This is a genomic window from Variovorax sp. FG153 (assembly GCF_057809595.1).
The window spans coordinates 1-93,929 of the sequence record NZ_JBMDKG010000034.1 but is presented as its reverse complement, the minus strand read 5'-3'; the positions used below and the strand labels follow the sequence as shown (position 1 = coordinate 93,929).

At 70.5% G+C, this 93,929-nt stretch carries 90 protein-coding genes; 41 read left to right on the top strand and 49 right to left on the bottom strand.

Features of this window, described 5'->3' with window-relative positions:
- Both ACODT0_RS29415 and ACODT0_RS29410 read right to left on the bottom strand, forming a co-directional pair.
- The coding region (locus ACODT0_RS29415) for a CHASE3 domain-containing protein (RefSeq protein WP_489042931.1) at window positions 1-2,248 on the bottom strand (2,248 nt) is incomplete at its 3' end.
- 142 nt (window positions 2,249-2,390) lie between these two features.
- Window positions 2,391-3,083 (bottom strand): DUF899 family protein, encoded by a 693-nt coding sequence (locus ACODT0_RS29410; protein WP_489042930.1) that lies wholly within the window; start codon window positions 3,081-3,083, stop codon window positions 2,391-2,393.
- 204 nt (window positions 3,084-3,287) lie between these two features.
- Here ACODT0_RS29410 and ACODT0_RS29405 point away from each other — a divergent pair, with 204 nt between their 5' ends.
- Both ACODT0_RS29405 and ACODT0_RS29400 read left to right on the top strand, forming a co-directional pair.
- On the top strand, window positions 3,288-5,633 hold the full coding sequence (locus tag ACODT0_RS29405; RefSeq protein ID WP_489042929.1) for an ATP-dependent DNA helicase: 2,346 nt from the start codon (window positions 3,288-3,290) through the stop codon (window positions 5,631-5,633).
- Window positions 5,620-6,264 (top strand): alpha-ketoglutarate-dependent dioxygenase AlkB, encoded by a 645-nt coding sequence (locus ACODT0_RS29400; RefSeq protein WP_489042928.1) that lies wholly within the window; start codon window positions 5,620-5,622, stop codon window positions 6,262-6,264. The genes ACODT0_RS29405 and ACODT0_RS29400 overlap by 14 nt, the downstream gene beginning before the upstream one ends.
- A 42-nt stretch (window positions 6,265-6,306) precedes the next feature.
- On the opposite strand, the gene ACODT0_RS29395 is transcribed toward ACODT0_RS29400, so the two are convergent.
- Window positions 6,307-6,960: a hypothetical protein gene (locus ACODT0_RS29395; protein WP_479672774.1), complete on the bottom strand. Its 654-nt coding sequence runs from the start codon at window positions 6,958-6,960 to the stop codon at window positions 6,307-6,309.
- Between the two features lie 98 nt (window positions 6,961-7,058).
- Between ACODT0_RS29395 and ACODT0_RS29390 the strand changes: the two genes are divergently transcribed.
- The 3 genes from ACODT0_RS29390 to ACODT0_RS29380 all read left to right on the top strand — a co-directional run bounded on the left by ACODT0_RS29390 (window position 7,059) and on the right by ACODT0_RS29380 (window position 10,001).
- Window positions 7,059-8,411 carry an MATE family efflux transporter gene (locus tag ACODT0_RS29390; protein ID WP_489042927.1) on the top strand — a complete coding sequence of 451 codons (1,353 nt, stop codon included), beginning with the start codon at window positions 7,059-7,061 and terminating at the stop codon, window positions 8,409-8,411.
- A 68-nt stretch (window positions 8,412-8,479) separates the two neighbouring features.
- Window positions 8,480-9,349: a GyrI-like domain-containing protein gene (locus tag ACODT0_RS29385; protein ID WP_489042926.1), complete on the top strand. Its 870-nt coding sequence runs from the start codon at window positions 8,480-8,482 to the stop codon at window positions 9,347-9,349.
- 37 nt (window positions 9,350-9,386) lie between these two features.
- Window positions 9,387-10,001 carry a DUF938 domain-containing protein gene (locus tag ACODT0_RS29380; RefSeq protein ID WP_296733392.1) on the top strand — a complete coding sequence of 205 codons (615 nt, stop codon included), beginning with the start codon at window positions 9,387-9,389 and terminating at the stop codon, window positions 9,999-10,001.
- A 30-nt stretch (window positions 10,002-10,031) separates the two neighbouring features.
- Here the strand turns inward: ACODT0_RS29380 and ACODT0_RS29375 are convergent, their stop codons facing one another.
- Window positions 10,032-10,526: a hypothetical protein gene (locus ACODT0_RS29375; protein ID WP_489042925.1), complete on the bottom strand. Its 495-nt coding sequence runs from the start codon at window positions 10,524-10,526 to the stop codon at window positions 10,032-10,034.
- 113 nt (window positions 10,527-10,639) lie between these two features.
- On the opposite strand from ACODT0_RS29375, the gene ACODT0_RS29370 reads away from it, so the two are divergent.
- A complete protein-coding gene (locus ACODT0_RS29370) occupies window positions 10,640-11,233 on the top strand; it encodes a DUF4304 domain-containing protein (RefSeq protein ID WP_489042924.1) in 594 nt (197 codons plus the stop codon).
- Between the two features lie 2 nt (window positions 11,234-11,235).
- On the opposite strand, the gene ACODT0_RS29365 is transcribed toward ACODT0_RS29370, so the two are convergent.
- On the bottom strand, window positions 11,236-11,445 hold the full coding sequence (locus ACODT0_RS29365) for a hypothetical protein (protein WP_057590224.1): 210 nt from the start codon (window positions 11,443-11,445) through the stop codon (window positions 11,236-11,238).
- 193 nt (window positions 11,446-11,638) lie between these two features.
- Between ACODT0_RS29365 and ACODT0_RS29360 the strand changes: the two genes are divergently transcribed.
- From ACODT0_RS29360 to ACODT0_RS29335, 6 genes are all read left to right on the top strand, one after another.
- A complete protein-coding gene (locus ACODT0_RS29360; protein ID WP_261205753.1) occupies window positions 11,639-12,652 on the top strand; it encodes an acyl-CoA dehydrogenase family protein in 1,014 nt (337 codons plus the stop codon).
- Complete coding sequence (locus tag ACODT0_RS29355; protein ID WP_057590226.1) at window positions 12,640-13,422, top strand: PIG-L deacetylase family protein; 783 nt, start codon at window positions 12,640-12,642, stop codon at window positions 13,420-13,422. Before ACODT0_RS29360 ends, ACODT0_RS29355 begins: the two co-directional genes overlap by 13 nt.
- Window positions 13,419-14,033 (top strand): class I SAM-dependent methyltransferase, encoded by a 615-nt coding sequence (locus tag ACODT0_RS29350; RefSeq protein ID WP_489042923.1) that lies wholly within the window; start codon window positions 13,419-13,421, stop codon window positions 14,031-14,033. Before ACODT0_RS29355 ends, ACODT0_RS29350 begins: the two co-directional genes overlap by 4 nt.
- Complete coding sequence (locus ACODT0_RS29345) at window positions 14,030-14,734, top strand: glycosyltransferase family 2 protein (RefSeq protein ID WP_057590228.1); 705 nt, start codon at window positions 14,030-14,032, stop codon at window positions 14,732-14,734. Before ACODT0_RS29350 ends, ACODT0_RS29345 begins: the two co-directional genes overlap by 4 nt.
- 135 nt (window positions 14,735-14,869) lie before the next feature.
- Window positions 14,870-15,178: a plasmid stabilization protein gene (locus tag ACODT0_RS29340; RefSeq protein ID WP_413763550.1), complete on the top strand. Its 309-nt coding sequence runs from the start codon at window positions 14,870-14,872 to the stop codon at window positions 15,176-15,178.
- Window positions 15,179-15,213: 35 nt separating this feature from the next.
- The gene (locus ACODT0_RS29335; RefSeq protein WP_296733370.1) at window positions 15,214-16,077 is read left to right on the top strand and encodes an NmrA family NAD(P)-binding protein; all 864 of its coding nucleotides are present in this window, start codon (window positions 15,214-15,216) and stop codon (window positions 16,075-16,077) included.
- 19 nt (window positions 16,078-16,096) lie between these two features.
- Here ACODT0_RS29335 and ACODT0_RS29330 read toward each other — a convergent pair whose 3' ends face one another.
- Window positions 16,097-17,149, bottom strand: coding sequence for an aldo/keto reductase (locus tag ACODT0_RS29330; protein WP_261205749.1), 1,053 nt, complete (start codon window positions 17,147-17,149; stop codon window positions 16,097-16,099).
- Window positions 17,150-17,342: 193 nt separating this feature from the next.
- On the opposite strand from ACODT0_RS29330, the gene ACODT0_RS29325 reads away from it, so the two are divergent.
- The 4 genes from ACODT0_RS29325 to ACODT0_RS29310 all read left to right on the top strand — a co-directional run bounded on the left by ACODT0_RS29325 (window position 17,343) and on the right by ACODT0_RS29310 (window position 20,180).
- A complete protein-coding gene (locus ACODT0_RS29325; protein ID WP_057590231.1) occupies window positions 17,343-18,335 on the top strand; it encodes an AraC family transcriptional regulator in 993 nt (330 codons plus the stop codon).
- Window positions 18,336-18,452: 117 nt separating this feature from the next.
- Window positions 18,453-18,632 carry a DUF3606 domain-containing protein gene (locus ACODT0_RS29320; RefSeq protein ID WP_057590232.1) on the top strand — a complete coding sequence of 60 codons (180 nt, stop codon included), beginning with the start codon at window positions 18,453-18,455 and terminating at the stop codon, window positions 18,630-18,632.
- A 29-nt stretch (window positions 18,633-18,661) separates the two neighbouring features.
- Window positions 18,662-19,585, top strand: coding sequence for a cation diffusion facilitator family transporter (locus tag ACODT0_RS29315; protein WP_489042922.1), 924 nt, complete (start codon window positions 18,662-18,664; stop codon window positions 19,583-19,585).
- A gap of 184 nt (window positions 19,586-19,769) precedes the next feature.
- Complete coding sequence (locus ACODT0_RS29310; RefSeq protein WP_216087291.1) at window positions 19,770-20,180, top strand: hypothetical protein; 411 nt, start codon at window positions 19,770-19,772, stop codon at window positions 20,178-20,180.
- 106 nt (window positions 20,181-20,286) lie between these two features.
- On the opposite strand, the gene ACODT0_RS29305 is transcribed toward ACODT0_RS29310, so the two are convergent.
- Window positions 20,287-20,415: a hypothetical protein gene (locus tag ACODT0_RS29305; RefSeq protein WP_261205747.1), complete on the bottom strand. Its 129-nt coding sequence runs from the start codon at window positions 20,413-20,415 to the stop codon at window positions 20,287-20,289.
- A 374-nt stretch (window positions 20,416-20,789) separates the two neighbouring features.
- On the opposite strand from ACODT0_RS29305, the gene ACODT0_RS29300 reads away from it, so the two are divergent.
- Window positions 20,790-22,034 (top strand): class I SAM-dependent methyltransferase, encoded by a 1,245-nt coding sequence (locus ACODT0_RS29300; RefSeq protein WP_489042921.1) that lies wholly within the window; start codon window positions 20,790-20,792, stop codon window positions 22,032-22,034.
- Here the strand turns inward: ACODT0_RS29300 and ACODT0_RS29295 are convergent.
- The 3 genes from ACODT0_RS29295 to ACODT0_RS29285 form a co-directional block, all read right to left on the bottom strand.
- Window positions 22,031-22,435, bottom strand: a complete 405-nt coding sequence (locus tag ACODT0_RS29295; protein ID WP_489042920.1) for a VOC family protein — start codon at window positions 22,433-22,435, stop codon at window positions 22,031-22,033. The two genes, ACODT0_RS29300 and ACODT0_RS29295, sit on opposite strands and share 4 nt — an antisense overlap.
- 106 nt (window positions 22,436-22,541) lie before the next feature.
- A complete protein-coding gene (locus ACODT0_RS29290) occupies window positions 22,542-23,357 on the bottom strand; it encodes a thioesterase family protein (protein ID WP_489042919.1) in 816 nt (271 codons plus the stop codon).
- Window positions 23,350-24,345 (bottom strand): Rieske 2Fe-2S domain-containing protein, encoded by a 996-nt coding sequence (locus tag ACODT0_RS29285; protein ID WP_093341937.1) that lies wholly within the window; start codon window positions 24,343-24,345, stop codon window positions 23,350-23,352. The genes ACODT0_RS29290 and ACODT0_RS29285 overlap by 8 nt, the downstream gene beginning before the upstream one ends.
- A 172-nt stretch (window positions 24,346-24,517) precedes the next feature.
- Here ACODT0_RS29285 and ACODT0_RS29280 point away from each other — a divergent pair, with 172 nt between their 5' ends.
- From ACODT0_RS29280 to ACODT0_RS29265, 4 genes are all read left to right on the top strand, one after another.
- On the top strand, window positions 24,518-25,141 hold the full coding sequence (locus ACODT0_RS29280) for a TetR/AcrR family transcriptional regulator (protein WP_261205743.1): 624 nt from the start codon (window positions 24,518-24,520) through the stop codon (window positions 25,139-25,141).
- Window positions 25,138-26,793 carry an acyl-CoA dehydrogenase family protein gene (locus ACODT0_RS29275; RefSeq protein ID WP_489042918.1) on the top strand — a complete coding sequence of 552 codons (1,656 nt, stop codon included), beginning with the start codon at window positions 25,138-25,140 and terminating at the stop codon, window positions 26,791-26,793. The genes ACODT0_RS29280 and ACODT0_RS29275 overlap by 4 nt, the downstream gene beginning before the upstream one ends.
- 110 nt (window positions 26,794-26,903) lie before the next feature.
- Window positions 26,904-27,944 carry an L-glyceraldehyde 3-phosphate reductase gene (mgrA, locus tag ACODT0_RS29270; protein ID WP_057590240.1) on the top strand — a complete coding sequence of 347 codons (1,041 nt, stop codon included), beginning with the start codon at window positions 26,904-26,906 and terminating at the stop codon, window positions 27,942-27,944.
- A 102-nt stretch (window positions 27,945-28,046) separates the two neighbouring features.
- Entirely contained in the window at window positions 28,047-28,247 is a 201-nt protein-coding gene (locus ACODT0_RS29265) for a hypothetical protein (RefSeq protein ID WP_057607172.1), read from the top strand.
- Window positions 28,248-28,264: 17 nt separating this feature from the next.
- On the opposite strand, the gene ACODT0_RS29260 is transcribed toward ACODT0_RS29265, so the two are convergent.
- From ACODT0_RS29260 to mltG, 13 genes are all read right to left on the bottom strand, one after another.
- Window positions 28,265-29,440, bottom strand: coding sequence for a c-type cytochrome (locus ACODT0_RS29260; protein ID WP_489042917.1), 1,176 nt, complete (start codon window positions 29,438-29,440; stop codon window positions 28,265-28,267).
- Between the two features lie 25 nt (window positions 29,441-29,465).
- A complete protein-coding gene (locus ACODT0_RS29255; RefSeq protein WP_489042916.1) occupies window positions 29,466-30,272 on the bottom strand; it encodes an ABC transporter ATP-binding protein in 807 nt (268 codons plus the stop codon).
- Complete coding sequence (locus ACODT0_RS29250) at window positions 30,266-31,378, bottom strand: ABC transporter permease (protein ID WP_422097054.1); 1,113 nt, start codon at window positions 31,376-31,378, stop codon at window positions 30,266-30,268. Before ACODT0_RS29250 ends, ACODT0_RS29255 begins: the two co-directional genes overlap by 7 nt.
- A 172-nt stretch (window positions 31,379-31,550) precedes the next feature.
- Complete coding sequence (locus ACODT0_RS29245) at window positions 31,551-32,837, bottom strand: acyl-CoA dehydrogenase family protein (RefSeq protein ID WP_489042915.1); 1,287 nt, start codon at window positions 32,835-32,837, stop codon at window positions 31,551-31,553.
- 74 nt (window positions 32,838-32,911) lie between these two features.
- Window positions 32,912-33,505 carry a phosphatase PAP2 family protein gene (locus ACODT0_RS29240; RefSeq protein WP_057590245.1) on the bottom strand — a complete coding sequence of 198 codons (594 nt, stop codon included), beginning with the start codon at window positions 33,503-33,505 and terminating at the stop codon, window positions 32,912-32,914.
- A gap of 148 nt (window positions 33,506-33,653) precedes the next feature.
- Complete coding sequence (locus ACODT0_RS29235; RefSeq protein ID WP_057590246.1) at window positions 33,654-34,106, bottom strand: hypothetical protein; 453 nt, start codon at window positions 34,104-34,106, stop codon at window positions 33,654-33,656.
- A gap of 324 nt (window positions 34,107-34,430) precedes the next feature.
- Window positions 34,431-34,646 (bottom strand): hypothetical protein, encoded by a 216-nt coding sequence (locus tag ACODT0_RS29230; RefSeq protein ID WP_261205737.1) that lies wholly within the window; start codon window positions 34,644-34,646, stop codon window positions 34,431-34,433.
- 161 nt (window positions 34,647-34,807) lie between these two features.
- On the bottom strand, window positions 34,808-35,473 hold the full coding sequence (locus tag ACODT0_RS29225) for an ankyrin repeat domain-containing protein (RefSeq protein ID WP_057590248.1): 666 nt from the start codon (window positions 35,471-35,473) through the stop codon (window positions 34,808-34,810).
- On the bottom strand, window positions 35,473-36,279 hold the full coding sequence (locus ACODT0_RS29220; protein WP_489042914.1) for a TatD family hydrolase: 807 nt from the start codon (window positions 36,277-36,279) through the stop codon (window positions 35,473-35,475). The genes ACODT0_RS29225 and ACODT0_RS29220 overlap by 1 nt, the downstream gene beginning before the upstream one ends.
- Window positions 36,280-36,353: 74 nt before the next feature.
- The gene (locus ACODT0_RS29215) at window positions 36,354-36,770 is read right to left on the bottom strand and encodes a PilZ domain-containing protein (protein ID WP_057590250.1); all 417 of its coding nucleotides are present in this window, start codon (window positions 36,768-36,770) and stop codon (window positions 36,354-36,356) included.
- Window positions 36,767-37,780 (bottom strand): DNA polymerase, encoded by a 1,014-nt coding sequence (locus ACODT0_RS29210; RefSeq protein ID WP_057590251.1) that lies wholly within the window; start codon window positions 37,778-37,780, stop codon window positions 36,767-36,769. The genes ACODT0_RS29215 and ACODT0_RS29210 overlap by 4 nt, the downstream gene beginning before the upstream one ends.
- Window positions 37,777-38,439, bottom strand: coding sequence for a dTMP kinase (gene tmk, locus ACODT0_RS29205; protein WP_057590252.1), 663 nt, complete (start codon window positions 38,437-38,439; stop codon window positions 37,777-37,779). The genes ACODT0_RS29210 and tmk overlap by 4 nt, the downstream gene beginning before the upstream one ends.
- Window positions 38,436-39,458 (bottom strand): endolytic transglycosylase MltG, encoded by a 1,023-nt coding sequence (mltG, locus tag ACODT0_RS29200; protein ID WP_261205732.1) that lies wholly within the window; start codon window positions 39,456-39,458, stop codon window positions 38,436-38,438. Before mltG ends, tmk begins: the two co-directional genes overlap by 4 nt.
- Before the next feature lie 156 nt (window positions 39,459-39,614).
- Between mltG and ygfZ the strand changes: the two genes are divergently transcribed.
- Together ygfZ and ACODT0_RS29190 are read left to right on the top strand one after the other, a co-directional pair.
- Entirely contained in the window at window positions 39,615-40,547 is a 933-nt protein-coding gene (gene ygfZ, locus ACODT0_RS29195; RefSeq protein ID WP_413763533.1) for a CAF17-like 4Fe-4S cluster assembly/insertion protein YgfZ, read from the top strand.
- A gap of 215 nt (window positions 40,548-40,762) precedes the next feature.
- The gene (locus ACODT0_RS29190) at window positions 40,763-41,665 is read left to right on the top strand and encodes a hypothetical protein (protein ID WP_489042913.1); all 903 of its coding nucleotides are present in this window, start codon (window positions 40,763-40,765) and stop codon (window positions 41,663-41,665) included.
- Between the two features lie 7 nt (window positions 41,666-41,672).
- On the opposite strand, the gene ACODT0_RS29185 is transcribed toward ACODT0_RS29190, so the two are convergent.
- Complete coding sequence (locus tag ACODT0_RS29185; RefSeq protein WP_261205728.1) at window positions 41,673-42,533, bottom strand: YbgC/FadM family acyl-CoA thioesterase; 861 nt, start codon at window positions 42,531-42,533, stop codon at window positions 41,673-41,675.
- Between the two features lie 34 nt (window positions 42,534-42,567).
- Window positions 42,568-43,530: an alpha/beta hydrolase gene (locus tag ACODT0_RS29180; protein ID WP_489042912.1), complete on the bottom strand. Its 963-nt coding sequence runs from the start codon at window positions 43,528-43,530 to the stop codon at window positions 42,568-42,570.
- A 139-nt stretch (window positions 43,531-43,669) separates the two neighbouring features.
- On the opposite strand from ACODT0_RS29180, the gene ACODT0_RS29175 reads away from it, so the two are divergent.
- From ACODT0_RS29175 to ACODT0_RS29145, 7 genes are all read left to right on the top strand, one after another.
- Window positions 43,670-44,806 carry an iron-containing alcohol dehydrogenase gene (locus ACODT0_RS29175; protein ID WP_489042911.1) on the top strand — a complete coding sequence of 379 codons (1,137 nt, stop codon included), beginning with the start codon at window positions 43,670-43,672 and terminating at the stop codon, window positions 44,804-44,806.
- Between the two features lie 166 nt (window positions 44,807-44,972).
- Window positions 44,973-47,318, top strand: a complete 2,346-nt coding sequence (locus ACODT0_RS29170; RefSeq protein WP_489042910.1) for a type VI secretion system Vgr family protein — start codon at window positions 44,973-44,975, stop codon at window positions 47,316-47,318.
- Between the two features lie 12 nt (window positions 47,319-47,330).
- A complete protein-coding gene (locus tag ACODT0_RS29165; RefSeq protein WP_057590260.1) occupies window positions 47,331-47,768 on the top strand; it encodes a hypothetical protein in 438 nt (145 codons plus the stop codon).
- Between the two features lie 15 nt (window positions 47,769-47,783).
- Window positions 47,784-50,441: a DUF2169 family type VI secretion system accessory protein gene (locus tag ACODT0_RS29160; RefSeq protein WP_489042909.1), complete on the top strand. Its 2,658-nt coding sequence runs from the start codon at window positions 47,784-47,786 to the stop codon at window positions 50,439-50,441.
- Window positions 50,438-51,571 carry a pentapeptide repeat-containing protein gene (locus tag ACODT0_RS29155; protein ID WP_413763528.1) on the top strand — a complete coding sequence of 378 codons (1,134 nt, stop codon included), beginning with the start codon at window positions 50,438-50,440 and terminating at the stop codon, window positions 51,569-51,571. Before ACODT0_RS29160 ends, ACODT0_RS29155 begins: the two co-directional genes overlap by 4 nt.
- A complete protein-coding gene (locus ACODT0_RS29150; RefSeq protein ID WP_422097042.1) occupies window positions 51,568-52,245 on the top strand; it encodes a DUF3540 domain-containing protein in 678 nt (225 codons plus the stop codon). Before ACODT0_RS29155 ends, ACODT0_RS29150 begins: the two co-directional genes overlap by 4 nt.
- Before the next feature lie 45 nt (window positions 52,246-52,290).
- Window positions 52,291-52,677 (top strand): DUF4150 domain-containing protein, encoded by a 387-nt coding sequence (locus tag ACODT0_RS29145; protein ID WP_057590264.1) that lies wholly within the window; start codon window positions 52,291-52,293, stop codon window positions 52,675-52,677.
- A gap of 22 nt (window positions 52,678-52,699) precedes the next feature.
- Here ACODT0_RS29145 and ACODT0_RS29140 read toward each other — a convergent pair whose 3' ends face one another.
- The 3 genes from ACODT0_RS29140 to ACODT0_RS29130 form a co-directional block, all read right to left on the bottom strand.
- Complete coding sequence (locus tag ACODT0_RS29140) at window positions 52,700-53,692, bottom strand: tripartite tricarboxylate transporter substrate binding protein (protein WP_057590265.1); 993 nt, start codon at window positions 53,690-53,692, stop codon at window positions 52,700-52,702.
- A 103-nt stretch (window positions 53,693-53,795) separates the two neighbouring features.
- On the bottom strand, window positions 53,796-54,869 hold the full coding sequence (locus ACODT0_RS29135; RefSeq protein ID WP_489042908.1) for a patatin-like phospholipase family protein: 1,074 nt from the start codon (window positions 54,867-54,869) through the stop codon (window positions 53,796-53,798).
- Window positions 54,870-54,907: 38 nt separating this feature from the next.
- The gene (locus ACODT0_RS29130; RefSeq protein WP_209541561.1) at window positions 54,908-57,277 is read right to left on the bottom strand and encodes a Tex family protein; all 2,370 of its coding nucleotides are present in this window, start codon (window positions 57,275-57,277) and stop codon (window positions 54,908-54,910) included.
- Between the two features lie 143 nt (window positions 57,278-57,420).
- Between ACODT0_RS29130 and ACODT0_RS29125 the strand changes: the two genes are divergently transcribed.
- The 4 genes from ACODT0_RS29125 (at window position 57,421) to ACODT0_RS29110 (ending at window position 60,476) form a co-directional block, all read left to right on the top strand.
- Window positions 57,421-57,951: a hypothetical protein gene (locus ACODT0_RS29125; protein ID WP_489042907.1), complete on the top strand. Its 531-nt coding sequence runs from the start codon at window positions 57,421-57,423 to the stop codon at window positions 57,949-57,951.
- Between the two features lie 65 nt (window positions 57,952-58,016).
- Window positions 58,017-58,394, top strand: coding sequence for a GIY-YIG nuclease family protein (locus tag ACODT0_RS29120; RefSeq protein WP_413763523.1), 378 nt, complete (start codon window positions 58,017-58,019; stop codon window positions 58,392-58,394).
- Window positions 58,395-58,497: 103 nt separating this feature from the next.
- Window positions 58,498-59,067 (top strand): DUF2239 family protein, encoded by a 570-nt coding sequence (locus tag ACODT0_RS29115; RefSeq protein ID WP_057590270.1) that lies wholly within the window; start codon window positions 58,498-58,500, stop codon window positions 59,065-59,067.
- The gene (locus ACODT0_RS29110; RefSeq protein ID WP_057590271.1) at window positions 59,064-60,476 is read left to right on the top strand and encodes an MATE family efflux transporter; all 1,413 of its coding nucleotides are present in this window, start codon (window positions 59,064-59,066) and stop codon (window positions 60,474-60,476) included. The genes ACODT0_RS29115 and ACODT0_RS29110 overlap by 4 nt, the downstream gene beginning before the upstream one ends.
- 3 nt (window positions 60,477-60,479) lie before the next feature.
- Here ACODT0_RS29110 and ACODT0_RS29105 read toward each other — a convergent pair whose 3' ends face one another.
- The 3 genes from ACODT0_RS29105 to ACODT0_RS29095 form a co-directional block, all read right to left on the bottom strand.
- Window positions 60,480-60,956: a VOC family protein gene (locus ACODT0_RS29105; protein ID WP_489042906.1), complete on the bottom strand. Its 477-nt coding sequence runs from the start codon at window positions 60,954-60,956 to the stop codon at window positions 60,480-60,482.
- An 85-nt stretch (window positions 60,957-61,041) separates the two neighbouring features.
- The gene (locus ACODT0_RS29100) at window positions 61,042-62,445 is read right to left on the bottom strand and encodes a sensor histidine kinase (protein WP_489042905.1); all 1,404 of its coding nucleotides are present in this window, start codon (window positions 62,443-62,445) and stop codon (window positions 61,042-61,044) included.
- Entirely contained in the window at window positions 62,442-63,098 is a 657-nt protein-coding gene (locus ACODT0_RS29095) for a response regulator (protein ID WP_261205713.1), read from the bottom strand. Before ACODT0_RS29095 ends, ACODT0_RS29100 begins: the two co-directional genes overlap by 4 nt.
- Window positions 63,099-63,216: 118 nt before the next feature.
- Between ACODT0_RS29095 and ACODT0_RS29090 the strand changes: the two genes are divergently transcribed.
- Entirely contained in the window at window positions 63,217-65,268 is a 2,052-nt protein-coding gene (locus ACODT0_RS29090) for a S9 family peptidase (RefSeq protein WP_489042904.1), read from the top strand.
- A 3-nt stretch (window positions 65,269-65,271) separates the two neighbouring features.
- On the opposite strand, the gene ACODT0_RS29085 is transcribed toward ACODT0_RS29090, so the two are convergent.
- From ACODT0_RS29085 to ACODT0_RS29075, 3 genes are all read right to left on the bottom strand, one after another.
- On the bottom strand, window positions 65,272-67,680 hold the full coding sequence (locus ACODT0_RS29085; protein ID WP_489042903.1) for a TonB-dependent siderophore receptor: 2,409 nt from the start codon (window positions 67,678-67,680) through the stop codon (window positions 65,272-65,274).
- A 105-nt stretch (window positions 67,681-67,785) separates the two neighbouring features.
- Entirely contained in the window at window positions 67,786-68,832 is a 1,047-nt protein-coding gene (locus ACODT0_RS29080; RefSeq protein WP_489042902.1) for a FecR family protein, read from the bottom strand.
- An 88-nt stretch (window positions 68,833-68,920) separates the two neighbouring features.
- On the bottom strand, window positions 68,921-69,424 hold the full coding sequence (locus ACODT0_RS29075) for an RNA polymerase sigma factor (RefSeq protein ID WP_057590277.1): 504 nt from the start codon (window positions 69,422-69,424) through the stop codon (window positions 68,921-68,923).
- Between the two features lie 240 nt (window positions 69,425-69,664).
- On the opposite strand from ACODT0_RS29075, the gene ACODT0_RS29070 reads away from it, so the two are divergent.
- From ACODT0_RS29070 to ACODT0_RS29055, 4 genes are all read left to right on the top strand, one after another.
- Complete coding sequence (locus ACODT0_RS29070) at window positions 69,665-70,774, top strand: extracellular catalytic domain type 1 short-chain-length polyhydroxyalkanoate depolymerase (protein WP_261205709.1); 1,110 nt, start codon at window positions 69,665-69,667, stop codon at window positions 70,772-70,774.
- 27 nt (window positions 70,775-70,801) lie between these two features.
- On the top strand, window positions 70,802-71,839 hold the full coding sequence (locus ACODT0_RS29065; protein WP_057590279.1) for a PAS domain-containing sensor histidine kinase: 1,038 nt from the start codon (window positions 70,802-70,804) through the stop codon (window positions 71,837-71,839).
- Window positions 71,840-71,855: 16 nt separating this feature from the next.
- On the top strand, window positions 71,856-72,488 hold the full coding sequence (locus tag ACODT0_RS29060) for a response regulator (RefSeq protein ID WP_057590280.1): 633 nt from the start codon (window positions 71,856-71,858) through the stop codon (window positions 72,486-72,488).
- Between the two features lie 155 nt (window positions 72,489-72,643).
- Window positions 72,644-75,073, top strand: a complete 2,430-nt coding sequence (locus ACODT0_RS29055; protein ID WP_489042901.1) for a DUF6351 family protein — start codon at window positions 72,644-72,646, stop codon at window positions 75,071-75,073.
- A 15-nt stretch (window positions 75,074-75,088) separates the two neighbouring features.
- On the opposite strand, the gene ACODT0_RS29050 is transcribed toward ACODT0_RS29055, so the two are convergent.
- Genes ACODT0_RS29050 through ACODT0_RS29030 form a run of 5 tightly spaced genes read right to left on the bottom strand, consistent with a single transcriptional unit; the run spans window position 75,089 to window position 81,066 of the window.
- Window positions 75,089-75,916 (bottom strand): amidohydrolase family protein, encoded by an 828-nt coding sequence (locus tag ACODT0_RS29050; RefSeq protein ID WP_261205704.1) that lies wholly within the window; start codon window positions 75,914-75,916, stop codon window positions 75,089-75,091.
- A 28-nt stretch (window positions 75,917-75,944) separates the two neighbouring features.
- A complete protein-coding gene (locus ACODT0_RS29045) occupies window positions 75,945-76,946 on the bottom strand; it encodes a hydroxyacid dehydrogenase (RefSeq protein ID WP_296735991.1) in 1,002 nt (333 codons plus the stop codon).
- A 32-nt stretch (window positions 76,947-76,978) separates the two neighbouring features.
- Window positions 76,979-78,019, bottom strand: a complete 1,041-nt coding sequence (locus ACODT0_RS29040) for a LacI family DNA-binding transcriptional regulator (protein ID WP_489042900.1) — start codon at window positions 78,017-78,019, stop codon at window positions 76,979-76,981.
- A 57-nt stretch (window positions 78,020-78,076) separates the two neighbouring features.
- Complete coding sequence (locus ACODT0_RS29035) at window positions 78,077-80,020, bottom strand: TRAP transporter large permease (RefSeq protein ID WP_479669886.1); 1,944 nt, start codon at window positions 80,018-80,020, stop codon at window positions 78,077-78,079.
- Window positions 80,021-80,025: 5 nt separating this feature from the next.
- On the bottom strand, window positions 80,026-81,066 hold the full coding sequence (locus ACODT0_RS29030) for a TRAP transporter substrate-binding protein (RefSeq protein WP_057590285.1): 1,041 nt from the start codon (window positions 81,064-81,066) through the stop codon (window positions 80,026-80,028).
- A 448-nt stretch (window positions 81,067-81,514) separates the two neighbouring features.
- On the opposite strand from ACODT0_RS29030, the gene ACODT0_RS29025 reads away from it, so the two are divergent.
- A complete protein-coding gene (locus tag ACODT0_RS29025; RefSeq protein WP_489042899.1) occupies window positions 81,515-82,060 on the top strand; it encodes an HD domain-containing protein in 546 nt (181 codons plus the stop codon).
- Here the strand turns inward: ACODT0_RS29025 and ACODT0_RS29020 are convergent.
- On the bottom strand, window positions 82,020-82,928 hold the full coding sequence (locus ACODT0_RS29020) for a helix-turn-helix domain-containing protein (RefSeq protein ID WP_489042898.1): 909 nt from the start codon (window positions 82,926-82,928) through the stop codon (window positions 82,020-82,022). The genes ACODT0_RS29025 and ACODT0_RS29020 overlap by 41 nt on opposite strands.
- A gap of 125 nt (window positions 82,929-83,053) precedes the next feature.
- Here ACODT0_RS29020 and ACODT0_RS29015 point away from each other — a divergent pair, with 125 nt between their 5' ends.
- Window positions 83,054-83,884 (top strand): alpha/beta fold hydrolase, encoded by an 831-nt coding sequence (locus tag ACODT0_RS29015; protein WP_489042897.1) that lies wholly within the window; start codon window positions 83,054-83,056, stop codon window positions 83,882-83,884.
- Here ACODT0_RS29015 and ACODT0_RS29010 read toward each other — a convergent pair.
- The 9 genes from ACODT0_RS29010 to ACODT0_RS28970 form a co-directional block, all read right to left on the bottom strand.
- Entirely contained in the window at window positions 83,860-85,431 is a 1,572-nt protein-coding gene (locus ACODT0_RS29010; RefSeq protein WP_489042896.1) for an MFS transporter, read from the bottom strand. The genes ACODT0_RS29015 and ACODT0_RS29010 overlap by 25 nt on opposite strands.
- Before the next feature lie 75 nt (window positions 85,432-85,506).
- Window positions 85,507-86,139, bottom strand: a complete 633-nt coding sequence (locus tag ACODT0_RS29005; RefSeq protein ID WP_489042895.1) for a PqiC family protein — start codon at window positions 86,137-86,139, stop codon at window positions 85,507-85,509.
- Window positions 86,136-87,788 (bottom strand): PqiB family protein, encoded by a 1,653-nt coding sequence (locus ACODT0_RS29000; RefSeq protein WP_057597468.1) that lies wholly within the window; start codon window positions 87,786-87,788, stop codon window positions 86,136-86,138. Before ACODT0_RS29000 ends, ACODT0_RS29005 begins: the two co-directional genes overlap by 4 nt.
- Window positions 87,785-88,498, bottom strand: a complete 714-nt coding sequence (locus ACODT0_RS28995) for a paraquat-inducible protein A (protein ID WP_057597467.1) — start codon at window positions 88,496-88,498, stop codon at window positions 87,785-87,787. The genes ACODT0_RS29000 and ACODT0_RS28995 overlap by 4 nt, the downstream gene beginning before the upstream one ends.
- Window positions 88,495-89,133, bottom strand: coding sequence for a paraquat-inducible protein A (locus tag ACODT0_RS28990; RefSeq protein ID WP_057597466.1), 639 nt, complete (start codon window positions 89,131-89,133; stop codon window positions 88,495-88,497). Before ACODT0_RS28990 ends, ACODT0_RS28995 begins: the two co-directional genes overlap by 4 nt.
- A gap of 20 nt (window positions 89,134-89,153) precedes the next feature.
- Window positions 89,154-90,593: an MFS transporter gene (locus tag ACODT0_RS28985; RefSeq protein ID WP_057597465.1), complete on the bottom strand. Its 1,440-nt coding sequence runs from the start codon at window positions 90,591-90,593 to the stop codon at window positions 89,154-89,156.
- A complete protein-coding gene (locus tag ACODT0_RS28980) occupies window positions 90,593-91,810 on the bottom strand; it encodes a multidrug effflux MFS transporter (protein WP_489042894.1) in 1,218 nt (405 codons plus the stop codon). Before ACODT0_RS28980 ends, ACODT0_RS28985 begins: the two co-directional genes overlap by 1 nt.
- Before the next feature lie 71 nt (window positions 91,811-91,881).
- Window positions 91,882-93,177 carry an LLM class flavin-dependent oxidoreductase gene (locus ACODT0_RS28975; protein ID WP_489042932.1) on the bottom strand — a complete coding sequence of 432 codons (1,296 nt, stop codon included), beginning with the start codon at window positions 93,175-93,177 and terminating at the stop codon, window positions 91,882-91,884.
- A gap of 52 nt (window positions 93,178-93,229) precedes the next feature.
- A partial coding sequence (locus ACODT0_RS28970) for an SDR family NAD(P)-dependent oxidoreductase (RefSeq protein ID WP_489042893.1) occupies window positions 93,230-93,929 on the bottom strand: 700 nt, incomplete at its 5' end.

Sequence of the window (93,929 nt, the reverse complement as noted above, 5' to 3'; positions counted from 1 at the left end):
GGGCAGGGGGCGCGACCGGCACCGGCGCGCGCGGCTGCAGGCGCGCCGGCGCGCCGCCCACGGGCGGCTGCGGCGGGGTACTGCCCGGTTCCTGCTGCGCGGCCTGCGGCGCCTGGGCCGGCAGGTGCAGGGTGAAGGTGCTGCCCTGGCCCGGCTCGCTCTGCACGCTGAGCGTGCCGCCCAGCAGCCGCGTGAGGTCGCGCGAGATCGACAGGCCCAGGCCGGTGCCGCCGTAGCGGCGGCTGGTCGTGCCGTCGGCCTGGCGGAAAGCCTCGAAGATCACTTCCTGCTGGTGCGGCGCGATGCCGATGCCCGAGTCGGAGACGGCGAAGGAGGCGCCGCCGTCGGCCGTGCCCGAGATCACCAGCGAGACCTCGCCCTGCTCGGTGAACTTGAGCGCGTTCGACAGCAGGTTCTTGAGGATCTGCTCCACGCGCTGGCGGTCGGTGACCAGCGAGGCCGGCGCGGCCGGGTGCAGTTCGAGGCGGAAGTTCAGCCGCTTCTCGTCGGCCAGCGGCCGGAAGGTGCTCTCCAGCGCCTGCGCCAGGCGGTCCAGGCGCGTGTCCTCGGTCACCAGGTCGAGCTTGCCGGCCTCGACCTTGGCGATGTCGAGGATGTCGTTGATCAGCACCAGCAGGTCGTTGCCCGAGGCGTAGATCGATTCGGCGAACTTCACCTGCTCGGTGCTCAGGTTGCCCTGCGGGTTGTCGCCCAGCAACTTGGCCAGGATCAGCGCGCTGTTGAGCGGCGTGCGCAGCTCGTGCGACATGTTGGCGAGGAACTCCGACTTGTAGCGGCTCGCGCGCTGCAGTTCGTCGGCGCGCTCCTCGAGGTCGCGCTGGGCGCGGCGCAGCGCGGTGTTGCGCTGGTCGAGCGCCTCGGTGCGCTCGGAGAGCTGGCTGTTGGTCTGCTCGAGCTCGGCCTGCTGGTTCTCGAGCATGGCCTGCGAGGCGCGCAGCGCGCGCGACTGCTCCTCGAGCTCCTCGTTGGCGGTGCGCAGCTCCTCCTGCTGCACCTGCAGCTCCTCGTTGAGCTGCTGGGTCTCGGCCAGCACCTCCTGCAACTGCTCGCGGTAGCGCGCGGCGGCCAGCGAGGTGCCGATGTCCTCGGCCACCACCTCGAACAGGTCGCGCGCGCGCTGGTCGGGCGTGCCGGGCAGGCCGAGCTCGACCACGCCGTTGGACACGCCGTCGTTGGCCACCGGCAGCAGCACCACGGCGCGCGGGCGCATCTCGCCCAGGCCCGAATTGACCTTGAGGTAGTCGGCCTCGACCGGGTCGATCAGCATCAGCCGCTTCTCGGCGGCGGCCTGGCCCACCAGGCTCTCGCTCGGCGAGAACACCTGCTGCGCGTTCTCGGCCTCGATCGAGAAGCCGTAGCTGGCCGCGCGGCGCAGCGGGCCGTGGCGCTCGCGCACGTAGAGCGCGCCCACGGTGCTGCCCAGGTGGCGCGAGAAGAAGGCCAGGATCTTGCGGCCCATGTCGGCCGCGCTGAGCTCGCCCACCAGCTCGCCGACCAGCTCGGTCTGGGCGGTGCGCAGCCAGGCCTGCTCGGTCAGGCGCTCGGTGTGCGCCTCCTGCTCCTGCAGCACCGCGTCGTAGCTCTCCGACAGGCGCACCAGCTGCCGGCGACCGAAGAAGGCGACCAGCCCGCTCAAGGTGAGCGTGAACAGCAGGAACAGGCCCACCACCATCCAGCTGGTGCGCTTGACCTCGGCATTGCGCTGGAAGCGCAGCGACTGCTCGGTGTTGATGAAGTTGTCGAACTCGTTGCGGATGTCGTCGGTCAGGCGCTTGCCGCGCCCCAGCTTGACGGCGGCCTCGAAGTCGCCGCCGCTGCGGCGCGCCGCGATCATCTCGGCCGCGAACTCGTTCCAGGCGCCCTGCAGCGAGCCGATGCGGTCGACCCGCTCGATCTGCTGCGGGTTGTCGCCCACCAGCTGGCGCAGCGCCGCGGTGTCGGTCTTCACGCGCGCCAGCGCGGCGTCGTAGGGCTCGAGGAAGCGGTCCTGCCCGCTGATCAGGAAGCCGCGCATGCCGGTTTCCATGTCGATCGAGCGGCGCTGCAGCTCGCTGGCGTTGCGCACCACCTGGTCGGTGTGCTCGACCCAGGCGATGGTCGACAGCAGGTACAGGATCAGGGCGACGAAGACGACGGCACCGAACAGGCCCCCGAGCAGCGGCAGCTTGATGTTGCGGCTCAGCAGGCGCTCGAAGTCGGCGGTGTCGATCGCGGCGGCAGTTTTCATTTCGAACGTAGTTGTGAACGAACAATTGACATTGTCTTCGACCGGAGGAGACGGACGGCGCGCGGCCGCCCGCCCGGCCCCGGAACGGTGGCAAGGCGCGAGGGAAGAGGGTGGGAGGGGAGGCCGCGGGCCTCCCCGGAACTCAGTACTCTAGCCGCGGATACCAGTCGCTGCCGCGGCCGGCCGGCGTCAGGTCGAGCATGTTCCACAGCGGCGTGGGGTCGACCGCGAGGCGCGGGTCCTGGCCGGGGTCGGCGGTTTCGGCCAGTTCGGGGGCCCAGAAGTGATGCACGCGGCCCTCGCGCCGGACCCAGACGTCGAGCGCGGGCCATTCGCTGCCGTCGGGCGCAAGGCCCCGGTAGTCGCGCGCGAAGTCGTCGCCGACCGTTTCGTAGAACGGCAGGTTGCGCCAGCCGCGCTCGCGCGCGAAGGCCAGTTGGCGCGCCACCGGCGAACGGCCGAGCACCGCGAACGCCACCTTCTGCGCGATGTCGCGCACCGGCACGTCGAGCGCGCCGAGGAAGGCGGTGCACATCGGGCACGGCCGCTCGCGCTGCGGGCCGTACATCCAGAAGTAGGTGACGAGGGTGTCGTGCTCGCCGAACAGATGGTCGAGGCCGACCGTGCGGCCGTCCTGGTCGCGGAAGCGGTAGGGCGGCGGCTCGCCGCCCGGCGGCAGTTCGCGGCGCTGGGCGGCCACGCGCTCGATGTGGCGGCGCAGCTCGATCTCCTCGGCGAGCAGGGCGGTGCGAGCCTGGCGGTAGGCCGGGCTGTCGTTGGGATAGGGGCGGCTCGCGGCGGCGGCGAGCTCGGTGGCGGGTTTCAGGGCGGTCATCGGTGTCTCCTCGTGGAATTCGGACAGGCGGGGCGAAGGCGGTGGCACATCGGACCCGTCCCGACGCGGCGACGCTGCCGGTTCGGCCCCGAAACGCCCGTGCGTTCCAGCCTACGCACCGGCGGGGTACTGTGAATTCCACCAGCACACTGGATGAATATCCATATACTGGCGGCCGCCGCATCCTGTCGAACCACCACGCCGATGTCCCGCGAAGCCTTCCACGCCACCGTCGCGCCCGTCTCCGTCAAGGCGCTGTGCGCTTTCGGCGCGAAGGCCGGCGACCTCGACCTGCGCTTCGTGCCCGCGCCCAGCGCGCAGGAGGGCATGGCGGGCCACGCGCTGGTGCAGGGGCGGCGCGGCGAGAACTACCAGAGCGAGGTCGTGCTGCAGTCTGAATGCGGCGCCCTGCTGGTGCGCGGCCGCGCCGACGGCTACGAGCTGCAGTCGGGCAGCGCCCGCGTCGAGGAGATCAAGACCTTCCGCGGCGACTTCGACGCCATCCGCGGCAACCACCGCGCGCTGCACTGGGCGCAGGCGCGCTGCTACGGCTGGATGCTCTGCGAGGCCGACGGCCATGCGGCGATCACCGTGGCGCTGGTCTACCTCGACCTCGCGAGCGGCGAGGAAACCGTGCTCGAGGAATTGCACACGCGCGAGGAACTGCAGGCCCACTTCGAGGACCTCTGCGGCCGCTACATCGCCTGGGCCGAGCGCGAGGGCCGGCATCACGCGGCGCTCGCGGAGCTGCTGGGCGCGCTGGCCTTTCCGCATGGCGCCTTCCGCACCGGCCAGCGCGAACTGGCCGAGGCGGTCTACCGCGCCGGCTCGAAAGGCCACTGCCTGATGGCGCAGGCACCCACCGGCATCGGCAAGACGCTGGCCACGCTGTTCCCGCTGCTCAAGGCGCGCGCGGCGGGCCGCGTCGACAAGGTGTTCTTCCTCACGGCCAAGACCTCGGGCCGCGCGATCGCGCTCGAGGCGCTGCGGCTGCTCGAGCGCCAGGCCGCCACGGATGGCAAGGCACCGGCCGATCCGCTGCGCGTGCTCGAACTCACCGCGCGCGAAAAGGTCTGCGAGCACCCGGGCCGGGCCTGCCATGGCGACGCCTGCCCGCTGGCCAAGGGCTTCTACGACCGGCTGCCGGCGGCGCGCGCCGAGGCCGCGCGCGCCGCCTGGCTCGACCGCCCGGCGCTGCGCCGCATCGCGCTCGCGCACGAGGTCTGCCCTTATTTTCTCGGGCAGGAAATGGCGCACTGGAGCGACGTGGTGGTCGGCGACTACAACTACTACTTCGATGGCAGCGCCTTCTTGTGGGCCACCATGAAGGAGCGCGAATGGCGCGCCGCGCTGCTGGTGGACGAGGCCCACAACCTGCTCGAGCGCGCGCGCGGCATGTTCACCGCGCCGCTCGACGACGGCGCGCTCGAGGAGGCCCACCGCGCCGCGCCCGCCGCCGTGCGCGGCCCGCTCGCGCGGCTGCATCGCGAATGGGGCGCGCTGCAGGAGGCGCAGCAGGCCAACGCGGTCGACTACGAGACCGCCGACGAGATCCCCGAGCGCTTCGCGCGCAGCCTGCAGGCCGCCAACACCGCGATGGCCGAGCACTTCGCGGCCACGCCCGACGCGGCGCAGGGCCCGCTGCAGCGCTTCTTCTTCGACGCGCTGCATTTCGCGCGGCTGGCCGAGAGCTTCGGCGACCACTCGGTGTTCGAGCGCACCCTGGGGCCGAACGGCTCGCGCGGGCTGGCCATCCGCAACCTCGTGCCCGCGCCCTTTCTCGAAGGCCGCTTCGCCGATGCCGCTTCGGCCGTCTGCTTCTCGGGCACGCTCTCGCCGTTCCCGTTCTACCGCGACGCGCTGGGCCTGCCCGAGGACGTGGCCGTGCTCGACGTCGCCTCGCCGTTCAGCGGTCGCCAGCTCCATGTCGAGGTGGCGATGGATGTGTCCACGCGCTGGCGCGACCGCGCGCGCTCGCTGCGCAGCGTGGCCGGCATCATCGGCAGCCAGTACTCGCGCCGGCCCGGCAACTACCTGGCCTTCTTCAGCAGCTTCGACTACCTCGAGCAGGCCTGCGCGGCCTTCGTCGCGCGGCATCCCGAGGTGCCGGTGTGGAGCCAGACCCGGGGCATGCCCGAGGCCGAGCGCCAGGCCTTCGTCGAGCGCTTCGCCGTCGGCGGCCGCGGCATCGGCTTCGCGGTGCTCGGTGGCGCCTTCGGCGAGGGCATCGACCTGCCGGGCACGCGCCTCGTCGGTGCCTTCGTCGCGAGCCTCGGGCTGCCGCAGTACAACGCGCTCAACGAGATCACGCGCGAGCGCATGGACGCGCGCTTCGGCAAGGGCTACGAGTACACCTACCTCTATCCGGGCCTGCAGAAGGTGGTGCAGGCCGCGGGACGCGTGATCCGCACCGAGCAGGACGAGGGCGTGCTGCACCTGCTCGACGACCGCTTCTCACGCGCCGAGATCCGCGAGCTGCTGCCGCGCTGGTGGGAGGTGCGACTGAACGGACAGGGCGGGCAGCAAGGAGGCGGCGATGCGCGCCGCTAGACGCGTCGAGCACGAGGCGCAGCCCGACCTGTTCGGCGCCGCGCCGGTCGCAGCCATCGACGGGCTGCGCTACGAGGCCGATTTCCTGAGCGCCGCCGAGGAGGCCGAGCTGCTGGCCATCGTCGGCGGCTTCACGCTGCGCGAGATGCGCTACAAGGCCTACACCGCGCGCCGCCGCGGCATCGGCTTCGGCGGCCGCTACGACTTCGACGCCAACCGGCTGCTGCCCGGCGCGCCACTGCCCGAATCGCTGCACCCGCTGCGCAGCCGCGCCGCGGCCTGGGCCGGCATCGACGAGGCCGAGCTCACCCATGCGTTGATCTCCGAGTACCAGCCCGGCACGCCGCTGGGCTGGCACCGCGACGTGCCCGACTTCGAGCACATCGTCGGCATCTCGCTGCGCGGCGACGCCGTGATGCAGCTGCGGCCCTACCGGCGCGACGGCCACTACGCGGCCAACGATCCCATGGTGCAGCTGGGGGTCGAGCCGCGCTCGATCTACCTGCTGCGCGGCGCCGCGCGCTGGGAATGGCAGCACGCGATCGCGCCGACGCCGGCGCTGCGCTACTCGATCACCTTGCGCACGCGCTCGCGGCGAAGGGTGGGCGGAGGCTGGCAAGGAAGCCCATGAGACGCTGCTTGGGCCGCGTGGGCGCAAGCGTGCCTTCAATGGCTATTCCAGTGGCCAGTCGGTGCGCAGCGCATTGTTGAACGTGACGTCACGCAGTTCGGGACGCACACGGCGCAGGGCATCGATGTCCTCGTTCGATTCGTCGAGGATCACGAGCCTCGCGCGCGCCGGAATCAGTACTCTGAATAGAAGAGACTCGCCAAACTGAGTGTGCAGCACATGCGCGCCGATATAGGTGATCTGTCCTGGCACGACGGTGAAACGCCAGGGCGCAGCAAGAGGAAGCTGGGCCTCCCAGTTGCGAGGCCCGTGGAGCTTGACTTCTCGTTGGAGCAGTTGATAGCTGCCGGCGGGTACGCGGTAGCCAACGAGTACCCGACCGCTCGTGCCAGCGCGGCGGACGATCTCCTCCTCGTTCCAGGCACCGTTGGTGAAGATCTGATCGGCCGTGGTCAGCTGGATTTTTTTGCCCTCCCGGTCCGGATGAGGCGTCACGACGAGGCGGATGGTCGGTTCCTGCTGGACCCTCACGAGCCGATCGACGGAAACGGTGTAGCCGAATGACGCGACGATCAGGCCATCCTTGTCGCTGGTGAGCGGCTTGTCCTTCACCAACAGATCGGAGCGGAGGGTTGAACAGCCTGTGAGCATGGCACCGGCAACGGCGAGAGCAAGAACCAGATGTCTACGGTGCATGGGGCGATCGATCCATTCAATGAGATATTGGGTAGCCGTCGAGGCCGGCCGGCATCGTGCCAGAAATGCGGGGCCGCTCCACTACGATGCGCCTTCCGATGGACCTCATCCCCACCCGCCCCCTCTGGCAACGCTTCCTGGTCTTCCTCGGCCCGCTGGTCCTGACCAACGTGCTGCAGGCGCTCGGCGGCACGGCCATCACCATCTACCTGGGCAAGCTGCTCGGCACGCGTTCGCTGGCGGCCGCGGTCAGCTTCTTTCCGCTCTTCATGTGCTGCATGGCCTTCGCGATCGGGCTGGGCACGGGCGCCTCGGTGCTCGTGGGCCAGGCCTGGGGCGCGCGCGACACCGACAAGGTACGGCGCGTCGCGGGCGCGGTGCTGCTGGGCACCTTGCTGCTGTCGTGCGTCATCGCGGGCATCGGCGCGGCCGGGATCGGCCCGGTGCTGTGGGCGCTGGGCACGCCGGGCGACGTGCTCGCCGATGCCGTGGGCTATGCGCGCGTGCTGTTCGCCGCGATGCCCGTGCTGTTTTTGCACCTGATGCTGGCGGCGCTGCTGCGCGGCCTGGGCGACACGGTGACGCCGCTCAAGGCGCTCGCGGTGGCGTCCTCGGTCTGGGTGCTTCTCACGCCGGCCTTCATCCTCGGCTGGCTCGGGCTGCCGCGGCTCGGCACCCAGAGCGCGGCCTGGGCCAGCATGACGGGCAACGCGCTGGCCGTGCTGTGGCTGGCCTGGCACCTGTGCCGCAGCGACAGTCTGCTCGCGCCCGCGAAGCTGCGCGCGCACCTGCGCTGGAACGCGCCCGTGCTCGCGACCGTGGCGCGGCTCGGCGTGCCCACCGGGCTCTTCTTCATCACGAGTTCGCTGGCCGACGCGATGCTGCTGTCGCTCGTGAACCGCCATGGCCCCGGTGCGACGGCCGCCTGGGGCACGGTGGGCCAGGTGATGGCCTATGTGCAGTTCCCGGCGATGTCGATCGCCATCGCGGCTTCGGTGTTCGCCGCGCAGGCCATCGGCGCCGGGCGCCTGGACGAGATCGACCACGTGAAGCGCGTGGGCCTGTGGATGAACCTCGCGCTCACGGCCGGGCTCGCCGTGCTGGTCGCGCTGGCGGCGCCGCTTGCGGTGAGCCTGTTCAGCAACGATCCCGCCGTGGTCGAGCTCGCGGCCTCGGTGCTGCGCATCACGGTCTGGGGCAGCGTGGCCTTCGGCATGGCCAGCGTCTTCACGGGCGTGATGCGCGCGGCCGGCACGGTGCGCGTGCCCACGGCGATCTCGCTGGGCTGCCTGGCCGTGCTGCTGTTTCCGCTGGCCTGGGTGCTGCAGCAGGCGCTCGGCCTGCGCGGCGTCTGGGTCGCCTATCCGCTGACCTATCTGGTGGCGCTGGGGCTGCAGGCGCTGTACTTCCACGGTGTGTGGAAGCGCAGGCCGATCCAGCGGCTGATCTAGGGAACGCGAAGGGCCCGACAGCAAGTTCGGTCAGGACGCGCCGCGCCCGCGTGGCCGATGATCGCGGCATGGACCGACCCACCCCCGACCCGATCGCCGAGCTCATCCCCTGGATCGAGGCGCGGCTCGACGACGCGCTCACGCTCGATCGCATCGCGCAGCAGGCGGGACTGTCGCCGTATCACTTCTCGCGGCTCTTCACCGCGCGCATGGGCCGCAGCGTGATGGCCTATGTGCGTGGCCGCCGGCTGGTGCGTGGCGCGCGCCGGCTCTGCGACGAGCCGGAGCTCCAGCTCGTCGAGCTCGCGCTCGATTGCGGTTTCGAGTCGCAGGAAGCATTCAACCGCGCGTTCAAGCGCATCTTCGGCGTCTCGCCCGGGCGCTTTCGCGCCGGCTTCGCCCTCACACCCATCGAAGGCCAATATCCCATGAACCTGCCCGCCAGCACCTCCACCGCCGTGACCCGCTTGCCAGACCTCGTCCGGCTCGAGGCCTTCAGCATCGCCGGCCCGGCCCGGCGTTTCGACCAGGAGAGCCGTTCCGAGATTCCGCAGCTGTGGTCCGCGCTGATCGGCGCCTTGCCGTTCGAGGGCCAGGTGCCGAGCTGGGCCACCTACGGCGCGGTCTGGGGCGTCGACCGGGAGGAGGGCAGCTTCGACTACATGGCGGGCGTGGGCATCGTGCCCGGCAGTGCGCTGCCCGCGGGTTTCAGCGAGAAGCGCATACCGGCCGCGACCTATGCGGTGTTCCGCATCACGCTCGACGGATCGGCGCTGCACCCGCAGGTGAAGAACGCGATGGCGACCATCTGGGGTCAACTGATCCCGGCCTCGGGACTCAAGCTGGCCGACAGCCCGGACTTCGAGCTCTACGACGGCAAGTTCGAACCCACGCGGCCCGGCGCGGTGATCGACTTCCACGTGCCGGTCGAGGGCTGATAGCCTCCGGCTCCCGACCTTCGCCACCGAGCACCGCATGTCCGACCTGTCCTTCAGTCCCGCCGCCGAACGCAACAAGCAACCGATCCTCGAGCGGCTGCTCGGCATCCTCGGCCGGGAGGGCGCCGCGCTCGAGATCGCCTCGGGCACCGGCCAGCATGCCGAGTGGTTCGCGACCGCCTTGCCCGGCTGGCGCTGGCAGACCAGCGATGCCGATGCGCGCGCGCTTCCCGCGCTCGCACGCCGCGTCGAACAGTCCGGCCTGCCCGGCCTCGGGAAGCCCGTGCTGCTCGATGTGCTCGACGCCTCCTGGCCTTCGCAGGGCACGGCCTTCGCACAGGATTTCGATGCGATCTACTGCGCGAACATGCTGCACATCTCGCCGTGGCCCACCTGTGCCGCGCTGATGCAGGGGGCGGCGCGGCATCTGCGCCCGGGTGGCGTGCTGCTCACCTACGGGCCGTATTTCGAGGAGGGCGTGGCGCCCGCGCCGAGCAACCTTGCCTTCGACCAGAGCCTGCGCGAGCGCGATCCGGCCTGGGGCATCCGCTCGTTGACGCAGGTCGAAGCGCAGGCGCGCGAAGCGGGGCTGCGCCTGCACGCGCGGCACGAGATGCCCGCGAACAACCTGCTGCTGGTGTTCGGGCGCTGACAAAAGCCAGCGGGATCGCGTTCGCGTCGCTCAGGCGCCGAAGCCGGAGCCCGCCGCTTCGCCATCGATCTGCGCCACCAGTCCCCGCAGCCAGGCGCGATGCGCCGCGAAGCTCGTCAGGCCCTCCTCGGCGGCTTCGCGCGACGCGAGGTGGCGCTCGAGGAAGCGGAAGCCCACGCATTCGGCCGCCGCTCGCAATGTCTCGACGGCCAGGTCGCATTCGTAGAGGAAGTCGAAGCGGCTGGCCCAGAAGCCTTGCTCGCTCCGGGCCAGCACCTCGAAGGCGCCGGGGTGCTCGATGCTGAACTCGATGAACGCCAGGCCATCGTGCTGGCGCCAGACGGCCGCGACCCTGCTGTCGCGCTCCCACAGCGGCACCAGCGGCGGCCCCTCGGGCACCGCGGCACCGCGATCGACGTAGAAGGGCGGCCCGAGGCAGCAGCCCCTGAAGGCCTCGTGCAGGCATTCGCCCGCCGCGAGCCGCTGCATCGGCTCGGACACGCCGAGTTCGCGCAAAGCCGCCATCCGCCGATCCCGTGCCACCACCGTCATCCGTTCTCTCCTGCTGCGCGTCCGAGCATAGCGAGCGCGAGAGCGCGGTCAGAATGCAGCTTCCATCCACCCTCTCCACGAAGCCGATGACCACCCGCGCCGCCTTCCTCAAGCTGCTGACCCGCAAGCTCCATCCCGTGCTCATGGCCGAAGGCTTCGAGGGTTCGGGCCAGACCTTGCGGCGCATCGAGGGTCCGGTGATCCACGTCTTCAACGTGCAGGGCGCGAGCGGTGGCAAGCAGTGCTACCTCAACCTCGGCGCGCACCTCGACTTCCTGCCGACCGAGGGCGGCGGCCAGGTCGCGCCGGCGGAAATCGAGGAGTCGCATTGCGTGTTCCGCGATCGCCTCGACCCGCCGGCCGGCGAGGCCCATGGCTGGGCCTACGGCCGCTCGATGGAGGAGGCCGAGCAGACCGTGGACTTCATCGCGAGCGAATGGGCCGGGCCCGGGCGCGCGTTCTTCGCGAGGCACGGCGACTATCCGCAAGGCTTCGCGCGGATGCTGCGCGAGACCGACCCCGCGCGGATCCATGCGCGCACGGCGCTGCACCTCGCGCGGATCGCGCTGCACCTGGGCGAGCATTCGATCGCCCGGACGCTGGTCGACACGGGCCTGGCGAAGGCGCCCGAGCGCGCCACCAGCCTGAAGGCGGATCTCGAGCGAGTGCTCGGAAACTGAGCTCAGCGCGTCGCGCCGCGGCGCGACTGGATCTGGTTGCTGCCGCCCACGTGGCCTTCGCGGTCGTTGCGGCTTTCGGTGGTGCGGCGCGGCTCGTTGCGCGAGGTCGGGGCCTGGTGGCCGGCCTTGTTGTGCTGCGGTCCGTGGTTGCCGTCGCGCAGCAGGTCGCGGCTGTCGACATCGTTCGACGGAGTGGTGTGGGTGTTGGGCATGGCTTTCTCCAGTGGCTGTGCGCTCCGTTCTCCGCGTGCACCGTTGGCGCGCCTGTCGGACCAGGCCTCGGCCCGGCGTCGGTGGCGCGGGCCGCCGCTCCTACAGGCCCGGAGCCTTCCTGCCGACGGGAAGGGGCGCGCCCGCCATCTAAGTTCTGGGCCCATCCACCGGAACACGCCCGCACGAAGATCCATGACGGAAGACCTCAGCAGCGACACCCTCGAGCGGCTCCGGCTGCCCGCCGATCCCGCCGCTGCGCTGAGCCGTCTGGTCGAAGCCGGCGCCGACCGCGTGCCCTGGCCGGCCCAGGGCCGCACGCTGATGCGCTGGCGCGCGCTCGCCGAGGTCGCGGCGCACGATCTCTCGCTGGCCAAGCTCTACGAAGGCCATACCGATGCGCTCGCGATCCTCGCGGAGCTGCACGGTCCCGCGCTGCCGTCCGGCTCGCGCTGGGGCACCTGGTGCGCCGAGCCGCCCGATGCGCGCGTCGCCATGCGGCCCGAGGAGGGCTGCCCGGGCGCCGTGCGCCTCGACGGACGCAAGGCCTGGTGCTCGGGCGCGGCCGGCCTCACGCATGCGATCGTCAGCGTGCACGACGAGGCGGATCGAGCCTGCCTCGCGGCCGTGTCGCTGCGGCAGCCGGGCGTGCGCGTGTCGGACGAAGGCTGGGAGGCCGTCGGCATGGCGGCGAGCGCGAGCGTGGACGTGCATTTCGAGCACGCCCTCGCGGTGCCGGTCGGCAGGCCCGGCGACTACACGAGCCGCCCGGGCTTCTGGCAGGGCGGTGCCGGCATCGCGGCCTGCTGGTGGGGTGGCGCGCTCGGCATCGCGCGCCAGGTGCTTGCATTCGCGGCGCGGGGCGGCAAGCCCGATGCGCACCGGCTCGCGCACCTCGGCGCCATCGATGCCGCGCTGGCCGGTGCCGCCGCGGTGCTGCGCGAGGCCGCGCACTGGATCGACACCCATCCGGCCGACGACGCGCGACGCGTGGCGCTGAACGCGCGGTTGGTGGCCGAGCAGGCGGCCGAGACGGTGCTGCGCCACGCGGGCCGCGCGCTCGGCGCCGCGCCGCTGTGCCGCGACGCGCGTTTCGCGCGCGCGATGGCCGACCTGCCGGTGTACCTGCGCCAAAGCCATGCCGAGCGCGACCTCGCCGCGCTGGGACAGATCGCAGTCGACGAAAGGAGCGCCACATGGGTGCTGTGATGGACGAAGTGCCCGACGATGCCGCCCAGCGCGCGATCCGCGGCGACGGCACCACCGAGGACGAATGGAACGACTGGCCCGGGCTGGCCCGGCTGCCCGCCATCGACAGCGGGCAACTGGTGCCCGAGGGCGCCCGCGCGGTGGTGGTGGCGCCGCACCCCGACGACGAGGTGCTCGCGGTCGGCGGCCTGCTGGCGCAGCTCGCGGACCAGGGCCGCGAGGTGGCGGTGATCGCCGTGACCGATGGCACCGCGAGCCACCATGGCTCGGCCGTCTGGCCGCCCGAGCGGCTGGCCCGCACCCGCCCGCGCGAGAGCCTGCGTGCGCTCGAGCGGCTGGGCCTGGCGATCGAGCCGGCTCGGCTCGGGCTGCCCGATGGCGGGTTGCGCGCGCTGCGAGCCACGCTGGCGGCGCAACTGGTGTCGCTGCTGCGCCCGCGCGACATGGTCTTCACGACTTGGCGCCGCGACGGCCATCCCGACCACGAGGCGACGGGCCAGGCCTGCGCGCTGGCGGCCGCGAGCGCGGGCGCGCGGCTGGTCGAGGTGCCGGTCTGGGGCTGGCATTGGGCACGGCCCGCGGATGCGCGCATGCCCTGGCGGCACGCCCGGCGGCTGCTGCTCGACCCGGAGGCGCTGCGGCGCAAGCGCGAGGCGGTGCGCGCCTTCACCAGCCAGTTGCGGCGCGACCCCTCGACCGGCGCGCCGCCGGTGCTGCGCGCCACCACGCTGGCGCGCGCGCAGCGGCCCTACGAGGTGGTGTTCCTGTGAGTTCCGCGGCGCAGCACGGCTACTTCGAGTCGCTCTATGCGGCCAGCGAGGATCCCTATGCGGTGCGCACGCGCTGGTACGAGGCGCGCAAGCGCGCGCTGCTGCTCGCGGCCTTGCCGCGGGCGCGCTACCGCCATGCGTTCGAGCCCGGCTGCGGCGTCGGCGAGCTCACGCTCGCCTTGGCCGCGCGTTGCGACCGTCTGCTCGCGAGCGATTTCTCGGCCCGGGCGGTGGCGATCGCGCGGCAGCGCACGGCCGGGCTGCCTCACGTCGACGTGCGGCGGCAGGCCTTGCCCGACGACTGGCCGCTCGAGCCCGGCCCGGGCGCGTTCGACCTGATCGTGCTCAGCGAGATCGGCTACTTCCTCGACCGCCAGGCGATGCAGCGTGTCGCCGCCTGCTGCGAGCGCACGCTGGCCGCCGACGGCACGCTGGTGGCCTGCGACTGGCGCCCCGGTTTCGCGCAGCGCAGCCTGCCGACCGCCGAGGTGCAGGGCATCCTGGCCGCGCTGGGCCTGGCACGGCTGGCGCTGCACGAGGAGGACGATTTCCTGCTGCAGGTCTGGACGCGCGATGCGCGCTCGGTCGCCCAGTGCGAGGGCATCCGGTGATCGGGCTCGTGATCCCGGCCCACGACGAAGGCGAGCGCATCGGCGCCGCGTTGCGCGCGGCGCGCCGGGCCGCGGCGCATCCGGCGCTGGCGGGCGAGGAGGTCCGCCTCGTGGTGGTGCTCGACAGCTGCGTCGACGGCACCGCGGACGTGGTGGCGCGCCATGGCGCGCGGCAACTCGCGCTGGATGCGCGCAACGTGGGCATCGCGCGCGCGGCCGGCGCGGCCCATTGCCTCGAGGCCGGCGCCCGCTGGCTGGCCTTCACCGATGCCGACACCCGCGTCGCGCCCGGCTGGCTCGCGATGCAGCTGGCCGAGGCGCGGGCGGGTGCCGACGCGGTCTGCGGCACGGTGGGCGTGCACGACTGGAAGGTGCACGGAGGCGGCGCCGCGCGGCTGCGCGAACGATTCGCGCGCGACTACATGGCGCGCGACGGGCATCGCCACGTGCATGGCGCGAACCTCGGCGTTTCGGCCGCGGCCTACCTGCGCGTGGGCGGCTTCGCGCCACTGGCCTGCGGCGAGGACGTGGCGCTGGTCGCGGCGCTCGAGGCCGCGGGCGCGCGCATCGCATGGAGCGCGCGCCCGCGCGTCACGACCAGCGCGCGCACCGATGCCCGAGCGCGCGGTGGCTTCGGCGACACGCTGCTGGCGATGGCGGCCGCGCTGGCCGTGCCGGTGGCGGCCATCGAAGCGGGTTGAGCAGGCTGGAGCGCCGCGAGGCCGCGCCACCGACGACGGACAGCGCTGACGCCGGGCGCTAGGCTTTTCTTACCCTGGGTGCGATCGCCGCGCGCAGCATGGTTTGCATCTTTCATGCACACAGGAGTGATGACCATGCCAAGAGGCGACAAGTCGTCCTACACGGACAAGCAGAAACGCAAGGCCGAGCACATCGAGGAAGGCTACGAGAAGCGCGGCGTGGGCCGGGGCGAGGCCGAGCGCCGTGCCTGGGCCACGGTGAACGCCGAGACCGGCGGCGGCAAGAAGAGCGGCTCGGGCCGCGGCCGGCCGGAGAACCACGCGCCTTCGCGCAAGGGCGGCCACAAGGGCGGTGCCGCGGCGGCGGCCCGGCCCGCGGCCGCGCGGTCGGCCTCGGCGCGCAAGGCCGCGGCCACGCGCCAGCGCAACGAGCAGCGCGGCTGAGTCCGGCCGCCGTCACGGAGATCATGGAGGCGACCATGCACATCATCCTCGGAGCCACCGGCCATGTGGGCTCGGCCCTGGCCGAAGCGCTGCTGGCCAAGGGCCAGCCCGTCACCGTCGTCACGCGCCATGCCTCGAAGACCGAGGCGCTGCGCAAGAAGGGCGCCAAGGTCGCGGTGGTCGACGTGTTCGACGTTCCGGCCTTCCAGCGCGTGCTGGCCGGCGGCAAGCGCCTGTTCCTGCTGAACCCGCCCGCGGCGCCCTCGACCGACACCGCGGCCGAGGAACGGCGCAGCCTGCGCAGCATCCTGCGCGCGGTGCAGGGCGCCAACCTCGAGAAGATCGTGGCCGAGTCGGCTTACGGCGCGCAGCCGGGCGAGCGCATCGGCGACCTCGGCGTGCTCCACGAGATGGAGCAGGCGCTCGCGGCCCAGCCCATTCCCACCGCCGTGATCCGCGCGGCCTACTACATGAGCAACTGGGACCTGTCGCTGCGCACGGCGCAGGAGCAGGGCGTGGTCCACACCATGTATCCGGTCGATTTCGCGCTGCCGATGGTGGCGCCGCGCGACCTGGGGCAGTTCGCGGCACGGCTGATGGAAGGGCCGGCGAAGGATTCGGGCCCGCACCACGTGGAAGGGCCCGAGCCCTATACCAGCGCGGACGTGGCCGAGGCCTTCGCGCTGGCCCTCGACAAGCCGGTGCGCGCGGTCCAGACCCCGCGCAGCCAGTGGGAGCACGCGTTCAGGGCGATGGGCTTCTCGGACGCGGGCGCTGCCTCGTACGCGGCGATGACGCGCATCACGCTCGAGCGGAAGTACGAGGTCGAGAATCCCGAGCGCGGGCGCGTCCCGCTGCGCGAATACATCGGCGCGCTGGTGCGCAGCCGCTCCGGCTGAGCGGCGCGCACCGCGCGTCTCAACCGCGCGCCAGCGAGTCCGCCACGCGCTGGCGCCGCACGCCGCCCTGGCGTTCGAGCATCCAGCCCGGGTACTCGGCCGGCAGCGCGCTGACCTTGTCGAGCCGCGCGAGTTCGTCGGCATTCAGCTTGATGGCGGTGGCGGCGAGGTTGTCGTCGAGCTGGTCGACGCGCTTGGCGCCGATGATCACGCTGGTCACCACCGGCTGGTGCAGCAGCCAGGACAGCGCGATCTGCGCCACCGAGACCTTGCGCGCCTCGGCCAGTTCGCGCATGACGTCGATGCAGTCGAAGGCGCGTTCCTTGTTCAGCGGCGGGAAGTCGAAGGCCACGCGTCGGCTGCCTTGCTCGGCGTCGCCGTCGCGGCTGTACTTGCCGCTGAGGAAGCCGCCGGCCAGCGGGCTCCAGACCATCAGGCCGACCTCCTCGCCGCGCATCATCGGCACCAGTTCGCGCTCGAGGTCGCGGCCCGCGATCGTGTAGTAGGCCTGCAGCGATTCGAAGCGCGCGAGGCCCTTGCGTTCGGCGATGCCGAGCGCCTTGACGATCTGCCAGGCGGCCCAGTTCGACACGCCCACGTAGCGCACGTGGCCCTGGCGCACCAGGGTGTCGAGCGCTTCCACGGTTTCCTCGATGCGCGTGGCGGGGTCGAAGCCGTGGATCTGGTAGAGGTCGATGTGGTCGAGCTGCAGCCGCCGCAGGCTGGCCTTCACGCCGTCCATGATGTGGTAGCGCGAGGCGCCGGCCGAGTTCACGCCCTTGCTGCCGGTTTCGCCGAGCACCTTGGTCGCCACCACCACCTTGTCGCGCGGCACCTTGAGGTTCTTGAGCGCCTGGCCGGTGATGACTTCCGACTGGCCTTCGGAATAGACGTCGGCGGTGTCGATGAAATTGATGCCGGCGTCGAGCGCGCGGCCGACGAGCGCCTCGGCCTCGGATTGCTGGAGATCGCCGATCTGGCCCCAGATGCCCGAAGACCCGCCGAAGGTCATGGTGCCGAGGCAGAGTTCGGAGACGAAGAGGCCGGTGCGGCCGAATTTGCGGTATTGCATCGAAAGAATTCCTTTGCGTTAAAGGCCCGGTGGGCCCCGGAAAAGTATCCGGCCGCGCGCCGCCCCGGGGCCAGCGCGTTCCTGCAAAGGTCTTGCCTAATTCTCCAGACCGGTGCTCGCGGGCGTGCGGGCGCGCCAGGGGAGGTTTAAGCTGCGAGCCGCTTGTTTCTCCACCGTGACAAGGACTCGCCACATGTCCGACGAAACCCCCGACATCCTTTCCGCCATCGGCACGCCGCTGCCGCTCGAACCCGAACTCGACGAAGCCCGCAAGGAGCTGGTGCGCCTGATCAACCTGGTGACCGGCGGCCGCGACGGCTCGATCGACACCGCGGTGCCCGGGCTGTTCGTCTACTGCGTCAGCAAGCCCGACGGCCCCAAGCACGCGATGCAGACGCCGGCGCTGGGCCTGATCGCGCAGGGCTCCAAGCGGATCATGGTGGGCGACGACATCTACGTCTACGACCCGATGCACTACCTGGTCACCTCGGTCGACCTGCCGGTGTGCGGCCAGGTGCGCGTGACCAGCGAGCAGGAGCCCTACCTGGGCCTGCGGCTGGAGCTCGCGGTCGACGAGATCGGCGAGCTGATCCGCAGCGAGCAGCTGCCGGCCAAGGCCAATGCGCCCGCCTCGCGCGGCATGTACGTCAACCGCATCGCGATGCCGGTGCTCGAGCCGGTGCTGCGCCTGTTGCGCCTGCTCGAAACGCCCGAGGACGTGCCGATCATGGCGCCGCTGATCAAGCGCGAGATCATGTACCGGCTGCTGGTGAACGGCGAGGGCGCGCGGCTGCGGCAGATCGCGCTGCAGGACAGCCACACCCAGCGCGTGGCCAAGGCGATCAGCGCGCTGCGCGTGAACTTCGCGCAGTCGCTGAAAGTGGAGGACATGGCGCGCGCGGTGCACATGAGCGTGTCCTCGTTCCATCACCACTTCAAGGCCGTGACCGCGATGAGCCCGCTGCAGTACCAGAAGCAGTTGCGCCTGCAGGAGGCGCGGCGGCTGATGCTGCTGACCGGCGCCGACGTGGCGACGGCCGCGCACAACGTGGGCTACGAGAGCCCCTCGCAGTTCGCGCGCGAGTACGGCCGCATGTTCGGCGCGCCGCCGCTGCGCGACAAGCGCCGCTGGCTCGGCGAGGCGGGCAACGACGCGCTGGGCGCGGCCTCGCGCGAGGCGGCCTGAGCATCCTGCGTGCGCGGCGCGCATGGATGCCGTCCTGCACGCAGTGTCGTCCGCGTCCGGCCTCGTGGCGCCGAGCGCTCGCGACACTGCGTGGCTTCAACGCAGGAGAAACGTCCGATGTCCGAAGAGCTTCAGATCCGCATCCCCCGAGACGATGACCGGATCGACGTGACCGACCTCAAGGAAGTCGACTACTGGACCGAATGGTTCGGCGTGTCGGAAGAACGGCTTCGCACCGCCGTCGCCTCGGCCGGTACCTACAAGGACGACCTGCGCATCTACCTCGGCCTGCCTTGAGGCCCGGCTAGCGAACGGCCACGCTCTCCATGGCCGAATCCCGCATCGCCATCTACGGCGCCATCGGCGCCAACATCGCCATCGCGATCACCAAGTTCGCCGTGGCCGGCATCACCGGCAGCTCGGCGATGCTGTCCGAGGGCATCCATTCGTCGGTCGACACCTTCAATGGCGTGCTGCTGCTGGTCGGCCTGCGCCTGAGCAAACGCCCGCCGAGCGTGGAGCATCCGTTCGGCCACGGCAAGGAGCTCTATTTCTGGAGCCTGATCGTCGCGGTGCTGATCTTCGGGCTCGGCGGCGGCGTGTCCTTCTATGAAGGCATCGAGCACATCCGGCATCCCGAGCCGCTGGGCGATCCGACCTGGAACTACGTGGTGCTCGCGGCCGCGGCGGTGTTCGAGGGCACGAGCTTCCTGATCGCGCTGCGGCAGTTCCGCGCCCAGGCCGGCGGCACGCCGTTCTGGCAGGCGCTCGACCGCAGCAAGGACCCGACCACCTACACCGTGCTGGCCGAGGACTCGGCCGCGCTGGCCGGCCTCGCGGTGGCGGCGCTGGGCATCTACCTGGGCCACCGCTTCGACATGCCGGTGTTCGACGGTGCGGCGTCGATGGTGATCGGCCTGCTTCTCGCGGGCGTGGCGCTGCTGCTGATCGCGCAGTCGCGCGGCCTGCTGATCGGGGAGGGCGTGCGGCCCGAGACGGCGCGCGCGATCCGCGAGCTGGCGATGGCGCAGCCCAGCGTGGAGGAGGCGGGCCGGGTGCTGTCGATGTACATCGGGCCCGACCAGGTGCTCGCGATCGTCGACGTGAATTTCAAGGACGACACCGACACCGGCGAAGCCGCCGAGGCCATCGCCGCGATCGAGCGGCAGGTGCGGGCGCGCTTTCCGATGATCAAGCGGCTGTTCATCGAGGCCAGCGAAGCGCCCGCGGACCTGGCGCCGCGCTCCTGAACGGCGCTGCGCGCGGCACGACGCACGCTGGTGCGACAGCGTGGTGACAAGCCACTACAGATTTCCGTATCGCCGCGCAACCCCTCGTCATGACGGAAACAATTACTTGCATTTGCTTGTAATCAATGGTTTCATTCTGTTCAGAAATCAGGGAGCAATCTGAGCAGAGAGAAAGGAGCCTCACGTGAGTCATCACGCCTTGACGCTTCGCAACCTGGCACGCCCGGCAATGCTTGCCCTGTGCCTCCTGCCGCCGGCGACCCAGGCCGCCGACGGAACCATCCACTTCACCGGCGCGATCGTTGGAGCACCCTACGAGACGCGTGTCGCCGCGAGGCCCACCGCGTTCGTTCACCGCGTGACGGGCGACGCCACGGAGATCCATTTCCTGCGCCAGCGGATCGATGCGCCCAGCGCCAGCGTGCGCGTCGATGCCCTCGGCGCGCAGCCGCTGGCCATCGCGTTCGTCGATGCGCAAGGTCGGACCACGCCGCTGGCGCAACGGCGCGAGTGGTCGATCGGGCAGGAAGGCGGGGTGTTGTCGGTGGCGGCGCAGGCGGCCGCCATCGCGCTCGTGACCGTGCGCTACGACTGAGCTTTCGGCCGGCACGCCCGGCGTCGAACGAGACCCGGCACGGGGCCGGAAGGGCAGGTGCGTGCCCGCCGGGCCCGCCCATTCAGGCGATGGTCAGGACGGGCGATTAACGTCGCTCGGTGGCCTCGCGGCTCGCGCGGGCGGCCACCGCGGCATTCACCGCGTTCTCGGTGGCCATGCGCCTGCCACCGCAGAGGGTGCACTGGTAGTGGCGCAGCCATGGAAGCCAGCGCATCCAGGAGCGACGTGGAATGCGTTCGAGATGGGCAAGCCCGCAGGAACACTTGGAAGACGAAATAGCCATCGGCGTTGGACTTCAAGATTGTTTTGCATCGAGCTTTTTCCCTTGCCGAGGCTCTGAGGCCTGTGTGCAGCTTCGTTACGATTCCCTCAATTATTCTTTGGTAATAGTGCATTTGTATTACAGATTGTCAGAATTCTGCATACTGTAGTTTTCGCGCACATTTACATCGGACCACGGCTTTCCGTCAGATTGGAGCGCTAAGCCGTGACGGCTCCGGGTCGAAGTCCGGCATGTCCCTGCACATCGCACGGAATCTGGCTATCGTGCTTTCCCGAATCGCAAGCAACACCAACACGGAGAAATGCATGCTTTGGGAAAAGAAGGTCGAACAGTGGAGCGCGGCCGTCCGCGCTCGCGCCAATCTGCCCGCGCGGCTGACCTTGTGGGACGGCAAGTCGTACGACTTCGGCGACTTCAGCGGCCCCGCCGTCACCCTGCACGTGAAATCGCCCTCGGCGCTGTCGCTGATGCTCGAGCCCACGCTGGCCAACCTCGGCGAGGCCTACGTGCAGAGCAAGATCGACATCGAGGGCAAGCTCACGGACATCATCGACATCGCCTACGGGCTCGCGAAGAGTTCGCTCGACAACGGCACCGGCGCCGGTGCCAGCGCGCTCAAGAGCATGGCGCGCTACTTCACGCACACCAAGGCGTCGGACAGGAAGTCGATCCAGTACCACTACGACGTCTCGAACGCCTTCTACCAGCTCTGGCTCGACCCGAACATGGTCTATTCGTGCGCCTACTTCGAGAACGGCGACGAGGACCTCGAGACCGCGCAGCTCAAGAAGATCGACCACATCCTCACCAAGATCCAGCTGCAGCCGGGCCAGACGCTGCTCGACATCGGCTGCGGCTGGGGTGCGCTCGTGATCCGCGCGGCACGGAAGTTCGGCGCGCGCTGCGTGGGCGTGACCTTGTCGCAGAACCAGTTCGACCTGGCGACCGAGCGCGTGAAGGCCGCGGGCCTGGCCGACCGCATCGAGATCCGGTTGCAGGACTATCGCGATGTGAGCGGGCAGTTCGACCGCATCACCAGCGTCGGCATGTTCGAGCACGTGGGCCGCAAGAACCTGCCCGAGTATTTCCGGCGCGTGCGCGCGCTGCTGGCCGATGACGGCGTGGTGATGAACCACGGCATCACTTCGTCGGACCCCGAAGGCGGCGGCGTCTCCTACGGCGGTGGCGATTTCATCGACCGCTACGTGTTCCCGAACGGCGAACTGCCGCACATCGGCCTGACCCTGCAATCGATGCAGCAGGGCGGCCTCGAGGCCTTCGACGTGGAGAACCTGCGGCGCCACTACGCGCGCACGCTGCGCCTGTGGAGCGATGCCTACGAGGCACACACCGAGCAGGTGCGCGCGATGGTCGACGAGGAGAAGTTCCGCATCTGGCGCGTGTACCTCGCGGGCTGCGCCTATGCCTTCGAGAACGACGACGTGGCGATCTACCAGATCGTGGGCCGCAAGGCCGGCCGCGCCGCGAAGACGCTGCCCTGGTCGCGGCGCTACATGTACTCGAGCGACCCGGGCCTGCAGGCGGCCTAGGAAACCGCGCCGCGGCAGCCGGCCTCGACGTTGTTGCCGTCGGGGTCGAGCACGTAGGCTCCGTAGTAGTGCATTTCGGCCGGCCCGCGCGGGCCGGGAAAACCGTTGTCGATGCCGCCGGCCTGCAGTGCCGCGCGATGGAATTCGTCGACCTGCCGCGTGCTCGCGGCGGAGAAGGCAAGATGGATCGGGCTTGCCGACACCTGATGCGCACTGTTCCAGAACACGGGCTGGTCGGTGCCGATCCAGACGAAGGGCACCGTCTCCTCCATGCTGCGCACGAGCAGGAAGGAATGCGGGCTGTTGTCGATGGTCTGCAGGCCGAGCGCGGGAGCGACGGCGTCGTAGAAGCGCCGTGCGGCGCGCAGGTCGCGCACCCTGAAGCCGATGTGGTCGAACATGGGCGGTCCTTTTCCGATGAAGCATGCATCGTCGTCGGCATGGCCGCGAGCGGAAACGGGCACGCCGCGCATCGCGTGGCCGGACAGCGCCTACGCGGGCGCTTCGTCAGCGCGCGAAGACCAGCAGCGTCTGCGTCGCGAAACCGAAGCGCCCGCGCTCGTCGTGCAGCTGGCTGAAGGCGCAGCCGCTGCCGTCGGGCGCGATGGTGGTCACGGCGTCGAGGCCGACCCATTCGCCCACGGGTTGCCGTGCAAGCTGCAGCGAGAGGTCGGCGTTGGCGAAGTTGAAGCGCTCCGCCGGCAATACCCAGCTCAGGCCATTGCCGAAGTCGGCCGCGGCGGCCGCGCGCATCGCGGGCGAATTGGCCGCGCCCGCGACCAGCGGCACGCGCAGTCGGAACCAGGCGGCCGCCGGTCCCGGTGCCGCGGCATCGCCGGCGGCCACGCGGCTTTCGGTCGCCGTGTAATAGAACGAGCGCACGTCGGGCAGGCCCGGGATGCGCAGGGGTGCCGTGCAGGCCGACGGTGCCGGCATCGACAGGGCAGGGGCCAGCGGCCTTTGCAACGTCTCCTCGGGCGGCGCCACGGCCTGTGTGCGCACCAGCAATCCATGCGCCTTGGCCACTGGCTTGCCTTGGGCCATCAGCGTTATCTCGACGCGCGCGGTGGTGCGGCCCGCTTCGACGTCGACGCTCGACGACAGGCTGTCGACCGGCACCGGCCGGATCAGCTCGACCGTGAGCCGCGCGAGCTGCCAGCCTTCACCGTCCACCGCCGACTCGGCGATGTGCGCGAGCAGCCCGCAGGGCGCGCCGCCATGCTGCGCGCGCGGATCCCAGGGCCCGCGCGAGAGTTCGCTGGCGCGCCAGCTGTTCGCGTCCTCGCGCACGAAGACGGCATCGGAGGCGGCGAGCTCATGCATGGGCGGCGATCTCGATGCGGCGCAGGGGCGCGGGGGCAGGCACTTCGTCCTCGGTCTCGAACTGCTCGGCCCAATGGCGGAAGCGCATGATGGGCCCGTCGCCCTCGGCCAGGCTGGGACGCTTCCAGCGCATCTTGTGCTCCCAGATCGGCACGTCCTGGCTCACCTGGTGGATCGCCTCGTCGATCAGCGCGAGGCTCATGTCGGGCGAGGCGATGCCCTGCAGCCGCGCCATCAGGCTGAAGCTCACGGCGACGCGGCCGGCCTCGATCGGCACCACCGAATCGACGAACAGGATCTCGGCCAGGTCGGCGATGCGAAAGCGCACCGTCGCGAAGTAGGGGCCGTACAGCGAGGTCTGCAGGAAGCCCGGCAGCCGGCCGCGCGGCGTGTTGAAGTCGTGCAGGATGTTCACGTGCAGCGCCGGCCCCGCGGGCTCGAAGCGGTCGAGCCGCGCCAGCGTGGCCACGCCGTGCAGGTGGTGGAAGTGCGTGGTGTCGACGATGTTCTCCTGCACCTCCTGCCAGATCGTCGCGACCTCCCAGCGCTGGCGCCGGTAGCGCGACCACTGCGCATCGCCATGCTCGGGCATCGCCGGCACCTCGAAAGTGGGCGCGATGCCGCGTGGATGCCACCACACCATCACCAGCCCGTTGCGCTCGACCAGCGGCCAGGACTTCAGGTGCCGCATCTCGAGGCGCGGATTCGGGCTGTAGGGAATGTCGGTGCAGGCGCCGTCGCCCGCGAACTGCCAGCCGTGGAACGGACAGCGCAGCGAGGTGCCGCAGACGCGGCCGCCGTGGCCCAGGTGGGTGCCGAGGTGCGGACAGTGCGCATCCATCGCATGGGCCTGGCCCTGCATGTCGCGCCACAGCACGAACTCGCGGCCCATGGCCGTGAGGGGCTGCACGTCGCCCTTGCGAAGGTCCTCGCTGTAGGCAGCCTGGAACCAGCCGTGACCGAAAGAGGAGTCGTCGAACCTGCGCATGGAGAAGCTTCCTTGGTGGTTGAACTGGACGCCGCGGCCGCCGGCGGCGCGATCGTTGCGATGCGGCCGAGGCGTCGAAGTATAGGGAGCCGGAGTGCAATTGCAATAAGAAATGAACTGTGATTCAATTCTTCGCGTGACCTACCGACGCACATCCAAAGTCGAGGAGCGCATGACGCTCACGCGCGAGCGCATCGTGCTGGCCGCGCTCGAACTCGTGGCCACCCATGGCTACGGCGGCACCACCATGCCGATGGTCGCGGCCACGGCCGAGGTCTCGACCGGTTTGCTCTACCAGTACTTCCCGTCGAAGACCGACCTGTTCGACGAGGTGTTCCGCCAGGCCTCGCAGCGCGAGATCGACGCCTGCGCCGCCGCGGCCGCCTCCGAAAGCGGTGCCGGCGAGCGATTGGCCGCGATCATCCGCACCTTCGCGCACCGCGCGCTCAAGCGGCCCAAGCTCGCGTGGGCCCTGCTGGCCGAACCGGTGGCGCCGCAGATCGACGAGGACCGGCTGCGCTTTCGCGAACCCTATCGCGCGATCTTCGTGACGGTGATCGAGGACGGCATCGACAGCCGCGAGTTCCGCGCGCAGAACGCGCACACCAGCGCCGCGGCGATCGTCGGCGCACTGGCCGAAGCCATGATCGGCCCGCTCGCGCTCGGCGTGCTGTCCAAGCGCGCGGCGCAGCGCGTGGTGGAAGACATCGTCGCGCTGTGCCTGGCCGCGGTGCTCGACCACACCGCGCGCACAAAGAAGGCACCCGTCCCGCCTTCGGCCAAGGAGACACCATGACCGACTTCATCCAGCCCCATCCCGAGCCGTCGAACCGCTTCGCGAGCGACCGCGCCCTGCACCACACGCTCGAACGCCTGCTGCCCGCCGAGGTCTTCGCCGACGCGACCCCGCTGTTCCAGCGCATGGGCGAGCGCGCGATGCAGGAGATTCCCGCATTGGCCGCGACGGCGGAGCACAACGTGCCGCGCCACGAGCCCTTCGATGCCTGGGGCCGGCGCGTCGATCGCATCGAGGTCGATCCGGCCTGGCATCGCCTGGTCGACATCGGCCTCGAGGAGGGCCTGGTCGCGCTGCCCTACGAGAACCCCTACGGCGAGTTCACGCGCGTGGTACAGGCCGGCCTCGTGAACCTGTACGACGGCGCGGGCGCGGTGGCCTCGTGTCCGCTGGTGATGACCGATGGCGCCGCGCGCCTGCTCACGCTGCACGACGAAGCGCTGGCCGCGCGCTACCGGCCGAAGCTCACCGCGCGGCAGGGCGGCTGGACCTCGGGCCAGTGGATGACCGAGAAGGAGGGCGGCTCCGATGTCGGCCAGACCTCGACCGTCGCGCGTCCGCGCGGCGACGGCACCTGGTCGCTGCACGGCACCAAGTGGTTCACCTCGGCCACCACCTCGCAGATGGCGCTCGCGCTCGCGCGGCCCGAGGACGCGGTACCGGGCAGCCGTGGCCTGTCGCTGTTCCTGGTCGAGCTGCGCCGCCCCGACGGCAGCTGGAACCACATCGCCGTGCGGCGCCTGAAGGACAAGCTCGGCACGCGCGCCCTGCCGACCGCGGAGCTCGAGCTCGAAGGCACGGTCGCGGTGCCGGTCGGCGGCATCGATCGCGGCGTCGCGAAGATCGGCGACCTGCTCAACGTCGCGCGACTGTGGGCCTCGTGGGGCGGCCCGGCGGGCGTGGGCCATCTGCTGATGCTGGCGCGCGACTACGCGAGCCGGCGCCGCGTGTTCGGCCAGATGCTCGCCGAGAAGCCGCTGCATGCGCAGTGGATCGCGCGCATCACGGCCGAGTACGAGGCGATGCTGGCGCTCAACTTCGAGACCGCGCTCGCGCTCAATCGCCACGAGCGCGGCACCGGTGCGCCCGGGCTCGCGCGACTGCTGGCGCCGCTGACCAAGCTGGCCTGCGCGCGCCAGAGCATCTGGGCCGCGAGCGAGCTGGTCGAGAGCTTCGGCGGCGCGGGCTATGTGGAGGACACGGGCATCCCGCGCGTGCTGCGCAACCTGCACGTGCATTGCATCTGGGAGGGCACGACCTCGGTGCTCGCGCACGACGTGCTGCGTGCGCTGCGCGCGCCCGAGGCGGGCGAGGCCTTTCTCGCCGACATCGACCAACGGCTCTCGGCGCTCGCGGGCCATGGCACGCGCGCGCCCGATGCGATCGTGCATGCGCGACGCACGCTCGCGGAGCTGATGCCGCGCGCGCAGGAGAGCGATGGTCGGCGCCTGGCCTGGGGCATGGCGCGCACCTATCAATCGGTGCTGCTGCTCGAGGCGGCCGCATGGCGCCAGGCGCGCAAGGCCGACGGCTCGGGATGGACCGCATTGCGGCTGTTCCTGCAGGACGCGCTGGTGCCGCCGGTGCTGCCCGCGTCGGACGAGGAACTCGCGGCGCTGGCCTTCGGGCGCGACACGGCCGAGGCGTCGTAACGCAGCGGATCGGCGGCCTGCGCGTCGACGCGATTGCCGCTATCCTCGAACGCGAAGTACCGGCGCCGACATGGCGCCTTTCTCTTTCTCTTCGCGTTCTTCCATCGCCCATGACCTACCTCGCCGCCTCCACGCGCTACGAATCCATGCCCTACCGCAAGGTGGGCCGCAGCGGCCTCGTGCTGCCCGCCATCTCGCTGGGCCTGTGGCACAACTTCGGCGATACCACGCCGATCGCCACCCAGCGCCAACTGCTGCGCACCGCCTTCGACCTCGGCATCAACCACTTCGACCTCGCCAACAACTACGGCCCGCCCTACGGCAGCGCCGAGACCAATTTCGGCCGCCTGCTGCGCGAGGACTTCAAGCCCTACCGCGACGAACTGATCATCTCGAGCAAGGCCGGCTGGGACATGTGGCCCGGCCCCTATGGGCAGGGTGGCGGCTCGCGCAAATACGTGCTGGCCAGCCTCGACCAGAGCCTGCAGCGCATGGGCCTCGACTACGTCGACATCTTCTATTCGCACCGCTTCGACCCGCACACGCCGCTGGAGGAGACCGCCTCGGCGCTGGCCCAGGCCGTGCAGCAGGGCAAGGCGCTGTACATCGGCATCTCCTCGTACTCGGCCGGCAAGACGCGCGAGATGGCCGCGCTGCTGCGCGAATGGAAGGTGCCGCTGCTGATCCACCAGCCGGCCTACAACCTGTTCAACCGCTGGATCGAGAAGGACCTGCTCGGCGCCACCGAGGAACTGGGTGCCGGCGTGATCGCGTTCACGCCGCTGGCGCAGGGTCTGCTGACCGACAAGTACCTGCAGGGCGTGCCGGCCGATGCACGCATCAACCGCCCGGGCGGCGGCTCGCTGAAGCCCGAGCATCTGTCGGATGCCAACATCGAGCGTGCGCGCGCGCTGAACGCGATCGCGCAACGCCGCGGCCAGTCGCTGGCCCAGCTCGCGCTGAGCTGGACCCTGCGCGATCCGCGCGTGAGTTCGGCGCTGATCGGCGCGAGCCGGCCCGAGCAGATCGTCGACAACGTGGCCGCGCTCCGGGGCGCGCCGCTGAGCGCCGAAGAGCTGGCCGAGATCGATCGGCACGCGGTCGAGGGCGGCGTGAACCTCTGGGAAAAACCGTCGACCGACTTCGCCTGAGCGCAGGGCCGGCGATCACGGAGCGCATCAGGTAACTCGCAATCCGTCTTTGAGCTGCCGCACGGGCTGCGCAGAATGGGGGCGTTCCGTTTCGAGTTCCTCATGCCCCAGCGCACCTATCACTCCGTGGCCGCACAGGCCCAGCTCGTCATCTCGCGCACCGCCGAGGCCTGGACCGTCCCACCCGCATCGGCCCATGCGATCGCGCGTCGCGCGGCCTACGGCCATGTGCCGCGCCGCGCATTGCGCCGGCTTCAGGCCATGGCGGCGCTGCGGCCCGCGGTGCTGATGCATTCGTGGTGAGCGACGGCGCCACGCCGTCAATGCACGAAGCCGCCTTTCACGAAGCGCACCGGCTGCGCATCCATGCGCGCGATCAGCGCGCCGAGGCCATCGGCCGCGGCCGCCGGGACGGTCGTTGTTCCTGAGGCGGTCTCCGCGCGGCACAGCAGGTCGTCGTCGCTCCAGGCACTCTTGCCGGGCTCGCCGCGCGCGCGCAGCCAGCCCTGGCGGTCGACCAGCAGTTGCGTGCCTTCGAGCTTCTCGGGGGCGGCGATCAGCGAGAAGGCCTCCCACGCCGCCGGAGAGTCGGCCACGCAGGCGATGCTTCGCTCGTGCGCATTCGACGCGAGGCCGGGACGCGGCTCGAGCAGCACCGTCACCAGCCGCGGATCCTCGAGCAACGCACTTGCGTTATCGCCGGCGGCCACGATCCGCAGGCGCTGGCCGCGCCAGCTGCTGAGCATGCGCACCGGCTTGCCGTCGCAACGCACCGCCATGTCGGGCGGGCTCACGGGCTGGGCCCAGACGCCCGCCACGCGCAGGCTTTCGCCGGCGGCCTGGGCCTTCATGAAGTCGATCAGGGCCCAGGCGTCGCTTTCGCTCAATCGGCCTTGAAAGCCCGGCATGGTCTGCGCGCCATGGCGATCCCGCGTGCCGTGCAGCACGCGCCACAGCAGGTCGCCATCGGCGCGGCGCCAGAGCAGCGGTCCGGCGAGATTCGGCGGCCACACGGGCTGCGACGCGGCCAACGGCCCCTGGCCGCGTCCGTCGCTGCCGTGGCAGGCCACGCAGTTCTGTGCATAGAGCATGCGGCCGCGCGCGATCGATTCGGCGCTGAAGCCCGTCGCATGTTGTTGAAAGCTCGTGGGGTGCGCGGGCACGAGGACCACGTGGGCATCGGGCCAGGGTGCCAGCACCACGGGCAGCACCGCGGCGCCCAGCAGCCAGATCCGGCGCCGTCGCCACAGCAGCGCCACGACCAGCACGAGCAGAGACAGTCCCAGCAGCACGACACTGACGCCGAGCCGGCGCGCCTGGCCCAGGTCGATCAGCAGGTTCTCGCCCGACAGCCGCTCGGCCCAGGGCCACGCGGGCTGTCCGTGCGCATGCGCGACCAGGCCCAGCGCATCGAGCAGCCGCAGCAGTTGCAACTGCAGGGTCTGCAGCGCCTCGATCAGCAGATTGAGCCAGGCCGCATCGGGCAGCGCGTTCATCGCGCCCGCGCCTCGAAGGCCGGTCTCACCAGGTCGCGTCCAGACCCAGGTGGCGCAGCGCCTCGTGCCGCAGCTCGGCCAGGCGCGGATCGCCGCGATGGCGCGGGTAGGGCAGGTCCACCACCAGTTCGGCCGCAATGCGCGCCGGCCGGTCGCTCAGCACGATCACGCGGTTGGCCAGGAACAGCGCCTCCTCGACGTCGTGCGTGACCAGCAGCGCCGAGAAGCCGTCGCGCTGCCAGAGGTTCACGAGCTCGCTCTGCATCGCGATGCGCGTGAGCGAATCGAGCTTGCCCAGCGGCTCGTCGAGCACCAGCAGCTGCGGGTCGTTGACCAGCGCGCGCGCCAGCGCCACGCGCTGCGCCATGCCACCCGACAGTTGATGCGGATAGGCCTTCGCGAACTCGGTGAGGCCGACGCGCTGCAGCGCCTCGTCGACTCGGCCGCGCTGCGCGTCGAGCACGCCGCGCGCCTGCAGGCCCAGCGCCACGTTGTCCCAGACGCTGCGCCACGGGAACAAGGTGGGGTCCTGGAACACCACGATGCGCGAGGGATCGGGCTTCTCGATGGCCTCGCCGTTCTGCGCGATGCGTCCCGTGGTCGCGGGCTCCAGGCCGGCCACCAGGCGCAGCAGCGTCGACTTGCCGCAGCCGCTCGGGCCGAGCAGCGCGACGAACTCGCCGGGGCGCACCTGCAGGTCGATGTCGTCGAGCACCTGCAGCACGCCCGTGGGCACTTCGAACCAGTGGCTCACGCCGTGGATGTCGATCAGTGCGCCGGTGTGGGCGGCAGCGCCTGTCTCGACGGCGGGGGAGAGGACGGCGCCTACCATTTGACGGTTCCCTTCTGCCACGACAGCACGCGGTCGCGCACCTTGAACAGCAAGGTGATCAGGCCCGAGCACAGCGCGGCCATCACCAGCAGCGCGGCATACATGTTGGCGTAGGAGGCCCAGCCCTGGGCCCACTGCAGGTACCAGCCGAGGCCGGCCTTCACGCCCATCATCTCGGCCGTGATCAGCACCGAGAACGAGGCGCCCAGGCCCATGAACAGGCCCACGAAGACCTGCGGCAGCGCGGCCGGGATGGCCACGCGCAGCACCAGGAAGCGCTCGGAGGCGCCCAGCGTGCGGGCCACGTCGTAGTAGCTCTTGCCGACCGAGGCCACGCCCGACCAGGTCAGCACGGCGACCGGGAAGAAGGTGGCGAGGCCGACCAGGAACACCGCGGCCACGTAGCTCGAGGGCGCGAAGAAGAAGGCCAGCGGCAGCAGCGCCGAGGCCGGCACCGGGCCGAGGAAGCGCAGCAGCGGATGCACCCAGTAGCCCGCGATGCGCGACCAGCCGACCGCCACGCCGGTGACGAAGCCGATCAGCGCGCCGATCACGAAACCGTTGGCCAGCAGGCGCAGCGAGTAGGCGGTGGACAGGCCCAGGCGCTGCCAGTCCTCGTGCAGCACGTCGATCAGGCTCTGCGGCGGCGCGAAGAAGGGGGAGGGCAGCACGGCGAGCTTGGCGGTGGCGATCTCCCACAGCGCGAGCACCAGCGCCGAGGCCACCAGCCACTGGCCGGCGGGACGCAGCGTGCGCGCGACGCGGCCGGCACGCGGGCCGAGCAGCGCGATGACGAGGAACACGGCGGCGACCGCCAGCGTGGCGTAGCCGAATTCCTCGGTGAAATTCCAGTCGCTGAAGCCGATCGGCTTGTTGGGCCACAGCAGCGTGAGCAGGCCCAGCGCCAGCCAGGCCGCGGCGGCCAGCACGCCGGTGCGCCAGAGACCCGGCGGCAGCGCGTGCCGGCGCGCGAGCACGGTGGCGGCATCGGTGGCCACCGGTGCGGGCGGGCGCGGCGCGCGAGGCTGGGGAGCCGCGGCGGGGCCGCGGAACTCCGGCGCGTTCAGCACGCCGGACACGTCGAGTGCGTGATCGGCCGAGGTCATGCCTGGGCGCTCCCGATGGCAGGTTGATCGTCGAAGAGGGTCATGGGAATTGCTCCGCCGGAGGATGAGGAAGGGAAGGGCGAGTGTTGGCGCTGCACCCTTCCCGGCCAACGAATGAATGCACGCATGGATATGCGGATTCGTCGGCTGCGGCATGTCGCCGCCGGGGCCTTCAGGACGAGACGTTCGCGCCCACGGCCCAGTAGAAGGTAGGCCGCGCGCCGTTGAGCAGGTGGTCGCCGACCACGCGGCCCTTGTAGATGGTCGGGTTGTGCGAGGCCAGCGTGCGCGCGTTGCGCCAGTGGCGGTCGAGCCGGATGTCCTCCTGCAGCGCCGAGGCACCGCCCACGTCGAACAGCCGCGTGCCGGCCTGCAGCACCGCGTCGACGATGCCGGCTTGCGCCTTGGCGGTCTCGAGCTCGACCTGGAACAGCAACTGCTCGGGGATCGCTTCGCCGCGCTGGCGCCGGCGGTCGATCTCGCCCAGCGTGCGCGCCACCGCCTGCACCGTCGAACTCGCGACGAAGGCCGTGCTGGCGAGCTGGCCGACGACCTGCTGCACCAGCGGATCCTCGCGCGGCGTGCTGCCGCTGCCGTGGCTGTAGACGCGCTTGCGCGGCCGCACGAAGTCGACCGCGTCGCGCACGATCGCGCGCGCGATGCCGGCCAGGGTGGCGAGGTGCGTGAGCTGGAACTGCGCGGTCAGCGGCGTGGGCTGGTCGCGCACGTAGAGCAGCACGTGCGCCGTGTCGACGCGCACGTTGCGAAAGCGCGTGGTGCCCGAGGCGCTCAGACGCTGGCCGAAACCGCGCCAGTCGTCGACGCGCTCCACGCCCGGCGCGCCGGAGGGCACCAGCGCGATCACGCGGTCGTTGCTGCCGTCGTCGTTGTGGCGCTGCGCCGAGACCGCGATCCATTCGGCGTAGAGGGTGCCGGTGCTGTAGTACTTGTCGCCCTCGAGGCGCCAGCCGTCGCCGTCGCGGCGCAGCGTGGTCTGCATCTGGCCGAGCGGGCCTTCGCCGAGTTCGGTGGTCGCGTTGCCGAAGATCACGCCGTCGGCCGCGAGCCGCAGCCAGGGACCGTGCAGCGCGGGATCGATCTCGGCGAACAGGCGCTCGATGAAGCCGAAATGGGCGCGCAGGATCTGTGGCAGGTTGGAGTCGGCCTCGCCGAGTTCGATCAGCAGGTCGAAGAACTGCTCGACCGAGGCGCCGAGACCGCCTTGGGCGACCGGCACGCGCAGCGCGCCGAAGCCGGCCTGGGCCAGCCAGGCCACGGCGTCATGGGCCAGCAGGCGTTCGTTCTCGCGCTGCACCGCGCCTTGGGCGATGCGCGCGAAGATCGGGCGGAAGCGATCGGCGAGCTGATCGTACGAGGGCGGTTGCGGGGCGCGCGGCGACTCGGCGGCGGGCGATGGGTTGCCGGGCGCGGTGCGCGGCGGATGCGTGAGGGATTCCATGGGGCGACGACTTTGCAGTCGCGCCCTTCGATTGGGAAATGCGCTTTTCGAGTTTTCTTATGCGTCGCGGGACTTCAGGCGCGCGACCTCGGCATCGTCGGCCAGCGCTTGCCCGACAGGCTCGGCATGCGGCCGACGAGTCGCCGCGTGCCGAGTTCCAGCATCCACCAGGCAGCACCCACCAGGCCCGCCATGAGCGCGCCGAACATCAGCCCGGCCGCGATGTCGAGCGGGAAATGCACACCGACGTGGATGCGCGCCCAGCCCGTGGCGGCCGCGACCACGAACAGCGCGACGCCCGCGGCGCGCAGCGCCGGCCGTGCGAGGAAGGCAAAGGCCACCATGAACATCACCGACGCATGCGTGCTCGGCAGCGCGGCGCTGGCACCGTGCGATATGTAGGCCGGCACCAGGCCCATGATGAAGGGGCGCGGCATGTTGATGCGCGCGGCGATGTCCTGGCACAGCATGGCGGTGAGCCCGGCGCCCGCGAGCACGAAGAAGGCGTAGGTCCAGTTGCCGGGCCGGCGCCAGGCGGCGGCACCGATGATGGCGGCGGAAAGCCATGCGCCGCCGAGGGCGAGCCCGATCGCGATCGACAACACCCAGGGCGTGGGCTGGGTGCCGGCGGCGAGCCAGCGCAGCAGGTCGAGGTGGAATTCGTTCACGGAGCCTCCCCGAACGGACGAAATGGGACGAAGACGGCGCGCGCGCGGTCGAAGGACATGAATGAGTCTCGTGGGGCGAAGTGAAGTGGCCTTGCCGTACGGGACGACAGAAGCGATGGGTGCGGCGCGGAAAGGCCGCCAGACCGTGTCAGGCGAACGACGGCGGTGCCGTGGTCGGCGGTAGGCGCAGCCAGGGGCGGGGCAGGGGAGGCGCCCCACTCCGCGCGCTGGTGCGACGCCACGGTCCATGGCGAACGCCGGGCAGTCCGGTGGCGGCCACGGCGATGGTCAACGGCAGCAGCGCGAGCACCAGGCCCATAAAGCCGTCGAACGCCGTGCTCAAGGCATTGACCATGGGCGTGCAGCAGGAGGCCTGCGCGAACATGGTGGTCTCGAGGCTGTCCGCATGGCCGGCGCGTTCGTCGGGTTCGAAGCGCACCGTCTCGCCGGCGTTGCGCACCTTGAGGCCGGGCTCGTCCTCGAGGCCGTCGTTGTGGAAGTGCGCCGAGATGAAGGGATGCAGCAGCACCAGCCAAAGACCGATGGCGCACCCGATGCATCGGTGCGCGTCGACCCATCGGCGGAACCTGGCCAGCAACATGCGGCGGATGCTAGGCAGCAAATATGAACGGAATATGAGTACTCGCAGAACTTCTCGGGACTTCGAGCCATTTCCGAAGGTCCTGAACTATCGGCGCCGTCCGACACGGCGAGAAATCCTGGAGGTTCAGCATCCGCGTGTCCCGAGCGACTCCTCCTCCCTGGCTTGGGGCACCTGCCGTGACAGCGGCAGGTTCTTGAGCGCCCGGCTTTGCGCCGGGCGCCTTTTCTCTGCCATGTTATTTTACATAATGCACATTGTGCAGATTAGCTGGACCAGATCCAAAGCCAGGGCCTCTTGGCCATCAGCTCCTGGCGCTCAACTTCAGTCCCGCGCGTCCAACCCGCCGTCAGTCGTCAGTTCCGCCCGCTGGAACCGCCGGCGCCGACGCAGCGCCTCGCTCATGCCATCGCGGACACCGGCCTTGATGACCAGGTACAGGAGCCAGCCCACGAGCGTGCCGGCGATCAGGATGGCTGCGAGCAAGGACATCCGCCATGCCAAGGCGCCGCCACCGAGCTGCTGTAGGGTGAATTGCATGGATGTTCCGGGCAGAAAAAAGGGCTTCGATGAAGCCCTCATTCTGTCCGCGCCTGTTTCCAAAAAATACAAACTTCATCATCCAGACACTTGACGGAGCCGGTAATAAATCACGCTTTCATGGTTCCAGCATCGAAAACTACTAATTTATTAGTAAATTCTTACCATTTTCCGTCTTTTGGCACCGGTTTCGCCGCTGAAGCCGCCGCGATCAGCCCCGCGGCTTCGGACCGATTGGCGCGGTTGGCGAAGTCGACGGCGGTCATGCCGAGCTGGTTCTTCATCGTCACGTCGGCGCCCTCGGCCAAGAGCAGCTTCACCGCATCGGTCGAGCCGTACATCGCGGCCATCATCAGCGGCGTGGTGCCGTTGGGCGACTGCGCGTCGATGAAGGCGAAGTTGTCGAGCAACTGCTTCATGATCGCCACGTGCCCGCCGGTCGCCGCATAGTGCAGCGGCGTCCAGCCGGGCTTGTTGATGTCGGCGTCGCGCTTGATGAGCTGGGTGACGAGTTCCTGCTGTCCCTTGATCGCCGCGAGCATCAGCGGGCTCTCGTCCTTGGCGTTGCGCAGCTCGACATTGGTCTGCGGCGATTCCAGCAGCACCTGGATCACTTTCGGCGACGGCTCGCGCAGTGCGATCAGCAGGCCGGTCTGGCCGCGTTCGTCGCGTGTGTTCGGATCGAAGCCTCGCTGCAGCAGGCTGCGAACGCCACTGGGGTTGTCGGCGCGCACGGCCCGGAAAAAGTCTTCGAAGGAACCTGCGTGCGCAGAAAAAATCGCAGAAAAAACAGATAGATAGACGAGCTTTTTGAAGTTTTTTTTCATCATTGTAGAACCCCCTTGAACAGTGTTTCGAAGTTGTCGCTGGTCGCCCGGGCCACGGCCTCTACCGGCAACTGCCGCAGTTCGGCGATCTGCCGTGCCACGTACGGCACGTAGGCCGGCGTGTTGGTCTTGCCCCGGTACGGCACCGGCGCGAGGTAGGGGCTGTCGGTCTCGATCAGCATGCGCTCGAGCGGCACGAAGGCCGCCACGTCGCGCAGATCCTGCGCCTTCTTGAAGGTCAGGATGCCCGAGAAGGATATGTAGAAGCCGAGATCCAGCGCGGCGCGCGCCACCTCGGCGGTTTCGGTGAAGCAGTGGAACACGCCGCCGGCCGCGCCCGCGGAGCCGTCCTCGCCCTCCTCCTTGAGGATCGCGATGGTGTCGGCCGAGGCTTCGCGCGTATGGATCACCAGTGGCTTGCCGGTCTGCTGTGCGGCGCGGATGTGCACGCGGAAGCGCTCGCGCTGCCATTCGAGGTCGGCGATGCTGCGGCCGCCCTTGCGTTCTTCCATCTGGTAGTAGTCGAGGCCGGTCTCGCCGATCGCCACCACGCGCGGCCGCGCGGCCAGCCGCACGAGGTCGTCGACGCTGGGCTCCAGCGTGTCTTCCGTGTCCGGATGCACGCCCACGCTGGCCCAGAAGTTGTCGTAGCGCGCGGCCAGCGCCTGCACCTCGTCGAACTCCTCGAGCCGGGTGCAGATGCACAGGGCCCGGTCGACCTGGGCGGCGTCCATGGCGGCGCGTACCGCATCCATCTGGTCGGCGAATTCGGGAAAGGTCAGGTGGCAGTGGGAGTCGGTGAACATCGCCAGGAATCTGAGGAAACGAAGGAAGCCGGGAAAACTGGCGAGCGCAAAAGGCGGCCGGATCGCCGCCGATGTCAGATCGTCTGCGTGGGCCGGTCGGAAGCCATCGAGCCGCCCAGCGCGGCCTCGATGCGCGCCTTGAGCTGGCGCGATTTCTCGTCGGACGGAAAGCGGATGCCCACGCCGGGCGCCCGGCTGCCGGCCGCGCGTGCCGGCGTGATCCAGGCGACCTTGCCGGCCACCGGATAGCGTTGCGGGTCCTCGGGCAGGGTCAGAAGCACGTAGACGTCGTCGCCGAGCCGGTATTCGCGCGAGGTCGGAATGAAGATGCCGCCCTCGGAGAACAGCGGGATGTAGGCCGCATAGAGCGCCCCCTTCTCCTTGATGGCGAGCTGGATGACGCTCGGCCGGTGCGGCGCGGCGCCACCCGCGGCGTTGGCGGCGGCAGCGGCTGCTGCGGAGTTGGCGGACGGGGCTGCGGGTTGGTTCATGGGCGGCGAGCGGCTGAATTGAGGGTGCTGCGCGCTTCGCTCACGAGCGCTTCCAGCATGAGTCCTGCATTGAACGGATGTTCCGCGGTCCGGGCCGACGCGGCCAGCGATTTCGACCAGCGCGCCAGCGCGAGCCGCGAGGGCGCGGCCGGCAGGTCGCCGGGTTCGAAGAAGCGCGGCGCGGCGCCATTGCCGACGGCCATCAGGTCGTGGCAGAGCTTCTGCAAGGCACCGACCGCCTGGGCCGGCGCCTGGTCGGCCAGCGCGCCGACGTCGCCGCGCAGCACGGCCTTGGGCAGCAGCGCCCAGGCCTTGGGCGACTGGCCGGCGCGCGCGAGCCGCAGGGCATCGCTCGGGCGTCCGCCGGCCGCGCGCAGCAGGGCCGCGGCATCCGCCGCCGGAACGTCCTGCGCCGCAAGCCAGGCTTCGGCCTGTTGCATGTCGGGCCAGGGCAAGGTGAAGCCGAGGCAGCGGCTGCGGATGGTCGGCAGCAGCTGCCAGGCGGCCTCGCTCGCGAGCACGAAACGCACGTCGCCCACGGGCTCCTCGAGCGTCTTGAGCAGCGCATTGGCGGTGATGGTGTTCATGCGCTCGGCCGGATAGACCAGCACCACCTTGCCGCGGCCGCGTGCGCTGGTGCGCTGGGCGAAACCGACCGCGTCGCGCATCGCCTCGACGCGGATCTCGCGGCTGGCCTTGCGCTTCTTGTCGTCGATGTCGGCCTGGGCCTTCTCGTCGAGCGGCCAGCCCAGTTCCTGCATCGCCACCTCGGGCATCAGCACGCAGAGGTCGGCATGGGTACGCACCTCGATGGCGTGGCAGCTCGGACAATGGCCGCAGGCGGCGCCCTCCTCCGTCGGCTGCTCGCAAAGCCATGCCGAGGCCAGCGCGAGTGCCAGGTCGTACTGGCCCAGGCCCGAGGGCCCCTGCAGCAGCCAGGCGTGACCGCGCTGGCGCAGCAGTTCGACCAGCGGCTGGCGCAGCCAGGGCGACAGTTCCGCCGCGGTCATGCGCGTCCCTCCCCGGCCAGGCCGCGCGCCACCAGCGCCGCCTCGACCTGTTGCCAGACCTGGTCGCGGCTCTGGCCCGCATCGATGCGCACGAAGCGCGCCGCATCGGCGGCAGCGCGATCGGCATAGCCCTGCGCGACCTTGCGGAAGAACTCGACCGGCTGGGCCTCGAACTTGTCGGGCACGCGCGCGCCGGCCAGGCGCTGGGCCGCGATCTCGGGCGCGAGGTCGAACCACAGCGTGATGTGCGGCTGCAGCAGGGCCACCTCGGATTGCCCGCCGCGTCCGGCCTGCGCCCAGCGCTCGAGCGTGGACAGCACCTCGGTGTCGAAGCCGCGGCCGCCGCCCTGGTAGGCGAAGGTGGCGTCGGTGAAGCGGTCGCACAGCACCACGTCGCCGCGCGCCAGTGCCGGCTCGATCACCTGCGCGATGTGGTCGCGCCGCGCCGCGAACACCAGCAGCGACTCGGTCAGCGGGTCCATCGGCTGCTCGAGGATCAGCGTGCGCAGCGTCTCGGCCAGCGGCGTGCCGCCCGGTTCGCGCGTGCGCGTGACCGCGCGACCCCGGCCCTCGAAGAGCGCCTGCAAGGCATCGAGGTGGCTGGACTTGCCGGCCCCGTCGATGCCCTCGAGCGTGAGAAAGAGTCCGCCAGCGTTCATTGGGCCGCCTTCGTCGCAGGGGTGCCGCCGCCGCGCTGGTAGCGGTTGACGGCACGGTTGTGGTCGTCGAGCGATGTGCTGAACTGGCTGGTGCCGTCGCCGCGCGACACGAAGTACAGCGACTTGCTCTGCGCCGGCTGCACGGCCGCCAGCAGCGCGGCCTTGCCGGGCATCGAGATCGGCGTGGGTGGCAGGCCGTTGCGCATGTAGGTGTTCCAGGGCGTGTCGGTCTGCAGGTCCCGCTTGCGCAGGTTGCCGTCGAAGGCGGTGCCCATGCCGTAGATCACGGTCGGATCGGTCTGCAGCGGCATGCCGATGCGCAGCCGGTTGTTGAAGACGGCGGCGATCTCGGCCCGGTCGGCCGCCTTGCCGGTCTCCTTCTCGACGATGCTCGCGAGGATCAGCGCCTGCTCGGCCGATTGCAGCGGCAGGTTGCTCGCGCGCGCGGCCCAGGCGGCCTCGAGCTTCTTGTCCATGGCGCGCATGGCGCGCTGCAGCAGCGCGATGTCGGTCGAGCCCTTGGAATAGGTGTAGGTATCGGGGAAGAAGCGGCCTTCGGGATGCTGGCCGGGCCGGCCCAGTTTTTCCATCAGCGCCTCGTCGCTCAGGCCCACGCTGTCGGGCTTGAGCTGCTCGGCCTTGGCGAGCGCGGCGCGCACCTGGCGGATGTTCCAGCCTTCCACCAGCACCAGGCTGCGCGTGGCCTCCTCGCCGCGCACCAGGATGTTGAGCAGCAGCTTCGGCGTCACGCCGCGGTCGAGCTCGTAGCTGCCGGCACGCATCTGCCGGTCCTGGCCCGAGATGCGGAACCACAGGTAGAGCAGCTGCGGGTCGACCGCCACGCCGGCATCGGCCACGGCCTGGGCGATGCCGCGCGGCGTGGTGCCGGGCTCGACCGACAGGTCGACGTTGGGCGCCGGCAGCTTGAGCGGCTGGTGCACCCACCAGAGTCCGCCGGCACCGGCGGCCAGCGCGGCCAGGGCAGCGAGCAGGAAGATCGTGAGGAAGAAGCGGCGCACGGATCCGATGGATAAGCGGAAGAAGAAGGAGGCGATGAAAGGGGCCGAACGGGGCGGACGCGAAAGGAGCGACCGGACAAGGCGGTGGCCCTGCAAGAAGAAAGGCTGCCGTCCCCGCGGTCCCGACGAATCGGGCCCGGCCATGATAATTCAGCGATGACCACAGTCGTTCTCAATGGCGTTGCGCCCCTCGCCCATCTGGGCGTGATCCGTGCCGAGGGCCCCGATGCCGCGGCCTTCCTGCATGGCCAGCTGACCCAGGATTTCTCCCTGCTCGGCGCCGCCGAGGCCCGCCTGGCGGCGCTGTGCACCGCCAAGGGCCGCGTCATCGCGAGCTTCATCGGCATCCGCCCGCAGCCCGAGCTGGTGCTGCTGGTCTGCAGCCGCGACATCCTGGCCGCCACGCTCAAGCGGTTGTCGATGTACGTGCTGCGCGCCAAGGCCAAGCTCAGCGACGCGACCGAGCAGTTCGCGTTGTTCGGCCTCGCGGGCACCGCGCTCGCGGCCAACGGCATCGACGCTTCCGCCGCGCCCGGCCAGCGCCGTGCGATCGAAGGCATCGAGGGCGGCAGCGCCATCTCCCTGTACCCGGCCGACGGCGTGCCGCGCGCGCTCTGGCTGGCCCCGGCCGGCAGCGCCGCGCCGCAAGGCGCCGCGCTCGATCCGGCCCTGTGGTCGTGGAGCGAGGTGCGCAGCGGCATCGTCACGCTCACCACGCCGGTGGTCGAGGCCTTCGTGCCGCAGATGATCAATTACGAATCGGTGGGCGGCGTCAACTTCAAGAAGGGTTGCTACCCCGGCCAGGAAGTGGTGGCGCGCAGCCAGTTCCGCGGCACGCTCAAGCGCCGCACCTACCTCGTGAAGGCCGACGGCGAAGTCGCGGCTGGCCAGGAAGTCTTCGCGGCCAGCGATGCCGAACAGCCCGTCGGCACGGTCGCGCAGGCCGCGCCCGCGCCCGACGGCGGTTGGGCCGCGCTGATCTCGATGCAGATCGCGGCGCTCGAGGCCGGCGGCCTGCATGCGGCCTCGGCCAGCGGCCCGGCGCTGAGTGTGGAACCTTTGCCTTATCCGCTGCTCGAAGATATCTGAGTTCTCCGAACAGCACCGGGCGCCGACCACCGACGCCACGCTGCAGCTTGAAGCCCAATCAGTGAGGCGTTTTGGGCTTCCAACGCCCGTCGTTCGGGCGCAAGGCGCTATCTTTCAGATAGCGCCTTTTTTTGTGCGTCTTTCTTGACCCCGTTGCCGCCGGTGCGCCGTAGAAGCCTGCACCGACCACTTCCGGCAAGGAAAGAGAGACCTCCATGAACCGCAGATTCTTCTCCACCGCCCTCGCGCTGGCCGCGCTCTCGGCCTGCACCCAGACCCCGGCGCGCCCCTACCTGCCGCCCTCGCCCGTCGACCGCCTCGGCAGCCTGATGGAAGTCAGCGTGGTCGACCGTACCACCGGCCGCGAGCTGCCCGTCTACCGCGCCAACGGCGAGTACTGGGTGGCCGGGCGTCCCGGCGCGCGCTATGCCGTGCGCCTGCGCAACCGCATGAGCGAGCGGCTCATGACCGTGATGTCGGTCGACGGCGTCAACGTGCTGACCGGCGAAACCGCGGGCGTGCAGCAGAACGGCTACGTGCTCTCGGGCGGCGAGCGCGCCGACATCGCGGGCTGGCGCAAGAGCGATTCGCAGATCGCGGCCTTCGAGTTCACGGCCAACGGCAATTCGTACGCGAGCCGCACCGGCCGCCCCGACGAGGTCGGCGTGATCGGCGTCGCCGTGTTCCGCGAGCGCGTGGCGCCGCCGCCACCGCCCGTGCCGATGCCGTTCCCACGCCGCGACGGCTACAGCCGCGAGGAATCGGCGCCGCGCGGCGAACTCGAGGCCCGCAACAAGTCGATGGCACCCTCGGCCTCGGCCGACAGCGCGGCGCCCGGGGAATCCTCCGCCATGGCCCAGTCGCGCAGCCAGCCCGCGCCCAGCCTCGGTACCGGCCATGGCCGCCGCGAGACCTCGTACGTCGGCCACACCACCTTCGAGCGCCTGCGCTCCTCGCCCGACGAGGTGGTGCGCATCCGCTACGACAGCCGCGAGAACCTCGTTGCCGCGGGCGTGATCCCGGCCAGCCCGGCACCGCGCTGGCCGCGTCCCGCGGGACCGTCGCCGTTCCCCGCATCCGAGGCGGGCTACGTGCCCGATCCGCCGCCGCGCTACTGAGCGACGCTCAACGCAGCGTGCGCCGCATCTCGATGTGCGGGATGTCGGCCTCGACGAAGGGCTCGCCATGCACCGCATAGCCGAGCCGTTCGTAAAAGCGCTCGGCGCTGCGCTGCGCATGGAGCGCGATCTCCGCATCGCCGCGCGCCCGGGCCGCGGCCTCGAGCGCCTGCACCACCGCCACGCCGTGGCCGCCGCTGCGCAGCGCGCGATGCACCGCGATGCGGCCGATCATCGAGCGGCCGTCCCGCGCCGGCAGCAGCCGGCCGGTGGCGATCGCCTGGCCGAGCCGGTTGCGCACCACCACGTGCGGCACGGCCGCGTCGTGCTCGTCCCACTCCATCGCCTCGGGCACCTTCTGCTCCTCGATGAAGACCGCGCGCCGCAGCGCCGCCGCGCCTTCGCCGAGCGTGGCCCAGTCGCCGGTGTCGATGGCCCGCATCGTCTCGCCGGCCTCGAAGCCCTCGAGGATCGCGCGCAACGAGGCCGGCACCGGCTTCGAGGTCTGCGTGGCCGGGTCCGCGAACACGTAGACCAGCTCGCAGCCGACCAGGAATTCGCCCTGGCGGAACAGCCCGCCCTCGAAGGTCATCGACGAGGTGCCGATGCGCGCGCAGCGCATGCCCACGTCGATCACGTCGTCCATGCGCGCCGAGGCGCGGAAGTCGATGGTCGCCTTGCGCACGTAGAGATCGCCGCCCAGCGAATGCATCGCTTCCTCGTAGGGCAGCGCGAGCGCGCGCCAGTAGTCGGCGATGGCGGTGTCGAAATACATCAGGTAGTGCGCGTTGAAGACGATCTTCTGCATGTCAACTTCGGCCCAGCGCACGCGCAGGCGGTGGAAGAAACGGAAATCACTGCGTTGCATTCTTGTTGTCTCCAGGGAAATGAAATCGGAATCGTCAGGGCCGCAGCGCCTCGCGCAGCGCCTTCGCCGCGTCGTCCTGCGCCTGCAGCGCCTCGGGGACCGCGCGGCCCATCTTGAGGAACTCGTGGATCACGCCGCGGTAGATCTCGAGGTCGACCGGCACGCCCGCGGCGCGCAGCTTGTCGGCATAGGCAATGCCCTCGTCGACCACGGGGTCGCACTCGGCCAGCGCGATCCAGGCCGGTGCCACGTCGTCGACGTCGTCCGCGATCAGCGGCGCGAAGCGCCAGTCGTCGCGGTCGGCCGGGCTGCGCACGTACTGGCCGAAGAAGTAGTCGATCAGGGCCTTGGTCAGTAGCGGACCCTGGGCGTAGCGGCGGTGCGACTCGGTGTCCTGGTGGCCGGTGGTGCCGGGGTAGATCAGCAGCTGCAGCGCGAGCGGCAGGCCCGCGTCGCGCGCGAGGATCGCGCAGACCGCGGCCAGCGTGCCGCCCGCGCTGTCGCCGCCGACCGCGAGCCGCGCGGGATCGAGGCCCAGGCTCGCGCCCTGGCGCGCGACGAAGGCGAAGGCGTCCCAGGCATCGTCGGAAGCGGTCGGGAACTTGTGCGCGGGCGCGAGCCGGTAGTCGACCGACACCACGGCGCAGCCGCTCTTTTTGCAGAGGACGCGGCACAGCGTGTCGTGGGTGCGGATGTTGCCGACCGTGAAGCCGCCGCCGTGGAAGTACACCAGCACCGGCAGCACCTCGGCCGAGGGCGCGTAGAGCCGCGCGGGGATCGCATGGCCGTCGCGCGCGGCGATCTCGAAGTCCTCGATGCGCGCAAGCTCGGGCTTGGGCACCTCGAGCACGCCCGCGCCGCGTTCGTACGAGGCCTTGGCCTCGTCGGGCGTGAGCTGGTCGAGCGAAGGGTGGCCGGCGCGCGCCATGCGCTCGACCACGCTGGCCATCTTGGCGGTCAGCGGAGGGGAAAAAGGTGCGGGGGGATTCGTCGTCATGTCATGGGAAGCCAACGAGCGCTGTGCCGAGTGCGACAGCGTCGAGGGTTTTCTTCGTGGGCAAGCTGCCTGCCTGTTGGTAGATTCGATGGTCCGCCATCGTACTTGCCTGCCAGCTCGAGAACCCCTCCCCCACCCCATGGCCCTCATCCAATACCTGACCCAGATCCAGTTCGAATTCGGCGCGGTGAAGCTGCTGTCGAGCGAGTGCGCGCGCATCGGCATCAACCGCCCGCTGATCGTGACCGACGCCGGCGTGCGCGCGGCCGGCATCCTGCAGAAGGCGATCGACGCCATCGCCGACCTCGAGGTCACGATCTTCGACCAGACCCCGTCCAACCCGACCGAGGCCGCCGTGCGCGCGGCCGTCGAGCTCTACCGCAGCGGCCGCTGCGACGGCCTGATCGCCGTGGGCGGCGGCTCGGCCATCGACTGCGCCAAGGGCGTGGCGATCGCGGCCACGCACGAGGGCCCGCTCAAGACCTACGCCACCATCGAGGGCGGTTCGCCGAAGATCACCGAGCGCGTGGTGCCGCTGATCGCGGTGCCCACCACCAGCGGCACCGGCAGCGAGGTCGCGCGCGGCGCGATCGTGATCGTCGACGACCACCGAAAGCTCGGCTTCCACAGCTGGTTCCTGATGCCCAAGGCCGCGATCTGCGACCCCGAGCTCACGCTCGGCCTGCCGCCGCGCCTGACCGCCGCCACCGGCATGGACGCGATCGCGCACTGCATGGAGACCTTCATGTCGGCCGCCTTCAACCCGCCGGCCGACGGCATCGGCCTCGACGGGCTCGAGCGCGCCTGGGGCCACATCGAGCGCGCCACCAAGGACGGCAGCGACCGCGAGGCGCGCCTGAACCTCATGAGCGCCTCGATGCAGGGCGCGATGGCATTCCAGAAGGGCCTGGGCTGCGTCCACTCGCTGAGCCACAGCCTCGGCGGCGTCGACCCGCGCCTGCACCACGGCACGCTCAACGCGCTGTTCCTGCCCGCGGTGATCCACTTCAACGCCGGTGCCGAGTCGGTGCAGAAGGAGCAGCGGCTGCAGCGCATGGCGCAGGCCATGCACCTCGATTCGGCCGGCGACCTCGGCGATGCGATCCGCGACATGAACGCGCGCCTGGGCCTGCCCAAGGGCCTGGCCGACGTGGGCGTGACGCCCGCGCTGTTCGAGCAGATCATCGACGGCGCGATGGCCGACCACTGCCACAAGACCAACCCGCGGCTGGCCACGCGCGACGACTACCGCGCGATGCTCGAAGCCTCGATGTGAGGCCGGGCCGTGGCGCTTGGCCCGGCCTTATAAACAGTTCGTCTTAAGCGCGCGGTCTTAGCGCGTCGCATGCACCATCGCGTCATGTCGATGACATGAGGGCTTCCTAGACTGGCCTCGACGACCCGCACCCGCCGGGTCCTTCGAGAACAGGGAACACCTTCGAATGACGCGAACCATCCGGGTCCACACCGCACTGAGCGCCGAGCAGTTGAAGTTTCGCGCGATGCGGGGACAGGAAGGCCTCTCCAGACTCTTCGAGTTCGAGGTCGACATGGTCAGCACCAGCTTCAACCTCGACCTGAAGACGCTGCTGGGCACCTCGCTGAGCATCGAGGTCTCGGACGATGCCGGCCCGCGCTTCCTCAACGGCACCGTGGTGCGCTTCGAACTGCTGGGCCGTGCCAACGAGACCGGCCGCCACTACGTCTACCGCGCGCTGGTGCAGCCCTGGCTCTGGTACCTCACGCGCACCACCGACAGCCGCATCTTCCAGAACAGGAGCGTGCCCGAAGTGCTCGACGAGGTGCTCGGCAAATACGGCTTCGAATACGAGAAGCGACTGACCGGCAGCTACCGCAGCTGGGAGAACTGCGTGCAGTACCAGGAGAGCGACTTCGCCTTCGCGAGCCGCCTCATGGAGCACGAAGGCATCTCCTACCACTTCGAGCATTCGAACGGCTCGCACCTGCTGGTGCTGGCCGACGACGCCGGCGCCTACCGGCCGCTGCCCGGCTACGCCAGCATCCCGTACCGGCCGCGCGACCGCGTGGTCGATGCGCTCGAGCCCTGCATCGACCGCTGGCGCGTGGCCGAGCAGATCACCTCGGGCCGAGTGATGCTCGACGACTTCGATTTCCGCAAGTCGCGCGCCTCGCTGCAGAGCGTGCAGCAGGACCCCAAGGGCCACGACCATGCTTCGTACGAGGTCTACGAATGGCTGGGCGGCTACAGCGAGCACCAGCAGGGCGACACCTATGCGCGCATCCGGCTGCAGGAGCTGCAGTGCGCGCACGAGCTGGCCGCGGGCCACACCAACGTGGCGGGCATGGCGCCCGGCTACCTGTTCTCGCTCACGCATTGCCCGCGCGAGGCCGACAACCGCGAGTACCTGGTCACCGAGACCCGCTACGACCTGCAGGAGCCCGAGTACTCGAGCGGCGGCAGCGCCGAATCGGTGTGCGAGTTCGACTTCACCGTGCTGCCCTCCTCCGTGGCCTACCGGCCCGCGCGCAGGACGCCGCGCCCGCGCACCAACGGCCCGCAGACCGCCACCGTGGTCGGCCCGCAGGAGATCTGGACCGACCGCTTCGGCCGTGTGAAGCTGCAGTTCCGCTGGGACCGCTATGGCCAGGCCGACGAGAACAGCTCCTGCTGGGTGCGCGTGTCCAGCAGCTGGGCCGGCGCGAACTTCGGCACCATGCACATGCCGCGCGTGGGCCAGGAGGTCATCGTCGACTTCATCGGCGGCGAGCCCGACCGGCCGATCATCACGGGCCGCGTCTACAACAGCGACCAGATGCCGCCGTGGGAACTGCCGGCCAACGCCACGGCCAGCGGCATCCTCACGCGCTCGAGCGAAGGCGGCGCGGCCAACCAGGCGAACATGCTGCGCTTCGAGGACCGCACCGGCGCCGAGCAGATCCTGCTGCATGCCGAGCGCAACCTCGACGTGGAGGTCGAGGCCGACGAGACCCACACCACCGACGGCACGCGCACCACGCTGATCAAGGGCCACGAGTCGGCCACCTACCAGGACGGCGAGACGCGCGACATCACCGCGGGCGCGCAGGAGACCATCACCGGCGGCGACACCCGCGACGTGACCGGCGGCTTCAGCGAGACCATCAGCGGCGGCGTGAACCAGCGCATTACCGGCGGCAAGAACCGCAACCTCGCGGGCGGCCTGAACGACACCATCACGGGCGGCGTGAACCTCGCGATCACCGGCGGCTTCCACGGCACCATCGACGGCCAGGAGATCCGCTTCGTGAGCGGCGGGCGCAACGACACCATCAACACCGTCAACAACACGACGGTCAACGGCCCCTCGACCACCATCGTGACCGGCCCGACGGTGCACACCTCGCCCGACGTGACCTTCAACACCACGAACCACATCCACAACACGACGCAGCACGTCATCAACACCAACGTCTACAACACGACGTCGACCACCTACAACAACACGACCAACAACTACACCAACAACTCCACCGTCTACAACAACAACTACGCCTCGAGCGGCGACTGGCGGCTCGCGCGCGTGGGCGGCGTGGGCTTCCGGCTGAGCCTGGTGGGCATGTCGCTGGACGTGTGGGGCGCGCGGCTGCAGTACTACGCGGCGCTCAACGCGCAGCTCGCGACGGTCAAGATCGACGTGGCCATCTTCTCGATGAAGAACGCGCCGCTGAAGATCAGCACCACGGGCCTGAAGATCGCCAACAAGGGCATGCTGATCGCGACCGGCGGCCTGGCGGCGAAGTTCAAGGTGCTGACACTGGTGGCCTGACGAAGCGAACGAATGGAAATTCTGCTGTGGATCGTCTTCGCGGTGCTGATGGGCTCGATGCTGCTGGTCGCGGTGTCGGTCGTGATCGCGGCCACGCGCGAGAACCGTATCTATTCGGCCGAGGCCAGGACCTGGGAGCGGCTGGCGCAGACCGGCATTCCCGCGCAGGCCGTGGTCGAGTCGCTCAAGCGGTCCGAGAATGAACTCTCGCGCGGCGGCTCGCAGGGCCAGACCGTCTATGCCGTCGAACTCGCACTGCGCGTGCTCGGCACCGACGCCGTCGTGGAAGAACGACGCGCCGTCGTGCGCACGCTGATCGACGAAGGGCTGCTGCCGCAGTTCGCGGTGCCCGGCAAGCCGGTGCACCTGCTGCGCGATCCGAACGACGCCTCCATCTTCGCCATCGACCGCGCGCGCACGCCGCTCGAGATTCCGCGCGCCTCGCACTGAGCCGCGCGCCCGCCCGTGAAAACAGTCAAACCCCTGCGGCTGAGCGTCATCACGCGCCCCTTCCTGCGCCAGGGCCACCAACGCCTGGCACTCACGGTGATGGGCATGGTGTCGATGGACGAGCAGCCGGTGCTGCTGCCCGAGACCGAATTCTGGAAGACGGTCTCCGAGGAGCTGGGCCCCACCGGCGCCATCGACCTCGGCATGCCCAAGGCCTGCGCCGAGTTCCTCGCCACCGGCCATGCCTACACCCATCACCAGGCCGAGAAGACGGCCTGCGCGGTCGAGCTGCGCGTGGGCGCGCTGGCACGCCGGTTCGCCGTGTTCGGCGACCGCTACTGGATCGACGGCCGCGCGAGCGCACCGCAGCCCTTCGAATCGATGCGGCTGGACTGGAGCCGCGCCTACGGCGGCTCGGCCTTCGCCGACAACCCGCTGGGCATCGGCCACCAGCCCGAACTCGTGAACGGTTTGTGGGTGCAGCGCTTGCCCAACGTCGAGCATCCGCAGCGCCGCATCGACCATCCGGGCCGCACGATGGAGCCGGCCTGCCCCGGCGCCATCGACGTGAGCTGGCCCGCGCGCATGCGGCTGATCGGCAACGACTACGGCGCGCACTGGCGCGAGCACCTGTTCCCCGGCTTCGCGCAGGACATGGACTGGCGCCTCTTCAACGCCGCCGCGCCCGAGCAGCGCTGGACCCAGGCCGACCGCATCGCGGGCGGCACGCCCTACGAGGTCTGGAACATGCATCCCGCGCAGCCCGTGCAGCGCGGCCTGTTGCCCGACTGGCGCGCGCGCGGCTTCGTGGCGCGCAAGACGCAAGCCGGCAGCGACGAGCCCGAACATTTCGACGAGGTCGAGCTGCGGCTCACCACCGCCTGGTTCTTCCCGCACCGCGAACAGATCGCGCTGATCTTCCATGGCGAGACCGCGATCGCCGAAGACGACGCCGCCGACATCACGCACCTCATGCCCGCCATCGAGCGCGCCGCCGATGCACCGCGACCGCTGGCCCACTACCTCGAGATCCTGCAGCGCCGCAGCGATCCCGAGACCGGCGCGCTCCACACCTTCCGCGACGAGGAACTGCTGCCCGCCGAGACCATCGGTCCCTGGCTCGACCAGCTCGAGGAAGAGGAATCGCCGCTGGTGCGCAACATGCGCGAACGCGCGCGCGTGCTGCGCGAAGACCTCGCCGACAAGGGCGTGGCCGCCGGCCACAAGCCGCGCCACTTCAAGGAGCGCGCGGCGCCCGAGCCCTTCACCAGGCGGCCGAGCCTCAGCGAACTGCCCGCGTTCATGGAGCGCGCCAAGGCCTACGAGCGCGAACAGTTGCAGAAGCTCGAGGACGGCCGCCGCGACCTCGCGCGGCAGGCGAAGGCCAACGCGCCCGAGTCGCGCAAGGTCGGCTTCGACACCGGCGAGATGGTCGACGGCGCGCAGCGCACCGAGGTCAAGGGACCGCCGGCCTTCGATGCGAAGACCGTGATGCAGGGCCTGCTGGGCATCGCGCCCGCCACGCGCAGCCCGCAGATGCCGCCCGAGCAACAGCGCGCGCTCGAGCAGGCGGCCGAGAACGGCCGCCGCGGCCTGATCGACATGTACCGGCTCGGCGCGCAGCACCAGCGCGCGGCCGATGCGATGGACGATGCGCGCGCGGCCGAGGCGCGCGAACGCGTGCTGCAGCTCATGGCGACCACGCGCGATCTCTCGGGCCTGGACCTGACCGGCGCCGATCTCTCGGGCATCGACCTGCGCGGCGCCCGGCTGCACCGCACCCTGCTCGAAAGCGCCTCGCTCGCGGGCGCGCAGCTCGACGGCGCCGATGCCACCGAGGCGGTGCTGGTGCGCGCGAACCTCGCGCATGCCTCGCTGGCCCACTGCGTGCTCGATCGCGCCAACCTGAGCCTCGCGCGCTGCGAGCGCACCTCGTTCGCGCATGCCCGGCTGTCCGAGACCACGAGCGAGAAGAGCCGCTTCGAGCACTGCGATTTCGGCGGCGCGCGGCTCGCGCAGCTGAACCTGTTCGGCATGCACTTCGAGGGCTGCCGCTTCGACGATGCGCACTTCGACTACGTGACCGTGCTCGAAGGCAGCCGGCTCGTGGACTGCAGCTTTCGCTGCGCCACGCTGCACAAGTTCGGCCTCATCGCCTGCGAGGTCGAGGGCCTGGACTTCGCGGGCGCTTCACTCGAAGCCTGCGCCTGGGCCCACACCGTGGCCGACCGGCGCGTGAGCTTTCGCGGCGCCACGCTGCGCACCACCTGCTTCGTCGGCATCAGCAGCCTGCGCACGGTCGATTTCGAAGGCGCCACGCTGGTCCATTGCAGCCTGCGCGAGATGCAGCTCGAGGGCGCGCGCTTCGTGCGCGCCACGCTCGACACCTGCGATCTCTCGGGCTGCGTGCTGACCGGCGCCGACCTCGGCGCCATCGATGCGCCCGACAGCCTGTTCATCCGCGCCGACTTCACCCAGGCCTCGCTGCGCGGCGCCAACCTCATGAATGCCCATCTGCAGAAATCCCGCCTGCTCTCCTGCGACCTGCGCGAAGCCAACCTGTTCCGCGCCGACGTTTCGCAGACCGTGATCGACACGGTGACCGACACCCACGGCGCCTACCTCGAACAGGCCAAGACGCTGCCGCGGCGCGCGGCGGATCCGGTGCAATGACGCCGGAGACCCTGGCCCTGAAACTGCGCGGCGGCGAATTCATCGAGCGGCAGGATTTCCAGGGCATGCGATTCGATGGCCTGGACCTCAGCGGCGGCGCCCTGCGCGACTGCGATTTCTCCAACGCCAGCCTGCGCGGCGCGAAGCTCGCCGAGTCGGCCTTCGATGCCTGCCGCTTCGACGGTGCCGTGCTCGACGGGGCCGACCTGCAGCGCGCGGGCTTCCACCGCTGCAGCCTGGCGCGCGCGAGCCTGCGCGGCGCCACGATGAGCCGCGCGGCTTTCAGCGATTGCGAGCTGCACGAGGCCGATGCCGCCGAGGCCAAGGCCGATCTCGCTGCCTTTCACCAGAGCCGGCTCGATGGCACTAGCTTCGCGGGTGCGGACCTCACGAAGGCCGTGTTCGGCGAATCGAGCCTGGCCGGCACCCGCTTCGACGCGGTGACGTTCGACACCACCGTCTACTACCGCGCCGCGCTGCGCGACGCGCGCTTCACGGGCGCCAGCTTCCACAACGTGATCTTCAGCGAGGCCGATCTCGCGGGCCAGGACTTCTCGGGCCAGCAGTTCCGGCTCTGCCAGTTCATCGATGCCGACCTCGGCGGCTGCAACTTCGACCGCGCGACGCTGGTCCAGTGCAACTTCAAGGGCGCGAAGCTCGCGCGCGCGGTGCTCACCGCGGTGCATGCGCCGCAGTGCCTGTTTCCCGAGGCCGACCTGCGCCAGGCCGATGCGCGCGGCGGCCATTTCGACCAGAGCCTGTGGGTCGGTGCGCGGCTCGACGACGCCGACCTGTCGGATGCGCGGCTCGAGCAGTGCGTGTTCCATCGCGCGCGGTGCCGCCGCACCTCGTTCGCGCGCAGCCGGCTCGTGTATGCGGACTTCGCCTATGCCGACCTCGGCGAGGCCGACCTTCGCGGCGCCTTCTTCGAGCGCACGCAGATGCACCGCGCGCTGCAGTCCGGCACCCGATGGGGCGAGCGCGGCGGCGTGCTCGACAGCGACCCGGCCCTGTTCGAGGCCGAGCGCTTCTCGGCCGCGCGCCAGGACCGCCCGCAACGCGCGGGCCGCGATGGTTTCGGCCGGCCGCTGCCTTCCACTTCCGACGACCTCGAGGACCTCGCACCATGAGCCCCGCCGCCCTGCGCGAACGCGCCTCCGCTCCTACCGCGCACCACGCACCGGACATGCAGGCCTTGCTGCGCCGTCCACTGCCCGCGCCCGCCGCCTGGACCGGCAACGCCCTCGGCACCGTGCTGCAGGCGCTGCCCGGCGATGCCTTCCTCGTCGAGGCCCAGGCCGGCGGCGAACGCTGGCAGTGCCCGCGCGCCGCGAGCTGCCTGCTGCAGCCCTCGGTCGGCGACACGGTGCTGGTGGCCGGGCCGCGGCGCGACCAGGCCTACCTGATCGCCGTCATCACGCAGGCCGATCCCGCACAGGCGCGGCTCGCGGTCGACGGCGTGCTCACGCTGCAGGCCGGCACCCGGCTCGAACTGGCCGCGCCCGAACTCGATCTGCGAGCGCGCAAGGCAGAGGTCGAGATCGGCGAGATGGACTACCGCGGCGGCGAAGTGCGCATCACCACGCTGCTCGCGCGCTTCGTCGGCCGCACCTGCGAGACCGTGCTCGACCGGCTCAGCGTGCTCACGCGCTCGAGCTTCAGGCTCACCGAGGAGGTCGAGCAGGTGCGCGCGGGGCAGATCGACTACCAGGCCGAGGAGACCCTGCGGTTGCATGCGAAGAACACGCTGGTGAGCAGCAAGGGACTGGTCAAGGTGGATGCCGAGCAGATCCACATGGGCTGACCCGCGCCATCGACCACCGACGACAGCCAGAAAGGAGCAGCCACCATGTTCGCCAACGCACAGATGATGGGCGTCGACCTCGCCTTCCCCGACGTCTGCAAGACGCCACCGGCCTTGCCCATCCCCTACCCCAACATCGCGCTGGGCCCGACCGCGATTCCCAACGCCTGGAACATCCTCTACGGCGGCACGCCGGCCCACAACATGGCGACCGTCACGCCGATCACCAACGGCGACAACGCGGGCGTGCTGATGGGCGTGGTCTCGCAGACGGTGATGGGGCCTTCGCGCCACATCACGGGCGCCTTCACCGTGCTGCTCAAGGGCACGCCGTGCACGCGCATGACCAGCCTGTCGGTGCAGAACCGCTGCAACATCGTCGGCATGCGGATCGTGCCGAGCCAGTTCAAGGTGCTGGTGCTGGCGGCCTGAGCCTTCGACGGCCGGGCTGGTGCTACTCCGCCTTCACGCCCGCGGTGCGGATCACCGCGCCCCACTTCGCGGTCTCCGACGCGATGAAGGCATCGAACTCCTCGGGCGTGCCGCCGGCCGGAAAGGTGCCCATCGCATCGAGCTTCGCGCGCGTCTCGTCGCTCTTGATGATGCGCGCCACCTCGTCCGACATGCGCTTGACGATCTCGCGCGGCGTGCCGGCCGGCGCGAGCATGCCGGCCCAGGTGCTGCCGGTGAAGCCCGCGAAGCCCTGCTCGATGAAGGTCGGCACGTCCGGCACCGCGGGCAGCCGCTTGTCGCCGGCCACGCCGATCAGCCGGATCTTGCCGGCCTTGGCCTGGTTGATGAGCCCGGTGGGCGCATCGAAGAAGAGCTGGATCTGCCCGCCCATCAGGTCGGTCAGCGCCGGCACCGCGCCGCGGTACGGGATGTGGATCATGTAGGTCTTCGTGAGCGACTTCCACAGCTCGGTCGTGAGGTGCGCGGCCGAGCCGTTGCCCGACGAGCCGAAGCTCACCTTGCCGGGATTCGCGCGCGCGTAGTCGATCAGCTCGCGCGCGGTCTTGAACGGCGCATCGAGGTTGACCGCCGCGAGCAGCGGCGACACGCCCATCAGCGACACGCCCGCGAGGTCCTTGCGCGGGTCGTAGGGCAGCTTCGGATAGAGCGAGGTGTTGGCCGCATAGGCCGCGATCACCACGCCGAAGGTGCTGCCGTCGGGCGCGGCCTTGGCGACCGCATCGACGCCGATCAGGCTGTTGGCGCCGGGCTTGTTGTCGATCAGCACCGGCTGGCCCAGCCGCGTCTGCAGCCCGATCTGCACCAGCCGCGCCATCTGGTCGGTGAAGCCGCCGGGCGTGTAGGGCACGACGATGCGGATCGGCTTGTTGGGCCAGGCGCTCTGCGCGAGCACCGGCAGGCCGAGCGTGGCGGCCGCACCGGCGGCGGAGGTGGCGGTGGCGAAGCGGCGGCGCGACATCAGGGCATGGGGCATCGGGAACGGTCTCCTGCTTGTTATGCGCCGTCCGGGGCGGACGGCATGCGGGCCATTCTCGAAGCGCGGGCCGCGTGCCCGTTCAGGGTTTGCCCGGCGCCGCTCAGAGCGGCAGGATCTCGGCCGCGCTGCCGCGCGCCAGCCATTCCCGCAGTTCGTCCGACAGCCGCTGGGCCTCTCGCGTGGCCCGCGTCCAGGCCGCGATGCGCGCCTGCGCGTCGTTCTGGAAATGGATGAAGTCCTTGCGATCGGGCAGCTTGCCGTTGGGCAGCGTCTTCACCCAGTCGGGATCGGGCGCCAGCACCACCATGCGGTCGAGGAAGCCCGTCGACTTGTGGCGCCAGCGCAGCCCCTTGTCGAGCCAGCCCGGCACCACCGCGCGCTGGAAATGCGGGTACAGCACCAGGCCGTCGTCGACCGGCTGGTAGTCGAGGTGCAGGTGGTAGTCGGTGATGCCGCCGTCCCAGTAGGCGCCGCGCGGCGCGCCCGGGATGTCGTGCACCGCGGCCAGCAGGAACGGGATCGAGCACGAGGCCTGCAGCACCAGGTTGAAGTTGTCCTCGCGCAGCGCATGCTGCCGGGTGCGGAAGTCGCGCGTGCCGAAGGGCAGCTCGGCGCCGGGCGTGGAGAACACGCAGCGCTCGAGCCAGGCGCCCAGGGTCTTGCGGTGCACGCTGTTCGAGGCGAAGGCGCCGAGGTAGCCGACCGGCGTGCGCGCCCTGCCCTCGCGCCCGAGGATGTGGCGCCCGCGCGAGGTCACCACGTGCAGCCGGTAGCGCGGATGCGCGAGCACCTCGCCGATGCGCCCGCCATAGAAGGCCTGCAGGCTCTCGGCGAAGCGTTCGCTCAGCTGGTGCGGGCTCAGCCGCTTCTGCCCCGGCGGCACCTCGAACTGCTGGCGCACGTAGTCGTGCTCGAAGCGCTCGAAGGCCGCGACCGGATCGCCAAGGCAGGCCGTGGCCAGCCGCCAGGCGCCGATCGACGCGCCCACGAGGTGCACCGGCTGGTCCGATTGCGCGAGCCACTCGCCGAAGACGAAGCGGTCGATCGGCCCGAGGATCAGCCCCTTGGGACCGCCGGCCGCGCCCGGGATCGTGCGCACGTCCTGCGGCCGCAGGCCCTGGGCCTCGATGTGCCGGCGCGCGGCGGGGCCGGCGTAGATGCGCAGGGCTTTCATGCCAGGGCCATCAGCAGGATCCGTGCGCGTCGCGCGGATTACTTGCGCAACCCCTGCAACTTCGCAAACGCATTCGCCATCTGCCCCGAAGGCTGCGGCGTGTTGTCGCGGCGCGGCTGCTGGCCGCGGCCGGCGCCTTCGAAGCGGTTGTCGCGCGGGCCGTCGCGGCGCGCGGGGGCGGCGTCGAGCTTCATCGACAGGCCGATGCGCTTGCGCGCCACGTCGACCTCCATCACCTTCACCTTGACGATGTCGCCGGTCTTCACGACCTCGCGCGCGTCGTTGACGAACTTGTGGCTCAGCTGGCTCACGTGGACCAGGCCGTCCTGGTGCACGCCGAGGTCGATGAAGGCGCCGAACTGGGCGACGTTGCTCACGGTGCCCTCGAGGATCATGCCCTCCTGCAGGTCGGCGATGTCCTCCACGCCGTCGTTGAAACGCGCCACCTTGAAGTCGGGGCGCGGGTCGCGGCCGGGCTTCTCGAGTTCGCCGAGGATGTCCTTGACGGTGATGACGCCGAACTTCTCGTTGGCGAACAGCTCGGGCTTGAGCGTCTTGAGCATGTCGGCGCGGCCCATCAGCTCGGCGATGGGCTTGCCGGTCTTGACGATGATCTGCTCGACCAGCGGATAGGTCTCGGGATGCACGCCGGTGACGTCGAGCGGATCGGTGCCGCCGCGGATGCGCAGGAAGCCCGCGCTCTGCTCGAAGGCCTTGGGGCCGAAGCCCGTGACCTCGAGCAGCTGCTTGCGGGTGCCGAAGGCGCCGTTGGCATCGCGCCAGCGCACCACGGCCTTGGCCACGGCCGAGGACAGGCCCGAGACGCGGCTCAGGAGCGGCACGCTCGCGGTATTGAGGTCCACGCCCACCGAGTTCACGCAGTCCTCGACCACGGCCTGCAGGGTGCGCGCGAGCTCGCTCTGGTTCACGTCGTGCTGGTACTGGCCCACGCCGATGCTCTTGGGGTCGATCTTCACGAGCTCGGCCAGCGGGTCCTGCAGCCGGCGCGCGATCGAGGCGGCGCCGCGCAGGCTGACGTCGACGTCGGGCATCTCCTGGGCCGCGAATTCGCTGGCCGAGTAGACCGAGGCGCCGGCCTCGCTGACCACCACCTTGTCGACCTTCATCTCGGGCGCGCCGGCCTGGGCGGCCATCTTGGCGAGCAGCTTGATCAGGTCGGCCGCGAGCTTGTCGGTCTCGCGGCTGGCGGTGCCATTGCCGATCGCGATCAGGTTCACGCCGTGCTTGGCGCAGAGCTTGCCGAGGGTGTGCAGCGACCCCTCCCAGTCCTTGCGCGGTTCGTGCGGGAACACGGTCGCGGTCTCGACCAGCTTGCCGGTGGCATCGACCACCGCCACCTTCACGCCGGTGCGGATGCCGGGGTCCAGGCCCATCACCACGCGCGGGCCGGCCGGCGCGGCCAGCAGCAGGTCGCGCAGGTTGTCGGCGAAGACCTTGATCGCGACCTTCTCGGCGTCCTCGCGCAGGCGCGTGAACAGATCGCGCTCGGTCGACAGCGCGAGCTTCACGCGCCAGGTCCAGGCCACGCACTTGCGCAGCAGGTCGTCGGCCGGGCGGCCGGCATGGCTCCAGCCCAGGTGCAGCGCGATGCGGCCTTCGGCGACGCTGGGCTTGCCGGGCTCGGGCTCCACCGGCAGCACCAGCTTGGCGTCGAGGATGTCGAGCGCGCGGCCGCGGAACACGGCCAGCGCGCGGTGCGAGGGCACGCGGCCGATCGGCTCGTCGTAGTCGAAGTAGTCGCGGAACTTGGCGACGTCGGCGTTGTTCTCGTCCTTGCCGCTCATCAGGCTGGACTTGAGCAGGCCCTCGTTCCAGAGCCATTCGCGCAGGCGCTGCACCAGCACGGCGTCCTCGGCCCAGCGTTCCGAGAGGATGTCGCGCACGCCGTCGAGCACGGCGGGCACGGTCGAGAAGTCGGGGCCGGGCTTGCCGTCGTCGAGCGTGGTGGCGGGCTGCAGGAAGGCCTTGGCCTCCACGGCGGGATCGAGCGTGGGGTCGGCCAGCAGCTTGTCGGCCAGCGGCTCGATGCCGAACTCGCGCGCGATCTGGCCCTTGGTGCGGCGCTTCTGCTTGAACGGCAGGTACAGGTCTTCCAGCTCCTGCTTGGTCGGCGCGAGTTCGATCGCGGCGCGCAGTTCGGGCGTGAGCTTGCCCTGTTCGTCGATGGCCTTGACCACCGCGGCGCGGCGGTCCTCGAGTTCGCGCAGGTAGCTCAGGCGCGCCTCGAGCTCGCGCAGCTGGGTGTCGTCGAGGCCGTCGGTGGCTTCCTTGCGGTAGCGCGCGATGAATGGAACCGTGGCGCCCCCGTCGAGCAGTTCGACGGCGGCCTTCACCTGATGCTCGCCCACCTTGATTTCGGCGGCGAGCTGGCGAATGATTTTCTGCATTGCTGAGTGGCGTCCCTGTCGCTGCGACCGGCCGGCCGGTCGCGTTGGTCGAATGAAGCGCGCGAGTTTGCCATAGTGAAAATGGCGTCCGGCCATCCGGCGCGGACACTTGTCCGACCGCTCCACGCCCCCACCTCCCCACCGTGCAACCACCCTCCTCCCCTGGCCCGCGCCGGCCGCCGTCCCGCTTCGGGAAGTTGTTACGGACGGTGTTCGCCGTGCTGCTGGTGCCGCTGCTGCTGTTCGAGGAATGGGGCTGGGAACCGCTGGCCGCGCTCGCGGCGCGGCTGGCCCGGCTGCCGCTGTGGGCGCGCGCCGAAGCCTGGCTGCGCGGCCTGCCGCCCTGGGGCGCGCTGCTGGCCTTCCTGCTGCCGGTGCTGTTGCTGTTGCCGGTCAAGGTGCTGGCGCTGTTCCTGTTCAGCCATGGCCACGCGGGCAGCGGCGTCGCGGTGCTGGTCGCGGCCAAGCTGGCCGGCACCGCGGTGGTGGCGCGGATCTTCCAGCTCGTCGAGGGCACGCTGATGCGCATCCCGCTGTTCGCGCGCTGGTATCCGCGCTGGAAGGCCTGGAAGGACCGGGTGCTGGGCCTGGTGCGGCAGAGCCGGCCCTGGCGGCTGGTGCACGCCTTCAACCGGCGCGCGCTGCGGGCCTGGCGGCGCTTGCGCGGGGCTTGAGGCGCGCGCCTATTTTTACCCGGGTATATTGATGAATTCAATTTAACCCGGGTAAAATTGACGCCATGACACTTTCCCAGGAATCACGGCGCGCCCTCACCCGGCAGTACAAGGACAGCACGCTCCCCGCCGGCGTGTTCGCGATCCGCAACCTGAAGACGGGCCGGGTCTATGCCGCGGCCGCGCTCGACATCGTGGGCGCGATGAACCGCCAGCGCTTCGAGCTGAACCTGCGCAGCCACCGCAACAAGGCGCTGCAGCAGGACTGGATCGCGCTGGGCGCCGAGGCCTTCGCCTTCGAGGAACTGGCGCGCGTGAAGGAGCGCGACGACCCGGCCTTCGACCGCGCGGCCGAGCTCGAGGCGCTGTTCGAGCTCTGGGCCGAGGAGTCCGGCTGCCATGGCGCGCAGGGCTACAACGGCCCGGCGCGACCGCGCGCCTGAGCCTTCGCCGGTGCCCGCCGTCCCCCTCGCCCTCCTCCTTCGCCGGGCGCAAGAAAAGTCAGGCTTTCTTCATTGCGCCCGGGTAAATTACCGCTCCGCCTCCATGACCCTCGAGACTTCCTCCCTCCCGGCCTGCGCCGATCCCGCGTCCACCCTGACTGCTTTCGCCGGCTTCCACCGCATCGCACGCGGCTCGCGCGCCGAGCTGGTCGCCGCGCTGCGCGCGCGCACCGACGACACGCCGTACCTGGTGTTCGATGACCAAAGCGGCGCGCAGATCGACCTCGACCTGCGCGAGCCACCGGCGCCGGCCGGCGAGCCGCCGCGCGGCGTCGGCCGCCCCAAGCTCGGCGTGGTGGCGCGCGAGGTCACGCTGCTGCCGCGCCAGTGGGAATGGCTGGGCCGACAGCCCGGCGGCGCCTCGGTCGCGCTGCGCCGGCTGATCGACGAGGCACGCCGCGTCAACGCGGGGCGCGATGCCGCACGCGCGGCGCGGGAAGCCACCTACGGCGTGATGACCGTGCTGGCCGGCAACCTGCCCGGTTTCGAGGAAGCCATGCGCGCCCTGTTCGCGCTCGAGCGCGAACGCTTCGAGCAACACATTTCGACCTGGCCCGAGGACCTGCGGGCCCACCTCCAAGAACTCTCCGGCGCGAGCTGGACCCACGAATGAACGCCAAGACAGACACAGCCCCCAACCCGAGCGGCCTCCAGGGCACGCCCGTGGCACCCGTGGGCGCGCCGCGCGCCCTGTGGAAGACCTTCCTGTTCTTCCTCGCCCCCATGCTGCTGAGCAACATCCTGCAGTCGCTGTCGGGCACGCTCAACAACATCTACATCGGCCAGATGATCGGCGTGACCGCGCTGGCCGCGGTCTCGAGCTTCTTCCCGGTGTTCTTCTTCTTCATCGCCTTCGTGATCGGCCTGGGCGCCGGCGCCTCGGTGTTGATCGGCCAGGCCTGGGGCGCGCGCGACGTCGCCCGCGCCAAGGCGGTGGCCGGCACCACGCTGAGCGTGGGCATCCTGATGGGCCTGGTGATCGCGGTGTTCGGCGGCGCCTTCACCACGCCGCTGCTGGCGGCGCTGGGCACGCCGCCCGACGTGCTGGCCGAGGCCACGCGCTATGCGCGGATCATGCTGATCGCGATGCCCGGCGTGTTCGTGTTCCTGATCTCGACCGCGATGCTGCGCGGCGTGGGCGACACCGTCACGCCGCTGCTCACGCTGCTGATCTCCACCACCATCGGCATGCTCGTCACGCCGGCCCTGATCCGCGGCTGGGGCGGCCTGCCGCAGCTGGGCGTGACGAGCGGCGCCTGGGGTTCGGTGCTCTCGTTCCTGGTCGCGACCCTGTGGCTGGGCTGGCGGCTGCGCCGGCGCAACAGCCCGCTCGCGCCCGACGCGGTCTTCCTGCGCAGCATGCGCATCGACCCGCAACTGCTCAAGACCGTGCTCAAGGTCGGCGTGCCCACGGGCGTGCAGATGATCGTGGTGGCGCTGGCCGAGGTGGTGCTGCTGTCGCTGGTCAACGGCTACGGCTCGAGCGCCACGGCCGCCTACGGCGCGGTCAACCAGGTGGTGGCCTATGTGCAGTTCCCGGCCATCTCGATCGCGATCACGGCTTCGATCCTCGGCGCACAGGCCATCGGCGCCGGCCGCGCCGACCGCCTCGGCGCCATCGCGCGCACGGCGCTGATGATGAACCTGCTGCTCACCGGCGGCCTGGTGCTGCTGGGCTACCTGTTCTCGCGGCCGCTGATGGGCTTCTTCATCACCAGCGCGCCGGTGATCGAGATCGCCCAGGAGCTGCTGCACATCATGCTGTGGAGCCTTGTGATCTTCGGCATGGCCTCGGCGCTGTCGGGGATCATGCGCGCCAGCGGCTCGGTGCTGGTGCCCACGCTGATCTCGATCGCCTGCCTGCTCGGCCTCGAGGTGCCGGTGGCCTGGTTCATGAGCCACCGCATCGGCCTGGACGGCATCTGGTATGCCTACCCGGTGACCTTCGGCGCGATGCTGCTGCTGCAGACCGCGTACTACCAGCTGGTGTGGCGCAAGAAGGCGATCAAGCGGCTGGTGTAGCGATCAAGCGCCGTCGAAGGCCTTCTTCACGGTGGCGATGTCGAGCTTGACCATCTTCATCATCGCCTCCATCGCGCGCTTGGCCTTGGCCGGATCCTTGTCCTGGAACATCCGGATGATCGCGTCGGGCGCGACCTGCCACGAGACGCCGAAGCGGTCGGTGAGCCAGCCGCACTGCACCGGCTGGCCGCCGCCCTCGAGCAGCTTGTCCCAGTAGTGGTCGACCTCGGCCTGGGTCTCGCACCTCACGTACATCGAGATGGCCGGGGTGAACTTGTACTCGGGGCCGCCGTTGAGCACCATGAACGCCTGGCCATCGAGCTCGAAGGTGGCGGTGAGCAGCGAGCCCTTCTTGGCCGGGTTGACGTCGCCCCACAGCAGGGTGTCGGTCACGCGCGAGTTCGGGAAGATCGCGCTGTAGAACTTCAATGCCTCCTTGCCATTGCCGTCGAACCAGAGGCAGGGAACGATTCTTTGCATGGGTATCTCCTTGGAGCTTGATTGATGAACCTGCAAGTTCAGTATCGAAGCTGCGCGCGGCTGCTGTCAACCCGGGCGATGCCCTTCAGCCGTAAGTGTTCGTGCGGCCCGCAAGCGGCAGCCGAACGCTGAAACCCACGCCGCGCCCCGGCGCCAGGCCGTCGACGATGGCCACCTCGCCACCCATGCGGTGCACCGCCTGTTTCACGATCGCGAGGCCCAGGCCCGAGCCCGGCGTCTCGTGCGCGCCCTCGCCGCGGTGGAAGCGCTCGAACACCCGCTCGCGCTCGGACGCGGGAATGCCGGGCCCGTCGTCGGCCACCAGCAGCGCGAGGCGGCCGTCTTCCACATGCAGCGTCATCGCCACCTGCGCGCCGTCGGGCACATGGCGGATCGCGTTGTGCAGCAGGTTCTCGAGCACCGACTGCAGCGCCGGCACGTCGACCTCGGCCCGCAGGCTGTCGGGCGCCTCGAGCGCCAGCTCGATGCCGCGCGCCATGGCCTGCGGCGCCGCCTGCGCGAGCAGCCCGCGCGCGAACTGCGCCACGTCGACGCGCTTCGGGGCCGAAGGCTGCGCATCGTCGAGCAGCGCCAGGTCGAGCAGTTGCTGCGTGAGATGCGAGGCGCGCGCGATCGCCTGCTCCAGATGCAGCTGCGCGCGCTCGCGCTCGGCGGCATCGGCCGCGCCCGCCAGCGCATGGGCCTGCGCGGCGATCACCGCCATCGGCGTGCGCAGCTCGTGCGCCGCGTCGTGCACGAAGGCGCGCTCCTGCGTGAGCTTGTCGCGCAGCTGGCGCAGCATGCGCTCGAGCGCCGAGGTCAGCGGCTTGAGCTCGGCCTGGGGCGGGTCGTAGCCGATCGGCGACAGGTCGCTGCTGCCGCGCCGCGCGATCAGATCGGCCAATCGCTGCAGCGGCCGCAGCCCGAGCCGCACCGCCAGCCACACCGGCAGCAGCACGATCGGAAAGGCCAGCAGCAGGTAGGGCAGCAGGCGCGTGGCGTTGCGCTCGAGCACCCACCAGCCCGTGATGCGCGGCTCAGCGAGCTGCAGCCGCCAGCGGCCGGCCTCGCTGCCGTGGACCCAGTACGAGACGCCATCGAAATCGCGCTCGATCACCTGCGGCGCCGGCGCATCGAGCACCCGGTCGCCGAGCGAGGCCGAGCGGTAGAGCACCGCGCCATCGTCGCGCCGGCGCAGTTCCATCCACACGCTGCCACCCGGATTGCCGCTGATGCGCAGGGTCCTGAACTGGGTCGCGGTCGAACGCATCACGCCCACCGCCTGCGCGTCGCTGTCGACTTCGCGCAGCGAGGCGCTCATCGCGCGGCCCAGCTTCTTCAGCCCCTGGTCGACCGCGAGCGCCTGGCGGAACTCGACGTAGAAATAGGCCAGCAGCATCAGCCAGACGCCGACGAAGGCGATCAGCATCGCGGCCAGCACGCGCCGGCCGATGCTGGGGCCGGGCCATGCGAACGACAGACGGTTCATGGCGTCAACATGTAGCCCACGCCGCGCACCGTGTGCACGCGCGTGGCGCCGATCTTGCGCCGCAGGTTCGACACGTGGACCTCGACCGCCGCGAAGTCCAGCGGCTCGCCCAGCGGTTCCAGCCGCTGCGCGAGCACGCCCTTGGCGACCACCGCGCCGGGCTCGCGCGCCAGTTCGAGCAGCAGCCTGAATTCGCGCGGCGACAGCTCGAGCGCGCTGCCCGCGAGCGTGGCCTGGTGGCGCCGCGGCGCGATCGACAGCGGTCCCAGCGTCCAGACCTCGCTGGCCTGGCGCGCCGAGCGCCGCAGCACCGCGCGAATGCGCGAGATCAGCTCGGCGGTGGCGAAGGGCTTGATGACGAAGTCGTCGGCGCCGCCGTCGAGGCCGGCCAGCCGGTCCTCGACCGCCGAGCGCGCGGTGATCACGATCACCGGCACCGTGCCGCCCGCGCCGCGCCAGCGCGCCAGCAGTTCGAAGCCGTTGCCGTCGGGCAGCGAGAGGTCGAGCAGCACGCAGTCGAACACGGCCGCGTCGGGCACGCGCGGCGCGTCGCGGGCGCGGCGCAGCCATTCGCTCGTGAGGCCGTCCACCTTGAGCGCGGCCTGCAGCGCGCGGCCCAGGTCGAGGTCGTCTTCGATCAGCAGGATGTGCACGCGGCGATTGTGCGCGCGCCGACCTTCGGGTCAGCCAAAGACAGGGCGCGCCATCTTTGGCTTCGCCCAAGGTCGGGCTTCGCACAATCGCCGGCCACCGTCTCCAGGAACCGGAACCATGCGCCGCGACTTTCGCCCCACCGCCCTGCTCGCCCTGGCCTGCGCCGCCGGCGCGCTGCTGCTGTCCGCCTGCGCCACCGCGCCCACCCATCCGGCGCTGGCCCAGGCCAGCCAGGACCGGACGCTGCCGCCGCTGGTGCCGATGCGCCGCTTCGTCGCCAATGTCGACACGGTCGGCGGCCATGTGCTGTCGCCCGACGGCCGCAAGCTGCTGTGGGTGCAGACCGTCGGCACCGACGTGGGCCTGGCCGTGCGCGACAGCGCCGACGCGGCCACGGTGCAGTCGGCCAGCACGCGCAGCTTCGCCACCGGCACGCTCGCGAGCGGGGCCGCCTACGCCTGGCTGCCCGACAGCCGCCACATCGCCTACCTCAAGGACGCGAGCGGCGACGAGAACACGCAGATCTTCGTGCTCGACAGCCAGTCGCCCGAGGCCAGACCCTGGGCCGTCACGCCCTGGCCCGGCGTGCGCTCGACCGGCGTCATCGGCGGCGCGCCAGGCAGCCCGAACTTCTTCTTCGCGAGCAACCGCAACGACCGCACCAGCCTCGACCTGTTCGAGGCCGACCCGCGCACCCGCAGCGTGCGCGAGGTGGCGCGCGGCGAGCCCGGCAGCCGCGTGGTCGCCTGGTACATCGACACCCGGCGCGAGCCGGCCGCGCGCATGCGCCAGCTCGGCAGCGTCGACGGCTCCGACCTGCTGATGGAGCTGCGCCAGGCCGACGGCAGCTGGCGCCCGTTCAAGACCATCGAGGCCTTCGATGCCTACGCGCCGCTGCGCATCGATCGCGAAGGCGGCCGGCTCTGGGCGCTCGGCAACATCGGGCGCGACAAGCTGGTGCTGGTCGAGGCCGACCTGGCCACCGGCGCCGAGAAGGTGCTGGCCGAGGACGACCAGGTTGACCTCGGGGCCATCTACTTCCCGCCGAACGAGGGCGCGCCGCAGGCCTGGACCTCCGAGCCCGGCCGCCCGCGCATCCGCTACCTCGATGCCACGCTCGACGCGGAGGTGGCCGCCGCCATGAAGCTCGCACGCGAACGCGGTTGGCTCGCCGCCGATCCCGTGGTCGCGCGCCCGCAGAGCAGCGCGCTCGGCCAGCGGCGCATGGTGCTGCGCGCCGTCACCGAGACCGGCGGCATCGAGCTGCTGCTCGACCGCGACAGCCACGCCCTCACGCGGCTCGCACCGCCGCCGAGCGAGCACGCCGAGCGCTTCTTCTCGCCGAGCGAGCCCTTCTCCTTCGAAGCCTCGGACGGCCTGCGCATCCACGGCTACCTGGCGCGCCCGCGCGGCGTGCGCGGCCCGGTGCCGCTGGTGGTCTACATCCACGGCGGCCCCTGGATCCGCGACCACTGGCAACCCGCGGGCTTCAACACCGTGCAGATGCTCGCTAACCGCGGCTATGCGGTGCTGCAGGTCAACTACCGCGGCTCGGGCGGTTACGGCCGCGCCTTCATGCTGGCCGGCGCGGGCCAGACCAGCGGCCGGCTGCAGCAGGACATCGCCGAGGCCGCGCAATGGGCCATCGACCAGGGCGTGGCCGATCCGCGGCGCATGGCGGTGCTCGGCGCCAGCTTCGGCGGCTTCTCGGTGCTCGCGCAGCTGATCCGCAAGCCGCACGACTACCGCTGCGGCATCGACATCGTCGGCGTGGCCAACTGGCCGCGCGTGATCGAGAACTGGCCGCCGTTCTGGCGCAACCGCCACTACTTCGCGCGCTTCTTCGGCGACGTGAACCAGCCCGAGGAACGCGCGCGCATGCTGCGCGATTCGCCGGTGTCGCAGCTCGAGCGCATCGAGGCGCCGCTGCTGGTGATCCACGGCGCCAACGACGTGCGCGTGCTGCGCCAGGATTCGGACGACGTGGTGGCCGAACTGCGCCGGCTCGGCCGGCCGGTGGACTTCCTGAGCTTTCCCGACGAGGGCCACAGCGTGCGCAAGTGGCGCAACCGGCTCGCGCTGTGGCGCAAGGTCGAGGACACGCTGGCCGGCTGCCTCGGCGGACGCAGCAACGGCTTCGACTTCTACGAGCTGATGCCGCGCTCCTGAGGCCTACCAGCGGTAGGTGGCCGTGGCCGTCGCGGTGCGCGGATAGCCGTAGTAGCAGTTGCCGTAGCCGCAGTTGGCGATGTAGGTCTTGTTGGTGAGGTTGCGCAGGTTCAGCGCCAGGGTCCAGCGATCGATGTCGTAGCCGAGCATGGCGTCGAGCACCGTGGATGCGGGGACCTTGCTCGGTCGCGTGGCTTCGCCGTCGCCGTGGTTGGTGCCGGTGTAGCGCGCCCCCAGTCCGACCTTCAGGCCGTTGGAAAAGCGGTAGTCGGCCCAGACCGAAAACCGGTGGCGCGGCACGGCCGTGGCCTGCTTGCCGATCTCGTCTGGATTGCTGCTGGCCGTGACGATGGCGCGCGGCGTGTAGCTGTAGGAGGCCGTGAGGTTCATGCGCGGCGCGACCTCGGCCGTGGCCTCGAGCTCCAGGCCGCGCACCGAGATCTCGCCCGTCTGCCTGGGCTTGGCATCGCCGTCGAAGCTGATGTAGTTCTTGCGCCGCAGGTCGAAGACGGCCGCGCTGTACATCGCCTTGCCGCCCGTGGGCTGGTAGCGCACGCCGGCCTCGAACTGCTTGCCGCTCTCTGGCTTGAAGGGGTCGCCCGAGACCGGGTCGATGGTGGCGGTCGGCGCGAACGACTCCGAGTAGCTCAGATACGGCGCCCAGCCGCTCGGATGCAGGTAGACCAGGCCGGCGCGGCTGGTGAACTTGTGGTCGCGGATGCGCTGGGTCGAGCCGTCGAGGCGGCTGAAGACCGTGCTGTCGGCCGTGTCGTAGCGACCGCCCACGGTCAGCGACCAGCGCTCGCCCCACTTGACCTGGTCCTGCAGGTAGAGGCCGGTCTGCGTCAGCCGGGTGATGCCGTCGAAATACGGCGCGGGCAATTCGATCGGCCCGCCGTACACCGGCGCATGGATGTTCAGCGGCGACGCGCTGCCGCCGCTGAAGGTGACCTGGTCGATCCGGGTGCGCTGGTAATCGAGCCCGACCAGCACCTTGTGCTGCGCCTCGCCCGTGCGGAAGTCGGCCTGCGCCTGGTTGTCGAGCGCCACGGCGGCGATGTTCTCGCGGCTGCCGAACACGCTGCGCGCCATCTGCTGGAAGTTGACCGGATCGTTCGGCACCTCGGGGTTCAGCGCGGTGAAGCCGCGCAACTGCGTGCCCGTGTAGTCGAGCTTCTGGTGCGCGTAGCGTGCGTTCTGCCGCACCGTCCAGGTGTCGTCGATGCGGTGCTCGAACTGGTAGCCGACCATTTCCTGGTCCTGGTCGAAACGGTCGAAGCCGGGTTCGCCGACGAACAGCCTCGAGGGAATGAAGCTGCCGATCGCCGTCGGATCGAGCGAGCCGACCTGCGGCCGCGCGCGCGTGTAGACGCCGCTGCGCGTGCGCGTGAACTGGGACAGCAGCGTGAGCGTGGTGTCGCTCGACGGCTTCCAGGTCAGCGAGGGTGCGATGTAGCTGCGATCGTCGGCCTCCCTGGCCGCCGGCAGTTGCGCATCGCGCAGCAGCCCGGTGATGCGATAGAGCAGCTTGCCGTCGGCATCCAGGGCGCCCGAGAAATCGCCCGCCACCTGCTTGCGGGCGTGGTCGCCCAGCTGCAGTTGCAGCTCGTGCACCGGCTCCGCCGTCGGGCGCTTGCTGACCACGTTCACCACCCCGCCGGGCCCGCTCATGCCATAGAGCACCGACGAGGGTCCGCGCAGCAGCTCGATGCGCTCGGCGCCGTAGTTCTCGGTGCGCCACACGCCCCAGGTGCTGTTGTTGCGCAGCGGCAGGCCGTCGAGGTAGAAGCCCGGCGAATAGGCATCGAAGCCGCGCAGCGAGATCCAGTCGTAGCGCGAGTCGGCGCCGTAGGTGGTGGTCGACACGCCCGGCGTGTAGCCCAGCGCGTCCTTGAGGTTGGCGGCGCCCATGGCCTCGATGCGGTCGGCCGTGATCACCGAGATCGACTGCGGCGTCTCGATGATCGGCGTGTCGGTCTTGGTGCCGGTGGCGCTGCGCCGGGCCACGTAGCCCTGCACGCGGCTGGTGGCGCTCTGCTCGCCCTCGGCCTGCACGGTGACCGCCGGCAACGACGCGTTGGAAGCGCCCGGCACCAGCGTGCGGATGACCACGGCGTTGCCCTCCACGCTGGCCGCAAGGCCGCTGCCGGCCAGCAGCTGGTCGAGCGCCTGGCGCGGTGCGAGCCGGCCCGAGACCGCCGGCGCGGTCTTGCCCGCCACCAGGCTCTGCTGCACCACGAGCTGCACGCCGGTCTGGCGCGCCCAGTCGTTGAGCGCCTGGGCCAGCGGCTGGGCCGCGATGCGGATCGGCACCGGGTCGGCCGGCAGCGCCTGGGCCGATGCGGTCAGGTGGGACAGCGCGAGCGCCAGGGCCAGGGCCAGCGGTGCCGGCTTCGATGTCAAGCAGTTCATCTACGTTTCCAGATTTCGAATACAAATGGTTCTCATCTGGGTTGACGCACGATGGGCGGGAAATACCGTAGCCCCGCCGAAAATTTTTTTGGGCCCGCGCTTGTCTCAGTGCGCGGCGACCAGCTCGGTGACCGCGCCCGCGTCTTTCAGCCGCACCGGCAAGGCGCTCGGCAGCGCGCGGCGCAGGGTGCGCGGATCGCGCGGATCGAAGGTGCCGGTCAGCCGCAGCGCCGCCACGGCCGGATCGTTCACCACCAGGCCGGTGCTGCCGTAGCGCTCGAGCTCGGCCAGCGCGCGCGCCAGCGGCGTGTCGACGAAGCTCAGCCGGTGCTCGCGCCAGGGCGCGATGCCCTCGGCCGGCACCGCCGCCACCGTGCCGAGCAGGCCCTGGGCATCGCTCTCGAGCTGCTGGCCGGCGACCAGGAAGACCGCCTCGCGCAGGCTCGCGGCCGAGGGCGCGGCCCAGGCACCGTCCCCGGTACGGTCGCGCCGCGCCACGCGCACGCGGCCCTCGTCCACCGACACCCGCGTGCCGTCCGCGCCGTCGATCCCCGGCGTGTGGCGCACGGCGAAACGGGTGCCCACCACGCGCACCTCCAGCGGCCCGGCCAGCACCGAGAACGGCCGCTGCGCATCGGACTGCACGGCGAACACCGCCTGTCCCTCGAGCAGCCGCACCTCGCGCCGGTCGCGGAACAGCTGCACCTCGATGCGGGTCGCGGTGTCGAGCCGCAGGCGCGTGCCGTCGGGCAGCGGCAGTTCGAGCTGCTGGCCGCGCCGGGTGGCGAAGGCCTGCACGAACACCGGCTGCGCCTGCAGCTCGCGCCAGCCCAGGTAGCCGGCGCCGACGGCCATGCCGGTGGCCGCCAGCGCCAGCGCCGGTTTCATGAAGCCGCGCCGCGTGGGCGCGGCCGCGCGGCCCGCGAAGCCTTCGCGCCAGCCGGCCACGGTCGCGGCCGGGATCGCGTCGACGGCCCGCCAGCGCGATTCCCAGGCACGCCAGGCCTCGCCGCGGCGCGAATCGGCCACCAGCCAAGCCTGGAACTCGCGCTCCTCGCCCGCGCTCCAGCCCTCGCGCTGGCGGCGCACGAACCAGTCGAGCACCTGCTCTCGCAGGCGCGATGCGTCTTCCGGTGGTGGCGTCGAAGTCATGTGGCGAGGGCGTCCCTGGGGATGGAGACGCACGAGCGGGCGCCAACCCTGTAGGACGCGGTCTCTCTTCGGTTCATCGTGGCTGCGTTCATTTCCCGTCGCGCTCCAGGCAGTCCCAGCAGGCGGCCATCGCGATGCGCAGCTGCATCTCGACCGTGCGCACCGAGATGCCCATGCGCTCGGCGACCTCGGCATACGAGAGCCCGTCGAACTTGTAGAGCACGAAGGCCTCGCGGCAGCGCGGCGGCAGGCCGTCGATGGCGGCGATCATCGCGGCCAGCCCCTGGCTCGAGGCCAGCGCCGCGTCGGGCTCGAAGCTCGCGGGGCCCATGCAGTCGTCGGGCTCGCCCAGGCCGTCCTCGGTCGCGGCGTCCGCCAGCCCGGCGCGCACGCTGCTGCGCCGGTGATGGTCGGTGACCAGGTTGCGCGCGACCCGGTAGAGCAGCGCGCGCGGATCGCGCACCACGCTGCCCGCGCGCTGCGCCTCGTAGACGCGCGCATAGCTCTCCTGGGCGAGGTCGGCCGCGGTGGCGCGGTCCGGCACCTTGCGGGACAGGAAGTTCAGCAGTTCGCGGTAATAGCGTTCGAACACGGGCGCGCCGGCACCGGCAAGGGTGGGTCGAAGTCCAGGAGGCAGGTTGGCTTCGACGCGGCGTGGCTGACCTGAGGCGGTTCAAGGGAAGGCGGGGAGCGCGGATTATCGCGGGCTTTCCGGACGGGATAACCCCGGGGCGCAATCAGAAACTTCCGATGGCCGCCACCGGGGCCGCCCGCCTCCAATAGGCGGCGTGCTGCGCGAGGCACGCGATCCACAACATCCAAGGAGGCCCCCATGTCGTCGAACCGGACCCGGCAATTCATCCGCCTGCTGCTGGCGCTGCCCCTTCTGATCGCATCGCTCGGCTTCGCGGGACCCGCGGCCGCCGGCCAATGGAAGGACGGCCTCTACATCGCCGGCTGGCCCTTCCTGCTGAACACCTACGCCTACAAGGTGTGGCTGCCCTCGGGCTACGACGCCAGCCTGCTCGCGGGCCGCAAGCTGCCCGTGATGCTGCTGCTGCACGGCTGCACCTCGGACCCCGAGAACATGGCCGAGGTCAGCCGCATGAACGAGCTGGCGGACCGCGAAGGCTTCATCGTCGTCTATCCGCGGCAGCCGATCCTGCGCAACCCGATGCGGTGCTGGAACTTCTACCAGCCCGAGAACCAGGCGCGCGACTCCGGCGAGCCGGGCGCGATCCAGGCGATCCTGCAGGAGGCGATGAACACCTATTCGCGTGTCGTGGACCGCAACCGCGTCTACGTCGCGGGCATCTCGGCCGGCGGCGCCATGACCGCGACCATGGCGGCCTGCTACCCCGAGGTGTTCGCCGCCGCGGCGGTCCATTCGGGCGGCATGTACAAGGCCGCCACCGATCCGCTGCACGGCCTCGAGACCCTGCTGACCGGCAGCAGCGCCGACCCCGACGTGCGCGGCCAGGATGCCTGGGAGTGCGGCGGCAGGCGCGCGCGCCTGATGCCCCTGCTGGTCTTCCACGGCACGGCGGATGCCGTCGTCAATCCGAAGAACGGCAAGCAGGTCGCGCAGCAGTTCGTGCAGCTCGACGACATCGCCGACGATGCCAGGGACAACGATTCCGTGCCGTTCCAGAGCCCGGCGGGCCAGGTGTCCTACGACGACGGCTTCAAGCGCAATCTGCCCAGCAGCACCGAATCGATCGCCGGCACGGCGGACAAGCATGCCTACCGCAAAGAAAGCTACCTGAGCGCCGACAAGACGAAGATACTGGTCCAGATGTACACCATCGACGGCATGAACCACGCCTGGAGCGGCGGCAAGCCCGGCATGCTGTTCAGCGATCCCCAGGGCCCCGACGCCTCGCGCATCACCTGGGACTTCTTCAAGGCCTACACGCTGGACGGCAATGTCGCGCCGCGTTGAGCCGCCACCGTTGGACTGAAGCAGGCCATGGCGCAGGACCCCTCGCTGCCCGACATCCCGTTCCATGCGATCGTCGAGCAGTCGCTGGCCGGCATCTACGTGCTGCAGGACGAATGCTTCGCCTATGCCAACGCCACCTGGGCCGCGCTGGTCGGCTACACGCCGCAGGAGATGATCGGCGCGCACCTCGATCGCTTCGTCCCGCCCGACTTCCTGCCCGAGGTGCTCCGGCGCTACCACCTGCGGCTGGACAGCAATCCGCCCAGCCTGCGCTTCATCACGCGCGGGCTGCATCGCGACGGCCGCACCATCTACATCGAGGTGCACGGCACGCGCATGATGTTCGGCGGCCGCCCGGCCGTCATGGGCGTCGGTGTCGATGTCACCCAGCAGTTGCGCAACGAGCAGGAGCTGCGCACCTCGCAGCAACGCCTGCGCGACCTCGCCGCCCACACGGCACGCACGCTCGAGGAACAGCGCCAGAGCTTCGCGCGCGACATGCACGACGTGCTCGGCGGCATGCTCACCTCGATCAAGATGGACGCATCGCGCGTGCTCAAGCGCAGCGAGGGCGAGGAGACGCGCGCGCTGGTCCAGGGGATCCTGGGGCTGACGCAGCAGACCATCGACGCGGTGCGCAGCATGTCCGAGGCCCTGCGCCCGAGCGCGCTCGACCACCTCGACCTGTCGGTCGCCGTCCGGCGCGACCTGCAGGAGTTCTCGCGCCGCCATGGCATCGCGCACCGGGTCCAGGCGCAGGAGATCTCGGCGCGCCTGTCGCCCCGTCGCGCCCTCGCCGTCTACCGCATCTTCAGCGAGGCGCTGACCAACGTGGCGCGCCATTCGCAGGCCATGCTGCTCGAGGTCGCGCTGGAGCCCGCCGGCGACGAGCTCGTGCTCGCCATGCACGACGATGGCCAGGGCTTCGACCCCGCGACGGTGGCCGGCCCCGCGCTCGGCCTGCTCGGCATGAGCGAGCGCGCGCACGAGATCGACGGCACGCTGCGCATCGACGCAGCGCCCGGCCAGGGCACGCGGCTGGAGCTGCGCGCTCCCCTGCTCTAGCAACGGGAGACGGCCCATGATCGACCTGCTGATCGTGGACGACCACGCCATCTTTCGCTCGGGCCTGCAGCGGCTGATGCTCGACGAGAGCGACATCCGCGTGGCCGGCCAGGCCAGCAACGTCGGCCAGGCGCTCGAACAGCTCCAGCAGGGCCGCTTCAGCCTGGTGCTGCTGGACATCAACCTCGAGGGCCGCAGCGGCCTCGACCTGCTGGCCTCGATCCGCATCAAGTGGCCGCGGCTGCCGGTGCTGGTGCTCTCGATGTATCCGGAGACGCAGTACGCGCTGGTGGCGATCCGCGAAGGCGCCAACGGCTATGTCGCCAAGGACGCCGAGCCCGCGGAGCTCATGGGCGCCATCCGCCAGGTGGCCGCCGGCGGGCAGTACGTGGGCCACCGCATCGCCTCCCAGTTGCACGAGCAGGCCGTCGGCCTCGACACGCGCCCGCCCCACCAGCGGCTCACGATGCGCGAGCACCAGATCATGCTGATGCTGCTCAAGGGCATGTCGCTGACCCACATCGGCGAGGAGATGCTGATCAGCGTGAAGACCGTCAGCACCCACCGCGCGAACCTGCTCGAGAAGCTCGGCGTGGCGAGCACGGCCGAGCTCGTGCTCTACGCGGTACGCAACGGCCTGATCCATTGAGCCCGAGTCCTGGCGCGCCCTTGGGCAAACACCTACCCCTGATCGGAATAGTCTGATCGCCGCGCGAAGCCGCGCTGCCTAAGCTGGCGGCGGCACGCGGCTGGAGGACTCCGGTGGGTCTTCGACGCGTGCCGCATCGACAAGGAAAACAACGGATGACATCGAGACAAAGCCGGACCGTGGCGCCATGGATCGCCGCGGCCTTCGTGCTGCTGGCCGCGGGATGCGGCGGCGGCGGAAGCAGCAGCGCCTTCCTTCCCCTGCCGCCAGCGGGCGGCGGAACGACCGCCCCCGCGGCCGCGAGCCTCAAGGTGCTGTCGACGCGCGCAGACATGGTCAGCGGCGGATCGGCGCTCGTGGAGGTGGTGCTGCCGCCGTCCGCGAACCGGTCGAGCCTCAAGGCCAGCCTCGGCGGCACCGATGTCTCCGGTGCCTTCAAGCCCAACGGCCAGGGGCGCATCCTCGGCCTGGTGAGCGGCCTCGCGATCGGCACCAACAAGCTGACGGTGGCCGCCACCGACAGCTCCTTCGCTGCGGCGGCGCTGGTCGTCACCAACCATCCGGCGCAAGGCCCTGTGTTCTCGGGCGTCCAGTCCCTGCCCTACGTTTGCGCGACGCCCGCCGCCACGCCCGGCGACGCCACCACGCCCGCGACCAATGCCAGCGGCCTGGCCGGCAGCGCGACCGACGCGCAATGCGCGATCGCGACGCAGCGGCGCCTGTTCTACCGGACCCTGACGCCCGTCTCGGTCGCGGCGGGCGACGGCGGCTGTTCCTTCGTGCTGCCCGACCCCTCGCCCCCGGCCCCCGGAACGCCCGCCGCCACGCCCGCGAACTCCTGCTTCCAGCCTTACGAGGCGGCGAGCACGCCGCTCGTCAAGGTCGCGAAGACCCGGCCCGACGGCCTGGCCGAATCGGTGCCGTACATCGTCCAGATCGAGCGCGGAACGATCAACCGCGGCATCTACGACATCGCGGTGCTGATCGACCCGACGCGCGCCTGGAACCCCGCCGACCCGCAGCCCCAGTGGAGCGGCAAGGTCGTCTACTCCTTCGGCGCCAGCACCGGCCAGCCGCGCCTGCAGTTCCGCAGCTCGCAGAACTGGGCCGACGACGCGGCGCTGTCGCGCGGGATGATGGTGGTGGCCAACGGCCTGACCGACTCGGCCTACAACGCCAACCACGTGCAGCACACCGAGACGGTGATGATGATGAAGGAGCACATCGTCGATACCTATGGCGAGATCAAATACACCATGGGCAACGGCTGCTCGGGCGGCTCGATCATGCAGAACACCACCGCCTCGATCTACCCGGGCCTGCTCGACGGCATCCAGGTGCAGTGCGACTACAGCGACACCACGACCACGGCGACCGAGGTCGAGGACTGCGTGCTGCTGGTGAACTACTACGCCTCGCCCACGTGGAAGGCGCTGGTCGCCGGCATGTCGCCCGCGCAGGTCAACGCACGCAAGGCCGCGATCAACGGGCACCAGGACCAGCTCGGCTGCCATTCGTGGAACAACGCCTTCGGCCCCTTCTTCAAGCCCGGCAACTACGTGATCCAGGCCGTGATCGACGCCGACGGCAACATGGCGCCCTTCGGCGCGCCGAGGAACAACTGCGGCCTGCCCGCCGCGCTGGTCTACGACGCGAAGACCAATCCCGCCGGCGTGCGCTGCACCGACGTCGATGCCGCGATCCCCGTCTGGGGCACGGCGCCGGGCACGCGCCGCGCCAACCTCACGTACGACAACACGGGCATCCAGTACGGCCTGAAGGCGCTGCGCTCGGCCGCGATCACGCCCGAGGAGTTCGTCGTGCTCAACGAGAAGATCGGCGGGCTCGATGCCGACAACGAACGCTCGCCGGCCCGCTCTGTGGCCGACGCGGCGGCCCTGCCCATCGCCTACCGCTCGGGCAACGTGGGCAGCGGCCTGAACTTCTCGAAGCTGCCGATCATCGATGCGCGCGGCCGCGACGAGACCGGCATCCACCACACCTGGCGCAGCTTCTCGCAGCGCGACCGCATCGACGCGGACGCCGGCGGCCATGGCAACCAGGTCATCTGGCGCTTCGGCCCGGGGCTGGCGGCCTCGGCGTCGATGACGCTCGACTCCTTCCTCGGCATGGACGCCTGGCTCAGCGCACTGAACACCAGCGCGCCCAAGGCCTTCGTGAACGATGCGCGGACCCAGCAGCAGGTGGTCGCGGCCAGGCCGCGCTCGGTGTTCGACTTCTGCTACCTGTCGAGCGATGCGACGCAGACCACCAAGGTCACGGACCCTGCCGTTTGCGACGCCGATCCGGGCCTGGTGCTGCGTGCCTCGCCGCGCCAGGTCGCGGGCGGCGCGCGCACCGAGAACATCCTCAAGTGCCAGCTGAAGCCGATCGCCGCGGCCGACTATGCGCCCTCGACCCTGAGCGATGCGCAGCTCGGCCGGCTGCGTGCCGTCTTCCCCGACGGCGTCTGCGACTTCGCCAAGCCCGGCGTCGGCCAGCAGCAGCCCGCGGGCCTGCTCGACTACAGCGCGGTGACTGGCGGTGTCGTGCTGCCGGCCGCGCCGGTGTCCTCACCGCTGTAGCCGAACGCGCGAGGCTCAGGCCGCGAAGCCGTAGAGCGCGGCCGGGTTGTCGACCAGGATGCGCCGGCGCGTGTCCTCGCTCGCGGCCCACGAGAACAGCAGGTCGTACAGCGGCGCGCTCTCGGGGCGCGGATCGCGTCCCGGATGCGGCCAGTTGCTGGCCCACAGGCAGCGCTCGGGAAAGGTCTCTGCCAGCGTGCGCGCGAGCAGGCTCACGTCGTCGTAGCCGGGCGCGCCGCTTTTCGAGGTCTCGTAGGGCGCCGAGAGCTTGATCCACACGCGGCCCGCGTCGATCACGCGCAGCAGCGACTGGAACGAGGGATGGCTGGGCGCCACCGGCTCGAGGAACTTGCCGTTGTGGTCGAGCACCAGCCGGCACGGCAGCTTCCTGAGCACCTCCTCGTGCTCGGGCATGGTGCGGCCGTCGAGCTGCAGGTTGATCATCCAGTCGGCATCGGCCATGCGCGCGGCCATGCCCGGCAGCGACTCCCAGCCCAGCACGCCGCCGATCATCATGTAGCGCACGCCGCGCATGCCGCCCGCATGCAGGCGCGCGATCTCGGCGTCGGGCGCATCGGGCGCCAAGAGCGCGATGCCGCGCGCCGCCTCGCCGAACTGCGCCAGCGCATCGAGGGTGCAGCGGTTGTCGAAGCCGTAGCCCGTGGGCTGCACCACCACCGCGCGCTCGATGCCCAGCGGCTGCTGCACCTGCTCGCGGTAGGCCGACACCGGCGAATGCGGCGGCACCCAGGCGACGTTCGGGATCAGCGGGAAGCGGTCTTCGTAGATGTGGACGTGGCAGTCGCAGGCGCCTGCATAGCGCGCGTTCCGGGTCGGTTCCATGGAGGCTCTCGGTGGATGGGGAAAGGGATCAGGCCGGCACGCCGAAGGCCTGGCGCCAGCGATGGGCCTCGGTGGCATTCACCGCGCCCTTCGGCACCCGGCCCTGGAAGATCTCGGCCAGCTGCGACACGGTTTCCATCGCCTGGTGCTCGACCGCGGGCGGCGTGAGGCCGCCGATGTGCGGCGTGGCGATCGCACGCGGATGGCGCGCCACCGCGGGCGACGGCATCTGGTCGGGCGCGCGGCCCACGTCGAGCGCGCAGCCCGCGATCGTGCCGGCATCGAGTGCCGCGACCAGCGCGTCCTCGTCGACCAGGTTGCCGCGCGCGGCATTGATGAAGAAGGCGCCCGGTTGCATCGCCGCGAAGGCCGCGGCGTTCATGAGGTTCTCGGTGTCTTCGGTGGCCGCCGCGAGGCAGACCACGAAGTCGGACTGCGCGAGCAGCTCGCCGAAGCCGGCCTGCGCGATGCCGGGCTGCGCCACCACCGCGAAGGGATCGTGCACCACCACGCGCATGCCGAGCGCCTGCGCGACGGTGCAGAGGTAGCGTGAGATTTGCCCGTAGCCGATCACGCCGAGCGTGGCGCCGCGCAGCTCGCGGCCCATGGCGGGCGGCACCGGCAGGCCCGCGTGGTAGAGCGCGGTGGAGGTGCTGATGCCGCGCGCGAGGTCGATCATCGCGCCCACGATCCATTCGGACACCGAGGCGATGAAGCCCGCGCTGGCCTGCGTCACCAGCACGCCGTGGCGGCTCGCGGCGGCGAGGTCGATGTTGCGGATGTCGATGGCGCAGCGCACGAAGGCCTGCAGCTTCGGCAGCGCGGCGAACAGCGCCTCGTCGCCCACGGTCTGGCGGTAGGAGACGATGGCGTCGCAGTCGCGCGCCAGCTCGGCGATCTCGTGCGACGAGAGATCGCGGTCCTCGGGATTGAAGCGCACCTGCGCGAAGGCGCGCAGCGCGTTGCTGGCGCGCTCGCCGAAGTAGTGGGCGAGCTTGCTCTGGGGATGGCTGACGAAAACCGTGGTCATGGACAAGGCAGGAAGAAAAGAAAAAGGCGGCCTCAGCCGCGCGGCGGCGCCACCGAGTCGCGCGCCACCAGCGTGGGCGCGAACAGGAACTCGCCCGCGGGCAGCGCGCCATCGGCCAGGCGGCTCATCACGCGCTCGACCATCACCTGCGCCATCTCGGGCACCGGCACGCGCACCGAGGTCATCGCGGGGTACATCAGGGTGGAGAGGAACACGTTGTCGATGCCGACCACCGACACGTCGTCGGGCACCGCGAGCCCGGCATCGCGAAAGCCCGCCATCAGGCCGTAGGCCAGCAGGTCGTTGACGCCGACCACGCCGGTGGGCCGCTCGGGCAATTGCGCGAGCTGGCTGGCCTGGGTGCGGCCCAGCTCGCTCATCATCGAGTCGCCGTACTCGTCGACCGGCAGGCCCTCGACCACGCGCGCGCTGCCCTCGAGGCCGGCCGCCCCCGCGGCCGCGAGAAAACCCTGAATCTTCTCGTTGCGGCTCATGGTGCGCCCCGATGGCGTGACGAAGGCCAGCCGCCGGTGGCCCCGTTCGATCAGGTGCGCGGTGGCGATGCGCGAGGACTCGAAGCTGTCGACCGTGACGTGGTCGATCACCGAGGCCTCGCCGGGCGTGGCGCGCCGGTCGTAGCTCACCACCACCAGGCCGCGCTCGGCCGCGGCCTCGACATGCTGCTCGTCGATCAGCGAGGAGATGATGATCACGCCGCGCACGCCGTGCGCCATCAGGTCCTCGAAGAAGCGCGCCTCGCGTTCCTTCTCGCGGTAGGTGTTGCCGATCATGATGCGAAAGCCGTAGCGCTCCTGCGCCAGCGCCTCGACCTCGCGCGCGATGAAGCCATACATCGGGTTGGCCATCGAGGGCACCAGCAGGCCGAGCAGCGGCGTGTGGCCGGTCTTGAGCTGCCGCGCCGAGGTGTTGGGCCGGTACTTGAGTTCGCGGATGGCGTCCTGCACCCGCTCGAGGGTGGCGGCCGCCATGCGGTCCACGCGGCCATTCAACACGTTCGACACGGTGCTGGTCGAAACGCCCGCGCGCTGGGCGACATCGCTGATTCTGCTCACGGTTTTCGGGGTCCTTTCGGGTTCATCGCGGTCCTGCGGTCCTGCGGTCGTGCCTCGTCACAGCCCCATGCGCGTGGGCAGCCAGACCGAGAAGGCCGGCACCAGCACCAGCAGTACCAGGGTGACGAACAGCACCGCGAGGTATTTCATCATCGGCCGCGCCACGTCCTTCACCTGGGTGCCGGTGATGGCGCAGGTGGCGAACAGGCCCAGCCCCACCGGCGGCGCGAACAGGCCGAAGCCCATGGCGATGACCATCACGGTGCCGAAGTGCAGCGGATTGACGCCCAGCTGCGCCGCGATCGGTGTCAGCAACGGCCCGAAGATGATGAGCGCGGGCGCGCCCTCGAGGATGGCGCCGAACACGATCATGATCAGCACCGAGAGCATCACGAACATGGTGCTGCCCCATGCGTGCGCGAACTCGATCATGAACGACGACAGGTACTGCGGGATCTGCTGGATTGTCAGCGCAAACGAGAGGCTGGAGGCGGCCGCCACGATGAAGAGGATGCTGCCCGCCATCGAGGCCGAGCGCACGAACAGGCGCGCCACCGACGACCAGGTGAGCTCGCGGAAGGCCAGCCAGCCCACCACCAGCGCGTAGACCACGGCGAAGGACGAGACCTCGGTCGAGGTCGCGACGCCCGAGGTCACGCCCTTGCCGATCATCGCCACCATCACCAGCGCGACCAGCGCGCCGCCGAGCAGTCGGAACATGGGCGTGCGCACGTCGAAGGCCTGGTCGGGGTCGATGCGCGCGCCGACGTAGATGGTGACCGCGGCCAGCGAGAGCGCGAGCACCACGGCGGGCACGAGGCCGGCCATGAACAGCCCGGCGATCGAGATGTTGGCGACGAAGCCCATGATGATCATGTTGATGCACGGCGGGATGGTCTCGGCCATCACCGCGGTGCAGGCCAGCAGGCCGGCGGTCTCGTTCGGGTCCTGCTTCGTCTTGCGCACGGCCGGCATGATGATGCCGCCGACCGCGGCGATGTCGGCCAGCTTGGAGCCCGAAACGCCCGAGAAGAAGGCGGTGGCCGTGATGGTGATCAGGCCCAGGCCGCCGCGCAGGCGGCCGAACATGCGCAGCAGCAGCTCGATCAGCCGCGAGGACATGCCGTTGGATTCCATCAGCAGGCCGGCCAGCACGAAGAAGGGAATGGCGAGCAGCACGTAGTGGTCGGTGCCGGCCATCACCTGCTGCGAATAGACCAGCATCGGCAGCGAGGGATCGGCCATGAAGAACACCAGCGACGAGAGCGCGAGCACGAAGGCGATCGGCACGCCGAGCATCAGGCCGCCGAGGAAGCCGGCGGTCAGCAGCATCCAGGGCGCGATGGCGTGGCCGGGCACGAAGGCGTTCCAGCCCACGACGGCGGCGGTGAGCGCGATGCCGACGGCCAGGGTGCTCCACACGCGCCGTGCCGGTCCGTTGACGGCATTGGCGAGGCCGAAGAGCGTCATGAACAGGCTGCCGATGACCACCGGGTAGACGTAGATCCACTGCGGCAGGCCGATCGGGGTGGTCATGTTGTAGGCGTCGAGCAGCAGCTCCCACGAGGAGACGAGCAGGCTGGCCGAGACGCCGACCACGATCCAGTTGCCGAACTGGATCAGCGCGGGCTGCCAGCGCGCGGGCAGCAGGCCGCGAAACAGGTCGACGCCCACGTGCTGGCTGCGCGCGAGCACGGTGGCGGCACCGAAGAAGACCTGGATCACCATCAGCGCGCGCGCGACCTCCTCGGCCCAGTCGAAGGGATCGTGCAGGAAGTAGCGGAACACGACCGAGACGAAGACGATGAGAACATCGATCGCGAGCACGACGCCGGCCACGTTCTCCATGGCGCGCGTGAGCCAGGCGAGGCCGCGGCCCGCGGGGTGGGCGGTGCTGAAGCCCAGGGCGCGCGGATCGTGGCCATGGCCCGCGGCCGGCAGCGGCGACACGGGCGGCAAAACGGGCGTGACCGGAGCCATCGGAGGCAGGACGCTGGACATGCCGGTCAGGCGCGGGCGGCGTTGATGGCGGCGAACAGCGGCCCGGTCTCAGGATACTGCTTGGCGAAGGCCGACCAGAGCCTGGCCTCCATCTCCTTGCGCACCTGGTCGCGCTCGTTCTTCGCCATCGGCGTGAAGCTCAGGCCCAGCTTCTTCAGTTCCTCGATGGCGCCCTGCCCTTTCTCGGCGCCGATCTGGCGCTGCTGCGCGGTCGATTCGGCCGCGGCCTTGAGGAAGGCCGGGCGCAGGTCGGCCGGAATGCGGTCCATGGCGCGGCGCCCGGCGATGCAGACCATGGGGCTGAACAGGTGCTCGGTCATCCAGCAGTGCTTGACGACCTCGTTGAGCTTGCTCGCGAGCACGGTGGCGGCATCGTGCTCGAAGCCGTCGACGACGCCGGTCTGCGCGGCCATGTAGAGCTCGCCGAAGGAGATGGGCGTGGGGATGGCGCCCATGATCTTGAAGGTCTCGATGAAGGCGGGCGTGGGCAGCACGCGCAGCTTGACGTTCTTCACCTCGGCCAGCGACTTCACGGGCTGCTTGGTGTAGACGTTGCGCGCGCCGTAGTGCTGGCCCCAGGTGATGACCTGGCAGCCGGTGCTCTTGACGAGCATGTCGTTGAGCTTGGCGCCGACGCCTCCGTCGAGGGCCTTGGCGACATGCTCGTAGCTGTCGAACAGGTAGCCGAGGTCGAGCATGCCGAACTGCGGCGTGACGGTGGCCCAGATCGAGGAGCCGGTGAGCATCATGTCGATGGAGCCGACCTTGACCTGCTGCACGACGTCGCTTTCCTTGCCGAGCTGGTTGTTGGGAAAGTAGTCGATGCGGATGCGCTCGCCGACGGCCTTCTTGAGGTTGACCTGCATGAGCTGGTTCCACGCGAAGTGCGAGGAGTTGAGGTCGGCGACGTGCGAGGACGACAGGCGCAGCGCGACGGTCTTGTCCTGCGCGGCGACGAAGGGCGTGAATCCCGTGCCGGCGGCCGCCATCGCGAGCGGCAGGGCCGACGATGACTGGACGAAGCGGCGGCGTGAAATCGAGGTCATGGCTTGTCTCCTGTGGGTCGGAACGCCCGTTTGGTGCCGTTTGGTGGAACGATTTACTGTATCGATACACAAGACGGGCGGCAATGTGGTTTCGGTAGGTGTTTTCCTTCGTAAACGGCGGTTTTTTGCGGCGCTGTGGACGCGTGCACAGGACAGCGGGTACTTCCCTCCGCGAATGTCCCCCGGCCTTCGGCCTCCTCCTTGATTTCGCTGCGGGAAGCACCCACTGCCCTGTGCACGGAGGCGCAGCAGTTGTGCGGGCCGGTTCACCCGCCCTGCCCCAGGCTCACGTCGACGGGGTACTCCCCGCAGCGAAATCAAGGAGGAGCCGAAGGCGGGGGACATTCGCGGAGGGGAGTACCCCGTCGGCGTGAGCCCGCCCCCGACCTACGGCAACACGGCCCCCACGCCATTGCCACAGAACACACGACCCGCTAGGGTTGTCCATATGACCCCAGAGACCTCCCCAGAGACCTCCCCAGACGCCGCACGAAGCTACGCCATCCAGATGCACGGCGACCAGAAGTACGGCGTGCACCCCTACGTCCATCACCTCGATGCAGTGGTCGCGCTGCTGCGGCCCTATGGGGAACAGGCGCAGGTCGTGGGCTTCCTGCACGACGTGGTGGAAGACACCGACGCCACCGTGGCCGACATCGCAGAACGCTTCGGCACCCTGGTGGCGGGTTGCGTGGCGCTGCTGAGCGACGCGCCCGGTGCCAACCGCAAGGAGCGCAAGGCCCGTACCTATGCCGCCATGTCGCATGTGAAGGGAGAGCAGGAACTCGCGCTGACCGTGAAGGCCGCCGACCGCCTGGCCAACGTGCGCGCCTGCGTGGCCGATGGCCATCGCGACCTGTGGGAGACCTACCGCGGCGAGCACGCCACCTTCAAGGCCGCCGCCTACCGGGCCGGCCAGTGCGATCCGCTCTGGGCCGAGCTCGACACCCTGCTCAGCGACGCCGCAGCGCCTGCGCGTAGGCCGACGGCGTGAGGCCCAGCTCGCGCCGGAACGCGCGCGAGAAACCGGAGGCGCTCGCGAACTGCAGGCGCCATGCGATCGCCTCGATGCTCTCCTGGCCCGCCGCCAGCAACGACTTCGCGAGCTCGAGCCGCAGGCTGCCCAGGTACTGATGCGGCGTGCGGCCCGTCGAGGCCTTGAACGCGCGCACGAAATGGAAACGGCTCAGGCAGGCTTCGCGCGCCATGTCCTCGAGAGACAGCGCGCGTTCCACATGGGCCTGCAGATAGGCCTGCACGCGCGCCAGCCGCGCGGGCGACAGCCCTCGGCCCGCCGTGGCGGGACTGGCCGCCGGCGCGCCCGTGTGCCGGTGCCCGATGCGCGCCAGCAGCGCATGGCCCAGCGTGTCGAGCAGCAGTTCGCCGCCGCTGCTCTCCTGCCTCAGCTCCTGCGCCATCGCCAGCCCGATCTGCGCCACCAGCGGATCGGCCAGCCCGCCCGCGTAGGGCCAGTCGGCCAGCGCCGTGCGCGCCGCGAAGTCAGGGTCGAGCCTGTCGTCGACGTAGAAGTGCAGCAGCTCCACGCCCTCGCCCTGCAGCCGCAGATGGTCGACCGGCACCCCGCCCGGGCAGATGCAGAAGCGGCCCGGCTGCGCCTCGAAGTGCTGCTCGGCCTCGCCGTCCGCGCGCCGCGACACCCGGCCATGGCCCGCGATGCCGATCGCCACCTCGGTCACCGGCTGCACGAAGCCGGGCGCGTCGACCGCCGCGTGCCGGCGGATCTCGGCGCCGAAGCCGCGCCAGGGCCGCGCGAACGAGTCGGCGAGCGCGAGGCTGCCGGCCGCCGCGTACTTGGCGCCGTAGCTGGACGATGCGGCAGGAAGAGCGGTCGCGTGGTTCACTGAGCAATCCCGGACAAGAACAGAGCAAGCGCGGAATCCTACGAACGGCGGGCCGCCGGTACAACCTCGCAGACCCCGACGCGGCGTCCCGGCCCCACCCCATCGATCACCTCGGAGACATCCCCATGCCCTTCCTGTCCCTGCCCTTCCACCGCCTGCGCTACGAAGACACCGGCGGCCACAAGCCCGCGCTGGTGTTCTGCCACAGCTTCGGCATGCGCGCCGAGATGTTCGCGCCGCAGCTGCGCCACTTCGCCGCCACCCACCGCTGCATCGTCTGGGACCAGCGTGCCCATGGCGAGAGCGCGGCCGAGCATCCCTTCGGCTTCTGGGACTCGGCGCGCGACCTGATAGCGCTGCTCGACCACCTGGGCATCGACCGCGCCGCGGTGGCCGGCACCAGCCAGGGCGGCTTCGTCGCGCTGCGCGCCGCGCTGCTCGCGCCTTCGCGCATCGCCAGCGTGGCGGTGTTCGGCTCCTCGATCGATGCCGAATCCGAGGTCACGCGCGAGGCCTACCGCGCCCTGGTCGCCGAGGTGCAGGCCTCGTCCTTCGAGGCGCCGCCGCTGCAGGCGATCGAGGCCATGGCCCATGTCTGCTTCGGGCCGGACTTCGACGCTGGCGCCTGGAAGCGCTCATGGCAGTCGTGGAACCCGGTGCAATGGCAACTGGCCTTCGACGCGCTGGCGGGCCGCGATGCCATCGCGCCGCTGGTGGGCGCGCTGCACATGCCGGTGCTGGTGATGCACGGCACGCGCGACAACGCCTATCCGATCGAGGTCGGCCGCCGCATCGCCGCGGCCATCGCGCAGGCGCGCTGCGTCGAGGTCGAGGGCGGGCAGCACTTCCTGAGCATCACCGATCCCGACGTGGTGAACCGCACGCTGGCCGCCTTCCTGGCCGAGCATGCGCAGCGCGCGCCCGAGCGGCTTCAGCCGGCCTCAACGTCGGCCTGAGCGGCGCCCTTGCCGCCGATCATGCGCCACGCACTGACGGCGCTGAGCAGCGCCAGCCCGGCGCTCAGCAGCATCACCCAGCGGAATCCCGCCACGAAGGCTTCGGCCACCGCGCGCCGCAGGGTCTCGGCCGTGGCGGCGTCCACGCCCGGCGGCATGGCGGCCCCGGCGAGGCTGGCGCGCTCGCCTTCGAAGAAGGCCGTCACCTGCGCCGAGGCGCCCGCGGCCTGCAGCCGCTCGGCCAGCGCGGCATCGAAGGCCCAGGCCATGACCGCGCCGAACACCGCGATGGCCAGCACCGCGGCCGCGCGCGAGACCGCGTTGTTCACGCCCGAGGCCACACCCGCGAGGTCGGGGCCGACGGCATTCATCACCGTGGTGGTGAGCGGCGCCACGGTCACCGCCATGCCCAGGCTCAGCACCACCACGGCCGGCAGGAAGCCGCTCCAGTAGCTCGCGCCGACGCCGGGCAGCGCGAACAGCCCGAAGCCCACGGCCGCGATCGCGGGCCCGATCACCAGCGGCAGCCGCGGTCCGAAACGGTCGACCAGCTGGCCGGCCCAGGCCGAGAGCGCGAACATGACGAGGATGAAGGGCAGCAGCGCCGCGCCGGCCGCCGTGGCCGACCAGCCCTGCACCTGGATCAGGTTGAGCGGGAAGAAATAGAGGCCGCCGCCGAGCGCCGCGTAGAGCAGCAGGGTGAGCAGGTTGGCGCCGCTGAAATTGCCGCTGCGAAACAGCGAGAGCGGCAGCATCGGTGCGCGCACGCGGCGCTCGATGGCGACGAAGCCGACGCTGCCCGCGATGCCGATCGCCAGCGCCGCGCGCACGGCCGCCGAGGCCCAGCCCTGCGTGGGCGCCTCGATGAACGCATAGACGATGCCGCCGAGCCCGGCCGTGGCCAGCAGCGCGCCCCAGGGGTCGAGGCCGCCGCGGGCCGAGGCGCCGCGGCTCTCGGGCACGTGGCGCCAGCAGATCCACAGCACCAGCAGCGCCATCGGCACGTTGATCAGGAAGGCCCAGGTCCACGAGAAATGATCGACCAGGAAGCCGCCGAGCACCGGCCCCACGGCCCCCGTGATGCCGCTGAAGCCCGACCAGGTGCCGATGGCCTTGCCGCGCGCCTTCTCGGGAAAGGCCGCGCTGATCAGCGCCAGGCTGCCCGGCACCAGCATCGCGCCGCCGAGGCCCTGCACCGCGCGCGCGGCGATCAGCTGCTGCACGCTGGCCGCGAGCGCGCAGGCCACCGACGAGAACGCGAAGATCGCGACGCCGATCGCGAACACGCGGCGGCGCCCGAAATGGTCGCCGAGCGCGCCGCCCACCAGCAGCAGCGCGGCCAGCAGCAAGGCATAGGACTCGACCACCCACTGCGCCTGGAAGGCGGTGGCGCGCAGGTCGGCCTGGATCGCGGGCAGCGCGACGTTGACGACCGTGCCGTCGATGAAGGCCATGCTCGAGCCGACGATGGCCGCGGCCAGCACCCAGGGCCTGGAGGCCTCGGGGCAACCGGTGTCGTCGCCGGGCGTCTTGCCGATCTGTGCCATCGCTGGTCTCCGCTCCAGAGCATCGATTCGCCACCCGCCCTGCCCCGCCCCGCTGCTGGCGCGGGACGGCCGCCATCAAGGCGCGCAGGCGGTCGCCGACGGATTCGCGCGCGCGGCAGCCACGCTGCGCGCCATCGCCGCGGCCGCGGCCGCGGTCACGCGCTGGGCGCCCTGCGCCACCGCGTCCATGCCGGTGCCCACGGGTTCGCCGGCCTCGAAGCTGCACACCAGGGTGCGCGGCTCGTCGGCGCGCCGCAGGGTCCAGCTGAAGGCCGCTTCCACGCGCCCGCCGTCGACCGCGTCGAACTGCTTGAGCTGGGCCGCGATGCGCCACACCGGCTGCACATTGGGGCGGCCGCCCTTGCTGACGTCGAGCGCGCCCAGGCGCGTGGCGATGCCGCTGGCCAGCGCGTCGCGCAGCTCGTTCTCGAACGACGAAGCCCAGCGGTGCTGCTCGAGCACCTCGACCTGAACGCTGCCGCCGGGCTTGCGCACCACCATCTGCGGCCGGGCCAGCCTCTCGGGCACGGCCACGGGCGCGAGCTCGATGGCCAGCGGCACGCTGCCGCTGGCGGCGGGCGCGGCGATCTGGTCCGCGGGCACGCTGCTGGCAAGGGTGTAGTAGCTGTCGGGCTTGCTTGCGCAGCCCGCGAGCGCGGCCAGCACGGCGATGCCGGCGAGAAGGGTTCGGCTGTGCGTCTTCGTCATTTCTTGTCGTCCGGTTTGCCGCGCAGCAGCGATTCGGGATGGCGCTCGAGGTAGTCGGTCAGCACGCGCACCGAGCCGGCGGCGCGCGTGAGTTCCTGCAGCATCTGGCGCGTGTCCTGCTGCAGCGGCGAGTCGTCGGCCAGCGTGCGCTCGGCCGAGTTCACGGTCTTGCGCACATCCTTCATGGCCGCGGCCAGTTCGGGCGTCACGTCGTTGTTGATGCGGCTCACGGTCTGCTCGGTGGCGGTCAGCGTCTTGTTGAGCGTGGCCAGCGTGGTGCGCAGGTCCTGCGCGATCTGCTCGTAGGGCACCTTGTTGAGCTTGCTCGCGATCTCCTGCACCTGCGACTGGATCTCGTCGAGGCTGTTGGCCATGGTCGGCAGCTCGATCGGGCTCTTGCTCAGGTCGATCTTGGCGGGCGGCGCCTTCGGGAAGAAGTCGAGCGCGACGTAGACCGAGCCCGTGATCAGGTTGCCGTTGCGCAGCTGCGCGCGCAGGCCCTTCTCGGTGAGGAAGCGCAGCCGCTCCTGCTGCGAGAAGCGCGGCTCGTTCTCGCTCGCGCGATCGGTGCTGCGGCGGCGCAACCGGTCGGGGTAGATCTGCACCAGCACCGGCATGCGGAACTCGCGCTCGGCGCGGTCGAACTCCACGCCGATCGACTTGACCTCGCCGATCACCACGCCGCGGAAGTCGACCGGCGCGCCCGGCACCAGGCCGCGCAGCGACTGGTTGAAATACATCAGCAGCGTCTGCGAGGGACCGTCGGGCTCCTTCATCGCCGTGGTCTCGTCGGCCGCCAGCATGAAGGCCGTGTTCTCCTTCGCGAGCGGGCCCATGGCGTCGTCGGGCGCCTGGAACGCGATGCCGCCGAGCAGGATGGTCGCGAGCGACTGGGTGCGCAGCGTGAAGCCGCTGGCGCTGAGCTGCGCATCGATGCCGCTGGCCTGCCAGAAGCGCGTGTTGACGCCCACGAACTTGTCGTAGGGCGCGTTGACGAACACGCGCAGCGTCACGCCGCGGCCGTCGCCGTCGAGCTCGTAGGCCGCGACCTGTCCCACCTTGATGCGGCGGAAGTAGACGGGCGAGCCGACGTCGAGCGAGCCGATGTCGGCCGCGCGCAGCAGGAACTGCTGGCCCGAGTCGTCGCGCGTGACGATGGGCGGCGCCTCCAGGCCCTTGAACTCGCCCGAGGTCTCCTTCGACACGCCGGCGTCGGCGCCGATGTAGGCGCCCGACAGCAGCGTGTTCAGGCCCGAGATGCCCGAGGTGTCGAGCCGCGGCCGCACCACCCAGAAGCGCGAGTCCTCGGAGGTGAAGCCCTCGGCCTCCTTGTTGAGCTGCACCAGCACGCGCACGTGCGAGCGGTCGCGCGCCAGGCGCAAGCTCTGCACCAGGCCGATCTGCACGTCCTTGTACTTGACGGCGGTCTTGCCGGCCTCCAGGCCCTCGGCGGTCTTGAAGGTCAGCACGATCTCGGGGCCGCGCTCCATCAGGATGCGCGCCACCAGCATCACGCCGACCAGCGCGGCCACGATCGGGATCAGCCAGATCAGCGAGGGCAGCCACTCGCGGCGGCGCTTGACCTGCGGCCTCGGCAATGGCGGCGCGGACGGCGCCGGTCGGTCTTGCGGTCGTTCTTCTTCACTCATGCTGCTTGTTCTTCCCTGTTCTCGAAATTCTCTTGCACGGCCTGTGCCTGCCGGCTGTCCCAGGTGAGCTTCGGATCGAAGCTCAGCGAGGCCAGCATGGTCAGCACCACCACCGAGCCGAAGGCCGCGATGCCCACGCCCGCGGTGATCACCGCGAAGCCCTGGATCTGCACCAGGCCGGTCAGGAGCGACACCACGAACACGTCGAGCATCGACCAGCGGCCGATGATCTCGATGATGTGATAGAGCTTGGCCCGCTCGTGCTGCCGCCAGCTGCTGCCGCGCTGGGCCATCACCACGAGCAGGAACAGCACCGCCAGCTTGAACAGCGGCACCAGGAAGCTCGCGATGAAGACGATGGCCGCGAGCCCGTAGGCGCCCGAGACCCAGAAATAGATCACGCCGCTGAGGATGGTGTCGTACTGCGCCCCGAACAGCGTGCGCGTGATCATCACCGGCAGCAGGTTGGCCGGGATGTACATGATGCAGGCCGCGATCAGGAAGGCCCAGGTGCGCGTGAGGCTCTGCGGCTTGCGCGTGTGCAGGTGCGTGCCGCAGCGCCCGCAGGCGTCGCCCTCCTGCGCGTCCTGCCAGACGGCCGCGCAGTGCGGGCAGGCCAGCAGGCCCAGCGAGGCGGCGGTGACGACCGGCGGGTCGGCGGCGGGTTCCGGTTCGGGCGCGGGCGGCCTGCGCAAGGCGGGGAACTTCATGCGGAAGCCCCCTGCTCGTCCTCGTCGCCGGCGGCGCGGAAGGTCATCTCCCAGAACGCGCCGGGGTTGAACGACAGCACCGCCGTCAGCGTGACCGTGAGCGCCATGAAGGCCCACAGCGCCGGCCCCGCGACCACCGTCGCCATGCTCGAGAGCTTGACCACCGCCACCAGCACGCCGAGCAGGAAGACCTCGATCATTCCCCAGGGCCGCAGCGACTGCATCAGCCGCACCAGGATCGCGAAGCCCAGCGGCCGGTGCTCGCGCCGCAGCGGGATCAGCAGGTAGACCAGGATGCACAGCTGCAGCAGCGGGAACAGGATGGTGGTGGCCAGCACCAGCAGCGCCACCACCGACATGCCCTCGGCCCCGAGCACCACCACCGCGCCGGCCAGCGTGGTCTGGCTGCGCAGGCCCTGCAGCTCGATCTCGACGATCGGGAACAGGTTGGCGATCGCGAACATGATGAGGCTGGTCACGGTCAGCGGCAGGATGCGGCTTTCCTGCGCGCCCGGGTGGCGGCCGATCTCGGTGCCGCAGCGCGCGCAATGGGCCACCTCGCGCGGCTGCAGTTCGGCGCGGGCATAGACAGCGTCGCAGCCCGGGCATACCACCGTGTCAGGTACTTCCTTCATGGGGCCGTACCCTAACCTATTCAGCCCGCGTGTCCCGTCGTCCTGAGCCGCAAGCTGCTGAAGATTGCGGCGACACCGGCACAACAGCCGGCCAGCACCAGCGCCACCACCGGCCCGTGGCCGCCGTGCGGGCTCCAGAGGCTGAAGACGCCGGCCAGCACCACCGCGCCCAGGGTCTGGCCCGTGAGCCGCGCGGTGCCGAGCATGCCGCTGGCCGCACCGCTTCGGTGCGCGGGCGGCGAGGTCACGATGGTGTGGTTGTTCGGCGACTGGAACAGCCCGAAGCCCAGGCCGCACAGCGCCATGCGCCAGGCGATGTCGGCATTGACCGGGTGCGCCGGCAGCAGCGCCAGCGAGAACAGGCCGGCGGCCATCAGCCCCAGGCCGATGCCGCCGAGCAGCCCGTCGGGATAGCGGCCGATCAGCCGGCCGGCCAGCGGCGCCATCGCCACGATCGCCAGCGGCCAGGCCGTGATCAGCAGGCCGGCCTCGAAATGGCTGCGGCCGTAGACCTCGAGCAGCAGGAACGGCAGCGCGATGTAGGCCAGCATCTGGGCGCAGAAGGCCGCCACCGAGGTGCCCATGGAGAGCGCGAACACCGGGATGCGCAGCAGGTCGATCGGGAACAGCGGCACCGCGAGCTTGCGCTGCCGGCGCAGGTAGACGAAGCCCACTGCCACGCCGGCCAGCAGCGTGAGCCAGGCGCTCAGCGGCGGGCCGCCCGCCGCCACCCCGCCCTCGCGCACGCCCAGGCGGTCGACGCCGAGGAACACCAGCGAGAACATCAGCACGTTGAGCGTCACGTCGACCGGCGAGAAGCGCAGGCCCGCGGCCGGCGCCACGCGGTTGAACGGCAGCGCCTTCATGCCGAGCGCGAAGGTGACGATGCCCAGCGGCACGTTGATGGCGAACAGCCACGGCCACGAGGCCACCGACAAGATGGCCGCCGCCACCGAGGGCCCGGCCACCGACGAGGTGGCGACCACCAGCGAGTTGATCGCCATGCCCTTGCCGAGCTGCGAGGACGGATAGGTCAGCCGCACCAGCGCCGCGTTCACGCTCATGATGCCGGCCGCGCCCAGGCCCTGGAAGGCGCGCGCGGCGATCAGCGTGGTCAGCGAGTTGGCGAAGGTGGCGGCCGCCGAGGACAGCGTGAACACCGCCATGCCCACCAGGTAGACGCGCCGGTAGCCGACCAGGTCGCCCAGCGAGGCCAGCGGCAGCAGCATCACGAGGATGGCGATCTGGTAGGCGTTCACCACCCAGATCGACTGCGAGGCGCTGGCGTTGAGCTCGCGCGCGATGCCCGGCAGCGCGAGGTTGACGATGGTGCCGTCGAGCACCGAAACGATCAGCCCGAGGATGATCACCAGCATCGACCAGCGCCGCGCGGGCTGGTCGAGGCCATCGCTGACGCGCGCACCGCCCTCGGTGCCCAGGCTGGCCGCCACGCTGCTCATCAGGCCTCCTGCACCCGGCGCGCCGGTTGCGTGCCGCGCCCGCCGCCCAGCGTGAGCCAGGTCAGCACGCCGGCGATCAGCGCGCCCGCGGCCATGCCGGTCACCATCGGCAGCGGGCCGCCGTCGGTGAAGGCGCCCACCACCGCCATCGCCACCGCGCCGGTCAGCATCTGCAGCGTGCCCAAGAGCGCCGAGGCGGTGCCGGCGATGGCGCCGTGCATCTCGAGCGCCAGCACGCCGGTGGTCGGGATCACGAAGCCCATGAAGCCCGAGGCGATGAAGTACAGCACGATCATCACCCACAGGCTGTCGCCGCCCATGGCGTAGTAGGCGAACATGGCGACCATCGCCACGCCGCAGCCGGCCACGCCGAGCTTCACCAGCCGCGCCAGGCCGAAGCGCTCGCCGAGCGCGCCGTTGAACTGCGAGGCGCCGAAGAAGGCGGCCGCGTTCACGCCGAAGGCCACGCTGTAGAGCGCGGGCGACAGGCCGTAGTGGTCGATCATCACGAACGAGGAGTTCGCGAGGTAGGTGAAGAAGCCCGCCATCGCGAAGCTGCCGATGAACACCAGGCCCAGGTAGTGGCGGTCGCGCAGCAGCAGCCAGTAGGCCGAAAGCGCGCTGCCGATGCTGCTCTCGACGCGCTCCGAGGCCGGCCGGGTCTCGGCCAGCAAGGTGGCCATCATCGCGAGGCCGGCGACGGCCGCGACGGTCACGGCCCAGAACACGCCGCGCCAGCCCGTGATCGCGATCACGCCGCTGCCCACCAGCGGCGCGAGGATCGGCGAGATGCTGAACACCAGCATCAAGAGCGACATCAGCCGCGCGGCATCGGTGCCGGTGTGCAGGTCGCGCACCACCGCGCGCGGGATCGCCATGCCGGCCGCGGCGCCCAGGCCCTGGATGAAGCGCAGCGCGATCAGGGTCTGGATGTCGGTCGCCAGCGCGCAGCCCACGCTGGCGATCGCGAACACCGCGAGGCCCGCGTACAGCGGCGGCTTGCGGCCCACCATGTCGGAGACCGGCCCGTACAGCAGCTGGCCCGCGCCCAGCGAGATGAAGAAGGCCGTGAGGCTCATCTGCACCGCGCCGATGTCGGCGCGCAGGCTCTGGCCGATCGCCGGCAGGGCCGGCAGGTACATGTCGATGGCGAAGGGACCGATGGCGGAGAGCAGGCCCAGCAGCAGGGCCATGCGGAAGAAGGGAGAGGAACGCATTGGAGCGATTGTCGCCAATGCGCCGCCCGCGCGCCGGCGGCGCGCCCAGTGTCCCCTCGCCTCGCCCCCCGCTAATCTTGCGGAAAGAAACGGTTGGCCGGCCGCGGCAGGCCGAGGTTCTCGCGCAGGGTACGACCTTCGTATTCCTGCCTGAAGATGCCACGGCGCTGCAGTTCGGGCACCACGCGGTCGACGAAGGCATCGAGCCCGCCGGGCAGCCACGGGAACATCACGTTGAAGCCGTCGGAGCCCTCGCTCTCGAGCCATTCCTGCATCTCGTCGGCGATGGTCCGGGCGGTGCCGACGAAGGCCAGGCCGCCATAGCCGCCCAGGCGCTGCGCGAGCTGGCGCACCGTGAGGTTCTCGTGCCGGGCCAGCTCGATCACGCGCTCGCGCCCGCTCTGGCTCGCGTTGGTGGGCGGCACCTCGGGCAGCGGGCCGTCGGGGTCGAAGCTGGAGGCATCGTGGCCCAGCGCGATCGACAGCGAGGCGATCGCGCTGTCGTAGTGCACCAGGCTGTCGAGCTTGGCGCGGATCGCCTTCGCCTCGTCGACCGTGTCGGCCACGATGGTGAAGGCACCCGGCAGGATCTTGAGGTGCTCGGGGTCGCGCCCGAGCTTGCGCATGCGCGACTTGATGTCCGCATAGAAGGCGCGCGCGTTCGCCAGCGTGCCCGGCGCCGCGAAGATCAGTTCGGCCGTTTCGGCCGCGAGCTGGCGCCCGGCCTCCGAGGCGCCGGCCTGCACGATCACCGGCCAGCCCTGCACCGGCCGCGCGATGTGCAGCGGCCCGCGCACCGACAGGTGCTCGCCCTTGTGGGCCAGCACATGCAGCTTGGCCGGATCGAAGAAGCGGCCGCTGTCGACGTCGCGCACGAAGGCGTCGTCGGCCCAGCTGTCCCACAGGCCGGTCACCACGTCGTGGAACTCGCGCGCGCGGTCGTAGCGCGCGTCGTGCTCCATGTGGTCCTCGCGGCCGAAGTTCAGCGCCGCGTCGGGATTCGAGGTGGTCACGATGTTCCAGCCCGCGCGGCCGCCGCTCAGGTGGTCGAGCGAGGCGAAGCGGCGCGCGATGTGGAAGGGCTCGTCGAAGGTGGTCGAGGCGGTGGCGATCAGCCCGAGGTGCCGCGTGTGCTGCGCCAGCGCCGACAGCAGGGTGAAGGGCTCGAACGAGGTGGCCGTGTGGCTGCGCTGCAAGGCCTCGATCGGCATGTTGAGCAGCGCGAGGTGGTCGGCCATGAAGAAGGCGTCGAAGCGGCCGCGCTCCAGCGTCTGCGCGAGCTGCTTGAGCCGCTCGAAGTTGAAGTTGGCGTCGGGCCAGGCGCCCGGGTAGCGCCAGGCGCCGGTATGGATGCTGACCGGGCGCATGAAGGCGCCCAGGCGCAGTTGCTTGCGCGTGCTCACGGCCGGTCCCGGAACATCAGAAGGGCTCCTTGAAAGGCCGCAGGTCGAGTTCCTGCGTCCAGGCGCTGCGATGCTGGGCATGCAGCTGCCAGTAGCTCTCGGCGATGGCATCGAGCTGCAGCAGTCCGTCCTCGCCGGCCTGCGCGGCGCGCTGCGGCGAGCCGCTGCGCAGCCGCTCGCCGTCGATGCCGCCGTCGATCACGACATGGGCGACGTGGATGCCCTGCGGGCCGAACTCGCGCGCCAGGCTCTGGCTCAGCGAGCGCAGGCCGGCCTTGGCGGCCGCGAAGGCGGCGAACGGCGGCTTGCCGCGCAGCGCGGCGGTGGCGCCCGTGAACAGCAGGCTGCCGCGCCCCGCGGGCATGGCGCCTTCGAAGGGATTGGCCAGCAGGCCGCGCAACGCCTCGCGCGCGAACACGAAGCCGCCGAGCGTGCTGGTGCGCCAGGCCTGGGTGAACTGCTCGACCGAGATCTCGAGCGTGGGCGCGCGCGCCGCGCTGGAGGCGTTGAACACCGCCACCGACAGCGGCCCGAGCGCGCGCACGCGCTGGCCGACGCCGTGCACCTCGGCCTCGCTCGCCACGTCGGCCGCGAAGGCATGGGCGGTGCCGCCCGCGGCCGCGATCTCGGCGGCCACCGCCTCGAGCTGCTGCGGCGTGCGGCCGGTCAGCGCGACGACCAGGCCATTCTGCGCGAAGCGCCGCGGGGGGGGGGGG

What these genes read in the sequence shown, in the direction of transcription:
- ACODT0_RS29410 (WP_489042930.1), bottom strand. Translation starts at nt 3,083, where the DNA reads ATGACCGCCCTGAAACCCGCCACCGAGCTCGCCGCCGCCGCGAGCCGC.
- ACODT0_RS29405 (WP_489042929.1), top strand. Translation starts at nt 3,288, where the DNA reads ATGTCCCGCGAAGCCTTCCACGCCACCGTCGCGCCCGTCTCCGTCAAG.
- ACODT0_RS29400 (WP_489042928.1), top strand. Translation starts at nt 5,620, where the DNA reads ATGCGCGCCGCTAGACGCGTCGAGCACGAGGCGCAGCCCGACCTGTTC.
- ACODT0_RS29395 (WP_479672774.1), bottom strand. Translation starts at nt 6,960, where the DNA reads ATGCACCGTAGACATCTGGTTCTTGCTCTCGCCGTTGCCGGTGCCATG.
- ACODT0_RS29390 (WP_489042927.1), top strand. Translation starts at nt 7,059, where the DNA reads ATGGACCTCATCCCCACCCGCCCCCTCTGGCAACGCTTCCTGGTCTTC.
- ACODT0_RS29385 (WP_489042926.1), top strand. Translation starts at nt 8,480, where the DNA reads ATGGACCGACCCACCCCCGACCCGATCGCCGAGCTCATCCCCTGGATC.
- ACODT0_RS29380 (WP_296733392.1), top strand. Translation starts at nt 9,387, where the DNA reads ATGTCCGACCTGTCCTTCAGTCCCGCCGCCGAACGCAACAAGCAACCG.
- ACODT0_RS29375 (WP_489042925.1), bottom strand. Translation starts at nt 10,526, where the DNA reads ATGGCGGCTTTGCGCGAACTCGGCGTGTCCGAGCCGATGCAGCGGCTC.
- ACODT0_RS29370 (WP_489042924.1), top strand. Translation starts at nt 10,640, where the DNA reads ATGACCACCCGCGCCGCCTTCCTCAAGCTGCTGACCCGCAAGCTCCAT.
- ACODT0_RS29365 (WP_057590224.1), bottom strand. Translation starts at nt 11,445, where the DNA reads ATGCCCAACACCCACACCACTCCGTCGAACGATGTCGACAGCCGCGAC.
- ACODT0_RS29360 (WP_261205753.1), top strand. Translation starts at nt 11,639, where the DNA reads ATGACGGAAGACCTCAGCAGCGACACCCTCGAGCGGCTCCGGCTGCCC.
- ACODT0_RS29355 (WP_057590226.1), top strand. Translation starts at nt 12,640, where the DNA reads ATGGGTGCTGTGATGGACGAAGTGCCCGACGATGCCGCCCAGCGCGCG.
- ACODT0_RS29340 (WP_413763550.1), top strand. Translation starts at nt 14,870, where the DNA reads ATGCCAAGAGGCGACAAGTCGTCCTACACGGACAAGCAGAAACGCAAG.
- ACODT0_RS29335 (WP_296733370.1), top strand. Translation starts at nt 15,214, where the DNA reads ATGCACATCATCCTCGGAGCCACCGGCCATGTGGGCTCGGCCCTGGCC.
- ACODT0_RS29330 (WP_261205749.1), bottom strand. Translation starts at nt 17,149, where the DNA reads ATGCAATACCGCAAATTCGGCCGCACCGGCCTCTTCGTCTCCGAACTC.
- ACODT0_RS29325 (WP_057590231.1), top strand. Translation starts at nt 17,343, where the DNA reads ATGTCCGACGAAACCCCCGACATCCTTTCCGCCATCGGCACGCCGCTG.
- ACODT0_RS29320 (WP_057590232.1), top strand. Translation starts at nt 18,453, where the DNA reads ATGTCCGAAGAGCTTCAGATCCGCATCCCCCGAGACGATGACCGGATC.
- ACODT0_RS29315 (WP_489042922.1), top strand. Translation starts at nt 18,662, where the DNA reads ATGGCCGAATCCCGCATCGCCATCTACGGCGCCATCGGCGCCAACATC.
- ACODT0_RS29305 (WP_261205747.1), bottom strand. Translation starts at nt 20,415, where the DNA reads ATGCGCTGGCTTCCATGGCTGCGCCACTACCAGTGCACCCTCTGCGGT.
- ACODT0_RS29300 (WP_489042921.1), top strand. Translation starts at nt 20,790, where the DNA reads ATGCTTTGGGAAAAGAAGGTCGAACAGTGGAGCGCGGCCGTCCGCGCT.
- ACODT0_RS29295 (WP_489042920.1), bottom strand. Translation starts at nt 22,435, where the DNA reads ATGTTCGACCACATCGGCTTCAGGGTGCGCGACCTGCGCGCCGCACGG.
- ACODT0_RS29290 (WP_489042919.1), bottom strand. Translation starts at nt 23,357, where the DNA reads ATGCATGAGCTCGCCGCCTCCGATGCCGTCTTCGTGCGCGAGGACGCG.
- ACODT0_RS29285 (WP_093341937.1), bottom strand. Translation starts at nt 24,345, where the DNA reads ATGCGCAGGTTCGACGACTCCTCTTTCGGTCACGGCTGGTTCCAGGCT.
- ACODT0_RS29280 (WP_261205743.1), top strand. Translation starts at nt 24,518, where the DNA reads ATGACGCTCACGCGCGAGCGCATCGTGCTGGCCGCGCTCGAACTCGTG.
- ACODT0_RS29275 (WP_489042918.1), top strand. Translation starts at nt 25,138, where the DNA reads ATGACCGACTTCATCCAGCCCCATCCCGAGCCGTCGAACCGCTTCGCG.
- mgrA (WP_057590240.1), top strand. Translation starts at nt 26,904, where the DNA reads ATGACCTACCTCGCCGCCTCCACGCGCTACGAATCCATGCCCTACCGC.
- ACODT0_RS29265 (WP_057607172.1), top strand. Translation starts at nt 28,047, where the DNA reads ATGCCCCAGCGCACCTATCACTCCGTGGCCGCACAGGCCCAGCTCGTC.
- ACODT0_RS29260 (WP_489042917.1), bottom strand. Translation starts at nt 29,440, where the DNA reads ATGAACGCGCTGCCCGATGCGGCCTGGCTCAATCTGCTGATCGAGGCG.
- ACODT0_RS29255 (WP_489042916.1), bottom strand. Translation starts at nt 30,272, where the DNA reads ATGGTAGGCGCCGTCCTCTCCCCCGCCGTCGAGACAGGCGCTGCCGCC.
- ACODT0_RS29250 (WP_422097054.1), bottom strand. Translation starts at nt 31,378, where the DNA reads ATGACCTCGGCCGATCACGCACTCGACGTGTCCGGCGTGCTGAACGCG.
- ACODT0_RS29245 (WP_489042915.1), bottom strand. Translation starts at nt 32,837, where the DNA reads ATGGAATCCCTCACGCATCCGCCGCGCACCGCGCCCGGCAACCCATCG.
- ACODT0_RS29235 (WP_057590246.1), bottom strand. Translation starts at nt 34,106, where the DNA reads ATGTTGCTGGCCAGGTTCCGCCGATGGGTCGACGCGCACCGATGCATC.
- ACODT0_RS29230 (WP_261205737.1), bottom strand. Translation starts at nt 34,646, where the DNA reads ATGCAATTCACCCTACAGCAGCTCGGTGGCGGCGCCTTGGCATGGCGG.
- ACODT0_RS29225 (WP_057590248.1), bottom strand. Translation starts at nt 35,473, where the DNA reads ATGAAAAAAAACTTCAAAAAGCTCGTCTATCTATCTGTTTTTTCTGCG.
- ACODT0_RS29220 (WP_489042914.1), bottom strand. Translation starts at nt 36,279, where the DNA reads ATGTTCACCGACTCCCACTGCCACCTGACCTTTCCCGAATTCGCCGAC.
- ACODT0_RS29215 (WP_057590250.1), bottom strand. Translation starts at nt 36,770, where the DNA reads ATGAACCAACCCGCAGCCCCGTCCGCCAACTCCGCAGCAGCCGCTGCC.
- ACODT0_RS29210 (WP_057590251.1), bottom strand. Translation starts at nt 37,780, where the DNA reads ATGACCGCGGCGGAACTGTCGCCCTGGCTGCGCCAGCCGCTGGTCGAA.
- tmk (WP_057590252.1), bottom strand. Translation starts at nt 38,439, where the DNA reads ATGAACGCTGGCGGACTCTTTCTCACGCTCGAGGGCATCGACGGGGCC.
- ygfZ (WP_413763533.1), top strand. Translation starts at nt 39,615, where the DNA reads ATGACCACAGTCGTTCTCAATGGCGTTGCGCCCCTCGCCCATCTGGGC.
- ACODT0_RS29190 (WP_489042913.1), top strand. Translation starts at nt 40,763, where the DNA reads ATGAACCGCAGATTCTTCTCCACCGCCCTCGCGCTGGCCGCGCTCTCG.
- ACODT0_RS29185 (WP_261205728.1), bottom strand. Translation starts at nt 42,533, where the DNA reads ATGCAACGCAGTGATTTCCGTTTCTTCCACCGCCTGCGCGTGCGCTGG.
- ACODT0_RS29180 (WP_489042912.1), bottom strand. Translation starts at nt 43,530, where the DNA reads ATGACGACGAATCCCCCCGCACCTTTTTCCCCTCCGCTGACCGCCAAG.
- ACODT0_RS29175 (WP_489042911.1), top strand. Translation starts at nt 43,670, where the DNA reads ATGGCCCTCATCCAATACCTGACCCAGATCCAGTTCGAATTCGGCGCG.
- ACODT0_RS29170 (WP_489042910.1), top strand. Translation starts at nt 44,973, where the DNA reads ATGACGCGAACCATCCGGGTCCACACCGCACTGAGCGCCGAGCAGTTG.
- ACODT0_RS29165 (WP_057590260.1), top strand. Translation starts at nt 47,331, where the DNA reads ATGGAAATTCTGCTGTGGATCGTCTTCGCGGTGCTGATGGGCTCGATG.
- ACODT0_RS29155 (WP_413763528.1), top strand. Translation starts at nt 50,438, where the DNA reads ATGACGCCGGAGACCCTGGCCCTGAAACTGCGCGGCGGCGAATTCATC.
- ACODT0_RS29150 (WP_422097042.1), top strand. Translation starts at nt 51,568, where the DNA reads ATGAGCCCCGCCGCCCTGCGCGAACGCGCCTCCGCTCCTACCGCGCAC.
- ACODT0_RS29145 (WP_057590264.1), top strand. Translation starts at nt 52,291, where the DNA reads ATGTTCGCCAACGCACAGATGATGGGCGTCGACCTCGCCTTCCCCGAC.
- ACODT0_RS29140 (WP_057590265.1), bottom strand. Translation starts at nt 53,692, where the DNA reads ATGCCCCATGCCCTGATGTCGCGCCGCCGCTTCGCCACCGCCACCTCC.
- ACODT0_RS29135 (WP_489042908.1), bottom strand. Translation starts at nt 54,869, where the DNA reads ATGAAAGCCCTGCGCATCTACGCCGGCCCCGCCGCGCGCCGGCACATC.
- ACODT0_RS29130 (WP_209541561.1), bottom strand. Translation starts at nt 57,277, where the DNA reads ATGCAGAAAATCATTCGCCAGCTCGCCGCCGAAATCAAGGTGGGCGAG.
- ACODT0_RS29120 (WP_413763523.1), top strand. Translation starts at nt 58,017, where the DNA reads ATGACACTTTCCCAGGAATCACGGCGCGCCCTCACCCGGCAGTACAAG.
- ACODT0_RS29115 (WP_057590270.1), top strand. Translation starts at nt 58,498, where the DNA reads ATGACCCTCGAGACTTCCTCCCTCCCGGCCTGCGCCGATCCCGCGTCC.
- ACODT0_RS29110 (WP_057590271.1), top strand. Translation starts at nt 59,064, where the DNA reads ATGAACGCCAAGACAGACACAGCCCCCAACCCGAGCGGCCTCCAGGGC.
- ACODT0_RS29105 (WP_489042906.1), bottom strand. Translation starts at nt 60,956, where the DNA reads ATGCAAAGAATCGTTCCCTGCCTCTGGTTCGACGGCAATGGCAAGGAG.
- ACODT0_RS29100 (WP_489042905.1), bottom strand. Translation starts at nt 62,445, where the DNA reads ATGAACCGTCTGTCGTTCGCATGGCCCGGCCCCAGCATCGGCCGGCGC.
- ACODT0_RS29090 (WP_489042904.1), top strand. Translation starts at nt 63,217, where the DNA reads ATGCGCCGCGACTTTCGCCCCACCGCCCTGCTCGCCCTGGCCTGCGCC.
- ACODT0_RS29085 (WP_489042903.1), bottom strand. Translation starts at nt 67,680, where the DNA reads ATGAACTGCTTGACATCGAAGCCGGCACCGCTGGCCCTGGCCCTGGCG.
- ACODT0_RS29080 (WP_489042902.1), bottom strand. Translation starts at nt 68,832, where the DNA reads ATGACTTCGACGCCACCACCGGAAGACGCATCGCGCCTGCGAGAGCAG.
- ACODT0_RS29070 (WP_261205709.1), top strand. Translation starts at nt 69,665, where the DNA reads ATGTCGTCGAACCGGACCCGGCAATTCATCCGCCTGCTGCTGGCGCTG.
- ACODT0_RS29065 (WP_057590279.1), top strand. Translation starts at nt 70,802, where the DNA reads ATGGCGCAGGACCCCTCGCTGCCCGACATCCCGTTCCATGCGATCGTC.
- ACODT0_RS29060 (WP_057590280.1), top strand. Translation starts at nt 71,856, where the DNA reads ATGATCGACCTGCTGATCGTGGACGACCACGCCATCTTTCGCTCGGGC.
- ACODT0_RS29055 (WP_489042901.1), top strand. Translation starts at nt 72,644, where the DNA reads ATGACATCGAGACAAAGCCGGACCGTGGCGCCATGGATCGCCGCGGCC.
- ACODT0_RS29050 (WP_261205704.1), bottom strand. Translation starts at nt 75,916, where the DNA reads ATGGAACCGACCCGGAACGCGCGCTATGCAGGCGCCTGCGACTGCCAC.
- ACODT0_RS29045 (WP_296735991.1), bottom strand. Translation starts at nt 76,946, where the DNA reads ATGACCACGGTTTTCGTCAGCCATCCCCAGAGCAAGCTCGCCCACTAC.
- ACODT0_RS29035 (WP_479669886.1), bottom strand. Translation starts at nt 80,020, where the DNA reads ATGTCCAGCGTCCTGCCTCCGATGGCTCCGGTCACGCCCGTTTTGCCG.
- ACODT0_RS29030 (WP_057590285.1), bottom strand. Translation starts at nt 81,066, where the DNA reads ATGACCTCGATTTCACGCCGCCGCTTCGTCCAGTCATCGTCGGCCCTG.
- ACODT0_RS29025 (WP_489042899.1), top strand. Translation starts at nt 81,515, where the DNA reads ATGACCCCAGAGACCTCCCCAGAGACCTCCCCAGACGCCGCACGAAGC.
- ACODT0_RS29015 (WP_489042897.1), top strand. Translation starts at nt 83,054, where the DNA reads ATGCCCTTCCTGTCCCTGCCCTTCCACCGCCTGCGCTACGAAGACACC.
- ACODT0_RS29010 (WP_489042896.1), bottom strand. Translation starts at nt 85,431, where the DNA reads ATGGCACAGATCGGCAAGACGCCCGGCGACGACACCGGTTGCCCCGAG.
- ACODT0_RS29005 (WP_489042895.1), bottom strand. Translation starts at nt 86,139, where the DNA reads ATGACGAAGACGCACAGCCGAACCCTTCTCGCCGGCATCGCCGTGCTG.
- ACODT0_RS29000 (WP_057597468.1), bottom strand. Translation starts at nt 87,788, where the DNA reads ATGAGTGAAGAAGAACGACCGCAAGACCGACCGGCGCCGTCCGCGCCG.
- ACODT0_RS28995 (WP_057597467.1), bottom strand. Translation starts at nt 88,498, where the DNA reads ATGAAGTTCCCCGCCTTGCGCAGGCCGCCCGCGCCCGAACCGGAACCC.
- ACODT0_RS28990 (WP_057597466.1), bottom strand. Translation starts at nt 89,133, where the DNA reads ATGAAGGAAGTACCTGACACGGTGGTATGCCCGGGCTGCGACGCTGTC.
- ACODT0_RS28985 (WP_057597465.1), bottom strand. Translation starts at nt 90,593, where the DNA reads ATGAGCAGCGTGGCGGCCAGCCTGGGCACCGAGGGCGGTGCGCGCGTC.
- ACODT0_RS28980 (WP_489042894.1), bottom strand. Translation starts at nt 91,810, where the DNA reads ATGCGTTCCTCTCCCTTCTTCCGCATGGCCCTGCTGCTGGGCCTGCTC.
- ACODT0_RS28975 (WP_489042932.1), bottom strand. Translation starts at nt 93,177, where the DNA reads ATGCGCCCGGTCAGCATCCATACCGGCGCCTGGCGCTACCCGGGCGCC.